General features: G+C 35.7%; 114 protein-coding genes and 1 pseudogene (2 of these 115 running past the window's edge). 40 read left to right on the top strand and 75 right to left on the bottom strand.

Translation table 11 applies throughout. The features are described from left to right. The 7 genes from BP17_RS01840 to BP17_RS01805 all read right to left on the bottom strand — a co-directional run. Positions 1-735 carry the 5' portion of a 2-dehydropantoate 2-reductase gene (locus tag BP17_RS01840; RefSeq protein WP_035051203.1) on the bottom strand. The gene continues 192 nt to the left of window position 1, outside the view, so only the first 735 of its 927 coding nucleotides appear in the window; its start codon is at positions 733-735; its stop codon lies beyond the left edge, outside the window. 39 nt (positions 736-774) lie between these two features. Further along, positions 775-1,821: a PTS transporter subunit IIC gene (locus BP17_RS01835; protein ID WP_156955989.1), complete on the bottom strand. Its 1,047-nt coding sequence runs from the start codon at positions 1,819-1,821 to the stop codon at positions 775-777. Between the two features lie 512 nt (positions 1,822-2,333). Continuing rightward, positions 2,334-3,815: a carbon starvation CstA family protein gene (locus BP17_RS01830; protein WP_035051201.1), complete on the bottom strand. Its 1,482-nt coding sequence runs from the start codon at positions 3,813-3,815 to the stop codon at positions 2,334-2,336. A gap of 413 nt (positions 3,816-4,228) precedes the next feature. Next, a complete protein-coding gene (locus BP17_RS01820; protein WP_035051199.1) occupies positions 4,229-4,960 on the bottom strand; it encodes a LytTR family transcriptional regulator DNA-binding domain-containing protein in 732 nt (243 codons plus the stop codon). 2 nt (positions 4,961-4,962) lie between these two features. Continuing rightward, positions 4,963-6,711 carry a sensor histidine kinase gene (locus tag BP17_RS01815; protein WP_035051198.1) on the bottom strand — a complete coding sequence of 583 codons (1,749 nt, stop codon included), beginning with the start codon at positions 6,709-6,711 and terminating at the stop codon, positions 4,963-4,965. 111 nt (positions 6,712-6,822) lie between these two features. After that, entirely contained in the window at positions 6,823-7,047 is a 225-nt protein-coding gene (locus tag BP17_RS01810) for a helix-turn-helix domain-containing protein (RefSeq protein WP_035051197.1), read from the bottom strand. 16 nt (positions 7,048-7,063) lie between these two features. Then, entirely contained in the window at positions 7,064-7,540 is a 477-nt protein-coding gene (locus tag BP17_RS01805; RefSeq protein WP_035051196.1) for a DUF2975 domain-containing protein, read from the bottom strand. A 233-nt stretch (positions 7,541-7,773) separates the two neighbouring features. On the opposite strand from BP17_RS01805, the gene BP17_RS01800 reads away from it, so the two are divergent. The 3 genes from BP17_RS01800 (at position 7,774) to BP17_RS13825 (ending at position 9,890) form a co-directional block, all read left to right on the top strand. Further along, on the top strand, positions 7,774-8,325 hold the full coding sequence (locus BP17_RS01800) for a GNAT family N-acetyltransferase (protein WP_035051195.1): 552 nt from the start codon (positions 7,774-7,776) through the stop codon (positions 8,323-8,325). Between the two features lie 369 nt (positions 8,326-8,694). After that, positions 8,695-9,573: a hypothetical protein gene (locus BP17_RS01795; RefSeq protein ID WP_035051194.1), complete on the top strand. Its 879-nt coding sequence runs from the start codon at positions 8,695-8,697 to the stop codon at positions 9,571-9,573. Between the two features lie 26 nt (positions 9,574-9,599). Further along, the gene (locus BP17_RS13825; RefSeq protein ID WP_084676227.1) at positions 9,600-9,890 is read left to right on the top strand and encodes a GNAT family N-acetyltransferase; all 291 of its coding nucleotides are present in this window, start codon (positions 9,600-9,602) and stop codon (positions 9,888-9,890) included. Here BP17_RS13825 and BP17_RS01790 read toward each other — a convergent pair. Then, complete coding sequence (locus BP17_RS01790) at positions 9,858-10,508, bottom strand: NADPH-dependent FMN reductase (RefSeq protein ID WP_198022497.1); 651 nt, start codon at positions 10,506-10,508, stop codon at positions 9,858-9,860. The genes BP17_RS13825 and BP17_RS01790 overlap by 33 nt on opposite strands. A gap of 304 nt (positions 10,509-10,812) precedes the next feature. On the opposite strand from BP17_RS01790, the gene BP17_RS01785 reads away from it, so the two are divergent. The 3 genes from BP17_RS01785 to BP17_RS01775 all read left to right on the top strand — a co-directional run bounded on the left by BP17_RS01785 (position 10,813) and on the right by BP17_RS01775 (position 12,880). Further along, a complete protein-coding gene (locus BP17_RS01785) occupies positions 10,813-11,748 on the top strand; it encodes a ring-cleaving dioxygenase (RefSeq protein ID WP_035051193.1) in 936 nt (311 codons plus the stop codon). Positions 11,749-11,812: 64 nt separating this feature from the next. Further along, on the top strand, positions 11,813-12,418 hold the full coding sequence (locus BP17_RS01780) for an alpha/beta hydrolase (protein ID WP_035051191.1): 606 nt from the start codon (positions 11,813-11,815) through the stop codon (positions 12,416-12,418). A gap of 171 nt (positions 12,419-12,589) precedes the next feature. Further along, complete coding sequence (locus BP17_RS01775) at positions 12,590-12,880, top strand: hypothetical protein (protein WP_035051189.1); 291 nt, start codon at positions 12,590-12,592, stop codon at positions 12,878-12,880. Between the two features lie 202 nt (positions 12,881-13,082). Here BP17_RS01775 and BP17_RS01770 read toward each other — a convergent pair whose 3' ends face one another. The 8 genes from BP17_RS01770 to BP17_RS01735 form a co-directional block, all read right to left on the bottom strand. Then, on the bottom strand, positions 13,083-13,505 hold the full coding sequence (locus BP17_RS01770) for a cupin domain-containing protein (RefSeq protein ID WP_035051187.1): 423 nt from the start codon (positions 13,503-13,505) through the stop codon (positions 13,083-13,085). Between the two features lie 150 nt (positions 13,506-13,655). Then, positions 13,656-13,952, bottom strand: a complete 297-nt coding sequence (locus tag BP17_RS01765; protein ID WP_051910411.1) for a hypothetical protein — start codon at positions 13,950-13,952, stop codon at positions 13,656-13,658. After that, on the bottom strand, positions 13,952-14,326 hold the full coding sequence (locus BP17_RS01760) for a hypothetical protein (RefSeq protein WP_035051186.1): 375 nt from the start codon (positions 14,324-14,326) through the stop codon (positions 13,952-13,954). Before BP17_RS01760 ends, BP17_RS01765 begins: the two co-directional genes overlap by 1 nt. A gap of 512 nt (positions 14,327-14,838) precedes the next feature. After that, positions 14,839-16,017 (bottom strand): NupC/NupG family nucleoside CNT transporter, encoded by a 1,179-nt coding sequence (locus tag BP17_RS01755; RefSeq protein WP_035051184.1) that lies wholly within the window; start codon positions 16,015-16,017, stop codon positions 14,839-14,841. After that, a complete protein-coding gene (locus BP17_RS01750; protein ID WP_035051182.1) occupies positions 16,014-16,676 on the bottom strand; it encodes a deoxynucleoside kinase in 663 nt (220 codons plus the stop codon). The genes BP17_RS01755 and BP17_RS01750 overlap by 4 nt, the downstream gene beginning before the upstream one ends. Positions 16,677-17,088: 412 nt before the next feature. Beyond that, a complete protein-coding gene (locus BP17_RS01745) occupies positions 17,089-19,038 on the bottom strand; it encodes a carbohydrate-binding domain-containing protein (protein ID WP_051910410.1) in 1,950 nt (649 codons plus the stop codon). Next, a complete protein-coding gene (locus BP17_RS01740; RefSeq protein WP_035051181.1) occupies positions 19,038-19,721 on the bottom strand; it encodes a DUF4956 domain-containing protein in 684 nt (227 codons plus the stop codon). Before BP17_RS01740 ends, BP17_RS01745 begins: the two co-directional genes overlap by 1 nt. Next, positions 19,718-20,467 (bottom strand): polyphosphate polymerase domain-containing protein, encoded by a 750-nt coding sequence (locus tag BP17_RS01735; protein ID WP_035051179.1) that lies wholly within the window; start codon positions 20,465-20,467, stop codon positions 19,718-19,720. Before BP17_RS01735 ends, BP17_RS01740 begins: the two co-directional genes overlap by 4 nt. Before the next feature lie 139 nt (positions 20,468-20,606). Here BP17_RS01735 and BP17_RS01730 point away from each other — a divergent pair, with 139 nt between their 5' ends. Beyond that, positions 20,607-20,849 carry an NERD domain-containing protein gene (locus tag BP17_RS01730; protein ID WP_035051178.1) on the top strand — a complete coding sequence of 81 codons (243 nt, stop codon included), beginning with the start codon at positions 20,607-20,609 and terminating at the stop codon, positions 20,847-20,849. Positions 20,850-20,853: 4 nt separating this feature from the next. Next, a complete protein-coding gene (locus tag BP17_RS01725; protein ID WP_232219584.1) occupies positions 20,854-21,501 on the top strand; it encodes a nuclease-related domain-containing protein in 648 nt (215 codons plus the stop codon). A gap of 256 nt (positions 21,502-21,757) precedes the next feature. Here the strand turns inward: BP17_RS01725 and BP17_RS01720 are convergent, their stop codons facing one another. Next, positions 21,758-23,011 (bottom strand): sensor histidine kinase, encoded by a 1,254-nt coding sequence (locus BP17_RS01720; RefSeq protein ID WP_035051176.1) that lies wholly within the window; start codon positions 23,009-23,011, stop codon positions 21,758-21,760. Then, positions 23,008-23,682, bottom strand: coding sequence for a response regulator transcription factor (locus tag BP17_RS01715; protein ID WP_035051175.1), 675 nt, complete (start codon positions 23,680-23,682; stop codon positions 23,008-23,010). Before BP17_RS01715 ends, BP17_RS01720 begins: the two co-directional genes overlap by 4 nt. Positions 23,683-23,867: 185 nt before the next feature. Between BP17_RS01715 and BP17_RS01710 the strand changes: the two genes are divergently transcribed. Next, the gene (locus tag BP17_RS01710) at positions 23,868-24,470 is read left to right on the top strand and encodes a hypothetical protein (protein WP_051910409.1); all 603 of its coding nucleotides are present in this window, start codon (positions 23,868-23,870) and stop codon (positions 24,468-24,470) included. Between the two features lie 191 nt (positions 24,471-24,661). On the opposite strand, the gene BP17_RS01705 is transcribed toward BP17_RS01710, so the two are convergent. The 8 genes from BP17_RS01705 to BP17_RS01670 form a co-directional block, all read right to left on the bottom strand. Further along, positions 24,662-25,492, bottom strand: coding sequence for a squalene/phytoene synthase family protein (locus BP17_RS01705; protein WP_035051174.1), 831 nt, complete (start codon positions 25,490-25,492; stop codon positions 24,662-24,664). 219 nt (positions 25,493-25,711) lie between these two features. Beyond that, positions 25,712-28,381: a pyruvate, phosphate dikinase gene (gene ppdK / locus BP17_RS01700; protein ID WP_051910408.1), complete on the bottom strand. Its 2,670-nt coding sequence runs from the start codon at positions 28,379-28,381 to the stop codon at positions 25,712-25,714. A gap of 62 nt (positions 28,382-28,443) precedes the next feature. Further along, the gene (locus BP17_RS01695; protein WP_035051173.1) at positions 28,444-29,274 is read right to left on the bottom strand and encodes a pyruvate, water dikinase regulatory protein; all 831 of its coding nucleotides are present in this window, start codon (positions 29,272-29,274) and stop codon (positions 28,444-28,446) included. Positions 29,275-29,283: 9 nt separating this feature from the next. Then, entirely contained in the window at positions 29,284-29,910 is a 627-nt protein-coding gene (locus BP17_RS01690) for a CBS domain-containing protein (protein ID WP_035051172.1), read from the bottom strand. Positions 29,911-30,171: 261 nt separating this feature from the next. Continuing rightward, positions 30,172-30,432: a metal-sensitive transcriptional regulator gene (locus BP17_RS01685; protein ID WP_035051171.1), complete on the bottom strand. Its 261-nt coding sequence runs from the start codon at positions 30,430-30,432 to the stop codon at positions 30,172-30,174. Further along, entirely contained in the window at positions 30,432-30,728 is a 297-nt protein-coding gene (locus BP17_RS01680; protein ID WP_035051170.1) for a rhodanese-like domain-containing protein, read from the bottom strand. Before BP17_RS01680 ends, BP17_RS01685 begins: the two co-directional genes overlap by 1 nt. Beyond that, entirely contained in the window at positions 30,728-32,395 is a 1,668-nt protein-coding gene (locus BP17_RS01675; RefSeq protein ID WP_035051169.1) for an FAD-dependent oxidoreductase, read from the bottom strand. Before BP17_RS01675 ends, BP17_RS01680 begins: the two co-directional genes overlap by 1 nt. Then, a complete protein-coding gene (locus BP17_RS01670) occupies positions 32,395-32,700 on the bottom strand; it encodes a rhodanese-like domain-containing protein (RefSeq protein WP_035051167.1) in 306 nt (101 codons plus the stop codon). Before BP17_RS01670 ends, BP17_RS01675 begins: the two co-directional genes overlap by 1 nt. A 272-nt stretch (positions 32,701-32,972) precedes the next feature. Between BP17_RS01670 and BP17_RS01665 the strand changes: the two genes are divergently transcribed. Then, complete coding sequence (locus BP17_RS01665) at positions 32,973-33,758, top strand: DeoR/GlpR family DNA-binding transcription regulator (protein WP_035051166.1); 786 nt, start codon at positions 32,973-32,975, stop codon at positions 33,756-33,758. Beyond that, a complete protein-coding gene (locus BP17_RS01660; RefSeq protein WP_035051165.1) occupies positions 33,748-35,133 on the top strand; it encodes a M24 family metallopeptidase in 1,386 nt (461 codons plus the stop codon). The genes BP17_RS01665 and BP17_RS01660 overlap by 11 nt, the downstream gene beginning before the upstream one ends. A gap of 132 nt (positions 35,134-35,265) precedes the next feature. Here the strand turns inward: BP17_RS01660 and BP17_RS01655 are convergent, their stop codons facing one another. Beyond that, entirely contained in the window at positions 35,266-37,164 is a 1,899-nt protein-coding gene (locus BP17_RS01655; RefSeq protein WP_035051164.1) for an endonuclease MutS2, read from the bottom strand. A gap of 355 nt (positions 37,165-37,519) precedes the next feature. Next, complete coding sequence (locus BP17_RS01650; RefSeq protein WP_035051163.1) at positions 37,520-38,248, bottom strand: DUF554 domain-containing protein; 729 nt, start codon at positions 38,246-38,248, stop codon at positions 37,520-37,522. 194 nt (positions 38,249-38,442) lie between these two features. Here BP17_RS01650 and BP17_RS01645 point away from each other — a divergent pair, with 194 nt between their 5' ends. Together BP17_RS01645 and BP17_RS01640 are read left to right on the top strand one after the other, a co-directional pair. Continuing rightward, positions 38,443-39,324: a LysR family transcriptional regulator gene (locus BP17_RS01645; RefSeq protein ID WP_035051162.1), complete on the top strand. Its 882-nt coding sequence runs from the start codon at positions 38,443-38,445 to the stop codon at positions 39,322-39,324. A gap of 748 nt (positions 39,325-40,072) precedes the next feature. Further along, entirely contained in the window at positions 40,073-40,519 is a 447-nt protein-coding gene (locus BP17_RS01640) for a hypothetical protein (RefSeq protein ID WP_034546576.1), read from the top strand. Between the two features lie 335 nt (positions 40,520-40,854). On the opposite strand, the gene BP17_RS01635 is transcribed toward BP17_RS01640, so the two are convergent. Genes BP17_RS01635 through BP17_RS01625 form a run of 3 tightly spaced genes read right to left on the bottom strand, consistent with a single transcriptional unit; the run spans position 40,855 to position 44,021 of the window. After that, entirely contained in the window at positions 40,855-42,018 is a 1,164-nt protein-coding gene (locus tag BP17_RS01635; RefSeq protein ID WP_035051160.1) for a hypothetical protein, read from the bottom strand. A 26-nt stretch (positions 42,019-42,044) separates the two neighbouring features. Next, positions 42,045-42,884: a YitT family protein gene (locus tag BP17_RS01630; RefSeq protein WP_051910407.1), complete on the bottom strand. Its 840-nt coding sequence runs from the start codon at positions 42,882-42,884 to the stop codon at positions 42,045-42,047. Between the two features lie 18 nt (positions 42,885-42,902). Further along, positions 42,903-44,021 (bottom strand): M20/M25/M40 family metallo-hydrolase, encoded by a 1,119-nt coding sequence (locus BP17_RS01625; protein WP_035051159.1) that lies wholly within the window; start codon positions 44,019-44,021, stop codon positions 42,903-42,905. A 283-nt stretch (positions 44,022-44,304) separates the two neighbouring features. Here BP17_RS01625 and BP17_RS01620 point away from each other — a divergent pair, with 283 nt between their 5' ends. Both BP17_RS01620 and BP17_RS13510 read left to right on the top strand, forming a co-directional pair. After that, positions 44,305-44,820 (top strand): DUF308 domain-containing protein, encoded by a 516-nt coding sequence (locus BP17_RS01620; RefSeq protein ID WP_035051158.1) that lies wholly within the window; start codon positions 44,305-44,307, stop codon positions 44,818-44,820. A gap of 311 nt (positions 44,821-45,131) precedes the next feature. Beyond that, the gene (locus BP17_RS13510) at positions 45,132-45,773 is read left to right on the top strand and encodes a PTS transporter subunit EIIB (protein ID WP_035051157.1); all 642 of its coding nucleotides are present in this window, start codon (positions 45,132-45,134) and stop codon (positions 45,771-45,773) included. 488 nt (positions 45,774-46,261) lie between these two features. On the opposite strand, the gene pdxT is transcribed toward BP17_RS13510, so the two are convergent. Further along, the gene (pdxT, locus tag BP17_RS01610) at positions 46,262-46,834 is read right to left on the bottom strand and encodes a pyridoxal 5'-phosphate synthase glutaminase subunit PdxT (protein WP_035051156.1); all 573 of its coding nucleotides are present in this window, start codon (positions 46,832-46,834) and stop codon (positions 46,262-46,264) included. A 2-nt stretch (positions 46,835-46,836) separates the two neighbouring features. After that, entirely contained in the window at positions 46,837-47,727 is an 891-nt protein-coding gene (pdxS, locus tag BP17_RS01605; RefSeq protein ID WP_035051155.1) for a pyridoxal 5'-phosphate synthase lyase subunit PdxS, read from the bottom strand. 146 nt (positions 47,728-47,873) lie between these two features. Here pdxS and BP17_RS13610 point away from each other — a divergent pair, with 146 nt between their 5' ends. The 3 genes from BP17_RS13610 to BP17_RS01595 all read left to right on the top strand — a co-directional run bounded on the left by BP17_RS13610 (position 47,874) and on the right by BP17_RS01595 (position 50,872). Continuing rightward, positions 47,874-48,317 (top strand): GntR family transcriptional regulator, encoded by a 444-nt coding sequence (locus BP17_RS13610; protein ID WP_232219583.1) that lies wholly within the window; start codon positions 47,874-47,876, stop codon positions 48,315-48,317. Further along, positions 48,260-49,276 carry an aminotransferase-like domain-containing protein gene (locus BP17_RS01600; RefSeq protein WP_332248686.1) on the top strand — a complete coding sequence of 339 codons (1,017 nt, stop codon included), beginning with the start codon at positions 48,260-48,262 and terminating at the stop codon, positions 49,274-49,276. Before BP17_RS13610 ends, BP17_RS01600 begins: the two co-directional genes overlap by 58 nt. Before the next feature lie 570 nt (positions 49,277-49,846). Next, the gene (locus tag BP17_RS01595) at positions 49,847-50,872 is read left to right on the top strand and encodes a N(5)-(carboxyethyl)ornithine synthase (protein WP_035051154.1); all 1,026 of its coding nucleotides are present in this window, start codon (positions 49,847-49,849) and stop codon (positions 50,870-50,872) included. A gap of 156 nt (positions 50,873-51,028) precedes the next feature. Here BP17_RS01595 and BP17_RS01590 read toward each other — a convergent pair whose 3' ends face one another. The 5 genes from BP17_RS01590 to BP17_RS01570 form a co-directional block, all read right to left on the bottom strand. After that, the gene (locus BP17_RS01590) at positions 51,029-51,916 is read right to left on the bottom strand and encodes an ROK family protein (RefSeq protein WP_035051152.1); all 888 of its coding nucleotides are present in this window, start codon (positions 51,914-51,916) and stop codon (positions 51,029-51,031) included. A gap of 549 nt (positions 51,917-52,465) precedes the next feature. Next, on the bottom strand, positions 52,466-53,446 hold the full coding sequence (locus BP17_RS01585; protein WP_035051151.1) for a zinc-binding alcohol dehydrogenase family protein: 981 nt from the start codon (positions 53,444-53,446) through the stop codon (positions 52,466-52,468). 1 nt (position 53,447) lies between these two features. After that, positions 53,448-54,080 (bottom strand): ABC transporter permease, encoded by a 633-nt coding sequence (locus tag BP17_RS01580; protein WP_035051150.1) that lies wholly within the window; start codon positions 54,078-54,080, stop codon positions 53,448-53,450. Further along, a complete protein-coding gene (locus BP17_RS01575) occupies positions 54,077-54,847 on the bottom strand; it encodes an ABC transporter ATP-binding protein (RefSeq protein ID WP_408605790.1) in 771 nt (256 codons plus the stop codon). Before BP17_RS01575 ends, BP17_RS01580 begins: the two co-directional genes overlap by 4 nt. Continuing rightward, positions 54,825-55,487 (bottom strand): ABC transporter permease, encoded by a 663-nt coding sequence (locus BP17_RS01570; RefSeq protein WP_035051148.1) that lies wholly within the window; start codon positions 55,485-55,487, stop codon positions 54,825-54,827. The genes BP17_RS01575 and BP17_RS01570 overlap by 23 nt, the downstream gene beginning before the upstream one ends. Positions 55,488-55,789: 302 nt before the next feature. Here BP17_RS01570 and BP17_RS01565 point away from each other — a divergent pair, with 302 nt between their 5' ends. Then, on the top strand, positions 55,790-56,677 hold the full coding sequence (locus BP17_RS01565; protein ID WP_035054990.1) for a glycine betaine ABC transporter substrate-binding protein: 888 nt from the start codon (positions 55,790-55,792) through the stop codon (positions 56,675-56,677). A gap of 489 nt (positions 56,678-57,166) precedes the next feature. Here BP17_RS01565 and BP17_RS01560 read toward each other — a convergent pair whose 3' ends face one another. Then, entirely contained in the window at positions 57,167-57,499 is a 333-nt protein-coding gene (locus BP17_RS01560; RefSeq protein WP_035051147.1) for a winged helix-turn-helix transcriptional regulator, read from the bottom strand. Positions 57,500-57,632: 133 nt separating this feature from the next. Between BP17_RS01560 and BP17_RS01555 the strand changes: the two genes are divergently transcribed. Continuing rightward, positions 57,633-58,700: an LLM class flavin-dependent oxidoreductase gene (locus tag BP17_RS01555; protein WP_035051146.1), complete on the top strand. Its 1,068-nt coding sequence runs from the start codon at positions 57,633-57,635 to the stop codon at positions 58,698-58,700. A 15-nt stretch (positions 58,701-58,715) separates the two neighbouring features. Further along, a complete protein-coding gene (locus BP17_RS01550) occupies positions 58,716-59,282 on the top strand; it encodes an NADPH-dependent FMN reductase (RefSeq protein ID WP_035051144.1) in 567 nt (188 codons plus the stop codon). 446 nt (positions 59,283-59,728) lie between these two features. Here the strand turns inward: BP17_RS01550 and BP17_RS01545 are convergent, their stop codons facing one another. The 5 genes from BP17_RS01545 to BP17_RS01525 form a co-directional block, all read right to left on the bottom strand. Then, the gene (locus BP17_RS01545) at positions 59,729-60,241 is read right to left on the bottom strand and encodes a GNAT family N-acetyltransferase (RefSeq protein ID WP_035051143.1); all 513 of its coding nucleotides are present in this window, start codon (positions 60,239-60,241) and stop codon (positions 59,729-59,731) included. A gap of 14 nt (positions 60,242-60,255) precedes the next feature. Continuing rightward, complete coding sequence (locus tag BP17_RS01540) at positions 60,256-60,708, bottom strand: MarR family winged helix-turn-helix transcriptional regulator (protein ID WP_035051142.1); 453 nt, start codon at positions 60,706-60,708, stop codon at positions 60,256-60,258. Between the two features lie 212 nt (positions 60,709-60,920). After that, complete coding sequence (locus tag BP17_RS01535; protein ID WP_035051141.1) at positions 60,921-62,156, bottom strand: L-lactate MFS transporter; 1,236 nt, start codon at positions 62,154-62,156, stop codon at positions 60,921-60,923. Then, positions 62,149-63,738, bottom strand: a complete 1,590-nt coding sequence (locus BP17_RS01530; RefSeq protein WP_035051140.1) for an acyl CoA:acetate/3-ketoacid CoA transferase — start codon at positions 63,736-63,738, stop codon at positions 62,149-62,151. Before BP17_RS01530 ends, BP17_RS01535 begins: the two co-directional genes overlap by 8 nt. Before the next feature lie 150 nt (positions 63,739-63,888). Beyond that, positions 63,889-64,824 carry a nitronate monooxygenase gene (locus BP17_RS01525; RefSeq protein WP_035051139.1) on the bottom strand — a complete coding sequence of 312 codons (936 nt, stop codon included), beginning with the start codon at positions 64,822-64,824 and terminating at the stop codon, positions 63,889-63,891. Between the two features lie 308 nt (positions 64,825-65,132). On the opposite strand from BP17_RS01525, the gene BP17_RS01520 reads away from it, so the two are divergent. Continuing rightward, the gene (locus BP17_RS01520; RefSeq protein WP_035051138.1) at positions 65,133-66,050 is read left to right on the top strand and encodes a LysR family transcriptional regulator; all 918 of its coding nucleotides are present in this window, start codon (positions 65,133-65,135) and stop codon (positions 66,048-66,050) included. Between the two features lie 130 nt (positions 66,051-66,180). After that, positions 66,181-67,527, top strand: coding sequence for an FAD-dependent oxidoreductase (locus BP17_RS01515; RefSeq protein WP_035051137.1), 1,347 nt, complete (start codon positions 66,181-66,183; stop codon positions 67,525-67,527). 295 nt (positions 67,528-67,822) lie between these two features. Here the strand turns inward: BP17_RS01515 and BP17_RS01510 are convergent, their stop codons facing one another. From BP17_RS01510 to deoB, 6 genes are read right to left on the bottom strand one after another with little or no spacing between them, the layout of a single operon-like run. After that, positions 67,823-69,115, bottom strand: a complete 1,293-nt coding sequence (locus BP17_RS01510) for an NCS2 family permease (protein WP_035051136.1) — start codon at positions 69,113-69,115, stop codon at positions 67,823-67,825. Next, positions 69,115-70,062: an ABC transporter permease gene (locus BP17_RS01505; protein WP_035051135.1), complete on the bottom strand. Its 948-nt coding sequence runs from the start codon at positions 70,060-70,062 to the stop codon at positions 69,115-69,117. The genes BP17_RS01510 and BP17_RS01505 overlap by 1 nt, the downstream gene beginning before the upstream one ends. Position 70,063: 1 nt before the next feature. Beyond that, on the bottom strand, positions 70,064-71,134 hold the full coding sequence (locus BP17_RS01500) for an ABC transporter permease (RefSeq protein WP_035054988.1): 1,071 nt from the start codon (positions 71,132-71,134) through the stop codon (positions 70,064-70,066). A gap of 4 nt (positions 71,135-71,138) precedes the next feature. After that, positions 71,139-72,671, bottom strand: a complete 1,533-nt coding sequence (locus BP17_RS01495) for an ABC transporter ATP-binding protein (RefSeq protein ID WP_035051134.1) — start codon at positions 72,669-72,671, stop codon at positions 71,139-71,141. Between the two features lie 14 nt (positions 72,672-72,685). Then, positions 72,686-73,711, bottom strand: coding sequence for a BMP family lipoprotein (locus tag BP17_RS01490; RefSeq protein WP_051910406.1), 1,026 nt, complete (start codon positions 73,709-73,711; stop codon positions 72,686-72,688). Positions 73,712-73,744: 33 nt separating this feature from the next. Next, the gene (deoB, locus tag BP17_RS01485; RefSeq protein ID WP_035051133.1) at positions 73,745-74,917 is read right to left on the bottom strand and encodes a phosphopentomutase; all 1,173 of its coding nucleotides are present in this window, start codon (positions 74,915-74,917) and stop codon (positions 73,745-73,747) included. A 65-nt stretch (positions 74,918-74,982) separates the two neighbouring features. On the opposite strand from deoB, the gene BP17_RS01480 reads away from it, so the two are divergent. Further along, entirely contained in the window at positions 74,983-75,642 is a 660-nt protein-coding gene (locus BP17_RS01480; RefSeq protein WP_034546600.1) for a Crp/Fnr family transcriptional regulator, read from the top strand. 169 nt (positions 75,643-75,811) lie between these two features. Next, positions 75,812-76,516: a purine-nucleoside phosphorylase gene (gene deoD, locus BP17_RS01475; protein WP_035051132.1), complete on the top strand. Its 705-nt coding sequence runs from the start codon at positions 75,812-75,814 to the stop codon at positions 76,514-76,516. 614 nt (positions 76,517-77,130) lie between these two features. Here the strand turns inward: deoD and BP17_RS01470 are convergent. The 4 genes from BP17_RS01470 to BP17_RS01455 form a co-directional block, all read right to left on the bottom strand. After that, the gene (locus tag BP17_RS01470) at positions 77,131-78,288 is read right to left on the bottom strand and encodes a bactofilin family protein (RefSeq protein ID WP_035051131.1); all 1,158 of its coding nucleotides are present in this window, start codon (positions 78,286-78,288) and stop codon (positions 77,131-77,133) included. 544 nt (positions 78,289-78,832) lie between these two features. Beyond that, positions 78,833-79,594 (bottom strand): ABC transporter permease subunit, encoded by a 762-nt coding sequence (locus BP17_RS01465; RefSeq protein WP_035051130.1) that lies wholly within the window; start codon positions 79,592-79,594, stop codon positions 78,833-78,835. Then, positions 79,591-80,493: an ABC transporter ATP-binding protein gene (locus BP17_RS01460; protein ID WP_035051129.1), complete on the bottom strand. Its 903-nt coding sequence runs from the start codon at positions 80,491-80,493 to the stop codon at positions 79,591-79,593. Before BP17_RS01460 ends, BP17_RS01465 begins: the two co-directional genes overlap by 4 nt. Next, positions 80,477-80,698, bottom strand: coding sequence for a PLDc N-terminal domain-containing protein (locus tag BP17_RS01455; protein WP_035051128.1), 222 nt, complete (start codon positions 80,696-80,698; stop codon positions 80,477-80,479). Before BP17_RS01455 ends, BP17_RS01460 begins: the two co-directional genes overlap by 17 nt. Before the next feature lie 425 nt (positions 80,699-81,123). Here BP17_RS01455 and BP17_RS01450 point away from each other — a divergent pair, with 425 nt between their 5' ends. Beyond that, positions 81,124-82,572: an FAD/NAD(P)-binding protein gene (locus BP17_RS01450; RefSeq protein ID WP_035051127.1), complete on the top strand. Its 1,449-nt coding sequence runs from the start codon at positions 81,124-81,126 to the stop codon at positions 82,570-82,572. A 432-nt stretch (positions 82,573-83,004) separates the two neighbouring features. On the opposite strand, the gene BP17_RS01445 is transcribed toward BP17_RS01450, so the two are convergent. Genes BP17_RS01445 through BP17_RS01430 form a run of 4 tightly spaced genes read right to left on the bottom strand, consistent with a single transcriptional unit; the run spans position 83,005 to position 85,622 of the window. Further along, positions 83,005-83,841, bottom strand: coding sequence for a prephenate dehydrogenase (locus tag BP17_RS01445; protein ID WP_035051126.1), 837 nt, complete (start codon positions 83,839-83,841; stop codon positions 83,005-83,007). Next, on the bottom strand, positions 83,838-84,287 hold the full coding sequence (aroQ, locus tag BP17_RS01440; protein WP_035051124.1) for a type II 3-dehydroquinate dehydratase: 450 nt from the start codon (positions 84,285-84,287) through the stop codon (positions 83,838-83,840). Before aroQ ends, BP17_RS01445 begins: the two co-directional genes overlap by 4 nt. Position 84,288: 1 nt before the next feature. Continuing rightward, the gene (locus tag BP17_RS01435; RefSeq protein WP_035051123.1) at positions 84,289-84,810 is read right to left on the bottom strand and encodes a shikimate kinase; all 522 of its coding nucleotides are present in this window, start codon (positions 84,808-84,810) and stop codon (positions 84,289-84,291) included. Beyond that, the gene (locus tag BP17_RS01430; RefSeq protein ID WP_035051122.1) at positions 84,807-85,622 is read right to left on the bottom strand and encodes a shikimate dehydrogenase family protein; all 816 of its coding nucleotides are present in this window, start codon (positions 85,620-85,622) and stop codon (positions 84,807-84,809) included. Before BP17_RS01430 ends, BP17_RS01435 begins: the two co-directional genes overlap by 4 nt. Before the next feature lie 523 nt (positions 85,623-86,145). Between BP17_RS01430 and BP17_RS01425 the strand changes: the two genes are divergently transcribed. From BP17_RS01425 to BP17_RS01390, 8 genes are all read left to right on the top strand, one after another. Then, positions 86,146-86,682, top strand: coding sequence for a hypothetical protein (locus BP17_RS01425; RefSeq protein ID WP_035051121.1), 537 nt, complete (start codon positions 86,146-86,148; stop codon positions 86,680-86,682). Positions 86,683-87,413: 731 nt separating this feature from the next. Further along, positions 87,414-88,781: an anthranilate synthase component I gene (gene trpE / locus BP17_RS01420; RefSeq protein ID WP_198022496.1), complete on the top strand. Its 1,368-nt coding sequence runs from the start codon at positions 87,414-87,416 to the stop codon at positions 88,779-88,781. Beyond that, a complete protein-coding gene (locus tag BP17_RS01415) occupies positions 88,778-89,371 on the top strand; it encodes an anthranilate synthase component II (RefSeq protein ID WP_035051120.1) in 594 nt (197 codons plus the stop codon). Before trpE ends, BP17_RS01415 begins: the two co-directional genes overlap by 4 nt. Before the next feature lie 141 nt (positions 89,372-89,512). Further along, positions 89,513-90,553 (top strand): 3-deoxy-7-phosphoheptulonate synthase, encoded by a 1,041-nt coding sequence (aroF, locus tag BP17_RS01410; protein ID WP_035051119.1) that lies wholly within the window; start codon positions 89,513-89,515, stop codon positions 90,551-90,553. An 18-nt stretch (positions 90,554-90,571) separates the two neighbouring features. Beyond that, on the top strand, positions 90,572-91,657 hold the full coding sequence (gene aroB / locus BP17_RS01405; RefSeq protein ID WP_035051118.1) for a 3-dehydroquinate synthase: 1,086 nt from the start codon (positions 90,572-90,574) through the stop codon (positions 91,655-91,657). Further along, positions 91,654-92,907, top strand: coding sequence for a 3-phosphoshikimate 1-carboxyvinyltransferase (gene aroA / locus BP17_RS01400; RefSeq protein WP_035051116.1), 1,254 nt, complete (start codon positions 91,654-91,656; stop codon positions 92,905-92,907). Before aroB ends, aroA begins: the two co-directional genes overlap by 4 nt. After that, complete coding sequence (gene aroC, locus BP17_RS01395) at positions 92,888-93,985, top strand: chorismate synthase (RefSeq protein ID WP_035051114.1); 1,098 nt, start codon at positions 92,888-92,890, stop codon at positions 93,983-93,985. The genes aroA and aroC overlap by 20 nt, the downstream gene beginning before the upstream one ends. Continuing rightward, positions 93,978-94,256 carry a chorismate mutase gene (locus BP17_RS01390; RefSeq protein ID WP_035051113.1) on the top strand — a complete coding sequence of 93 codons (279 nt, stop codon included), beginning with the start codon at positions 93,978-93,980 and terminating at the stop codon, positions 94,254-94,256. Before aroC ends, BP17_RS01390 begins: the two co-directional genes overlap by 8 nt. Before the next feature lie 117 nt (positions 94,257-94,373). Here BP17_RS01390 and BP17_RS01385 read toward each other — a convergent pair whose 3' ends face one another. Together BP17_RS01385 and BP17_RS01380 are read right to left on the bottom strand one after the other, a co-directional pair. Next, a complete protein-coding gene (locus tag BP17_RS01385) occupies positions 94,374-95,213 on the bottom strand; it encodes a Cof-type HAD-IIB family hydrolase (protein ID WP_035051112.1) in 840 nt (279 codons plus the stop codon). Between the two features lie 56 nt (positions 95,214-95,269). Beyond that, a complete protein-coding gene (locus tag BP17_RS01380) occupies positions 95,270-96,709 on the bottom strand; it encodes a 6-phospho-beta-glucosidase (protein WP_035051111.1) in 1,440 nt (479 codons plus the stop codon). Positions 96,710-96,885: 176 nt separating this feature from the next. Here BP17_RS01380 and BP17_RS01375 point away from each other — a divergent pair, with 176 nt between their 5' ends. After that, complete coding sequence (locus BP17_RS01375; protein ID WP_035051110.1) at positions 96,886-97,776, top strand: MurR/RpiR family transcriptional regulator; 891 nt, start codon at positions 96,886-96,888, stop codon at positions 97,774-97,776. A 180-nt stretch (positions 97,777-97,956) separates the two neighbouring features. Here BP17_RS01375 and gap read toward each other — a convergent pair whose 3' ends face one another. The 5 genes from gap to BP17_RS01350 form a co-directional block, all read right to left on the bottom strand. Beyond that, positions 97,957-98,970 carry a type I glyceraldehyde-3-phosphate dehydrogenase gene (gap, locus tag BP17_RS01370; RefSeq protein WP_035051109.1) on the bottom strand — a complete coding sequence of 338 codons (1,014 nt, stop codon included), beginning with the start codon at positions 98,968-98,970 and terminating at the stop codon, positions 97,957-97,959. Positions 98,971-99,079: 109 nt separating this feature from the next. After that, on the bottom strand, positions 99,080-99,922 hold the full coding sequence (locus BP17_RS01365) for an endo alpha-1,4 polygalactosaminidase (RefSeq protein ID WP_035051108.1): 843 nt from the start codon (positions 99,920-99,922) through the stop codon (positions 99,080-99,082). Between the two features lie 33 nt (positions 99,923-99,955). Next, complete coding sequence (locus BP17_RS01360; RefSeq protein WP_035051107.1) at positions 99,956-100,915, bottom strand: glutathione S-transferase family protein; 960 nt, start codon at positions 100,913-100,915, stop codon at positions 99,956-99,958. A gap of 77 nt (positions 100,916-100,992) precedes the next feature. Next, the gene (locus BP17_RS01355) at positions 100,993-101,385 is read right to left on the bottom strand and encodes a DUF1398 family protein (RefSeq protein ID WP_035051106.1); all 393 of its coding nucleotides are present in this window, start codon (positions 101,383-101,385) and stop codon (positions 100,993-100,995) included. A 34-nt stretch (positions 101,386-101,419) separates the two neighbouring features. Continuing rightward, positions 101,420-101,773, bottom strand: coding sequence for a winged helix-turn-helix transcriptional regulator (locus tag BP17_RS01350; RefSeq protein ID WP_035051105.1), 354 nt, complete (start codon positions 101,771-101,773; stop codon positions 101,420-101,422). A gap of 153 nt (positions 101,774-101,926) precedes the next feature. Here BP17_RS01350 and BP17_RS01345 point away from each other — a divergent pair, with 153 nt between their 5' ends. From BP17_RS01345 to BP17_RS01335, 3 genes are all read left to right on the top strand, one after another. Next, the gene (locus tag BP17_RS01345) at positions 101,927-102,787 is read left to right on the top strand and encodes an SDR family oxidoreductase (protein WP_035051104.1); all 861 of its coding nucleotides are present in this window, start codon (positions 101,927-101,929) and stop codon (positions 102,785-102,787) included. Positions 102,788-103,082: 295 nt separating this feature from the next. Further along, positions 103,083-105,533: an FAD-dependent oxidoreductase gene (locus BP17_RS01340; RefSeq protein WP_035054981.1), complete on the top strand. Its 2,451-nt coding sequence runs from the start codon at positions 103,083-103,085 to the stop codon at positions 105,531-105,533. 65 nt (positions 105,534-105,598) lie between these two features. Continuing rightward, entirely contained in the window at positions 105,599-105,874 is a 276-nt protein-coding gene (locus BP17_RS01335) for a metal-sensitive transcriptional regulator (RefSeq protein ID WP_035051103.1), read from the top strand. A 244-nt stretch (positions 105,875-106,118) separates the two neighbouring features. On the opposite strand, the pseudogene BP17_RS13605 reads toward BP17_RS01335, so the two are convergent. Together BP17_RS13605 and deoC are read right to left on the bottom strand one after the other, a co-directional pair. After that, positions 106,119-106,550, bottom strand: a pseudogene (locus tag BP17_RS13605) (glutathione S-transferase C-terminal domain-containing protein); the annotation flags it as partial. Positions 106,551-106,562: 12 nt separating this feature from the next. Then, entirely contained in the window at positions 106,563-107,249 is a 687-nt protein-coding gene (deoC, locus tag BP17_RS01330) for a deoxyribose-phosphate aldolase (RefSeq protein WP_035051101.1), read from the bottom strand. A gap of 223 nt (positions 107,250-107,472) precedes the next feature. On the opposite strand from deoC, the gene BP17_RS01325 reads away from it, so the two are divergent. Together BP17_RS01325 and BP17_RS01320 are read left to right on the top strand one after the other, a co-directional pair. Continuing rightward, positions 107,473-108,489 carry a Gfo/Idh/MocA family oxidoreductase gene (locus BP17_RS01325; RefSeq protein ID WP_035051100.1) on the top strand — a complete coding sequence of 339 codons (1,017 nt, stop codon included), beginning with the start codon at positions 107,473-107,475 and terminating at the stop codon, positions 108,487-108,489. Between the two features lie 55 nt (positions 108,490-108,544). Continuing rightward, positions 108,545-109,522, top strand: a complete 978-nt coding sequence (locus BP17_RS01320; protein ID WP_035051099.1) for a Gfo/Idh/MocA family protein — start codon at positions 108,545-108,547, stop codon at positions 109,520-109,522. A gap of 40 nt (positions 109,523-109,562) precedes the next feature. Here the strand turns inward: BP17_RS01320 and BP17_RS01315 are convergent, their stop codons facing one another. From BP17_RS01315 to BP17_RS01280, 8 genes are all read right to left on the bottom strand, one after another. After that, on the bottom strand, positions 109,563-110,429 hold the full coding sequence (locus tag BP17_RS01315) for a MurR/RpiR family transcriptional regulator (protein ID WP_035054979.1): 867 nt from the start codon (positions 110,427-110,429) through the stop codon (positions 109,563-109,565). A gap of 287 nt (positions 110,430-110,716) precedes the next feature. After that, positions 110,717-111,406 (bottom strand): D-allulose 6-phosphate 3-epimerase, encoded by a 690-nt coding sequence (gene alsE, locus BP17_RS01310; protein WP_035051097.1) that lies wholly within the window; start codon positions 111,404-111,406, stop codon positions 110,717-110,719. A gap of 100 nt (positions 111,407-111,506) precedes the next feature. Further along, entirely contained in the window at positions 111,507-112,607 is a 1,101-nt protein-coding gene (locus BP17_RS01305; RefSeq protein WP_035051096.1) for a PTS fructose transporter subunit IIC, read from the bottom strand. Between the two features lie 12 nt (positions 112,608-112,619). Next, positions 112,620-112,949, bottom strand: a complete 330-nt coding sequence (locus BP17_RS01300; protein WP_035051095.1) for a PTS fructose transporter subunit IIB — start codon at positions 112,947-112,949, stop codon at positions 112,620-112,622. A gap of 15 nt (positions 112,950-112,964) precedes the next feature. After that, entirely contained in the window at positions 112,965-113,417 is a 453-nt protein-coding gene (locus tag BP17_RS01295) for a fructose PTS transporter subunit IIA (protein WP_035051094.1), read from the bottom strand. 27 nt (positions 113,418-113,444) lie between these two features. Then, positions 113,445-113,762 carry a PTS fructose transporter subunit IIB gene (locus BP17_RS01290; RefSeq protein WP_035051092.1) on the bottom strand — a complete coding sequence of 106 codons (318 nt, stop codon included), beginning with the start codon at positions 113,760-113,762 and terminating at the stop codon, positions 113,445-113,447. Positions 113,763-113,773: 11 nt separating this feature from the next. After that, the gene (locus BP17_RS01285; RefSeq protein ID WP_035051091.1) at positions 113,774-114,211 is read right to left on the bottom strand and encodes a PTS sugar transporter subunit IIA; all 438 of its coding nucleotides are present in this window, start codon (positions 114,209-114,211) and stop codon (positions 113,774-113,776) included. Continuing rightward, on the bottom strand, positions 114,201-115,343 hold the 3' portion of the coding sequence (locus tag BP17_RS01280; RefSeq protein WP_035051090.1) for a BglG family transcription antiterminator. The gene runs 351 nt beyond the window's last position; the window shows 1,143 of its 1,494 coding nt (coding positions 352-1,494); its start codon lies off the right edge, out of view — the gene reads right to left on this strand; its stop codon occupies positions 114,201-114,203. Before BP17_RS01280 ends, BP17_RS01285 begins: the two co-directional genes overlap by 11 nt.

Here is a 115,343-nt window from a genome sequence, read left to right as displayed (position 1 = left end):
TGCTTTCAAGTAATTTTCGATTTCTTCAACATCTAATTTTATGCCTTCAGTTTCTGCAACACGAGAAAATTCACTAACGATTCCATGATTTAATTCATCGATTTGAGAAGTTTCAAATAATTGTTTGATATTACAATCTAGTAGTGAACAAAGTGCATTCATTGTCCCATTAACACAAGCTTTTCTCCAAGTTGTAAAATGAACATTTTGACTATAAACACCATTTAATCCACAAGCTGCCATCATTTTCACAACTTGCTGTGTACCTTCTTCTTCATTTTCATCACTATTTTGTACTTCAACAGGACCTTCTCCCATGAAGTGTGTTTTTCCAGGAGCGTCTAACCCACCTGTCCAAAGAGTTGTCCCCATAATGATATTCTTTTTAGGAATATATTCAGAAATAGTATCCGCATGTCCTAAACCATTTAATAGGCAAACTACTTTAGTTTCTTCCGTCAACATGTGTTTGATTTCTTCCAACATATGTCTTAAACCCATTGACTTGGTAAAAATAAAAATTGTATCGAATGTATCTTTGATTTCTTTAGGTTTGCCAATTGGAATGATTACATTATCTTCTTTGCCGTTTACGGTGACTGACAAACCATTTTCTTTAATAGTATTAATATGTTCTTCCCAAAAATCTAATAAAGTAACGTCATTTCCACCTTTTTGCATCATGTATCCAAATCCGCATCCTAAAGCTCCTGAACCTGCAATTGCTATTTTCATATTAAGAATTCCTCCATTTATATACATTATACTAATTGATTAGTTTGAAGCTGGAATAAATTTAAAGATTTCATCTTCGTAAATATGCAAGAATTTGCTGCATACCCTATCAATAATATACCCTCCAACAAACGGAATAACAAGGTAAGCAATTCCAACACCTAATAAACTTGTTCCCATATTGAATGCTTGGATCGGTCCAACTAGTCCAACGATTCCAAATCCAGCTGTTTGGGGAGTGCCTTGAATTGTAAGAACATAAACACCTATACCTGAAACGATGGCATTAAGGATTACAGGGATCATGATTTTTGGGTGCTTAATTAAATTGGGAATCATCATTTTCATGGCTCCAAGCAAGATAGCCAAGGTTGTTCCTGTTTGATTGATTCGGATAGAACCAATCACAAGGATTGCAGTACAAGCTGTTACTCCTACTGCTGCAGCGCCAGCTCCTAAACCAGATACACCTATAGCAATTCCTATTGCGACTGTTGATATTGGCGAAATAATTAAAACTGAGAAAGCTACAGAGATTAAAATAGCCATCAATAATGGTTGAAGAGAAGTAAAACTATTGATCAAATCACCAACTAGAGAGGTAATCATGCCCACATATGGCAACATGATCAAACCAATCGTCCCAACCCCAACACCCACAATGATTGGCATAAGGATAAGTGTCAGTGAACCTAATCGTCCTTGTAGCAAACGTGTAACGAAAACGGCAATAGCGGAAACGAGCATAACATTTATCAAGTCTCCGATTCCCACTAATTGAACACCCGTTTCAGTAACTTTATAAGCTCCTGATCCTAAGAAAGTTGCTGCCCCGATTATGACACTTTCCATTCCATTCATTTTAAATTGCATTGCTACAAGTACACCAATAATAGCAGGTGTAATAAATTGCATAGTGCTGGCAACAGTTGCTAAAATAACAAATATGGAACCGTAAGGAATAAGAGCTTTAAATACTGAACCTAATATGGCATTCGCAATCAATCCAATAACAATACCTGATGCCGTTCCTCCTAAAACCTTGTTTAAATAATCCTTACCTGTATATTTCACTGTCTCTTCCATTAAACTCAACCTTCCTTTTATCATTAAGTTGAATAATTAATCTTTTTTCTTTGTTCAATTATTCACTAATTTTTCTACTTGTTAAATTTATCACAAAAATAGATTGATTTCAATCTCAATTTTGTTTTTCTCATTTTAAACTCATTTGATTGCTAATTCTAAAAAATGTTTGAATTCTAAAAAAATATTTTAAAACTACCTGCATGTCAGCAATTGATTCTTCTTGATTCAAAAAATCAATTTATTTTACAGTTTCGAAAACTAAATTTAAATCTACTTCACAAAAAAAATCCAATTTTCATACTTGTTCACTATTTAACAACACTATCAATTTAATTAAATTAATGGCCTTAATTAAACTAATCTTTTTTTTTCATACAGTGAGAACGGTTATTTTATTTGAATTTATACCAATTTCAGATTTTTCAAAAAAAAATAAAAACTCATACCATATGTAAAAACGGTGTGAGTTTTTCTATAAGAGAATAAGTACTCTCTAAATTCAGTTTGTTTTATCTGTTTTCTGATACAAATGTACCAATTGGCAGTTGATCGTTCAGTAATTTATCTGCTGGATCCAACTCTCTTTTTTGTTTCTTACCTGTTTCCCAGTAAAGAACCATTAAGCCAATTGTTACGAGGGTACTTAAAATATAAGCTAATGGGGTCAATCCCATTCCAAAACCAATTGGTTCACTGAAGATATACACTACACAAGCATACAACATGAAGATTCCTGGAAGAAGGGTCACCAAGTAATTTTTGTTTTTTAAATACAAGTAACGTGTAGAGACTAGTAAGGAAATCACTGCTGTAACTTGATTTGCCCAGTTGAAATATCTCCATAAGATATTAAAATCAACTTGCGTTAATACTAAAGAAATTGCATATATAGGAATCGTAACCATTAATACTTTTTTTAATGTGCTTTGGTTAATGTGCAGGTAATCTGCCGTTATCGTCCGTAAACTTCTAAAAGCAGAAAGTCCTGAAGAAATTGGTAAAACGATTACTCCGATAATCGCGATCGTCCCAAATACACTACCTAATAACATATAAGAAACCTGGTTGACTACAAGTGAAGGAGTTCCATTATTGATCATTTGATTAAGTGTTTGTCCGTTGAATAATGACATAGAAGCTGCTGCCCAAATCATTGCGATTACACCTTCTGCAATCATCATCCCGTAAAAAGTAAAGCGACCTTCTTTTTCATTCTTAGATGTTCTAGCAACCATTGGCGCTTGTGTAGCATGGAAGCCAGATATTGCTCCACAGGAGATTGTAAAGAATAAAGCTGGGAAAATTTGTGTTCCTGATGGATTAAAATTTTGCATCGTTCCTGGAGTTAAGTTCGGTAAGGTATGTCCCCCAAAAACTAAACTTAATCCAATAGCTAGCGTGCTGATAATTAAAATGGCTCCGAAATAAGGATAAACAACACCCATAGCTTTATCGATTGGTAAAATAGTTGAAATTAGGTAATAAGCAAAAATCAATCCTATGATTACCTCTAACGTTAACCAACTAGGAGTGATACTTTCTATCAAGCTGGCTGGTGAAGCAACAAAAACGGTACCAACTAACATCAAAAGCAGCATAGCAAAAATATTCACAACATGTTTTACTGGTTTTCCTAAGTATTTGCTAGCTAATTCTGGTAAATGAGCACCATCATTTCGTAAAGAAATCATACCGATCATATAGTCATGTACTGCACCGCCAAGAATACATCCAACAACGATCCAAATATAAGCAACTGGTCCGTAAAGCGCTCCCATTATCGGTCCAAAAATAGGACCAGTTCCGGCAATATTTAATAATTGAATAATAGCATTTTTCGGTTTTGACATAGGTATGAAGTCATAGCCATCTCTTAAAGCCTCTGCAGGAGTTGTCCGATCCGGATCGATTCCAAAATTCTTTTCAATGTACTTTCCATAAACAAAATAGCCTAAAATTAATAACGCAATACCACCTAACAAAGTAATCATTTTTTCCTACCTCCCTATACTTTAACCATCGATTTTGATGAACCTTTAATAGCTTCACTTTACTATTAAAATAAGGATTCGGGTAAAAAATAAGCTGAGATAGCAAAACGGCCGATTGAAACGCTCGCCTGCAGTTCTCAAATTCATTCTGCTGATAGGTATTATAAACTTATTAGTACTTTTTTTAGTGTTATTTGTCTTTTTATTGCGTTTTTGGGACAAGCAAGTTCTCTTTTTTAGTTGCTTGTCCTCTTCTCGCTCATTTGGGACAAACGAACCCTTTTTTTGCAGTTGCTTGTCCTCTTCTCGCTCGTTTGGGACAAACGAAGCCGCTTTTTGTAGTTGCTTGTCCTCTTCTTGCTCGTTTGGGATAGTTGAGCTTTTATTTATTCTATTTATCATTGGTATAGAGACTATATTAATCCTACTTCTTCTTTGAATTGCTTCATATAATGTCTGCTCACAGGGATTTTCACCTGATTACTCATAGTAACCAAAAATGTATGGTTGAACCACGGCTGTATTTCTAAAATTTCTTTTGTATTCAGCAAATAGGAGCGGTGCACTCGCAAAAAGGTATGCCCTTTTACTTTTTCTTCGTAAGCATTTAAAGGTTCATTTGCCGTGTATTCTTTCTCAGTGGTGTAAACAGTTGTAGTACCTTTATCCACTGCAATAGCAATAATATTTTCGATTCTAACAATATAGATACGTTCATCCATTTGAATAGGGAGTGTCATTAAATATTCCTGCTTATCTTCTACTTGCAAAGGCACTCGTTCTTTTTGATAGCTAGCATATGCTTTTTGAACAGCCGCCTGAATTCGGGGCAGTTCAAATGGTTTTAAAACGTAATCTGTTGCATTTAATTCAAACGCTTTGATGGCATATTCATCATACGCTGTTGCAAAAATAATCATTGGTGGGTTAGTTAATTGGTTGATTTTATTTGCTAGCGTCAATCCACTTTCACTGGTCAATTGAATATCTAGGAATATCAAGTCAATTTCATGCTGCAACATCATTCCCAAAGCTTCTTCAATCGAATCTGCTTCAACAATAGCTGTGATTCCTTCACAACTTTTTAGTAAATATGCTAGCTCATTTCTAGCTAAGGGTTCATCATCCACTATTAAAGTCTTCATCTTTAGCCCTCCATTCCTTGGTAAGGGATCTTGCAATAAACAATAGTACCTTGTTCGGAAGATTCAAAGTTTAATTTAGCTCCATCCCCAAACAAACTGACCAGACGCTTGTTCAAATTTTCCAAAGCTGAACCGGTCCCTTTTTCAGATGACACACTTTGTTTACCCAATTTCCCCAGTCTATTCTTTTCTATTCCATACCCATTATCTTGCACACTTAAAAATATATTATGATCTATCTTATTAACTGTTACTTGGATTAAATTATGCACTTTCCGATTTTTAAAGGCATGTTTAAAGGCATTCTCTACTAATATCTGGATCACAAACGGAGGCAACAAAATATTATTCAACCCATTTTCTATGTTCATTTCAACTTGATAGCGGTCTGGAAAGCGCGCTTGTTCCAATTTTATATAGGCTTCTACTTGAAGTAGTTCTTTTTCTAAAGGGATCACATTTGTTCTGGCACCCTGCAAATTAGAACGGAAAAAGGTACTCAGCTGCAGCAACATTTCACGAGCTTTCTCACTATCGATTCGAATCAATGCAGAAATGGTATTGATGGTATTAAAGAAAAAATGTGGATTTACTTGAGCTTGCAGCGATTTGATCTCTGCATCTTGTAAAAGCTGACTTTGCAATTCCATTTCGCCAAGTTCAATTTGACTGGAAAATATAGTGGCCAATCCTTCCGCCAATTGCCGTTCCACAAAAGTTAATTTTGAGGTATCCGTGAAATACATTTTTAACGTTCCAATCGTTTTCTCCTTTACTTTCAATGGAATAACAATTGCAGCTTCTAATGGGCAGTCAGGATGGTCGCACCCAATTTCTTTATGAGAATGCACTTCTTTGATTTCCCCTGTTCGAAGTACTTCTTTAGATAAATTGGTCACTATTTTTTTTGAAGGAAAATGATGATCACTGGCTGCGCCGACATGTGCCAAAATACTGTCCGTGTTGGTAATGCTGACTGCCGAAACCTTGATTAGCTTTTGAATGATTTTTGCTGCTTGTGTACAAGATTCCTCATTCATGCCTGAGCGAAAATAAGGCATAGTTTCGTTAGTCAATTGAAAAACATCATGCGTTTGAACAGCTCTCGTTTGTTCTTCTTGCCGCAGTGTTGAGTCGATGATTGATAAGAAAATTCCCGTTCCAATGCTGTTCGTCAAAATCATTGGCAGACCAATGAACTGAACTAAATCTATTGCTTCTTGAAAATGTGTACTCAATAATAAAATACACATCATTTGAACCCCTTCCATTGCTGCGCCAATGATGAGACCCTCTTTAACTTTTGGGAAAGCATTCTTACGGATGAATTTCAATCCATAGATCCCAGAAAACAAGCCAACCAATACAGACGAAATGACATACACATAAGCATCTATTCCACCTTGAAAATAGCGAATAACGCCCGAAATGAGGCCCACCGCCACACCGATAATTGGCCCCCCAATTAATCCTGAAACACCAATCGTCAACACACGTGTATTTGCCAGTGAAGAATGAACGGATAAATCAGTAAACGGCTGATCCATCCTGATTTGGTTTTGGCCAATCTCTACCCCAGTAAAATTAGAAATCAGGGCAAATAATCCAAATACCACGATCAGTTGCACCATCGTACTTACTTTTCTTCGATTTCCTAAAAGATTTTTGAAGTAAGGAATATTCATTAAGATATACGCTAAAATAATGATCAATCCGCCACGTTCAAGCATTAAAATGAATAAATAAAACATTATGTCACTTCCTATAGTTTAATACCATTAGTTTACCGCACAAAAAAAAATTATGTATACAAAGAAATAGAACCCTTTATCAAATGATATAGAATCCTATTTAGATGATTTTTATAATTCCTTATGATTATTCTCATTTTCGTATTCTAAAATATCTCCAGGCTGACAATTTAACGCTTTACAGAGTGCTTCTAAAGTTGAAAATCGGATGGCTTTCGCTTTCCCATTTTTCAATATCGAAAGGTTCGCCATCGTAATACCAACTTTATTTGAAAGTTCTGTTACACTCATTTTTCGTTTAGCCAACATTACATCAATATTAATGATCATTGCCATATTTATTCACCTCAAATCAGACTATTAAATCATTTTCTTTTTTAATATCAATGGCCTCTTGTAAAAGTCGTTGCAGGATCGCTGCAAATACCGTGATAACCAGTGAAGCAAATACAGGAATCATTCCGACTAAAACAAGTCCAGGAGCATCATCCATTTGTGCTAAACCAAAAACAAATGGCAAAATTACTATATACAAGCCACTGATAGCTATTGCACAAAGTTTGATATTCTTTAAAGCTTTAACGGACAATTCAGAGAACGCTTGGTTCCTATCAATATAGCTCAACAGTCTAAACGTTTGATATAAAGCCATAAAAAATGGGAATATTGATGCATATATACCAATCAAGATGGGATATAACAGTTGATCATAGACCGGACTTGCTGGGTTATTGATCAACCACGTCAATCCATATATTCCCATTATAAACACTGGCAGTCCAATAAACATAACAGCTAGTTTCAAAAAAAGTGTTGTTCCTCGTTTCATAAATAAACCTCCCATACTCATTACAAATTTTATTTTAGCAGGTTTTTTATCGTTTAACAATAAATATTTATTGTTTTTCACGCAAAACGTTCTGTAAGCAAACCGGTTCATTCTAGAAGAAACTCTAGATTAAAATAAAAACACTCTTTATCAGTTATTTATTTACCGAAATTTGGTAGTTAACAAGCGTTTTTTTAGGTATGATAGAGGAAAATCAAAAGAGGAGGATCTCGATGAATCATTACTTTAAATTACCTATAAACGCTACATTATCACTTGTACAACCTACCATCGCTATGGCAACTACTCTTTTTGATCTGGTAGATAGTGACAGAGAACACATTAGACGATTTCTTGACTTTGTCGATACAACAAAAGAAGCTAACGACGAAATCAACTATATAAACATGAAACTGTCCGGATACGTTAAAGGAACAGATAGACTATTCTTAATTGCTTATGAAGGTGAATTAGTTGGTTCAATCGATTTACACTCTATTGACTCTCGCAACAAAAAGGCAGAAATAGGTTATTGGGTGCATTCTTCTCAAATTAAAAAAGGGATTGCAACTAAAAGCGTACAAAAAGTTTGCCAAATCGCTTTCGAAGAAATGGGCTTAAACAAACTAACGATTTTTGCCGATACCAAAAACATAGGCAGCAACGCAGTAGCTTTAAAAAGCGGATTCTCTCTAGTTGGAACCGATAAAGAAGATATCTTTATGTACGATATATTTTGTGATATGAACAAATATGCTATGCTGAAATCTGAATTTACAGTTTAAAAAATCAATCATGTCGTTTTTTTAGTTAATTCAAGCAAAGTTAAATCGATGAAGGAACTGATAAATTAAATGAACAAATCACCTGAAATACTATTCATTATCCTAATAGCTCTTGTTAGCTATTCTTTATTATGTGCATTGATAGCTTTAGTAATTGCACTATATAAAAAAATCAGAAAGAAAGTATCTTTTAAAGAATCCTTCAAAGATACTTTCTGGTTATTTTTTTCAGAACTATTTAACCCATTCAATTATTTTTAGAAAACTTAAATTTGAAATTTACATACTTCTTTATTCTGATTTATCAAATTAAGCTAGACGAAATATCTTTATCTTTTAACAAAATTATCCATAGGGAGCGGGTTCACAATGGAAGAATATGAAACTTTGCAAGCAAAACTGAAATCTCTACTAAAAAAAGAGAAACATTCAAAAATAAGGTATGAAGAAAAGGCTATGCGGTACGAGACCGCCAAAGAAACATTTGATAAAGAAAATGAAGATGTTGAAAAATTACAAGCTGAATCATTATCTACTTTTTTGAAACGATTAATTGGAAATTACGATAAAAAACTCGATAAAGAAATGCAAGAAAAACTGGTTGCTAAAATGGAATTAGATTTAGCTTTGGCTTTATTGCTCGAATCGAGAGAAGATTTAGCTACTAACCAAGCAGCTACAGCTCAAACTACTGCTCAATTCAACCAATTAAAAGATAACTTATACACGCAAGATGCTCATTTTCGCGAAAAAATTAGTGAAGAAGAAATAAACCGAGCTCAGCTTAAACAAGAGTTAATTGAACTTGATGAAGCATTAGAAGCTGGAAAAAAAGTACTAAACGGAATAAATTTTGCATTAGATGACTTAGATTCAGCCGATTCCTTTTCAACATGGGATATGTTCACAGATAGCAGCCTCATATTTGATATGATGAAATACGATAAAATCGATAAAGCTGAAGCTAAAATGAACCGATTAGAGCAGCTTCTAGAAAATTATGCCAAAGAATTAAAAGATCTTTCTTTAGACACTTACCTTAGTTATGAAAAATTTAGTGGCATGAGTAAAACTTTTGATATTTTCTTTGATAATCTTTTCTCTGATTGGGATACAAAATCAAAAATTGGACGTAATATTGAAATGCTTGAAACACTGGAGCTAAGTATTGCCGAACTACAAACTAAACTTGAAACCAATAAAGAAGATAGACAAAATAAAATTAAAGAATCAGAAACTTTATTTTAAATTCAATACAATTTTACTCTGAACCTATGCTTAACCTATTATCTTTGGCAGTTGATCAAAAATATCAACAACCAGGTATCGGAAAACAATTGATGCAGTCTATTGAATCGGTCGCTAGTGAACTCGAGCTAACTAAAATACGTTTAAATTCTGGTGAGACTAGACTTGGAGCTCATACATTTTATGAGTCTATTGGTTATTTTCGCTTGATAAAAAAAACGTACCTAACAAAAAAATCTAACCTACACCAAGAACTGGTGCAAGTTAGATTTTTTATTTTAACCTTATCTAATAGTATTAAGAGCTTTTGTCCATAATAATAAATCATTGAACATCCCTTGTGCATTTACTTTATTGTAATCATTTGGTTTGAAGACACTCATGTTTTCAAAGTCAGTTATTAGCGAGAAATTTGTTGTCGTGCGTACAGAAGCAACACTTAATTCTCCAAAAATGACACGCATATTTTCGTGAGCACGTGCTCCACCTAAACTGCCATATCCAACTAAAGCAGCTGTTTTATTTGCAACTTCTGCTTTTAAGAAGTCTAAAGAATTTTTCAATGCTCCACCTACTGCGTGATTGTATTCTGGGGTGATAAATACATATCCATCAAATGAAGCCATTTTTTCAGACCATGCTTGAATTGCTGCACTTGCTGTTGCTTGACGATCTTCAGAAAGCTTAGCTCCTAATAATGGCAAATCGTAATCTGCTAAAGCAACTATTTCATATTCGACACCTTCGTCATTTCTGTTTACTGCAAATTCATGAATCCATTCTGTTACCGCTGCTGAGTTTCTTCCTTCACGTACGCTTCCTGAGATAATACCGATTTTCATAATTTTTGTCCTCTTTTCTTCTATTTTTTTAGTTTGTTCATTCTTCCCGAATAAAGTTTCGCTTATTCGAGTGAATACTGATTTGTTAACCAATGTGTTTCCTCCATTACAGATTATTTAATTGAAGGTCACCCATCAATTAACACTTACATTTCGTAAGTACATTTACTAGTATGCCATAGATTTAAATTTATTACAAGTCTATTTATTATTAATTCGAGACTTTTACTAAAAATAAGTAGTTTTTTATAAATTAGCCTTTTCTTCTATAAAATTCACTAAACTAAAAAGGCAGTTTATTCTATTTGACAAAAAATAATAATCGTATTACAATTATCTCGAATTAGTAATATATTAATCCGTAATTAAAAAAACAACACTATAAGGAGCGATTTATATGAAAAAAACAGCAGGCATTCACCACATTACAGCTATTGTAGGACATCCTCAAGAAAATATTGATTTCTATGCCGGAATTTTAGGCTTACGCTTAATTAAGAAAACCGTTAATTTTGATGACCCTGGTACGTATCATTTATACTTTGGGAATGATGGTGGTAAGCCTGGTACTATTATTACCTTCTTCCCATGGGCCGGAGCTGCGCAAGGAAAAATTGGTGGTGGTCAAGTTGGCGTGATAACCTACGCAATTCCAGTTGGAACTCTATCTTACTGGGAAACCCGATTAGCTAAATTTGATATTCAATATGAAAAAACGACGCGTTTTAGTGAAACCTATTTGCAGTTTGAAGACTACCATGGCCTACAATTGGAACTAGTTGAACGAGCAGAAGGTCAAATGAACAACTGGACTTTTGGAGAAGTAACACCTGAGGTAGCTATAAAAGGTTTTGGTGGAGCTGTATTGTATTCAACTGATCCAACTTCAACGATTGAAACACTACAGGAAACTATGGGTTTGGAAAAGGTGGCCGAAGAAGACGAACTTGTTCGTTTGAAAGCTTACGGAGATATCGGAAATATTATTGATATCAGCCTACTTGCTGTAGCACCTGGACAAATGGGTGTCGGAACCGTTCACCATATTGCTTGGCGTGCAAAAGATGAGACAGATCATGTAGACTGGCAAAATCATGTCTATAAAAAAGGCTATGACGTCACAGAAATAAAAGACCGCAACTATTTTAACGCTATTTATTTTAGAGAGTATGGCGATATTTTGTTTGAAATAGCAACCGATACTCCAGGTTTTGCCCATGATGAATCTTATGAGACAATGGGACAAGCCTTAAAATTACCAGCTCAATACGAAAGTGCTAGAGATCAACTAACGAGCAACCTTATTCCAATTAAAGTAACTGAACTGGATTAAGGTTCTAATTAAGATGGTTATTTGGAGTTTAAAGATACCGAATTTTTATTAAGGAGGAACGAGTATGAAACATTTATTTATTAAAGGAACAGATCAATCAAAACCTACTTTGCTTTTACTACATGGAACGGGGGGGACTGAGCACGACCTTCTCCCTCTTGCCGCGGAAATAGATTCGGATGCAAATGTATTAAGTGTTCGAGGAAATGTATTGGAAAATGGTATGTCACGCTTCTTTCGTCGACTAGCTGAAGGTATTTTTGATGAAGAGGACTTGATTTTCCAAACAAAAGAATTAAATGTATTTCTTGATGAAGCTGCTGCTAAATATGATTTCGACCGCGCCAATATTTTAGCTATAGGGTATTCAAATGGTGCCAATATTGCAGCTAGTTTGCTGTTTCATTATGCTGATGCTTTATCTGGAGCCATTTTACATCACCCGATGGTTCCTAGAAGAGGGATTTCTTTACCCGATTTAACAGATATACCTATCTTTATTAGTGCTGGAACAAACGATCCAATCTGCCCATCAAAAGAATCAGAAGAATTGTATACTTTGTTGGCAAATGCCCATGCTAAAGTTGATATTCATTGGGAAAGTCACCAACATCAGTTAACTCAAAGTGAAGTTGCTGCCGCCGCTAAATGGTATCAAGCTAATCACTGATAAGGGATCATTATTTCAAAAGATTCAGCATCTATAAATTGAAGAACCAGAAACTAATTGGTTCTGTATTAATCTATTTTGAACGACTAAAAAATTATTCTAGGTAGCCTTTTGACATCTCTCTTTTAGCCGTATGGTATACTTAAACTAAAAGAAAGGATCTTGATTATTATGAAAATATCTTTGACTAATCCTTACACTAATCAAATAAAGCACACAAAAGTCGGTTTTTCATGGACAACTTTATTTTTTGCTTTTATCCCAGCTCTCTTCAGAGGAGACTTTAAATGGTTTTTTGTTCAACTTGTCTGTGCTGCCTTTTCTTTGGACCTTTCTAGTTTAATTTTTGCTTTTATCTACAATAAATTATACATCAATGACTTGCTTGAAAAAGGCTACACGCCAGCAGATAAATATTCTGCTAAAGTCTTAAGGAGTAGAGGCTTTATCACGCCTAACTAATTTGATTTCATTTTAAGTTGGGTTAGTTGTTTCTTTAAATATATTCTGCTAAAAAAGAAATAGATTATACGCAATGAAAATCGTTGCATGTAATCTATTTCTTTTTGGGTATATAATCTTTTAGTGTTGTTAGATCTAATTTAACTATTTAGCTAATTTTTCAATTCATTTCAGTAAATTTCATTTATAAATTCAACAGTTTCTAATCTTCATTAGATTGGCTCGGTGCCTCTTCGCGGGAACGATGAACCGCTCCTTCTTCATGTTCGGGTCCTGAGTATATTGTATACAATTTTAATGGCTTAGCACCTGTATTAATAATATTGTGCCATGTATTCACGGGTACAAGTATAGCATCATCCTTAGTAATGGCTCTTTCAAAATCTAGATTATCTTTGCTAGCACCCATTTTACATACTCCTTGACCCTCTTCAATGCGAATAAACTGATCACTTCTTTCATGAATTTCTAATCCAGCTTCATCATTTGGCGCTATAGACATGACCGTTAATTGTAGTTTTTTACCTGTCCAAATCGTCGTACGGAAGTTATTATTCTCAGCTGTCGCATCTTCAATATTAAACATATAAGGCTTTTTACCATAATCTTTATGATCCATTACTATTTCCTCCTTTTAATCTGGTTTATTAAAGTTTATTATAGTTAAATACAGCGGTATTTCAAATTAATTATAGCGCTCCCAATTTAAAAAGTCACCTCTGAGCCATCTAAAAAACTAGAGAAGAAGATAATTAACCCTTTTATTTGTCTTCTCTTATTCGATTTCCATTTCAACAATCGTTAGTTCTCCATTAGTTGAAACCTTACTGGTTCCATTGGATTTATCATTTTTATTTTCCCATTCAATAAAATACTCATTATCTTTTTCGACTGTAGAAAGAATGGTAGTCTCACCCAAATGATTGCTGTATTCTTTTATAATCATTTGTTCAGCATTATTTTCAGATATCTTTGAACAGCCGACTAATAAAACAAAAAAGAGTGCAAAAACAACTAAAGAAAAAATTTTCCATAAGATAATATCTTTTATATTATCTGCATGTCCATTCATTATAATTTCAACTTTTTAAGAATAATCGATGAAATAAAAAAGCCGATACTAATAGATCCTGCAAATAATAGTAGTGACGGGAAAGCTTGATTTAAACCTTCTCCATAGAAATAATCTTGGAATAACTTAAAAAAAACAAAACCAATAATTCCAGACATTAAAAATCCAATAATATAAAACAACAACATATGCGTAAGCGAGCTATTATCAACAACTCTTTCATCATCATTATTCATACTTCCTCCGGTGTGTATCGGTTCAGCGCTATCTAACGAGTTTTTATCGGCATCTTGACCTATATTTACTCTAGTATACAAAGAATTTGAGATATTGCTCTGCTGGTTGTATTTATGTTGTTTATCGCGATCACTCATTTTCATTCCCCTATTCTCTCTATTCTTAGTTGTGAAAGAGTCAATCTATTATGGAAGAAGTATAACTTTATCCTACTCTTATTGAAAGCGTTATAGTTCATTCTTTTTATGATGATTTACAATCGAACGATTAATCCCTGTATTCTAGCATAATCAAAGAAAAAAACCGCTAATATAAAAAATTAGCGGCTTTTTATGGGTCTATAATTTTTAGTGTTGATAGATTTATTCTACTTACTCACCTAAAAATTCTGGCAGAATAGGATTTGCTTGTAGCCGTTCATTGGATTCAATGCGAATAACAGAGCGTTAACGCTTCAGCGATTACGGCTTATTGAGACTTGAAAGCCTTAAGACAGCGGTTTCCAGGCTTCAGGTGATCCCAATGGCTTCACAAGCAAAACCGTCTCTTCCACAAGAATTTTTTTGAACTATAAGTACTATCTGTCATATACCTACTTTTGGTAGAACTCATCAAAAATCTACACTATTTGACGAAGAGCCCTTTTTATTTATAGAAATAACCCAACAAACATGGCAGATAATATAGGAACGATAAATCCACCTAACATGCCTCGTAAAGCAAGTTTAGACAAGTCATTTTTTCTAGTTGGTGCAAATACTGATAATCCTGTTACACAAATAGCAATACTAGCAAATGCTCCGAAACTACCTACAGCAATGGATAACATAGCTACAGCTCTTTCAGATAGTTCAGATATCATAGGTGCTAGATCTGCAAAAGCGACAAATTCATTGATAGACATTTTTGTCCCTAAAATTTGCCCAGCAATCATCGCTTCAGAGCCACTTAATCCCATCAACCAACCAATCGGCAGAAAGAGATAACCTAGAGCCTCTGTAAAACTCGTACCTACTAGACCTAAAATACTATTTAATAATGCTACGATTGAAATCACGGCAATCAAACTAGCTCCGATACCTAATACCATTTGCAACCCATTATTGATTCCCTCGGACATAGCAGAAAAAATAGATGTATTAGCACCTTTACGGTTTAATGTTACCTCTGATACTTTACTGATCTCCGTTTCAGGTGTCAAAATTTTAGCGACTAATAGTGACCCAAAAGGAACCAAAGCCGTTGTGATTAGTAGCCATTTCATCGGGATACCCAGTAGACTGTACCCAACTAGAATAGAAGCTGACACTGAACCCATCCCGGAAACCAAAACTGTCATCAACTCTGACTTTGTCATATTTGGTAAGTATTTCGCAACTAAGAAAGGTGCTTCTGTCTGGCCTAAGAACATATTAGCTACCGCTACAAACGACTCAGCTTTCTCGGTACCTAATAATTTACCCACAGCTCCTCCTATTATTTTTACTACCCAACCCACTACACCTAAGTAGCCTAGGATACCGGTTAAAGCAGATAAGAAAATAATGACACCCAGCACATCAATAAAGAAATACCCTTGTCCAAATAAATCTCCAAAAACAAAGGTTAGTCCTTCGTTAGCGAAACTAAACAATTTGGTTACAGCTTTTGCTAACTGTTCGATGATCCAACTGCCCACAGGAACCTTGATTAAAAATAGGGATAAAACTAATTGTGCCCCTAAAGCAGTAAATACAGTTCTTTTATTAATAGCTTTTTTATTATCAGATAAGAGATAAACGATCCCCAACATAACTATAATTCCTAAAATCGTGATTAATCTGCTCATTTATTTCTTATCTCCATCTCTGCTAATTTATCGTTAACCATTGTTACAACTGTATAGGCATCTTCGGGATTGTTTACTACGTCGATCTTATCTATATTGATAATCAACACCTCTGAGGCATCATAATATTTGGTGACCCAATTATCATACCCTTCCCAAAGCGTTCTATAATAATCTAGTAACCCTTGATCTTGCTCAAAGTCTCTGCCACGTAAACCGATACGGTAAACAATCGTCTCAAAGGATCCCTTTAAATACACCATTAAGTCTGGTGACTTTTTGGGTAATTCTTGTAATTCTTCCATCATATTATTGAGCAATTTTTGGTATATGCTGAATTCTGTTTCTGAAATACGCCCTAAATTCATGTTTACTTTAGCAAAATACCAATCCTCATAAATTGAACGATCTAAAACATTATTTTTGTTATGTAATGCCTCTTTAATGCTTTTAAACCGACTATTTAAAAATTCCAATTGTAATAAAAAAGGGTACCGTTTTACTCTTTGTTCCTCTTCACTTGCCGTGTAAAATAAAGGCAATATTTCATTATCGTCTACATTTTCGTAGAATACCTCACTACCTAAAGAACCTCCCAAAAGTTCAGCTACACTTGTTTTTCCTGCCCCGATCATTCCACCAATTACTAAAATCGCCATCTACCCCTCTCCTTATGCCAAGGAAAAAGAGTAGCTCTAGTGAGCTACCCTTTCTCTATTTAATTACTACTTTAACTTTATGGATGTTCTACATACTTATCTATTATTTTTAAATATCTAACTACATATTCATCAGTTACTACCTTTGCTATGATACTATGATATTATAATTATTTCAACCTAAAATTACACAACATATGCTAGTTTTTTTCAAAAAAAACACAACATATAGTGTATCGACTATTCTTAAGCTGTGAAAGCGATTGATTTTAAATTCTTCATTTTTTTCTATATCCGAAAACAGAGTTACAGCAAATAGTTACATCCAAAACTTTAAAAGAAGGCAAGTAAAATGGACAAGCCAGAGAATTTTTTCTTCTGACTTGTCCATTTTTAGTTATAACTAAACGATTTAATTAAGTTCTGGTGTAGTGCTTGTATCGTCTTCAGTCGGTCTTTGCATATCGCCGTTACCAGGCTGTTGCATATCGCCGTTACCAGGCTGTTGCATTCCGCCTCCCATTTGACCAGTTGTAGTGCCTACTGTTGTGGCAATTGAGTCAACTACCACTTCAAAAGTTTCATCATCAATTGCTAATGTGTAGGTTCCATCTTCCTCTAAATCAGCTGAACTAAATTGTACAGAACTAAAACTTTTATCGGCCGTCCATGATAAAAGAACTGTTCCATCTGCATCAGTTAGTTCGATTTCGCTTCCCGCTTCGTAAGTCGTTTCAAATCCATATAATACACTCACTTGACTAGAACTGTCTCCAAAAGTTACGGCCATACCTGAACTTCCAGCAGCCATTAATGTTCCTCCAGTAATAAGAGTGTCCCCATTTGAGTCAATTGTTCCGTTGCCGTCATTTTCTGGTCCACTAACTGTAGTAGTACCGCCAGAAATTTCAAGTGTCCCATTTGAATCCAATCCATCCCCACTGCTATTTACCGTCAATGTGCCTCCGGAAATGACCAATGAATTTTCACTACTGCTAGCAGTTTCACCGGGTACAGCTTGTTCGCTAGTTGTCGAAGTTCCGCCAGCTGCATTTAGTCCATCATCACTCGCTACAACCGTAATTTCTCCGTCGCTGATCGTGATCGTCTTGCCTTCAATTCCTTCATAACTCTCTGTGATTGCGATAGTTGACCCGCTTAATTGCAAATCATTGTCCGCATGTAAGCCATCATCGCCAGAAGCTAATGAAAGTGTTCCACCTGTCAGTGTCAAGTTACCATCAGTATGAACCGTATCGTCAGCTGCATCAATTGTGATTGTTCCATTATTGATGATCAATTCACCTGTAGCTTTCAACCCTTTCATACTTGTCGAACTAGTATCGTCAGTATCCAGATTTTCATCTGCCTCTGTCTCTGTCTCTGTTTCTGTCTCTGCTGTTTGTTTAAAGAAATTCATACCCATACTTTCCGATGCTTTCGCCACTGCATTAGTGCTTCCGCCACCTGTTGTAATATCAAGCGTTCCACCGTCTACTTGAAGCAGCGTTTCAGCTTGAATACCATCTTCCTCTGCATCAATCGTGAAATCTCCACCTGCTATATAAACAAATCCTTTACCTTCTTCTTCAGCGTTATCAGATTGGATACCATCAGCACCTGTAGTCATGTTGAATGTTCCATCTTTTATTTTTACTGAATCTTTTCCTGAAAAACCCTGACCAACTGCAGTAATTTGATACGTTCCACTTACGATAGTCAAATCATCTTTTGATACGATACCATGATTTGTATTTCCATTTATTGTTAAGCTTCCAGAGCCATTCAATGTTAAATCAGCCTTACTAAAGATTGTTCCATCAATAGTCGTTACATCATCGCCTGTTCCAATAGTTGCTGTACTTCCAGCTTTATCTGTTAGTGTATTTTCTGAACCTTCTGCAAGTGTCACAAAAACTTTTTCTGCTTCTTCAATAAGGAGAGGTGCACTGGTTGAAGAAGTAACGTCTACTCCGTCTAAAATCAAATGAACCTCTTCCGTATCAGGAGCTGTTACTTTGATTTGACCATCCGAAAGCATTCCACTGATTAGATACGTTCCACCAGCTGTAATCGTTAAGACATTGCCATCAACGCTCGCTCCTTCTCCACTAGTCGTACTTTGATCATCAGCTAGTTCGATAGTCGTTAAATCAGCTTCTTCATACCCCACTTCAAGATCATCCGAGCTAAATTCTAAGTCATAATCTACTGTACTAGTAGCGGTGCTAGAATCAGATGTCGTACCGGATTCAGTACTTTGTGCAGTAGTAGAAGAAGTTGTTTGGCATCCTGCCAACATTCCTATGATGGCAAGGGAAACAAGGATACTCATTTTAGATTGCTTTTGCTTTTTTTTCATTATAATTCTTCCTTTCCAGATAGCGAACGGCCGCAAATAATTTCTAAATTTCCATTTCTGCAACGCAACGCATCGATCAATTGTTTTTCCTGATTTTGATCTTTCAATTCAATGGTATATTCTAAGCGAAATAGACTGCCCATATTGGTTGTTTTTACTCTCATCATTTGGTAGCTAGACAAGTATTGGCCGAAAATATCATCAAAAATCGTACTGTAATCTAGATTTTCAGGAATCGTTATTTTTAGTATACGGATCTGCTCACCTACTTCACCAAAACGAGATAGATTCAAACCTACCATTACCCCACAGATAATTATGGCAAATACAACTGCAAATCCAATATAGCCCATTCCACTTGCTAAACCAATTGCCATTGCTAGAAAAATACTACTGATTTCTTTAGCTGAACCTGGAACTGAACGGAATCGAACGAGGCTGAATGCCCCCATAACGGCAACACCAGCTCCAACGTTTCCATTGACCAACATGATGACCATTTGTACCATGGCTGGCAATAGAAACAATGTACCTACAAAACCCTTGGAATAATGATTGCGATACATATAGGTCCATGCTACGAACCACCCTAATACCAAACTTGCTAAGGTACAAAAAATAAAACTTGTGATGGAAAATGCAGATGCACTTTCCATATATACACTATTAAATAATTCACTCATGCACTATAAACCTCTCTTTCTCTTACTTCCATTATTGTTTTTTCTTGCGTTTTTAGATGATTTTGGTATCCATTAGCGTATTTTGAAAATTTTGCCGGGAAAATTTTATTTCTTGATAAAATACGTGCAAGCCATACTGGCATGGCACCGCAAATTTTGATTTCCATCAATAAATGATTTTCTGGCAAAATCGGTTGCCCATACGATCCGGATGACAAAAACAAATCTTCCGTACGGTACAAAATTTCTTGATCAAAGGTGATCCGGATACTGTCATCCACTTTATCAAAATAAGCCAATCTTTTATAAGATAAATACATAGCTGGCTTTAAATCTGGATAAAAAGATAGAACTGATTCAAACTCGTGTATCTTTTGGTTATCGCTGACAACAGCTAGTTTTTCTTGATGCGCTAAAAACGTTTCTGCTTGGTTTAATCGCATTTTTGCTCTTCTTTTATAGACTGTCCCATCAAATTTTTTCTTGATTTCAATATATACTGGATCTTTTTCAGTTGGTACCCCGTAGCTACGCAATCGAACTTTTTCTTTGTAGACCGGCTTGCTCATTGAGTGGCGTATCAAATACCAATCTTGGGTATCATAGTAAATATTTGTGATCAAATATTTTCCGTATTTATCCAATTCCATATGCGGTCTAAGCTCCTTCATCAATTGACCCCATTGATCATACGTAATTAAATACTTCGTTTCTTTGCGTTCAAAAACACTTTGATAATTAGCCATATCCATTACCTCCTTGCTCGATGGATATAATATAAAACTTGAACCTTAATTGAACCTTAAGTTTAAAATTTAGAGATGAGTTTGTTTATAAAATACGTATTTATTTAGTGAGACCAATTTGATAAGGAGGTTTGACTTTATGTTTCGTTCACGAGAAAAATCCGATTTATTAGTGATAATGGAGACTTTAGCAATAAGAGGGACCCTGTCCAACAAACAACAGCAATACCTGCAACACTTACAGAAAGGCTTTGCAGGTGAACAAGCCTTTGACCAAATGACTACGCAATTAAAAGATAACTTTTTCATTTTAACTGATTTATTTTTACAGCCTCATTTATCAAATACATTTCAAATGCATTTCAAATGCATTTCAAATTGATTCCATGATTCTGACTGACAATACACTTTATTTGTATGAAATAAAAAACTATAGTGGAGAGTATTACTACGGAGAAGAAATGCTAGTCAAGATTCCAGATTTTAAAGTGAGTAATCCTTTAGTTCAAGTACAAAATACTAAAAATAAACTCACCATCTTTTTGAAAGAACTCCGCTATGATATCGAAATCAAAGCCTTTGCTGTCTATGTTAACCCAGAGTTCACCTTATTTAATGCACCAAAAGATGAGGGCATGCTACTGCTTTCACAACTGAAAAATCATTTTGATCAACTTAAAAAGGAAAGTAAACCCTTGACTGCAGCCCATAAAAAACTAGTTGTGGATCTAATTGATTATCAAACTAACCCTATGCTATTCATCAAAGACATTCCAAACTACTCTTTTGTTAGTTTACGCAAAGGGATTGGCTGTGAAAAATGTAGCTCATTTGATTTAAAGTTGCATCGAACCTACTATCATTGCCGATCATGCGATTATGAGAGTTCGATCAACTCTGCACTTTTATCGTGCATTAAGGAATATCAACGCCTTTTCCCGAATGATAAGCTGACTGCTGCGATACTCTATATTTGGTGTGCTGAAATGGTATCGAAAAAAAGGATCCAAAGAACGCTTAAATTACTTGTTTAACAACTAAAGGACAAACAACGGGCTTTTCTACCGTTGCTTGTCCTCTTTTCATGCTTTTGGGACAAACAACGGGCTTTTCTACCCTTGCTTGTCCTTTTTTCATGCTTTTGGGACAAGCAGCGTACTTTTCTACCCTTGCTTGTCCTCTCTCCACATTTTTCGGCAGTTAGTTGCCTCATTATGTACACAAAAAAGGACAAGTTCATTGCTTTATACAAGCGACTTGTCCTAATAGGAAAACTATTAAAGAGTTTTTTTATTTTGTTGGCAATTCAACTTCAAATACGATTGTTTCATTGTCTAATGGTTTTGCTTTGATATGTCCATGATAGCTTTCGACTATAGCAGCAGCTAATGATAAGCCGATACCATAGCCTCCAGAACTATGTTTTCTTGCTTGATCTTCCCGATAAAAGCGGTCAAACAAGCGATCAAAATTTTCAGGTATTTCATTAACTGAATTGGAAATGCTCAGTCTAACTTTATGTCCTTGAGGACTGCCTAAGCGAACTTGGATACTTCCCGGTTCTCGCACATATTTATTAGCATTATCCATTAACAATGAGCATAGCTTGTTGATTGAACCACTTTCTGCTTGAATGATTACATTTGGCTGGATATCTAAGGAAACAGCGACCTCTTTTTGTTTACCAATCAAAACATATGGCTCACAAGTCTCGTATAAAATTTGCGAAAAATTGATCGATTCAATTTTAGGCCTATAAGCTTCTTCATCCATTTGTGTAAGCTGGAGCATACTTTCCATTAAACTATCTAAACGGCGAATCTGTTTTCCAGTACTTTTGGTCCATTCATTATCGCCACTAAGCATCTGTTGAACATCGTTGTTAGCTGAAATAATAGCCAAAGGCGTTTTTATTTCGTGACCCATATCGGTAATAAACTGCTTTTGCCGATCAATACTTTCTTGAACCGGCTTAACAATTTTTTTAGAGAAATAAAAAACCAGTATAAAAATAAAAACTAAACTAATCAATCCGATAACAATTGAATTTTGTAAAAAGGTTCTCATGGTTTGTAATTCTCGTTGATCATCGACAAATAACGCTAAGAATGTACCATCCTCTTGCTTGACAACTTTGTAGCGCAAATCATCTACATAGCCTTTTGTTTCGCCAGAAGATAAGATATCTCCAGCATAAATTTGTCCAGTTTCAGAATCTATTGACCGTATTCGTGTTGTATCTATTTGAGTAATTTCTCGATCTGCATTAGCCATTACTGTAAAATAGCGCGTCTCAAAAGGAGTCTCTGCTGATACCGCTTGATTTGGAGGAAAGCTATCTGGTTCGTTTTCTGATCCTTGTCCTAAAAATTCTTCCTCTGGAAAACTTCCATCGTTCTCAGCTAAAACGGTTAATATTTCATCCGCCCGCTCAACAGCATGAAAGTAATTTGTAATATTTAAGGTTACTAAAACCACAAACATGACGAGAAAAACGATGGCCATTGTAACTAGTATAAATTTCCTTCTCAGTTTCTCAATCATCGAATGACCTCCAATGAATAACCCACACCTCGTGTAGCAACGATCCTGACGTGAACTTCTAGTGTTGCTAATTTTTTTCGCAAATTACTTAAATGGACCCAGATGCTATTCATCTCAATGTCTGCATCCCATCCCCAAATGCGTTCGATCAGTTGTTCCGCTGAAAATAATTGTTTCGGGTTCTCCATCAATAATTGCAATATTTGAAATTCTTTATTCGATAATTTCATTTCTTGCTTACCATTGCTGATATGAATAGAATCACTGTTTAATTCCAAATCTTCAAATGTTACTATTTTGGCTTGCAATACTGTCTTTCGACGTGTCATAGCCCGTATACGTGCCAGTAATTCACCCATAGCAAATGGCTTGGTTAAATAATCATCTGCTCCTAGATCCAGTCCACCAATTCGATCATCAATAGCTGACTTTGCTGTCAAAAGTAAAATAGGTATTTGTTTGCTTTCCCTTCGCAATTTTTCTAAAACTTCTAATCCAGAAAGTTTTGGCATCATAATATCAAGGATCAATCCATCATAATCTACTAACGATGCGTACTCATAAGCCTCTTTACCATCATGGACAATGTCCACAAAATAGCCTTCGTTTTCTAAAATCACTTGAATAGCACGTGCCAACTCCTGTTCATCCTCTGCAATCAATAGCCTCATGTCTTGAACCTCCTCAAAAACGTCTTTTGATTAGCATATGCCACTCGAATAAGATATACAAGAAAATTTATGACTATCTTATTCGAGAAAGCTTAACTGTTCATCTCTCTAGTGAATTCATGAAATTAATCTGTTTTTACGATATAATTAAGATAGAATTAAACCAATGGTTAAGGAGGATTTTTATGAATACGACAAACCTTGATAAACAGAACAGCCATCTTGATTTAAACGATCCAGATGTACAAATGGTTTTTTCCCTATATGAAAATCACGCTGAAGTTCCTTATATTTCACCCAAGCGTAACTTGAAAAAGTGGCTGGATCTGGTAAATATTGGTTCAGAAAACCTCGTTTCTAAACAAAACATGGTTCGATTTGAGGAAGATATTCTTCCAGGTCACCTCATTTTGTTATGGCGTATCAATTTTGGTACATTCACAACAATCAGTGGATATCCAAAATATTTTGAATACGACTACGGTATCAATGCAGAACAAGCCTTAGATGAAATTCAGCAGAAAGGATATGCAAAAGAACTCTCAGCAATCGATTCATTACCTTATCTGAATGCCGCACAATTAAAAGCCATCTTAAAACAATTTGGAATAACCGGATACTCTAAATTAAAAAAATCCGAACTTATGGATCTCGCCAAAGAAAAATTAACTGAAGAGCAACTTGCTCCAAATTTCAACATCCGAGGTTATCAGATTACACCCACAGGCGAAGAATTACTGAAAAAATATCCTGAAGCAGTTGATCGCCATCCTAAAAAGAAATATTGATTGAACCTTTGCGGTTAAAAAATAGTTATTTTGCAAATGATTATTAGCGTTTCACTAAAATTAAGCAGAAGTTACGCTACAACAAACACGATAATTTGGTCGTCGCTTCTGTTTTTTGGAACACTTTCTAGCCTAGTCATTCAGAATAAAGGAAAGGACTGGGAACATTTCTCCCAGTCCTTTCCTTTTCATTATTTTGCATCTACTTCTGATTGCACTTCTTCAACGGTTTGTTCTACTTCTGCTCGGGACATTTTTTTCTGACCCTTTTTCATTGCTGCTAAACTTTTGTGTGCAAAAGCTAAAGGCAAGCGGCAAAACAAAACGGTACTTCTTTCATTAAGTGTTTCAATATAAGCGTTCGCTTCGGCCAAATTTTCATCTGCGTATGCAAAAAGTTGCTCTCTTGTCCATCCATCTGGAGTAAAGTTGACACCGCGTTCTTCTCTATCTTCTTTTTGGTTACGCAAAATATTAACAGCTTGAAGTCCTCGACCAAATCCAATCGCAAGTTTTTCATTTGTTTCTTGACCATAAGACCAATTCCACAATTTAGAAAGATACACTCCTACACAACCTGCAACGTAGTAAGTATAGTCGTCTAAATCTTCTTTGGTGTGTATTTGCCAGTTTTTATTTGCCCATTTGGCCATTCCAAATGCCATTTCACTAGCTGTTTCCATCATCAATGAAAGCGAACCATCTGGACAAACTTGGATCCATTCATATAAACGGATAGAAACTTCGGGTAATTGCTCTTTTATAGGAGCGATAATTTCCAAATACTCTTCTTCAATGAACGGTCGTTTAAAGAGTTCGCTCAACTGCATTAAAAGATCAAATTTAGTCTCATTAGAGATATCTTCATGGTCCTCAATCTCATCTATAGCTCGTAAAACTAAGTAAACCGACGCAACTGAGTACTTCAAATCAGCTTTCAAGAAAGTAATGGGTATATAAAATGTTCGGCTGGTCTCTTTTAAAACGCGCATTGCATCTTTAGGATATTTTTCTTTTTCCATCACGCGCCTCCTCTTAAAATGGGTTATCTCTATTGTACAGAATATATGTATAAATTTCATAATTCTAAGAAATTAATTTCAAGAAGAAACTTAGAAGTTTTTATGAATAATCAGTAAAATCATTTTGTGTTACTTTATACTTAAGACCCAATCAACACAGCAGTTTAACCTTAATCAGGCTAAACTGCTGTGTTGATTTATTTAATAATTATTTTTTGACTAACTTAGATTAATGATTAACTCATCAGAAACTATTTTTTTTACTAGATGGTACTTTATAGCTGCTTGAGCAGCAGCTAAGCGTGCGATTGGTACACGATATGGTGAGCAAGAGACATAGTTCAATCCTAACTTTTGGAAAAATTCAATTGATGCCGGATCTCCACCATGTTCGCCACAAATACCAACCTTTAAATTTGGTTTGATTCGGCGACCTTTTTCAGTCGCCATTTCTACTAATTGACCAATGCCTTCTTGATCAATAGTATCAAAAGGTCCATTTTCAAGAATTTCTTTATCCATGTATTCAGAAATGAATTTACCGGAATCATCTCTTGAGAAGCCAAATCCCATCTGAGTTAAATCGTTGGTTCCAAAACTGAAAAAGTCTGCTTCCTCTGCAATTTTATCAGCAGTCAGAGCGGCTCTGGGAACTTCAATCATTGTACCAACATGATAATCCAGCGTTTCACCTTTTTCATTAAATACTTTTTGGATTTCATCTTCAATTTCTGCTTTGATGTAGGTCAATTCTTTTACATCGCTGATTAAAGGAATCATAATTTCTGGTTGGATCTCACAATTCCTATCAGCCTTAAATTCTAAAGCCGCTTCTATGATCGCTCTAACTTGCATCCTACTGATCTCAGGATAGGTTATCCCTAACCGGACACCACGATGCCCTAACATCGGGTTCACTTCATGAAGATCCTCGATACGTCCTTTCAACTCTGCTAAACTAAAGGACATCGTTTCAGCTAAATGGCTTATATCTTCTTCTTTTACAGGCATGAATTCATGTAAAGGCGGATCTAATAAACGGATCGTTACGGGCAGTTCACCCATGACTTGATAAATTTGATAGAAATCATTTTTTTGGATTGGCAATATTTCGTTTAGTGCTTTCATACGTTCCTCGACCGAGTCAGCTAAAATCATTCTTCTGACTGAAGAAATGCGATCTTCTTTAAAAAACATATGCTCAGTTCTAACTAGTCCAATTCCTTCTGCGCCAAAATCTAAGGCTTGTTTCGCATCTTCTGGCGTATCTGCATTGGCCCGAACTGCCATTATTTTTACTTCATCGACCCATTCCATTAATTGAACATATTTGCCGCCTAAAGTTGCTTTGCTCTTTTCAATTTCGCCTAAGTAAACTAGCCCGCTTGCCCCATCCAGTGAAATCAAATCTCCTTCATGCAATGTATCACCATTATATTTTACCGTTTTTTCTACTTCATTAACCTTTAATTCTGAACACCCAGCAACACAACATTTCCCCATACCGCGAGCAACGACTGCAGCATGTGACGTCATACCCCCTCTAGCTGTCAAAATACCTTCTGCTTTTACCATGCCAGTTATATCTTCAGGAGAGGTTTCTTGCCTCACTAAAATCGATTTCAGTCCTTTTTCGAAGGCTATTTCTACTGCTTCCGGAGTGAAACAAATGATCCCTGAGGCTGCACCGGGCGAAGCGGCAAGTCCTTTTGCTAAAATAGTTGCTTCAGCAACAGCTTTTTCATCAAAATTAGGGTGGAGCAATTGTTCTAATTGTTGCGGTTTGATTCTTAATAGCGCTTCTTCTTTGGTGATTTTTCTTTCATTGTACAAATCAACTGCAATATTAATAGCAGCCTGTGCCGTTCTTTTCCCACTTCGTGTCTGTAATAAGAACAGTTCATCGTTCTCAATAGTGAACTCGATATCTTGCATATCTTGATAATGGTCTTCAAGAGTGTTCGCTGCTGTTTCCAATAATTTATAAATTCCAGGCATCAGATCGATTAATGTTGCAATATCATTTGGTGTACGTATACCAGCAACAACATCTTCTCCTTGAGCATTCAATAAAAATTCGCCAAAGAGTTCATTGTTCCCATTTACGGGATTTCTAGTAAATGTCACACCTGTTCCAGAAGTTTCTCCCTTATTTCCAAATACCATTGCTTGAATATTCACAGCGGTACCTATTAAGGTAGATATCTCATGCATATTTCTATAGAATATCGCTCTTGGATTGTTCCATGATGTAAACACTGCTTTGATAGCCAATTCTAATTGCACCATAGGATCTTGCGGGAAATCTTCTTTTACCTCTTCTAAATAAACATTTTTATATGCTTCTACTACTGACTTTAAATCATCTCCGCTAAGTTCTTTATCTAGCTCAACGCCTTTTTCGGCTTTTTTATTTTCTAATATCGCCTCAAAGCGTGTTTTGGGAATTTCCATGACCACATCCGAAAACATCTGGATGAAACGACGGTAGCTATCATATGCAAAACGGTCATCAGCTGTATTCTTGGCCAATCCAATAACTGAATGATCATTTAACCCTAGATTTAAAATAGTATCCATCATACCTGGCATCGATTGGGCTGCCCCAGAACGAACCGATACAAGCAGCGGATTTTCTAAATCCGAGAATTTTTTTCCCGTAGCTTGTTCGAGTGCTTTTAAATGGACACTTATCTCTTCTTCTAAACTAGACCAAATCGTTCTTCCTTCGTCAAAAAAGCGGTTACAAGATTCTGTAGTTAAAGTAAATCCTGGCGGAACAGGTAGAAGAAGATTCGTCATTTCAGCTAAATTAGCCCCTTTACCACCAAGTAATTCCTTCATTTCTTTTTTACCTTCATTAAAGTTATAAACGTATTTTTCAGTCATTAGTTCAGCCTCTTTCTCTATTAGGATACCTGCGCTTTAACTATTTAATACCATTTCTATTTTCAATCAACATTAAATACCTTTTTATCCATTTTTTTCATATTTTCAATAATTAAATTTGCCGTTTCTTCGATCGCGTTATTCGAAACATCTACGACTAAACACCCAATTTTTTTCATGATTCTGTCCGCATAATCTAATTCTTCTAAGATACGATTCGTATCTGCATAGCTCGCATTTTGCGGCAGTCCTAATGTCTTTAACCGTTCTCTCCTAATACTATTTAATTTTTCTGGTGAATTAGTTAAACCAATGATTTTAGTCGGTGAAATTTGATAAATTTCCTTCGGCGGATCTGATTCTGGAAAAAGTGGGATGTTTACGACCCGAATGTTTTTATTTGCTAGATAAATAGATAACGGGGTCTTTGATGTTCTGGATACCCCTAAAAGAACTAAGTCCGCCTTTAATATTCCTCTTGGATCTTTCCCGTCGTCATACCGGACGGAAAATTCGATTGCTTCGATTCTGCTAAAGTATTTTTTATCCATCTTACGAATAATGCCCGGTTCACCTAAAGGTTCTAAAGAAGTAACTTTTTGGATGGCTGCCATGCCAGCTCCTAATAGATCAACTAGCATAAATGGGTTATTCTCAGAATATGCTGTTAAATATTGTTTCAGCTCTTTTTGGACTAATGTATAAAAAACAACAGCGTTTTCTTCTTCACCAATAGCGATAAGTATAGTCTCTAACATTTGTTTAGTTAATACATGCGTAAACTTTTTGATTTGCCCTACTTCAATCGAATACTGGGATAAGATAGAATGAATTACTTGTTCACCCGTTTCCCCTATCGAGTCAGAAATAAGATAAATGGTTAAAGGTTTCATATGATCCTCCTAAATTTCATTTTCAATAACGTTTAAGAATAGACGACTAATTAATGTTTTCGAAAATTTACCAGTTACTTTTAATCCTTTTCCATCAGTGTTGTCTATTACTGGCAAACTATCAACTTCATGAGCTAAAAGTTTCTTTGTCGCGTATTCAACTGAATCATCACTAAGGACGTAGACCACATTAGGCACTCTAGTCATTGCCATGCTGACAGGCATTTCCTCAATATTCATTTTTCCCATGACTGCTTTTAGTAGATCTTTTCTAGAAACTAAACCAATAAGGCTATGATTTTCTGTAACATAAACCGATCCGACATCTTCTAAAAACATTTTAATGATTGTATCCTGAATAGAAGTGTTAGAGCTTACAATTACGGGAACGCTCATAACGTCTTCTACTTTTTTTTCTTTAATAGCTTTTATGATAAAAGGGTCTACTCTATGTGCATTATAGAAGTAACCTACTTTTGGTTTTGCAATCAACAGTTCACTCAATGTTAATAAGGATAGATCTGGCCTTAAAGTTGCACGAGAAAAACCTAATGTCGAAGCTATCTTTTCGCCTGTAATGGGTTCATTATTTTTTACAATTTCAATAATTTTTGTTTGTCTTTCACTCAGTTCCATTAATTAACCCCTTTCAATAAGATGCAACATAAACATATAGTATGTCACATTTAAAACAAAGTCAACAATTTAGACCGAACATTAAGACGAAAAAGTTTATATTATGTTGTTTTCAAAAAAAATACGCTTTATTTGTAGTGGCTACTTATAAAAATATATCTAAATAGACACACTGCATGAATAGCAATGTGTCTATTTAATAACTATTTAGAAATCAACTTTTTAACCAAACTTACTCCATTGGAAAGAATTCGCCTCTAATTATCTACTTTTCATCAACAAATTAATAGCTTGTTGGATACTTTCTTCTCCTGTGCCGCCATCTTTACTATTTTCTTTTACACATTCTACCAAATTACCAGCCACAATCAGGCTAGTAGCACGATCGATACTAGCACGTACAGCAGATAACTGAGTTACAATTGATGCGCAGTCTTGTCCTTCTTCAATCATCTTCAATACACCATGAAATTGGCCATCTGATCTTTTTAGACGGTTTACAATTTTCACATCATATTCCACTATACAGTTTCTCCTCTCCAAGCTGATATTCCACCCATTACATTAGTTACTTTATATCCTTCTCTCGCTAACTGCTGACAAGCCATTGCAGAACGCGCTCCTGAATGACACATAACGTAGTAGTCTTGTTCTTTATTTAATTTTTCTTTAGCATCTGTTAAATCACTTAGCGGTACGTGGATAGCTCCGTCTAAATGTCCCGCTTGCCATTCATCAATTTCTCGTACATCTGCTAACAGAAGTTTTTCTCTTTTCCATTTTTGCTCAAACTCTTGCATTGATATTGAATTATACATTATTTTTCCACCTTTTCTAATCTGATTTTTTCTGGTCTGACTGTTGAGTAAAGAGCGAATGCTCCATCTAGATTTTTCACTTTATACCCATTTTGTTTTAAAATTCGTTCAGCAATATAACTGCGCAAACCACTGTGGCAACTCACAATAATTGATTTATCTTTAGGCACTTCTGATAATCGTTCTCTTAAACTATTTAAAGGAATATTAATTGATCCATTTAGGCGACCATTTTTTTCAAGTTCTTCTTCTTCACGAACGTCCAGTAGTAAAGCCCCGGCTTCTTGTTTTGCTTCAAGTTCATGCCATTGAATAGACTCACTAACACCTTCAATCAAGTTCAATGCAGCATATCCAGCCATATTTACCGGGTCTTTTGCTGATCCGAATGGTGGAGCATACGTAAACTCTAATTCTGGCAAATCGTGAACAGTCATACCTGCTTTAATAGCCGTTGCAATGATGTCAATGCGTTTATCTACTCCATTTTCCCCAATAGCTTGGGCGCCATAAATTTTTCCGTTTTCAGGATTGAATAGTACTTTCAATAATATCGTACCGGCATTTGGATAATATCCTGCATGACTTTTCCCTTGAATATGAACAATTTCAAACGTTTCTTTTGCTATTTGTAGTTGTCTTTCATTTAGCCCAGTTGATGCTGCTACTTGGTTAAATACGCGCACAATGGCAGTACCGATACTACCTTTATTTTTTCGAGGTAATCCACTGATTACATCTGCCACTTGTCTGCCTTGGCGATTCGCTGGAGCAGCTAAAGAAATCATTGTATCTTCTCCATTGATTTGTTGTTTCACTACGATTGCATCTCCAACAGCATAAATATCTTTTTGACTCGTTTCGTAGTTCTCGTCGACTAATATGCCACCACGTACACCCGTTTCAACGCCTGCTGTTAAAGCCACAGTCGTTTCAGGTTTAACCCCAACTGACATTAATGTCATATCGCTTTCTAAGCGTTCGCCATTTTCAAGCACAATCACTTTGCCTTCTTCTTCAAACGATTCAGCAGCCAATCCAGTATACAATTTAACACCATTTTCATGCAATTCTTTAGTGATATACGCCGCCATTTCTTCATCTAGTGGTGGCAGTACTTGTGGTGCTTTTTCAACGATTGTAACATCTAATCCACGATGAACTAAACTTTCGGCCATTTCTAAACCGATAAATCCAGCTCCGATGACTACGGCTTTTTTAGGGTTATGAGCATCCATAAAAGCCGTAATTCCATCTACATCCGGAACAGAGCGCAATGTGAAAATGTTCTTGGCCTCTTTTAATCCTTTAGCTGGTGGGATAAACGCTTTAGCTCCAGGGGAAAGAATCAATTTATCATAGGCTAATGTGTACTCTTCTTCTGCTGTTCGAACCGTTACTTCTTTTAAAGCAGCATCGATTGATACGGCTTCACTATAAGGACGTACATCTAATTCAAAACGTGCTTGCAAAGTTTCAGGTGTTTGCACCAATAAGCTGCTGCGTTCTTCAATTTCACCAGCCACATAATAAGGAAGACCACAATTGGCAAATGAAACATAGGGTCCTTTTTCTAATATAATAATTTCTGCTGTTTCATTCAATCGTCTTAATCGAGTAGCTGCTGACATTCCGCCAGCTACTCCTCCTACAATAACAATTTTCATTATAGTTTTCCTCCCTTTGTAGCTCCAGCCCAAGATGACATGCCACCACGGACATTTACCACATCATAGCCTTGTTTCGTTAATAATTTTGAAGCTTTTTTACTGCGCATACCTGATTGACAAATGACATAAGTTTTACCTTTGGGCGTATGATTAGCTATTTTACCTAATGGTACATTTTTTGCTCCTGGTATGTGACCTCCTTGAAATTCATGTGTTTCCCGCACATCAATGATTTGCGGTTTTTCTGCAATGATTTTTTCTAATTCACTTGTTGAAATGGATGCTACTGTTTTAAAAAACATACTCTTCCTCCTAATTAGTACTACTCTTTTTATATTGATCTTTCGTTGCTCTTATCTATTCTATATACCCTGCTACGTATTCAATATACCTCACGGGGTATATTTTGTAAAGCATTTTATCTTATTAACCCATTTTAAGTTGATTTCTTCTTGCAAACTAACAAATAACAACAAAATAAACATAAATAGTTATATTTTGTCAGTTTAATATTATTTAATGTTATAATTAAATTAAAATAGAAGCTGATTCTCTGAAAATGGAGGTAGTACAATTGAACCAAACGAAAAGACAAGAACTTATTAACGATTTATTGAGAGTAAATGGAGAAATCAATTCAAAAGAATTAGCTGATAAACTAATGGTTTCTATGATGACGATCAACCGGGATTTAAAGGAATTAGCGACAAATGAAGATATCCAATTGGTACATGGAGGAGCTATCTACCGAGGCGTAGATACCCTTGAAAATCCTATATCCTTTAAAGAAGAAATCAGTATCCAAGAGAAAAAAGACATCGCTAAGTTTTGTAGAACCTTAGTTAAGCCAGGCAGTTCTGTTTTTATTGAGACTGGTACTACAACATTGGCTGTTGCAAAAGAAATTTTCACTATCGAAAATTGTCAATTCTACACCAATTCTTTATTGGTTATGAATGCTTTATCTAAATATGAAGCGATTCACCTGCATAGTGTCCCCGGAAAATATAGAGATCTTTCGAAAGGTTTTCTAGGCTTAGAAACTGCTGAGTTTATCCAAAATTTTAATTTTGATATTACTTTCATGGGAACTGAAGGCATTCATCTTGACTCAGGCGTTTCCCTTCCAAATGAAGAAGATGCCTTCACTAAAAGAGCAATCCTAAAACAATCCAAAAAAACGATTCTTGTCGCTGACCATAAAAAATTCGGTTTATCTTATTTGCATAAAGTTGGTACAGTCAGTGACTTTGATATGATCGTCACTGATTTGCCAAGTAATCAAGAAGTCTTTAAAGAAATAAGTACCTTTGCCAATATAAAATCCGTTAGAAAAGAGGAAACGAAAAATGAAAATTAATTTATCCACAGTAGCCTTGCCTACGATCCACAATGACCCAAAATCTGTTCTATTGACTGATGAGACTATGAACTCCAGAAAAGAACATTTCTTAGCACAAATGCACCATCATTCTATCGATACGGCTATTATTTATGCAGATCGTGAACATGGTGCGAACTTTGAGTATTTTACCGGCTTTATTCCACGATTTGAAGAAGCTTGTTTAGTGATCCACGCAAATGGCGAAAGTCATTTATTACTGGGAAATGAAAATGTAAAAATGGCTGCACATTCTAGAATCAAAGCGAGCCCAGTCCATGTTCCTTTCTTTTCTCTTCCAAATCAGCCAATGACCGGTGAAAAAACATTAGACTATTATTTTAAAGAAAGTCATATCGCTCCTGATGCTAAAATCGGTATCATCGGTTGGAAACTTTTCACATCAAATCAGTACATCAATAGTGAGCTATTCGATTTGCCATTTTATATCATTGATAGCCTACTAAACTATGTTTCCAATAAAAATCAATTACAAAACTTCACTTTTTCTTTGCTTTCTCCAAAAGTCGGATTGCGTACAATTTATAACGCAAATGAGATTGCTTACTACGAATACGGCGCTTCTCTAGCAGGAATTGCGATGTTTCGTGCGATTCAAGAAATTTCTGTTGGAAAAAGTGAAAAAGAAATTGGATCTTTCCTAGCGCAAGACGGTCAACCCAACTCGGTCACAACGATCAGCGCTACCGGTCAACGCTTTACGCATGCTATTCTCTACCCTAGAGATAAAGCGATCTCTTTAACAGATCCTTACTCTCTAACTGTAGGCTACAAAGGCGGTTTGAGCAGCCGAGCTGGTTTTGTGATTTCTTCAGAAACCCAATTACCAGAAAATCAAAAAGATTATTTGGTAAAAGTTGGTAAACCTTACTTCAAAGCTTATTCCACTTGGTTAGAAACCATTGCTATCGGTATTTCCGGAGACGAATTTTATACAAAAATCCAAGAAGTCTTTCCTTCTGAAATTTATGGCTGGACTTTGAATCCTGGACACTATACTGCAGACGAAGAATGGCTGTCTTCCCCATTTTATAAAGGGTCAGAAGCCGTTATTCAAAGCGGTCAACTATTACAAATTGATATGATCCCAAGCGTTCCTGGCTATACTGGTGCAAGCTGTGAAGAACCGATTGCACTTGCTGACAAAACATTAAGAATTGAACTCAGCCAACAGTATCCTGCAGTTTGGAAACGTATTGAAGCTAGAAGAACCTACATCAAAGAGGTTATTGGTATCAAACTTTCGGATGATATTCTGCCTTTAAGTGACACAGTTGCCTTTTATACACCGTTTTTCTTAAATAAAACTCTAGCCTACACAAAAGAAGTATAATGTTAAAAAAGAAACGAATGCTTTCTACAACTATTTTGTAGAAAGCATTCGTTTCTTTTTTTATATAGAATGATCAACAATAAAAAGATCCTTTCCATTTAGTGGAAAGAATCTAAAATCGTAAGCATGCAACTAACTGTTTTCTCTTCTCTTTTTCATCTCTTTATCTAAAATTTTTTGAGCTTTTTTAGAACCACGATCTAAGTCTTTCCGTACCTTTCTCGTAAGAAAATCTGTAAAGAGGCTATCTAAATCATAACCTTCTGGATACAATTCTTCAGCCATAGTCAATAACTTGATTCTTTGTCTAGGTACTTCTACAACATCCTTATCGATATAAACAACAACGTTATCTGAACCACTGTCTTCATATATTAACCCTTTCCGCTGGCTTTCTGTAAGAAGGATGCTGTCCCCTTTTCCGAAAGTAGGGATTTTTTCTTTAATCATTTCAGATTTTATTTCATTTTTTGCAAATTCTTTTTTCTGGATTTGATAATCTTTAGTATCAATATATTTTTGCGCTTGTTTGATCAAATTGGATGCCATATTAACTTTTTTAGCAATCCAAAGTGCTTGGCTATCGCCACTTTCACCTAAATGTAAAATGAACTTAGGCGTCAAAGACTCTCGATCAAATTCCATTGCTGCGGGAATAAAATCTTCATGTTCTTCAGCAAATCGCTTAATTTCTCCATAATGGGTTGTGGTCACGACTAAGGCTCCCTTAGCATACAGTGCTTCCATAATCGCGATAGCTAAAGCAGCACCTTCATTTGGCTCCGTTCCACTACCAATCTCATCTAACAGGACCAATGAGTTCCGTTTCACTTTATTCAAAATAGAAGCAATGCCATCCATGTGTCCAGAAAAGGTACTTAGGGCATTTTCCATACTTTGTTGATCACCAATATCCACAAACACTTCATCAAAAACTGCAATATCGGTCCCTTCTTGAACAGGAATTTGAATTCCAAACATCGTCATCAACGTCAATAATCCAACTGTTTTTAATACAACAGTCTTTCCACCAGCGTTCGCACCTGTAATTACTAACCCTCGATGCCCTTCTCCTAAGGTGAAATCTAACGGTACAGCACCTTTAGGTAAAAATGGATGAATACCTTTCTTGATATGGATCACTTCATTTTTATTTACCTTTGGAGTAATACCGTTGATTTCTCGACTATATTTTGCTCGGGCAAAAATAATATCAAAAGCAGTGATCGTTTCCATGATAAAATCAATAATGGTTTCTTTCTCAGCCAAGTAACCTGTTAATTCAGCTAAAATTTGATACTCTTGTGCAACCTCTTCAGCCTTCAGCATAATCAATTGCTCATTTAATTTTGCTACAGCTGCAGGCTCAACAAAGACCGTTGTCCCTTTATTAGATTGTTCAATCATATTTCCAGCTACTTTATTCTTGTAGCTTATTTTGATTGGAACGGTATAATGTCCATCTTTTTGAACGATTATTCCGTCTTGGATCATCTCTTTATTGCTAGAATTTTTTAAAAATCTCGTCAGCTTATCTTGGATTTCTTTTTCATTTTCACGAATTTGTTTACGGACTTTTCTTAAGTTGCTTGATGCCACATCACTGACTTTTTGATGTTGAATTTTTTGATAAATTTCTTCCTCAATCTCTAACAAGCTTGGCAGACTCTTACTATACTGATAAAGAAGTGGCGTTTGATATTGATTTTTCCCAAAAAAATTATCAATCATGCGACTGCTTCTAAGAAAATCTGCATATTCAATCAAATCATCAGGGGCTAAAACCATACCCTTTTGAACTTGTGCCATCAAGGAATCAATCCTACTCAGTCCCATGAAAGGCACATGCTGATTGCTATCTAAAATCAAACGTGCTTCTTGTGTTTCTTGCTGCCAAACTTTTACGGTTGCTAAATTCGTTTGTGGTGAAAGTTCTCCAATCCTAATTTTACTATAGTTTCCAATTGCTTTAGCTTGTACTTCTTCTTGAACGTTATTAAACTGCAATTTATTAAGTGTTTCTTTATTCATAGCTCTCTCCCTTTCGTTGAAGAGATACCCGTCCTAAAATAAATAATTAAACCTAGAGAGTACAAAAAAAGACGATAGTCGTCATACTATCGTCTTTAGAATATAAAATTCTATTTATCGACAGGTATCACTTATAAGCATGCCAAATAAACTTTCAGTTTACTGGCTATTCAACTTATTGATTAGATACCTGCTACACTCACAAAAAAATCCCCATTCATCTAGGTTTTATTTATTCTCACTGAGAATATAGCAAGATAAACTGTATTTGTCAACTAAATTTATTTTCTATTTAAGAAACGCTCAGGCTAATTTAAAAGTACTTTTTTGCAGCTATTTGTTTTGGAACACACTCCTACAAAATAGGCAAAATCCAATTGATCCATATCCAGCTCAGTGGCATGATGATAATCATTGCTGGAATCATGTCGGCAGTTGGAAACATTTTTACTTTAATCATCCGAAATCCAGTTGCTAACATTAAGAAGCCTCCGCATGCCTTGAAATCAAGAATCATATCAGGGGTGGTCAAAGGATAAATAAATTTTGCTAATAAGAATAAAATATAAAAGAAAATAAACTGCGGGATGGCAATAATAGAGACTACATAACCTAAATTACAAGCAAAAATTACTGCAGTAAAAAAATCTAGAATGGACTTAGAAATTAAAACAGTATTGTCTCCAGTCATTCCTGCATCCAGACTACCATAAATCCCTGTTCCGCTGGCACAAAAAAGAACAATAATAGTGACTAAACTATTAATAAATTCCTCATCCGATATTTTTAGATTTTCATTTGGGAATAACTTTGAAATTGGTTGCTGCATCAACTTTGCACCTTTATTAATATATTCTCCTAAGTGAATAATTAAACCAATTCCAGTTCCAATTACTAATGCAAAAATCACGGCAGGCATATATTTCATAGGTCCAATGGAATAGATTCCCATTCCCATAGAACATACCCCAAAAATTAATGTAATGTCAGTTTTAAATCCTTCTGACAGTTTGTTTCCTATTAATCCTCCTAATAAACCTCCTAATAAAATTGAACTTGTATTGATGATAATACCTGTTGGCATACAAAAATCCCCTTTCTACTCATTAAAAAATTATTTCTCATATTAAAATCAAATCAACTTTATACCTGAAGTTGATTTGATTTTAATCATCATAAAAAAATAAGTGCATTATTATTTTAACAATCACTGTTACGAACAACCATTCAAATTCCGTGTTATACTATTCTTAAATGGAATAGGTAGGAGAATAGCTAGTGGATATTCATAAATTAGAGATTTTTATCGATCTATCAGAAACACTAAATTACACAGAGACAGCTGAACATCAATTTACTACTCAAGGAAATATTTCTAAAAAAATTAAAGCTTTAGAAAAAGACTTAGCCGTACAATTATTCAGACGTTCTCATAGAAAAATAACTTTGACAGAAGCTGGTATATTAGCACTTCCTTATGCAAAAGAAATAGTCATCTCTTATCACACGCTTAAAGACAACCTAAACAGTTACCAAACAGCCAAAAATCTTTCTCTGACCATTTATACACATCCTACTATGTCAAATTATCAAGGCTTTAGTTCGATTATGAACTTTTTAAAATTACATCCAGAAATTACAGTTCATTTACAAGAATTCGAAAGCAATGAGTTAGTTTCTTATCTAATAGAAGAAAAAAGCGATTTAATCTTTACTCGAATCTTTGATACTCTTGAAAAAAACTTAGAGCAAATCGTGACTGAAAATGACCAACTTGTAGCCATTTTGCCTTCAAATCATCCTTTAGCTGCTAAAAAAGAAATTTATTTAGCTGAATTACAACTTGATCATTTTCTACTATTGGGCAAAGATACCAATCTTTTGCATCCAGTTATTAATTTGTGTCATGAAGCCGGATTTGAACCGGATATCACACACGAAGGCACTAGGGTTGATTTAATCATGAATATGGTATCAAGCGATCTAGGTATTTCTATTTTAATGAAAAAAGCGGTTCAGCATCATTTAAACTCAAAAACGGTTGCCATTCCAATCAAGCCAAACCTCTTAAGTCAATTGTCGTTTATTCGCAAAAAGGGGGCTAATTCTAAAGCTTCTAATATCTTTTGGCACTATCTTCAAAATATGTATTACCACTGAGGTTCTATTCTCAGAAGCTCTTGCTTAAGAAGTCATTCTTTTAGCTACTGACGATGGATTCGATATTCGTAAATTGATTCCTGCACCAACAAATACTGGATTGCCTAAAAAATAGTGAGTTTTTTACTTCAAATCCTGTCTATTACACTGATGATAAAAAAACTATAATAGTGCAAAATACTTTAAGATTTGTGTTACTAATTCAATCGATTTATAGAAAAATAAAAAAAAGTTCAGTATCTAAATAAATAGATATTGTACTTTTTTATTACGAGATATCTCTTACAATTCTTTATATGTTATTAATTCAATAGCCTCTTTTTGGATTACCTTTTTTAATAATGGATAAATCAACATTTTAACCTCTAATACTTTTGAAACCAATAAAAAGGAATGATTCTAAATGTAAAAATCTAAGTAATCTAGATGGAAGACACTCCTGTCCACACCATCGTTATGGAGGTTTGACAGTCTTTTTATAAATATTTTTAAGAGATTATATTCCTCCTTCATACTTTCTATTGTCGTATAGAATTTTGTTTGATTCACTTCAATAAAAGTATCTTTCCTTAAGTTATTTGGTTTTTTCCCTTTAGGTCAATCAAGATAGTTGAAGTCATTTTCTGTGGTGAAAAATAAATATATCAAGCAGCGGAAAACATTCATTTAATCAAAATAACCTTGTAAAAGCCAATCAAACGTTATAATATGAACTTAAAGACACTAAACAGGAAGAGGCAACAAAATTATGGGAATTATTCAAGCAGAACCAGCTAATATAGAAGAATTAAAAATCAAAGCAAATACAAAAGACAATTGGGAAACAAGATTAGCAGCCGTTAATGAATTAGCAAACTACGATTGTCAAAAATCAAGATACATTTTAACGAAACTTGCATCAAGTGACCGTGTTTTTGCTGTTAAAGAAGCTGCTTTCAATGCTGCTCAAGCAATGGGCGTCACTAAAAAAGGTTTGCCGCTAGTGGCTAAAAGAAAAGATATCGGGTACAGCAGTAAAGACTTTGCTAAAGTTTTCAAACGTGTTAAAAGAGACACTCAAATGGAAGAATTAGATTTAGCTGTTTTCAAGAAACAATTCCAAATTGTGAGTCCTGAAATGTATGATGTGATGCAATACGAAGAACAAGAAAAATTCGATTTATGGATCAGTGCATCTTACGCAAATTTAAGCTGAATTTTGTACGTAAAACTAAGGGTACAACTACTTTCTCATTTAGAAAAAGTAGTTGTACCCTTTTTGCTTTAAAATTTGATATTTTGGACGATTATAGTTTCCTTTTTCTCAGCCTTTAACAATAGATGTATCCTGACCTCCCTATTAAAAAAAACTCTTAATCAAAAAATAAAGGAGTATATTCTTTTATTCAAATATTAATGAATTACAGCAGATATAGAATTACTTTTTGTACAGTTTTATCTTATTACCAATTTTTTTAATAGGCTTAATGAAAGCCCCTAAAATAAACTCACCTATTATTAGATAATAACAGCTGAGCTTACTTTTTATTGTTAGCCAATAAAGCCTGCAACGATACTCGTGACTAATACTGAAGTGATCGTTACCGTCGAAAATCCGGCAATAATCATTTTTGGCAAAATTTGCTCTTCTATGACTTGAACTTCTTCTTCCGTTTCACCTACGCTCTTGGCAGCTTCTTGACTTAATATCATTGTTCCCGGAAAACCATACAAAGGCGTCAAACCAACTGCAATAGACATCGGTAAGCTATACCCTAATAATTTACCCGTAATCACTGAAAATAAGATACTTCCACTCACTCCTACTAAAAATGAAAGGCTAATGGGTACAATTAATTCGAATAAGGCTTGTGGTTCAATCGTTGCTAAAGGACCAAATATAATTATCAAAAGGGCCAGCATCATTAAACCGTATGCATCGATCCCACTTAAAATATTTTGTTTCAAAATACCAGTTGCCCTTAATAGTACTCCTAATAGCAAAGCTACAATGAAAGTATTTAAAACTCCATTGGTTAGGTTATCAATATAGGTTGACACTAAAACAATTATCCCTACAATAAATAACGTCCCTGCTGTTGTTTGAAACATCTCAGGCAATTTACCCTTTCCTTCATCGTGACCTTCTTCTTTCTTTACCATTTTCAAGTTGCCTGCACGATACTCTCCTTGCAATCGACGTGCTTCTTTTCTCAAAATCAGTGATGTGAAAGGAAATCCAATTAACCCTTGTAAGGCGGAAATTAAGACTGGTAAAACGGCTGCCGACAACAAACCGGCTGCCAAGGCTGCTTCTTGAACAATAATGATAGAAATTGTTCCGCCACTTACGCCTCCTATTGCTGCAATTGCGTAGTTACGACTTTCAAATAATGGACCGATCAATAATAAAGATACCGTTATTCCTAGAATCGCAGAAATTCCTACTAGTACCGTCTTCCATTGTTGTTTCAGCTCGTCAATACTAATCATTGTACCAATATGAACAATAATAAATCCAACAATGGTCGTTCCTAAACTTAGTAATGATGAACTTTGCAAAAGATCCTCAGGCAATATACTTGTCTTAAACCCAATCAAGAAAATTAAGGAAGCTACTAGTAAGGATGAAATCAATGATTTTGTCTTTTTAGAGACAAAGTCACTAATTGTCCATACCAACATAATAACTGTAAAAGCTAAAACTGCATTCATTTTTATCACTCCTATTTTTTACTTTTTTAACCCATTGGCAAATAAGTAAAACCTAATCCGTGAACTTCTGAAACATTGTACGCAATGACAAATGCATTTTTGTCAATTTCATTAATCAATTTTTTGACTGTTGAGTACTCCTGATTGCTTAAAATGATCATTAACATATCCTTCTTTCTTCCTGTATACCCACCTGAAACAGAAAACACTGTAATCCCACGACTAATATCTTTTAGTAATTTTTCTTTAACGACATCGATAGACTGTTCGCTCATAATCAAAACGGCTGTTTTTCGTTTAAGACCGGTTTCGATATACGTCATCACGATTGAAGTGATAACTAAAGAAAAAATCGCTAATAAAAACTCTTCGACACCAAAAACAAATAAATTGAGAATAACAATAACTGCATCAGTTGCTAACAATCCAATTGAGGTATTTAAGCCAAAATACTTTTGAAAAATCAACGGCGGAATTGTCGTGCCACCACTCGAGGCTCCAATTCCATATAATATAGCTACACCTATAGCAAAAATTGCACTTCCGAAAATCACTGATAACAATCGATCAGAAGTGACCATTATCTCAGGTACTACCGCCAGAGAGATTGGTAAAAAGATGCTGCCAATTATCGTCCGGATAAAGTAGGGATTCCCTAAAAAGAAAAAAGTAATAATCAACATAAAACCATTTAGAACTGATACAATGATCGCTCGATCGATTCCAAAAACTTGTTCAGCTAAAATTCCAAGCCCACTTACCCCTCCTGCTGCAATATGATGAGGTGCTAAAAACATATTAATACTGATCCCGATTAAGGCAATAGCCACTGCAACAACAGGTGTCTGTTTTATCAACTTATTCACTATTTTAGCCTCTTTTCTTTAAAGAGTAGGCTTATAAGCTTGTTTTACTAATTCACATGATAATTCAACTGCTTTCCTTAATTCGTTGATTGGCAAGTATTCATGAGTTGTATGGATCTTTCCATATCCGATTGATAAATTCAACGCTTTTTTACCATTAGCATTAAAAACATTGGCATCACTACCACCCCCGCTGCTATCGTAAACAGCAGAACGTCCCACTTTAGAAATAGCGTATGCAGCTTGTTTAACTAAGTGATCTTCTTTCTCAAAATGATATCCAACAGACTTTGTGTCGGTTGAAAAGTTGAACTCACCACCTAAATCAATACTAGCAATTTCGAATTGGCCGATCATATGGTTAATCTGCTCTTGGCATTTTAGTTTAGAGATTGAACGCGCTTCTGCGACAATGTTTACCTTATCCGCTACAATATTACTTGCGACTCCACCATGAATTGTCCCAATATTTGCAGTTGTCTCAGAATCCAAACGTCCTAATTTCATGCTTGCTATGGCCTTTGCAGCAATTTCAATCGCTGAAATCCCTTTTTCCGGTTCTAATCCAGCATGTGCTGTAACCCCTTTGACTTCAACAGTTAACCCCATTAAAGTTGGGCTGTCCATTGTGATACTACCTACCGGACCTCCATTATCTAAAACAAAACCCTGATTTGCTGTCAACTTTGCCATATCGAAGGCATTAGCTCCTACTAGTCCGATTTCCTCGCCGGGAGTTAGAATAAATTCAATCGTTCCATGAGGAATGGCTTCTTCTCTGATTACTTCAATCAACTCCAACATAATTGCTATACCTGCTTTATCATCTGCTGCCAAAATGGTTGTCCCATCGGAATAAATGATTCCTTCCCTAATTTGAGGGTTGATTCCTTTACCGGGAGCAACTGTATCTACATGTGCCGAAAAAAACAGTGGTGCTACATCTTTTTCACCTTTCAAGGTACATAGCAAGTTGTTAGCTCCTAACCCGGTTTGCTTGAGAGTATCATCTTCAAAGACATCTAGTCCGAGACTTTCAAATTTTGCTTTAAGAAATGCTTGAAACTTACCTTCATCTTTAGCTTCAGAATCGATTTCAACTAACTCAATAAAAGTTTCAACAACTCGTTCATTCATTATTTTTTCCTCCTGATCTTTGTATAACTTACTAGCAGAATCTTTAATAAAATTTGATTTAACCATTTACTTATGATCATTTGGGTAGGTGGTTACTGCGTGTTGTGCAAATTTTGAATTCAGAATATAAATGAAGTTTTTTTATACTTTACATTATGATAGATGTCACCTTTTTTCACCATTATTCTACCTCACTATTTATGCTGTGGATTCCAATCAAATTAATTGACTTTTTCAAGTTACAATTATAAACTCGCCGTATCAAGAAATAGGAGGAGTAAACATGAAAAAGGAACGATTGAAATTTCTAGCTCAAGGAATTCTTTTGTTGATTTTAGGACTGTTATTCCTGTCAAATCCTATCCGCCAAGGCTCTTTATTTCTAATGATTATCGGAATTACACTTACTCTTATAGGAATTATCATTATCATTGATGGGATAATTTTAACGCAAGAACTCAAATACAAATTATTGCGTATAGCAGAGGGAATTTTATTTAGTGGCTTTGGTATAGTCTTCTTTTTAAGAAATCCTGCAAGAGGAGCAGCTTTAATGATTTACTTTGTTGTTATTATGATGATTGTTTTAGCCGTTGTAAATACTGTAGCTGTTTTCAAATTAAATCATAGTGTGAAGTGGGTGGCTATATTGTTAAATATTCTAGTGATTTGGTTTGGATTTCAATCCTTACTCGATCCACAATTAGCAGTAGCTATTTTCTATTGGACAGTTTCCTTTCAGCTAATTTTTACTGGTATCAACCATATCATTATGTACTTTATCATACCCGACTTATAACCTCATAAGAACTCAGACTAAATCAAGCTTTCTGACTTTATTTAGTTTGAATTCTTTTTTATTTCGTGAATATATAATGGTGGTTTTACAGTCTGCTACGATTAAGTAACAAAATAGTCAAGATTATATAGTTTGAAAAAAAATCGTCAACATGCGTAACAACAAATTTTATTGCATAGAAGAATCACTTTAAATGACAAAAAAAGCCTGATTATGGGATGATAACCTTAAAAAGGAGAATCATCCATCATGCATGAAAAATAAAAAAGAGGATTAATATGATTTAGCGACTACTATTATTCAGTTAGTGGGTGGCAAAAAAAAACATTAATAACGTTATCCATTGTGTAACGCGTCTTCGTTTTTATTTAAAAGATGACACCCAAGCAAATGAAGATGAGTTAACTCACTTAACAGGGGTTTTGAGTGTAGCAAACGCTGGTGGTCAATACCAAATAGTCATCGGAGCAGCAGTCGAGGATATCTATAAAGAGGTTATTTCTCAGATGGACCTTTCTGATGACCAATCCAACATTATGGAAACTGCAGGCACTTTATCTGAAGATAGCACGTCTTTTGAAAGAATCAAACATAGCGGTGATCAATTGATCGAAATTATAACTGGTTCAGTGATGCCTATCATCAATTTACTTGCTGATTCAGGAATCATCAAGAGTCTTCTGGCTGTATTGACTGCTTCAAATCTGGTTTCTGCTACTGGAAATGTTTATTTAATCGTTAGCGCAATGGCTGATGCAGTCTTTTATTTTCTGCCAATCCTTATCGGTTTTAATGCTGCCAAACGTTTAGGTGGGAATCCCCTGTTAACGGCCGTAATCGGCGGAATCATTATTCACCCCACTGTCCTTGAAGCTGCTAATAATGACCTGAACATCTTATCTATTGGAACATTTAGTTTCCCATATGTCGCTTGCTTTTTGTGGCATTACTGAGCCAGCCATATACGGAATTAATTTACGTTTCCGCAGACCTTTTTTATGTGCCAGTATGGCTACTAGTGCAGTGGGAGGATTTTCAACAGGTTTATTCCAAGTCAATATGTGGAGCATTATTGGATCTATCATCGGACTACCTTTTTTTATTGACCCTGCAAATGGAATCACAACGAACTTCTGGTATACCTTTTGGATAACCGCTACTACTTTGTTTTCAGCTTTTACCCTCACATATGTTTGAGGTTACAACGATTCCATGGTTATGCAAGAAAAACGCGCGGAACCTAAAAATCCAGCAAAACAAAATTTTATTTAATTTATAAAAACCTTCAATACTATTTAAAAATACGGTTTTGAAGGTCTTTTTTTCGATTAAAAATTTTTCGTGAAATTTGGTTTATTTGCGCCTGTTGATAGTGCTTGATAGTTTACTAAACTGAACGCTTATTCATTATAAAAACTATATTCTATAATGAATAGCTTAATTAACGAATCTTATTTAAAAAGTAGTTCAAGACAGCATGATCTTCAGTTAGTTCAGGGTGATAAGCCGTCACCAGTACGTTTTCTTGCTCTGCAGCTACAATTTTTTGATTGATAGAAGCTAGAACTTTTACATTTGGTCCGACAGATTGAATGTAAGGAGCACGGATAAACACCGCTTCGACTTCTTGATTGATACCTACAAAATGAAGAGAAGTTTCAAAGCTGTCTACTTGTCTTCCAAAACCATTCCGTTCTACTTCCATATCAATAAAACCCAAACGCAGATCGTCCGTGGCATGACTTTCATCCGTACTGCAGAGTATAAGACCCGCACAGGTTCCAAAAATGGCTTTTTTTTCTCTATGGAAAGAACGCAGACGGGTCTCCAACTCTTTTTCTCGAATCAATCGACCAATTGCTGTTGATTCTCCGCCTGGTATAATTAGGCCATCTAGAACATCAAAATCTTTTGCGTTTTTGACAGATACTGCATTTACTCCTAAAGCTTTTAAGGCCAGAAGGTGTTCCGTAACGGCACCTTGTAGATCGAGGACCCCTATGGTTTTTAACATACTTACCAACCTCTTTCCTGCATCCGTTCAGATTGAAGTAATTGGCTGATTTCTATTCCTTTCATCGGTTCACCTAAACCTTTAGAAAGCTCAGCTAGCAATTCATAGTCTTCATAGTTCGTAGTTGCTTGAACAATAGCATGAGCAAATTTTTCTGGTGATTCGGATTTAAAAATACCAGAACCGACAAACACACCATTTGCTCCAAGACTCATCATTAAAGCAGCATCAGCTGGTGTAGCCACTCCTCCAGCAGCAAAATTTACAACTGGTAATTTACCAAGTTGTTTTACTTCTTTTACTAATTCATAAGGGGCTCCAATCTCTTTGGCAAAAGTCATCAACTCCTCATATGACTTAGTAGAAAGTTCACGTATTTGACTATTTACTTTACGCATGTGGCGAACGGCCTCCACTATATTTCCAGTTCCAGGTTCCCCTTTAGTTCGAAGCATCGATGCTCCTTCGCCAATGCGCCGTAAAGCCTCACCTAAGTCTCGGCAGCCGCAGACAAATGGCACTACATATTCCGACTTCAGTAAATGAAAGGTATCATCTGCTGGAGTCAAGACTTCACTTTCGTCAATATAATCTACTCCCATAGCTTCCAAAATACGGGCTTCAGAAATATGTCCAATACGTGCCTTAGCCATTACAGGAATACTAACGGCATTCATGACTGCTTCAATAATAGTCGGATTGGCCATGCGGGCAACTCCACCTTCTTTGCGTATATCCGAAGGTACGCGTTCTAATGCCATGACGGCAACTGCTCCTGCTGCTTCTGCAATTTTAGCTTGTTCAGCATTTACCACGTCCATAATGACTCCGCCTTTTTGCATTTGAGCCATTCCACGTTTAACTCTCATGCTGCCAATAATGTTTTCATTCATATTAATTCCTCCTCGTATTTTTACTGCGCTAGTACTGATTAAAAGTATACGTAAGAAAAAAACATCAGACTACATCCAATTGGATTGGAAATATACCATCCAATTCGTGCTATAATAAAAAAAACATTTAAGAAAGAGGAAATAGCATGAACAAATGGAGTATTAATCAAGCTCATAGCATGCCTTTATATCAAAAAATCATGTTGTTAACGGAAGAGAAAATTAAGTCTGGTGAATTAAAACCTGGAACCCGTTTGCCTTCGGAAAGAAAGTTAGCTGAGTATCTGAAAGTAAATCGATCTACTGTCATCCACGCAATGGAGGAATTGACAGCCCAAGGAGTACTGGCAAGAAAAAAAGGGAGTGGGACCTATGTGAACCCAGACAAATGGGGATTGCAAACAAAATCTTTGATCAACTGGGGTACTTCACTCACTACTGATAGTTTTAAAAAAAAAGTGACTATCAACAGACTGTTGCCAGATTTAGGGAGCAGAAACAGGACAGAGTCATTGACTTATCCAACGGAAACTTGCCTGCAGATTTATTGCCGGAACTTCAGTCACCCAGTTTATCCTGGAAAGAATTAATCCTACAAGAAAGAAAACAGAGTCCCGACAGTGAAATGCATTCTTTAAGAGAAAGTGTTCAGTTGCATCTCAAAAAAACCTATCAAATGGAAGTTCCGATAGAAGAAATTATGATTACTTCTGGGACGCAAAACGCATTATTTCTCATTTCACAAGGATTATTAAAACCAGGAGATGCAGTTGGTATCGAAGCTCCTTCTCATTTTTATTCTCTCCGCTTATTTCAAGCAGCAGGTCTTCGTATTATACCCATTTCTATGGATACTGAAGGTATGACAATTAAAGGATTGCAAGAAGCGTCCATAAATTATCCGTTAAAAATGATATTCCTAAATCCTATTTTTCAAAATCCAACCGGATTGGTGATGAGTGCTAAACGAAAAACGGACATTCTTGATTATTGCTTGATGAAACGGATTCCCATTGTAGAAGATGACGCATATGGCGCCTTATCTTTTGATCAGTCAGTCGATAATAGTCCTTTAAAAAAGATGGATCAACAGCAACAGGTTATTTATTTAGGCACTCTATCCAAATTAGCTGGAAATCATTTGCGAATTGGTTGGATGGTCGGACCCAAGAATATATTGAAGGAACTGGCAGATATACGATTCCAAATTGAATCAGAGCTTAGTTTCCTACCTCAATTTATGGCCGATCATTATTTACGAATCGAGATGGACGAGCACCAAAAAAAGCTCAAAATTAATTTAGCGGAAAGAGCTCGCATGATGGAGAAATGGTTAAGAATAGAATTTGGAGAAGATATAGAATTTTTACCAGCTAAAGGTGGATTCCACTTATACTGCCTTTTTCCGAAAAAAACAAAAGCAGAAGTAGACAATATTTTGCAAGAGCTACTGAAAAAAAATATTATTTTTTTGGAAGTACAAAAATTCGGTGACCAAAAGAATGGATTCCGACTTAGTTTTGCTCATTTCAGGGAAAATTTTGTCTGAAATGAGCAGCAATAGGAAATAGACTAAAGGACTATCTTATCTGGTTGTTGTGATTCTACTCAATTAGAATGAAAAAACGCCGAATCAGTTGGCCCAAGAGTTTGATGCACTGAAAAGAGGCACTTCGATTTAAAGAAAGATACTGCCTATCCAAGTTATTTCTCATTCGATCATACATGTAAACGAAAAACCTACATTTGCACTTATTGTAGTCTCTCAGAAAAGATTTTTGAAGCTAGCAAACGATTAACAGAGATTTTCAAGATGCTACTCCCTGAGTTTCTATATCAAAATGTCTCGTTTGTGAATATTGCTACAAATAAAATGATGAGCAACACGTCTAACTAGTTTTGAGGCTTTGGTCATTGTAGCTACGAATCAGACAGGGTGTGAGCCTAATGGTCATTTGACGAATAAAATAACTTTAATGATTAAATAGGCATCACGCTACACTTTTGATTGATTACTAACCTTTTGTTTCGTCGTAAATTTGCAACCCACCACTATTAGTGAGATAATTAGAGTGTATTTCATACTATTTTATACATAAATAAATAGGAGGTTAGGAACATGCTGCACAAACATTTGAAAACTATCGGATTTGTCAACAGTCACAAACTCGGAGAGAAGCGGATTGCCTTACTGCCTAAAGAAATCACGCACATAAAATACCGGGAAGCTTTATATTTTGAGGAAGGTTATGGAAGTGATTTAAATATTTCGGATACTGAATATGCTGCTTTAGGTTGTCAGGTAGTTCCGCGGAGCATAGCCTTGGAACAAGATATTATTTGTGATCCTAAAATTGGAGACGCTTCCTTTTTAAAGGATCTACATCCAGGACAAACGTTATTTGGCTGGGTTCATGCTGTCCAAAATAAAAAAGTGACCAATACATTATTATCTAATGAGCTTTCTGCTTACGCTTGGGAAGATATGTATGAAGATAACCGCCATTCTTATTGGCGCAATAATGAACTAGCTGGTGAAGCAGCCGTTATGCATGCTTATCAACTAAATGGTATTATGCCTTATGACACAAAGGTAGCTATCTTAGGACGCGGAAATACCGCACGCGGAGCACAACGTATTTTAATCGGATTGGGCGCAGATGTTCGAATCTATAACCGTGATCAAGAAAAATTATTTCGGAAAGAAATGACTGAATATGATGTGATCGTCAATGCGGTCTTATGGGATAATTCTCGTGTAGATCATCTTATTTACCAAAATGATTTGAAGCGATTCAAACCTGGCACAATGTTCATTGATGTCAGTTGTGATGAACATGGAGCTATCGAGACTACTATTCCTACTTCATTAGATAATCCAATTTATGAAATAGATGGCATTGTCCATTATGCAGTTAATCATACTCCAACTATTTTTTATCGTTCTTCTTCAAGTGCTATTTCAACTGAAACCGTTAAATACATTGATGATTTGATCGAAAGCCGTCCAAATGTTATTTTAGAAAATGCTCTGATCATTGACCAAGGTCACATTATGGATAAACGAATCAATCAATTTCAACATCGATCTACACCAGATTCACTCATTGATCCAGATGAACAAAATACTGTAGCCAATCTTTAATCAAAAGACTGGCTTTATAAATTTGGTTAAAAAGCTAATAAGCCGTTAGACGTTCGGTCACTACCGAATGTCTAACAGCTTTTTTTATTAAAGATCCCATCTAGCTTTTTAATTTTAGCTAATTGAGACCATTAATAAAACAGCATCAGTCTTTTACTAGCTTATCTTCTTATTACCTAGTGTTTGTTCAAAATGGACCACGGCCCCAATCAGATTAGCATCGTTGTGAAATTTGCATACTTGAATATTCAATTTTAAGTCTTGCACGTTCTGACGTTCTAAATAATAAGACGTTCGATCATGCAAACGCTGAATAAGATCTTCACGTACAGATATGCCACCACCGATAACGACCATGTCGGGGTTAAAACTGGTAGTGAGATTATAAATTCCATGTGCCAAAGCATCAATAATGCCTTCTACATATTTCATAGCAATTGGCTCTCCTCTATTGGCTTCTTCGAAAAGGTATTTGCCATCCACCACAGTATCTAGACCGATTTCTTTCCCATAACGTTTTGCAATTTGAACTGGGCTGCCCATGTCACTTAACGTGTGAACGTCATCTAAGAGCATATAGCCAAATTCTCCTCCAAAAAGATCTCTCCCTTTGAATAATTTCCGATCAATAATAACAGATCCACCAACACCTGAGCCGATGATAAGGAATAACGCATTTTGAACATCTTTTGCGACTCCTCGCCATACTTCTGCCAAGGCAGCACAATTGGCATCATTTTCCATTGAAACAGGTACACCAAATAACTCTTCCCACTCTTTTTTAATTGAAAAAAAATGGAGATAAGGAACGGAACTGATTCCTTTGATATTTCCCTCTTGCACATCAACAGCTCCTGGAGCGCTAATTGCAACACCTTCAACTGATTTATCATTAGTAAAGTTATGGTAGATTTTTTTCATTTCTTCTTTCATATCTTTCCAATTTTCAGGTGTATAAAAAGACCCTTTATTGCTTAAATTTTCATTTTCCCATAGACCATATTTCACTGCAGACCCACCAATATCAAACACAACAATGCTCATTTGTTCACTCCCCCGTTCCTTTGGTCAAAAGCGTTATTCTTTATTCTAACAACACTTATTTAATGATGCCTTTTTTTATATTCTGTTATTGCTGCACCGATATTTATTTATCTAGAACTGCAGATTTTATCCACTACTTAGTTCCTCACTCACTATTATTCCAATATGTGCTTCATATTTAACATAGTTATCACCATTTCAACCAAGTAATGATAATAGACTAAGTTGATTCTTGATTGATTACACATTTTACTACTCTACTATAACAAAAAGTATAGTTTTTGAGAAGTAAGCGTATTTAGTTTCATTTGACAAATCAGAATATGAAAAAAAGCCTCTCAACTTTATGATAGACTTTTCTGACTGACTATGGTGACTTCTGTTTATCTACATTATTTTTTAACAGTGAACTCTAAGTTTGAGTTTAGATGCTGTTAATGATCAAATTTCTACACTCTGATTCCTATCAGCGGATCAATCATTCTTCCAATTTTATTATGCACAGGTACAATCGTAATTTTCTGTATAACGAATGGTTGCATCTATTGATTATCTGTTTTTATAATTACCCAAGTCCTTATTTAGAATAACCACTTTTCCAAAGCTGTGATTGCTTTCAATAAAGGCATGCGCTTTACTGCTATCTTTTAGTTCAAATACTTTCTCAGGTTTAACCGTTAGCTTATTTTTTTCAATAAATTGGAATAGCTCGCTCAATTTACTGCCATCGACGTTGTCTGAATAAAAACTAGTCAAATAACTATTGGCTTTAATATCTGTAATAGGGTCAAAATCTTTTAAGAACCATTGCCCGCCTAATTGTCCAGTACTACAAACGATTCCATGTTCATTAATATGATTAAAGCTATCTTTTACAGTTGCTGGTCCAATCAATTCAATAATTTTGTCATATGTTTTCTCAGTTTGCAATTGACCATTCTTATCTTCAATCACATCATCAAAACCAGTTTGAATCAACAGTTCTCTTGTAGCTAAATTTCGACTGGTTCCTTCTACATGAATTGTTTTAAATTGACTTCTTATTAGATTTAAAAAAGCAATGCCCACACCACTTGTTGCTCCACGTACTAAAATCTGATCACTTTCTTTGATCTGCAAATTTTTCATAGAACCAAAAGCAGTATAGTACGTTTCAGGAATCGTAGCTAACTCCTCCCATGAAAGATCCGTCTCTATAGGATAAATCTGTTCATTAGGAAGCAACACATATTCGGCATAGCTTCCATCAAATGATCTTCCCATTTCTCCCATGATAGAAATTACCTTTTGACCAACTCGAAATAGATTTTCATCGCTCGTTTCTTCAATAATACCCACACATTCAATGCCTAAAATACGAGGAAAATGAACGCTTGGTGATTTGCCTTCTCGAGTGAAAATTTCAGAATGATTAACGCCAAAACCCATTACTTTGACTAAAGACCACTCTTTTTTAAGAATAGGCTTTGGTACTTCTTTATAAACCAATTTTTCTGGTCCACCGGCTTCATAGACAACTACTGCTTTCATGTTAGTCCCCCAATTCCAAATTCCTTAGAGTAAACTTTTCAATTAAACGCAACACACCATTACTGCAAACACACAAGAAGATTGTTAACAGTGATCCCCATACAATTTTTACAATACTTTGCGTTCGCAAACCATCAAATAAAACAGTTCCTAAACCGCCCGCATTGATTGTAGCCGCAATTGTTGCTATTCCAATGATTGAAGTTAGCGCTAATCGAATTCCACTGAAAATCGATTTAGAGGCTAAAGGCAACTGAATTCTGAAAAAGACTTGACGATCTGTCATGCCCATCCCTTTAGCTGATTCAATAATCAATGGATCAATTTGTTTTATGCCGGTTGAAAACGTTCGTAATAGAATGTATTCACTGTATAATATTAAGACAATAATTGCAGTGTTTCTTCCTAATCCACTTAGCGGTATCAATAAAGCAAAAAAGGCATAGCTAGGGATGGAATAAAGTGCTGAAAAAAAATAAATCAAACCACTTAACCATTTACCTTTATTTAAACAAGTAAAGATGACCACCATCGCAATGAGTAAGGCAGCCATTAAAGATACTGTCACTAACTGTACATGTATCAATAAAGCTTCAATTAATCTTGTATGATAATTGATCCAGTAGTCGATCATTTTAATTCCCTCCATAAAACCTCTTCTTCATATATTGTATCTAACAACTCTTTAACAAAAGCTGTTTCAGGATTCTTAACGATATTTTTTGGTGTATCATATTGACTGATTTTCCCATCATCCATAATCATTACTTTATCCCCTAGATAAAAGGCTTCATTAATATCATGTGTGACAAAAAGGAAAGTCTTCCCCATCAACTCTTGATGAATCATTTTTATTTGTTTTTGCAACTCTTTCCGAGTAATTGCATCAACAGCACCAAAAGGCTCGTCTAACAACATAATTTGCGGATTAGCTGCTAGCGCTCTAGCAACTCCCACTCGCTGTTGCTGGCCACCGGAAAGTTGTTTAGGATATCGTTTGCCATATTGCTCATAAGGCAATTTAACTAGTTCCATCAGTTCTTTTACTCTAGACTGAATTTTATTTTTATCCCAACCAAGCAACTCTGGCACAGTTGCAATATTTTTTTCAATAGTTAAGTGAGGAAACAGACCAATTTGTTGCACCACATATCCAATATCTCTTCTCAATTCAATTAAATCAGTCTGTGCTATACTTTTCCCATTGACTTCAATTGTTCCTCCATCTGGTTCAATCAAGCGATTGATCATTTTTAAAGTTGTAGTTTTACCAGATCCTGATGAACCTAATATTGTAATAAATTCCCCAGATTCAACCTCAAAGGAAAGCTTCTCAATAATGGTTTCTGATCCAAACTTTTTTTCTACATTTTTAAACTTAACTGCTAAATTCGACACGATTTTTCGACACCTTTCTTATAATACTGTCCAAAATAAACATACTCAATAAAGAAAGAATTGTAACGGTTCCTCCACCAATCACTAACAGATCCATTCTGTATAACCCTAAACCTGTAAAAATAAGTGTTCCCAGACCACCAGCTCCAATATAAGTCGCAAGTGTAGCACTAGCAATAATTTCCACTAAAGATAATTTGATTCCGTTTAAGATGAACGGTGTCGCTAAAGGAAATTCAATTCTTTTCATTAGTTGTTTGGTATTCATTCCTAATCCTTCAGCCACTTCTTTTGTTACAGCTGGAATCTCTTTAAATCCAAGAATTGTATTTATCAAAATGGGTGGAATTCCTAAAAATACTAATGCAATTAAGGCTGGTAATTCTCCTACTCCAATAATTGGAATTAAAATGAATAAAATGGCTAAGCTTGGAATGATTCTCAACAATTGAGATGTGGTTGTAAAAAATTCTGCTACTTTTTGATGTTTGTAGCTGATGTAACCAAGTGGTACCCCAATCACCAAGCCAATCCCTAATGCGGTCAAGCTTAATTGGATATGTTGGATTAGGTACTCTCCATACTGGCTTCCATTATTGCTAAAATAATCCACTATTTGTTTAAACAAACTATATTCCCCCATAAAACTGATGCATTTTTGACCAATAAATAAACTTGTTAAAAGAAATGTTTCTATCTTCATTTTCTTACAAAAATTTTAAAATCGCAAGTTTTAGTGGATGATTGATTACTGGAAAAATAATTTCTAGAGAATCTATTTTTAAAACCTCTCACTCACTATCTATTATAAATTTTTTAAAAGAATAAAGAAGTAGGCACCTTTTTATCAGATAGTTACCTAAAGGTAACTAACCTGCAAAAGAGTACCTACTTCCCAATAACTATTTATCACGATATAATAGAATTAAGAAAGTGGGGAGTGTAATTATGAAAAAGAGAATAATGACAGGTTTTTTCACAGCAGTAATTGGATTAGTTTTAGTAGGTTGTTCTTCTACTTCATCAAGCGAAGCGATAAAAATCGGTTCAAAAGATTTTACTGAAAGCTTAGTAGTAAGTGAAATTTATGCTTTAGCATTAGAAGATCAAGATCTTGAAGTTGAAAGAATACCCAACATTGCAAGTTCAGTAATTCCTCAATCTATTGAAAACGGGGAAGTAGATCTTTATCCAGAATATACTGGAACATCTTTATTAACTATTTTTGAATTGCCTTTGCAAACCGATCCTGATGCTGTTGCAGAAACAATTCGTGAAAGTTATGAAGAAGATGGTATTCTAACTACACTTGACTATGCGGAAGCAAATGATTCTGCTGGAATTGCAATAAAGACGAGTGTATCAGAAGAATATGGTATTAAAACAATAAGTGATCTACAAGAGAATGCAGATCAAATTCGTTTTGCTTCTCAAGGTGAATTTGATCAACGCGAAGATGGCTTACCTGGTTTAGCACAAGTCTATGGGGAGTTCGACTTCCTATCAACAACCGTTTATGATAATAGTTTGAAATACCAAGTTCTAAACAGCGATGAAGCTGATGCAACTCCCGCTTACACCACAGAAGGCCAACTATCTAATACCGAAGAATTTACTATTTTAGAAGACGACAAAAATTTCTGGCCACCATACAATCTTGTACCTGTTGTTCGACAAGATATTCTAGAAACATATCCTGAAATTGAGACCATTATCAACGGTATTAATGAGAATTTAGATACAGAAACGGTTATTGAATTAAATGCTAAAGTCGATATTGATGGAGAAGACTATCAACAAGTAGCACAAGATTACTTTGATTCATTAAATTAAGAAAGCTTTATTAAAATAGTGAAGATATGACAACCATTTCAAGTTTTTCTCATTAAGACAAATTAAATATTAATTTGTTAAAATCTACAAAAAAATCATTTAAGAAATGTTATTTCTTAAATGATTTTTTTTAATGTAATTTGTTCCCCTATCACTCATTGAATGAATGGTTGGACTTAAAGACTACTCCACTTTTCGAAGACCCAATTGCATATGCTTTTCAATTGATAATGCCATATTTTTCTATCTTGCAGAAATTTTCCGTTAAGAATTTTTAGCTAATGCCTTCTATAGCTTCATGTAATTTATTAAATATTTTCGTTTCTTTCAATGACTCATCTACTAATCTAAAACGAAATTCTATCTATTAATCTTTTATTACGTAAAGAAAATCATGCTTATCGGCAGCTATTTTTATTGATTTCTATACATTATTCAGTTCTTGTGATATTAACCTTTTTCAAGGAGCAATTTAAAATAATTTGATTTTTATTTATTTTTTGTTCGTAGTTGGTGCCTTGATCCCCATTCATGCATATCATTCAGAATAGGTTCTAAAGTTCTCCCGTAAGAAGTCATGCCGTATTCTACTTTTGGAGGCACTTCCGGATACACTTTTCTATAAATAATTTCCTCTTTTTCCAATTCTCGAAGTTGCTTTGTTAGCATCTTTTGCGTTATATCGGGGATTTTTCTTTTCAATTCACTGAAACGGAGATAATCTACTGATAATAAATTAAGTAAGATTACCGGTTTCCATTTGCCAACTAGTATTTCTAATGATGTACTAATTTGACAATAATTCTGTACTTGATCTTCCACTCAATTCTCCACCTTTATCTACCTAAGTATATTTTAGGATACTATACCACTTAATAGTACCTACTTCCTTTTAAATCACTGCGTCAGTATACTATAGTCAAGAAGATACATTCAATAGAAAGAAGGATTATGAATGAAAAAAAATAATATCATTCCCAAATTTGACAAAAAAAAAGGAATGGAATTTGGATTATACTCTCTTGGTGATCATTTGATTAATCCCCACACTAATAAACAAATCTCTGCAAAGCAGCGTATTGATGAAATTATAGAAACAGCTAAATTAGCTGAACAAGCAGGATTGGATGTCTTCACTCTTGGAGAGAGCCATCAAGATAACTTCGTATCACAAGCACATGGAATTATTTTATCTGCTATTGCTCAGGCTACAGAAAAAATAAAAATATCTAGTGGTGCTACAATCGTTAGCACTTCAGATCCTGTTCGTATCTATGAAGATTTCTCAACGATTGACCTAATTTCGAATGGAAGAATGGAAATAGTTGGTGGACGCGCTTCTCGAATTGGTTTATTTGATTTGCTTGGTTATGATTTAAAAGATTATGAAGAATTATTTGAAGAAAAGTTTGAACTTCTCTTAAAAATAAATCGCGAAGAAGTTGTGAATTGGGAAGGAAAATTTCGTGCGCCCCTAAAAAATGCCCATGTACTCCCTCGTCCTTTAAAAGGCCACTTACCTATTTGGCGTGCTGTTGGGGGTTCTCTTGAAAGTGCAGAGAAAGCTGGTTTTGCTGGTGTTCCAATGTACCAAGCTCATCTAGGTGGTCCCGCAATTGTCTTTAAACGTGCACTAGATGTTTATCGTGAAGCTGCAAAATCACAAGGATATGATTCCACAACATTACCTGTAGCGACCGCCGGATTTTTTTATGTTGCTGATACATCGCAGCAAGCACTTAAAGAATATTATCCACATATCAATGAAGGTATGAAAAAAACGAATGGCCAAGGATTTCCCAAGCAAGCTTTTGCCCATTCACAAGATAAGACCAGTATCATTAATGTTGGAAGTGCTCAGCAGATTATTGAAAAGTTGTTGTACCAACATGAAATGTTTGGGCAGCAACGCTATATTGCACAAATCGATTTTGGTGGTGTGCCATTTGATAAAATTCAGAAAAATATTGAGATTATCGGAAGTGAAATACTTCCCGCAATTCGGAAATACACAGCTGAATAAAGGAGGAAAACACTCATGAAAGTTGTTTTATTGTCAGGTTCTAACATTGGAACAAAAACAAGGATTACAATGGATGCCGCAAAGCACATTATTGAAGAAAACTATCCTGGAAATGACGTCACTTTAATTGATTTAAAAGACTATGAGGTAATTTTCAGTGACGGCAGAAATTTCCTTGATTATACAGGTGATACGAACTATGTCATTCAACAGTTGATGGATGCAGATGTAATATTTATGGGCAGTCCTATTTTCCAAGCTTCTATTCCTGCCTCTTTAAAGAATGTTTTCGATTTACTTCCACAAAATGCCTTTTTATATAAAACGGTCGGCATTTTAATAACGGCTGGATCTCAAAAACATTATCTCATTGCAGAACAGCACTTAAAACCTATTTTAGGCTATATGAAAGCCATTATTGTGCCTAATTATGTATTTATCGAAGAAATTGACTTTGCACAAGGAACAATTGCTAATGATGCCATTACTTTTAGAATTGAAAAATTAATAGAAGATACTTTCATATTAGCTAGAGCTTACAAAAAAATTATCGAGGAACAAGAAGAAAGTTATGGGTTCTAGAAAAATCGAATCATTATTTTTTATCTAACTTAATTTTACAATCTACGGAAGTTGATGACAGTGCAAAGGGTATTCGAATTCAGTTTAAATAAATGGCTATTTGGGCAACTGAGATATTTTGCTAGTAGTAAGTATGATTCTATCATCACTAGCTCATCAATCGTAACATGTACAAGTCATTCGTGATCACTGCTCTGTCTTCTTTAGTCAGAAATACAGGTTGAGTGTACCACGAATGGCTTTTTTTATTTGTCTAGCTTTATTTTAAACTAGGGGTTTCTAACAATACTCAATTGATGCACTTTTTAACCTGTACAATTATTCTCCTGAATCATTATTATGCAACTAGGCAGTATGAGATAGATAGCTAACGAATAAACATGCTTGAACTAAACTAATTGAAGGATAAAATGACTTTAGTTAGAAAAAACTAATCACTAGCATCACTAGTAAATTTTCTTAGTCATGATCCAATCCGTTTGTTCGTCATCTCCCATGAAAAACGAATGCGAACTTGTATGAACAAACCCCTTATTTTTATAAAATGCCATAGCACTTAGATTTTTTTCCCAAACACCTAGCCAAATCATTTCTTTATTCTCATCACGTGCAAACTGTTCAGTTTTTTCTATCAAACTTGTCCCATACCCTTTTCTTTTACGATTGCTTCGAATATAGATTCTTTCAATTTCCAAAGCATTTTCAGCAATATCTTCTGTTTGTGCATTGCCTATGTTTAATTTTAAATAACCCACTATTACTTTGTTGTCTAATAGAAAGAAAAAAACAGAATTTTTGTTTGTGAGTTCCTTTTTGAGTTGCTCCCTATTGTAGGCATTCTCTAAATAATTTTTTAGATCTTCCTCCGTATTTTGATCCTTAAATGTATCAGTAAACAATTCAATACTGATTTTTTGAAGCAATTCTAAATCCTCTAAGGCGCATTTTTTTAATTCCATATCAACAGTCTCCTTTAATAGTTTCGCTTATTTCCTTTTTTCACATAATCCCAATCACATTCAGTGTTTTGTTTTATTTTGTTTAAAATCCGAGAAAAATTTTCGACTTCCTCATCCGATAAGTCTTTTAAAGCTACTTTATTAGAATAGTTATTTTCTTTCACAATGTATCTCGCTAACTCATCACCTTTAGCCGTAGTAAATAGTCTTTTAATTTTTTTATTCACTGAATCAGCTCTTTTTTCAATCAATTCATTTCGTTCAAGTTTTTGAATAGCTCTTGATACAGTCGTACGATCCACTTTTATGATTTCGCTCAAATTTTCCGGGATAATTCCTGGATTCTCTTTAATTCTTACCAAATAGAGGTATTGACCTCTTGTAAGATTAAGTTCTTTAAATTCTATATTGGCAATAGAGTCTAACGACCTTGCAATGACACCAATATCACGAAGAATATCTACCATTTCGTTCCCTCTTTTCATCCTTAATAATTTTTATTTTATATTATTTTTGTTGTAAATGCAACAAAAAAAGACATTCCCCAAAAACGGAAATGTCTCACATAATTAATAGAAGACAAGGTGTAGCAATTATAAAAAAGCTTTAATTTTATCCATTATTTCATAACTTTTTCTTCTTATATAAAACTCTTAGATTTTTGAGTTATACCTCTTTTTCAATCAACTAATTTTTGAGGTATTCTGACACTAGCAGTTTTCCTTTTATAAAGAGTATTTAACACTAAACCAACGATGACAACAACAATTGCTACATAAAAGGCTTTAGTATAGTCACCATTATTAGAAACTGAAATAGCTGCAGATACTTTTGGGGCAACAAAGGCTGCCGTTGAATATCCGATAAACACAATACCATAGTTGACGCCTTGGTACTTAGGTCCAAAGTTATCCATGACCAGTGATGGAAATACTCCCATAACACCACCGAAGCATAATCCTAGTCCAATAATCCCAATGGCAAATCCCAGAGTCGTTTGAAAGAGAATTAAAACAACAAACATTAGTGCAATGATACTGTATATAATAGTAATAGTATTAGACTGTCCTAGTTTATCAGAGATAGTTCCCCAGACGACCCGACCTAATGTATTGCTTAGTGAATAAAGGCTGACATAAAATGCGGCTGTTGCTGCGGTTAAACCAAAGGTAGATTGACCAATAGCCGCTGCATTAGAGGCAATCATTAGACCAGAAAAAGCTCCGGTTGCAAACATCAAGATAATCAGATAAAAATTGGTCGATTGAATCATTTCTTTCCAGTTTTTACTGCTGTTTTTCAATGGCAAGACCGTATTTTTTTTCACTGCCGCCTTACTTAGCATACTTTCTTTTGGTGCAACTTTAATAAACAAACTACACATAAATCCAATCAGAATATAAGCTGTTCCCATCCAAACAAACGCTGTTCCTACACCTCTACTTTGAATCAATTGATTAGCAATAGGAGCTGCTATGATAGCTGCGCCTCCCATTCCGGCAGTGATCAACCCAGAAGCCAACCCTTTTTTGTCAGGGAAAAAACGAATGGTATTGCTTAAACAACCAGAATAAGCAAATCCTTGTCCGAATCCGGCCAACACACCATAGTAAAGATACAATTGGAATAAACTAGTTGCTGTACCTGTTAAAGCAAATCCAGCTCCAAATAATACCACTCCAACCATAATGCTCCATTTAGACCAACCTTTATCAGTTAAAAACCCCCCAAGAACCATAGGGATCGGTCCTAAAGCCGCATTGATAGCAAAGGCTGTCATTACTTCTCCCATTGTCCAACCATTTGCTTCAGATAATGGTCCTGCTAAAACACTAAATGCATAGATGGCACCTGTACACATTAAAATTCCCATTGAACTAACTAAGACTACCCACCGATTTGGTACTTTAGACATGAAGTAATAGCTCCTTTTCTGTATTAGCTAAGATAATATCTTTTAATCCGCCCCATTTTTCTTCAAACATAGTTTTATCCATTTCTTTTAAGTTGTTTGCAATTAAAGGAGTGAAGTCCATTTGTGCTAAAATATCTTGTTCTAAATCGATTCCTGGTGCTATTTCAATTAAACGCAACATTCCATCTTGTAAATCAAATACCGCACGTTCCGTTACGTATATAACTTCTTGGTCAGTACTTGATGCATATTGTCCACTAAAGGTAATTTGTTCGACATTTTTCAAGAATTTCTTTACGCGACCTTCTTGTACTATTATTAATTTACCCTCTTTCACTTCTTCTTTTAAACCACCTGCTGTGAAGGTACCTGCAAAAACTAATTTTTTAGCGGCTTGAGAAATATTGATAAACCCACCACAACCTGCTACCCGACCACTAAATTTTGACACATTCACATTTCCAAATTGGTCAGTTTGAGCTAATCCTAAAACGGATAAATCTAAGCCGCCACCATCATAAAAATCAAATTGAGAATGATGATCAACGATTGCCTCACTATTATAAGCATGCCCAAAATCTTTTAGTCCGGCAGGAACACCTCCGACTGATCCGGCTTCTGTTGTTAAATTCAACTGGTCGCTAACTCCTTCTTCTGCAGCTACTGTTGCTACGTTTACAGGAATACCTACTCCTAGATTCAAAATGGTTTCTGGCACCAGTTCAGCAGCCGCACGTCGAGCGATTATTTTTCGTTCATTTAATTTTAAAGGAGCAACAGAATCTAGTGGAACTTTTATTTGACCTGAAAAAGCTGGTTCGTATTGTGTATTCTCTGTTTGAAAATGATTTTCAGGTTGTGAAACGACAATATAGTCAACCAATATACCTGGAACTCTTACATCTTTAGGATTCAATGTGCCTGCAGCAGCTAGTGATTCCACTTGAGCAATCACGATTCCTCCTGAGTTTTTAGCGGCTTGAGCAACAGGCAATACTTCCATATGCAGACCTTCTTTTTCTAATGTAAGATTGCCTTTTTCGTCTGCAACGGTCCCTCTGATTAAACCAACGTCAACAGGAAAGCTTTTATAAAATAACCATTCATCTCCTGCAATTTCAACTAATTCTACTAACTCCTCAGTTGTACAGTCCGATATCTTCCCTCCTTCTAAGCGAGGATCTACAAAAGTACGCATACCTACTTTTGTAAATAATCCAGGACGTTTGGCAGCTATTTCGCGGTATAATTGCGCAATGACTCCTTGAGGTAAATTATAGGCTTCACATTTATTTTCCATGATCAAATCGCTAATTTGAGGAGAAGCATTTACGATTCCACCAATCCACCGTTTGATTAATCCCTCATGTGCCATGTGGCTCATCCCTTTTGTTCTACGATCTCCAACTGCACTTGCATGCATAACGGTTAAACTTTTTGGTTGTGCTTCCTCTTTAAACCGATTTTCGATAGCTATCAACATCTCTTCATTTACACATGACATCCCAAAACCCGTTACTGCTACCGTGCTATTGTCTTTAATTAATTTTGCAGCTTCCGCTGCTGTAATTACTTTTGTCATAATGGTCAGCTCCTATTTGTGATTTAATTAACATGTATTTTTAAAAAAAAGCATTATGCTTCTTTCTTTTATTTAAGTATTTTTTCTGACGAGAGATTTATCAATTATGATTCATAAATTCCTTCTTGCAATTCTTGCTTCATTACTTTATTAATACGTAATTTTTAATGAAGCTGCTTTTTCTTCCGCTTCATTGAATAGTTCTTCAATAATTTGTTTAGCTGGACGTATATTTTTGATCATACCCGCAATTTCGCCTGCCATTGCAGATCCTGTTTCCATATCTCCGTCGTAAACTGCTCTAGATAATGAACCAAGCGTTAATTTTTCCAACTCTTCATGAGGAGCATTTTCCATTTCCAATTGGTAAAATTTTTCCAACATGCTATTTTTTAATGATCGAACAGGGTCTTTTGCTTTACGACCAGTTACAATAGTATCTGTATCAATAGAATTGATCAAACGTTGTTTATAGCTATCTGGAATCGGACATTCTTCTGCTGATAAGAATAATGTTCCTACTTGAATTCCTTGCGCGCCTAATGCGTAAATTGCAGCAAGCGAACGTCCGTCACCTACACCGCCAGCACCTAATACAGGTATGTCTATTGCGTCAACAATTTGTGGCAATAAAGACATCGTTGACGTTTGACCGATGTGTCCCCCTGCTTCTTGACCTTCTGCAACAACTGCATCTACCCCTGCTGCTTGCATTTTAATAGCATGTCTCACAGAAGCGATAACGGGAATCACTTTTATGCCCGCTTCTTTAAATACTGGAATATATTTTTTTGGAGATCCAGCACCAGTCGTAACAATTTTTATATTTTCATCCAAAATAACCTGAGCCAATTCATCACAATTTGGCATTTGCAACATTAAATTAACAGCAAACGGTTTTTTAGTGATTTCTCTGGTTAATCTGATTTCTTCACGCAATTGATCTGCTGACCAACCGCCTGATCCCAAAATACCTAAACCACCAGCTTCAGAAACTGCTCCTGCTATTTTATGGGTTGCAATTCTTGCCATAGCTCCTTGAAAAATAGGGTATTCGATTCCTAACATTTCACATATCGTTGACATTATTTTTCCTTCTCTCTTGTTAATCTATTAACTTTATCTATTTATTATAAAACAGAATTTAGATATTGTGAAATTACTCTTTTGTTAATAAACCTATTCCTTTTTGGTTCTGTATTTTTCAAAACTCTACTTATAAATTAACTATTCCTTTTAAAAACGGCATCCAAAATCGATAATCGTCAATTATTCTTTCGAATAAAAAAAACCACTCTTTCCAAATAAGTTATAAGTTGTTATAATATTAATAACCTATTTATTATGTATTGTGAAAGTGTTAATTTTCACTAATTAGAAAGGAATTTAATTCTATGTATAATAATATGATTGTTCGTTATTTAGAAGCTCTGATAGCCGATGGGACTTTTACTCAAGCAGCTAAATCTCTCTATATTTCTCAACCTTACCTCAGCAAGTACATCACTAAAATTGAAGAGGAGCTAAAGACTTCTCTTGTAGATAGAACACACAATCCAATTGAATTAACTTATTCAGGTGAACGCTATCTTTCACACATGAAGTCTATTCAAGTACAATACGATGATATGTTAGACGAATTGTCTCTTATAACCAACCTAAGAAAGGGCCGTATAAGAATAGGAGTCCAATCTCTTATGGGAACCTTTTTGCTACCCATGATCTTACCCTCATTTCAAAAAGACTATTCTGAAATTGAATTTAAAATCTTAGAACAAAGCCCTAAACTAACTGAACAAGATATACAAGAAAATAAAATAGATTTTTATTTAGGTTTGATGCCTAAAAAAGATGACAGCCTATCTGCTATTGTCTTAACTGAAGATCGTTGGTGTGTGATCGTACCAAAAACAAGTGCTCTTTATCAATCTGGTTTGAAAAAAATAACCCTTTTCCCTTATCCCTTAACTATTTTAAAAAATGAAAAGTATGTCCTGACAAATCAAGAATCAGGCATTCGCAGACAAACCAATGAGTTTTTTAAAAAGCTTAGCATTAAAGCTAGTATTGTACTAGAGAGCAAAAATATTTTTACAGCTTCAGCTCTTGCCAGAAAAGGAATGGGCTTAACATTTTTACCAGAAAGCGCCCTTTCTGAAATCGAGTCCTTCCATCACTATAATGTTTTTTACATTGATCCTAAAATCATGTGTGTTAGTTACTTTATTGCTTATAAAAAAAATAAGGCCTTGTCAACTTTAGAATTAACGTTTATTGACCACGTAAAAACTCAATTAAAAAATTATTCATAAGTTGGATCTAACAAGTAAACACTAAAAGCGATTGTACTTTCTAACATTCTCTTTAGGCAGATTGTTTTAAAAAAACCAACTTAAGTGTTAAGGTACATTTGTACTAAAAAACTTTATTGGGGGCCTTTTTTTGAAAATTATTGTTGTCGGAACATCACATGCTGGTTATGAAGCCATTCAAACATTGTTAAAAGAACAGCCAGATGCTGAGTTACATTTGTATGAACGCGGTGACACCGCATCATTCTTATCTTGTGGAATTCAAAGTTACTTAGAAGGATTGGCTGATTCTTTAGATAGTTTGCATTACGCAACTGAAGAGTCATATATCAAGCAAAACATAAACGTCCATATGAATAGTGACGTTACTGGAATCGATCCAAAAGCTAAAATGATTACTGTAAAAACAACTGATGGTGAGACTCAAGAAAGCTATGACAAATTGATTCTTTCTCCAGGTGCAGTGCCTATTGAAATTCCTATTCCTGGTGCTGACTTAGACAATATCTATTATGTACGTGGCCGTAACTGGGCTGGAAAAGTTAAAGCGCGCATGGACCAATCGAAAAAAACGGTTGTTGTCGGTGGAGGGTACATTGGAATCGAAGTAGCTGAGGCTTTTACAAAATTTGGGATTGAGACTACAGTTATTGATTCTTTAGATCGCGTACTAAATACCTATCTCGATAAAGAATTTATTGATACCTTAAATGAAAACATGCACCAACACGGACTTACTGTTCGCACGGGTGAAATGGTAAAAGAAATCATTGGCAAAAACGGGACCGTTACTAAAGTGGTCACCGATCAAGGCGAATATGAAGCAGACACTGTTATAATGGCTGTTGGGGTCCGTCCAAATACGAAATGGCTTCAAGGAATCGTTGACTTGAAGCCAGACGGCACGGTCGTTATTGACGATTATTTAGAAACGTCTGAAAAAGATATTTTTGCAATGGGAGATGCTACAAAAATTCCATTTGCGCCAAACCATGGGTCTAAACTAATTGCCTTAGCATCTAACGCTCGTCGTCAAGGTGTGATCGCAGCTAAAAACATTTTAGAGAAAAAGGTAAAAATGCCTTATGTTTCTGGTACTTCTGGATTAACACTCTTTGATTACAAATTAACTTCTACGGGGGTTAAAGATATTGATCAAGATTCTATTGACGCTGAAGTAGACAGCACGTTTGTAGTAGAAAATATTCGCCCAACTTTTATTGATGACGAAAAAGTTATGATGAAAATCCATTTTGAAAAAGAAAGTCATCGTATTGTTGGTGCTCAATTGTTGTCAACTTATGACGTTACAGCTTCCATCAATGCTCTATCTGTAGCTATTTCATCAGGCTGGACACTCGAGCAATTAGCGTTTGCTGATTTCTTCTTCCAACCAGGGTTCAACCGTCCTTGGAATTACCTAAATGTCCTTGCTCAAAAAGCATTAGACGGTAATTTTGATGGTGAAAAATTATAATTCTTGTTCGTTAAAAAAATGTGAAAATTAAAACACTCCCTGCAAAGGAAACCTTAGAAAGACTAACTATTTCTAAGGTGCTTTGTAAGGAGTGTTTTTGTATGGATCAGAATCAATCGACTGGATTATTCTTTTCATAAAATATAGCCCGTAGCGCAAATGCAAACAGTATAAACTTTATACTTGTCCTGATTGTAAGAACCAGTCTATTAAAAAATAGTAATAATTTTTTTAAAGGTGGACAGATTGTTTTGTAGTAAAAGGACACAAGATTATCTTTTTGTGAAATTTTCAGTTAAATGAATTTCAATACAAAGTATATAATAAACACTCCAGTTAAAACATACATCATTTTTGATACAGTTTTATGCTTTCCAGTGCTTACTTTAAGAAATGTATGGAATGAGAATCCCCATCCGATTCCATCCGCAATATTAAAAGTCAAAACCATCATTAAGACCATTAGAATTGCCGGGAAATATTCGGTGAAATCAGTAAAATCGATATCTTTCAAATTGCCTGCCACTAGCAGTGAACCTACAATCACGAGCAGCGCAGAGATGACCGCTAGTGGAATGAGTGCGATAAAAGGAATAAATAAGATGGTGAAAAGAAAATAAATCCCTACTAAAAATGAAGTCAATCCACTTTTTCCACCTACAGCTATTCCTGTTGCACCTTCTGCACTTGTACAAGTAGAGCTGCACCCTAGAACACTTGCCATAATAACAGATAAACCATTTGCTTCTAATGTTTTCTTCAAAACTGTTGGATCTTCAGAATTCAAAAAACTAATTTGGGTTCCTAGATTTTGAAAGACAACTAAAATCAGTAATGAAAAGACTGCGATCCAATAGTTGAAAGAAAGGACACTAGAAAAATCAAACTGAAAAATAAAGGGTTCTAATGACCGGGCATCAATCAGAGAATAAGAGAATGAGCTAATATCCGTAACTCCTAAAAAGATTGAAATGATCACTCCGAATACGATCGTTAACAAAAAATTTCCTCTAACATTTTTAACAAACAAAAACAGTCCTACTAATAATGTAGCTAACATCGTCAACGGAATCGGTTGGAAAATATTATTCAAAGCCACGATCGTGTCTGGCGAAGAGACAATAATTTCACTGTTTTTTAAGCCAAGGAAAATCAAGAAAAACCCGACTCCTGCACTCATTCCCTTAATCATTGTAGCTGGTATAGCACGCAAAAGCTGACCTGTGATGTTAAAATACGTCAATAAGAAAAAGATAATGCCCACAATGAAAACGATCGACAAGCTTTCTTGCCACGTAAAAGCAAAAGCACCTACTAAGATATAAGCGAAAAATGCGTTGTCGCTCATGCCTGGAGCTAAAATTAACGGTGACTTCGCATATAAGCCCATTAAGATATTACTAACAGCCGTTGTTAAGATAGTTGCAATCATAACGGAATTATAGTTCATTCCTGTTTGCGATAGAATAAGAGCATTAACTGCCACAATGTAAACGATCGAAACAAAAGAAGTAACACTAGCTTCTACTTCTGTTTGTAACGTACTGCCTCTTTCTTCTACTTTAAAAAATTGTTGCACCGTTGCCATTACCTCACACTCGCATCATAATGGATTCCTAAAGCTTTTGGTCCACGAGTTTTTCTACCAGTAAAGATAAGAGCCAATAAAGTAACTAGGTAAGGCAACATGTAAAATACTTCTGTTGGGATAGAACTAGCGAAATCTAAAATTTGAATTTGATCTTTGATTGACTGAGCAAATCCAAAGAGCAAAGCACCCGCTAAAACACCATATGGATTCCATCGTCCTAAGATAACAGCTGCGATCGCAATATATCCTTGTCCAGCAATCGTATTAAATGAGAAATTACCGTTTGTCGTTAAAACAATCGTCGCCCCCCCTAATGAAGCAATCGAACCACTCATCATAACAGCCCAAAACTTAATTTTCATCACATTGATCCCAGCTGTATCAATAGATCCAGGGTTTTCTCCGACACCTCTTAGTCGCAATCCTAAAGAAGTCTTAAAGAAAACAAATCCGATTAAAAGTACTGCTGCAAAAGCAATGTAGGTCGTAGGATACGAGTTGAACAGTGCTTTACCGATTATCGGGATATCTGATAGAACTGGAATAGAAATTTTTAAAAACATATTTTTCAAACGAGGTGTTTCTGCTGAGCCATCGAATAGCAGTTTAACTAAGAAAAAAGTAACATTAGCTGCTAATAAATTAATAACAACCCCACTAATAACGTGATTTGCTTTGTATTTCAAGGTTGCTAAAGCATGCATTCCTGAGAATATTGTGGTAAATATAAAAGCTGCCAACAAACCAATAAAAGGACTTAAGCCTCCCATGCCAGCTGATTCAGCATAATAAGCACCTAGCGCTGAAAAAAATGCTCCAGAGATCATGAATCCTTCTATTCCTAGGTTGATAACACCAGCTCTCTCACTCAACATACCGCCTAGGCCACCAAATAATAAGGCTGCGGCAAAAATCAAACTTCCACTTATAATATTGGCTGTCATCTTATTTTACCTCCTTTTTAAGCGCCTTTTTTTTCGGTAACAACGCTTTAACAATTCCAGGAGCTGCAACGAAGAAGATTATAAGTGAAATAACGATTCCAATAATTTCACTTGGTACTCCTGCACCAAACTGCATTCCTTGTGATCCATAATCTAATGCTCCAATCAAAATACCTGCTAAGGTCGTCCCTAATGTTGAGTTGCCTCCTAATAAAGCAACCGCCACACCATCAAATCCTACGCCACTTGTAGAAGATACGATCGCTACATATCCGTAAACGCCTAATGTATCCAAGGCGCCAATTAATCCACCTAATGCGCCAGAGATAAACATTGTCCGTATTAAGATTCCGTTTACTTTCATCCCGGAATAATTTGCGGCATCAGGATTTAACCCAACTGTTTTAGTTTCATAACCCCACCGCGTTTTTTCAAAGAAATAATAAAATCCGAAAATAACGAATGGGATAATTATGAAACCCCAGTGGATACGTACACCGCTGAACAGATCATTTAATGAAGGAAAACTGACACTAGCTGATTCTTTAATAAGAGATGAGCGTGCTGTTCCCTCTTGTGCTGCAAAACTTTTGATTAACATATGACTCAGATACAACGCAATATAGTTCAACATGATTGAACTGATAACCTCATTGATCCCGAACTTAGTCTTAAGACTAGCGATCAAGACCCCCCATAAACCCCCAGCAATCACACCAACTATAATAGCTACTATGCCATGTATAACAGGAGGTAAATCAATTAATGTACCTACTAAGAGAGAGCTGACTGCCCCCATAATGATCTGTCCATCAACCCCGATGTTAAAAATACCAGCTTTACTAGCAACCGCAACTGCAAATCCACTTAAAATAAGCGGAATAATAGCACGGACGGTTTCACCTATGTCGTAAGGTGAACCAAAAATCTTTAAAACTAATGATTCATAGGCTGCTATTGGGTCATATCCACCAATCAGCATGACGATTGCTCCAATAACTAACGCAATGAAAACAGCGATCAGTGGAATAGTTGCTTGGCTATTCTTAAAGTCTTGTCTAATTTTTTCCATGGTCTCATTCATCACCCGATCCTTTACCAGCCATCATTAGACCTAATTCTCTATCATTTGTTTCATTTGGTTTTGTTTGTCCGACTATTTGACCATCAAAAATAATATCTATTCTATCTGATAAAGTTAGTATTTCTTCTAATTCAAAAGAAATAAGTAAGACCGCAACACCTTTATCCCGCAAGCGAATAACTTGACGATGGATAAAATCAATCGCGCCAATATCAAGTCCACGAGTTGGTTGTACAATGATAAGCAGTTCTGGATCACGGCCAATTTCTCTTGATAAAATGACTTTCTGTTGGTTCCCACCAGACATACCACGTACAATCGTTCGTTCATTTTCAGCGCGAACATCATAATTTTTCATAGCAGCCCTTGCTTCTTCGTACATCAATGTTTTATTTAATTTGATCCCTTGATTATACTTTTCTTTGTAATATTCGATTAAAATTAAATTCTCTGCAATATCGTTATCCAATACTAATCCATGTTTGTGTCTATCTGCTGGTACATAACTCACACCAGATTCATAGATTTCACGAGTTGACTTGTCTTTTTGAGAGACACCGTTAATTAATATGTCCCCTTCTTGGAAATCACGCATTTTAACAATTGCCTCTGCTAATTCCATCTGACCATTTCCATCAACACCAGCAATCCCTACAACTTCTCCAGCGGCAACAGATAGATTAATGTTATTTAATAGTTTCTTTTTACTCGGACTTAACATTGTAAGATTTTTGATTTCTAATACATTTTGTTTAGGGTCGTATGCCTGTTTATCAATCTCACGCGAAATATTTTTACCAATCATCATTTCCGCAAGTTCTTCTTTATTTGAATTTTTTATATCGACAGTAGAAATGTATTTCCCCTTACGAATAACAGTACATTTGTTAGCTACTTTCATGATTTCATTTAATTTATGCGTAATCAAAATAATGGATTTACCTTCTGCTACCAACGTTTGCATTACTTGTAATAACTCACCGATCTCATCGGGGGTCAAAACAGCTGTAGGCTCATCAAATATCAATAGATTTGCTCCACGATATAAACATTTCAAAATTTCAACTTTCTGTTGCATGCCGACTGGTAAATCCTCAATTTTACTATTTGGGTCTACTTTCAAACCATATTTTTCAGATATATTTCTAACTTCTTTAACAGCAGCCTTCATATTTAAGCGGATGCCGTTTTTTGGCTCCATACCAATAATGATATTTTCCGTGACCGTAAAATTTTCAATCAACTTGAAATGTTGGTGAACCATTCCAATACCTAAATGGATCGCATGGTTTGGATTTTCAATTTTTGTTTCATTTTCGTAGACTGAAATGCTGCCTTCTTCAGGTTGGTACATACCGAAAACAACATTCATTAAAGTAGATTTCCCTGCACCATTTTCGCCGAGCAAGGCGTGGATCTCTCCACGTCTTACAGTCAACGAAACGTCATCATTAGCAACAAAATTACCGAATCTTTTTGTAATATGTTTTAATTCTAATACTTTTTCAACTCGTTTTTGTTCCATCGTATGACTCTCCTTTATGGTTTCTCAGGAACTGTAATATCTCCAGAAATAATTTTTGTTTTGTAATCTTCAACAAGATCTAATATGTCTTTTGGCACATTTTTATCTGATGTTGTTGCTAAGCCTACGCCATCTTCAGCTAAACCTAAACGAACAACTTCTCCACCTGGGAAGTTTCCTTCAGCTGTTTTTTCAGAAATATCATATACTGCTCTGTCTACATTTTTCATCATAGAAGTTAGTGTAATATCATCGCCGAATTCTAGTGATTGGTCTTTATCAACTCCGATCACCCAAACTTTTTCTCCATTATCAAAACGTTCTTGAGCTTCATTAAAGACACCATTTCCAGTACCGCCCGCAGCGTGGAAGATAGTATCTACACCATCGTTGTACATTGTAGAAGCAGCTGATTTACCCATATCCACACGGTTAAAGACACCGACGTAGTTTACAACTACTGTTGCTTCTGGGTTAACAGCCTTGACCCCTGCTTCAAAACCTGCATGGAAACGTTGAATAACTGGGATTTCCATTCCACCAACAAAGCCAACTTTGTCTGTTTCAGTCATACTAGCTGCAACAACACCTGCTAGAAAAGCACCTTCGTTTTCTTTAAATGAAACCGAAACAATATTTTCAATCCCTTCAATATCTGAATCGATAATACCTAATTTTGTATCTGGATTATTAGAAGCAATCGTTGTCACAGCATCTGCTAACGTTGCTGCAGTGGCCCAAGTCAAATCTGTTTGGCTATTAACAAATTGAAGTAAACTTGGCTCAACTTCTGAATCTGCTTTAGGTTCTAAGTATTTCACTTCATACCCTTTATCTTTTTCTAATTGTTGTAACCCTTCCCATGCGCTTTGATTAAATGACTTATCATTCACACTTCCCAAATCAGTTACCATGCCTAATTTGAAATCCGTTTTTTCACTTTCATCCCCAGCTTCACTGGCACTGTCATTTCCACAAGCTGCCAATACTGTCATTGATAATAAAGCGAACCCAATAGTTTTAATAGTTGATTTTTTCATTTTTATCACTCCTGTAGTTTTTTATTTTATCTTTTAATTTAGTTCTGCTAAAAAGCTTTTGCCATTTTCTAATGCTGGTAAATCAAAGTTTGCAGCAATTGTCGCACCGATATCCGAAAAATAATTGGCTGTTTTCAACTCTTTTGCATTTTTAAATTGTTTTGAATAAGCAAGCAACGGAATATATTCGCGTGTATGATCTGTTCCTGGAGCGGTTGGATCATTTCCATGGTCTGCTGTTATCAGCAACAAATCTCCTTCTTCAAGTCTAGCTAGAATTTCTGGTAGACGCCTGTCAAAATCCATCAATGCTTCGCCATAACCTTTTGTATCTCTGCGATGTCCGTAAAGAGCATCAAAATCGACTAGATTAGTAAAAGACAACCCTTCAAATGGTTTTTCCATTACTTTTAATAATTGATCTACTCCATCCATGTTGCTTTTTGTCCGAACTGCTTCAGTAATGCCATGTCCATTAAAAATATCGCTGATTTTACCAACTGCAATAACATCTTTTCCGTTAGCTTTAAGTTTATCTAATACTGTAGAACCAAATGGGCTTAGCGCGTAATCGTGCCGGTTAGCTGTACGTTTGAATGCACCCGGTTCTCCAAGATAAGGACGTGCGATGATCCGACCAATCATATAAGGATCTTCTTTTGTGATCTCACGGACATACGCACATATATCGTATAACTCTTCTAAAGGGATAATTTCTTCGTGCGCTGCAATTTGAAGAACTGGATCAGCTGATGTATAAATAATCAAAGCTCCCGTTTCCATTTGCTCTTCACCTAATTCATCAAGAATACCTGTTCCAGATGCTGGTTTATTTCCAATAATTTTTCTTCCTGAATATGCGGTAATTTTTTCAAGCAACTCCTCTGGGAATCCCTCTGGAAAAACTCTGAATGGCGTGTCAATTTGTAAACCAGCAATTTCCCAATGACCCGTCATTGTATCTTTACCCACACTTTTTTCAGCTAACTTTGTCCAATACGCTTCACTTGCTGCTACCTTATTGATCCCTTTCAAATCTGCAATATTTCCTAAACCCATTTTTTCTAGGTTTGGTAAGGCTAACTCCATTGATTCCGCGATGTGTCCTAGTGTATGTGAACCTGTATCATTAAATGATGCCGCATCTGGTGCTTCACCAATTCCAACTGAATCTAACACGATCAAATGAATCCGTTTGCTTTTCATATTTCTTTTCCTCCCTATTTAGTGGTACAATCTTATTGCTATTAAAATTTTATTGAGGTGAAAACATGAGCAAGGGTATTAAATTGTTTGATGGTCTTTCAGATGAACAGATCAAAACTATCTTAAATTCCATCCCATCTAGAAAATATAAAAAGAATCATATCCTCATTTTTGAAGAGGATCCCATTGATCAAGTCTATATTATTAAAAGCGGTGCTTTAAAAATTTATAGAGCGTATGAAGATAAAGAAATCATCCTTGACTTTGTTAGAAAACATGAAGTAATCGGAGAAGTTGAACTTTTTTCTAAAAGCCCAGCTCTATCTTCTGTTGAAGTCACTGAAGATGCTGAAATTCATCATCTGTCTCAGGCTGATTTTATTGCTTTAATCTATAAAAATAAAATAATTCTGGAAAATATTTTCCGGATCCACCATCAACGCTTTGAAACTTTGAATAAACAAATAAGAAATTTAACTTTCTATAGTGTCCACACTCGCGTTTGTCGTGTTTTACTTGATTTTATCGAGAACAATGAAAAACCCAATGATTTAACGATAAAAAATATCAACCAAAGCACGATTGCTAGTATGATTGGTGTAACACGTGAATCCGTTTCTAAAGCCTTTAAAGATTTACAAGATGAACATATTCTCTCATTACAGCCAAAGACGATAACCGTCCTTGATATGGATAAATTACAAGCATATGCAAATTTTGATTAATGCTCTATCGGCTTGTCTTTATAATATAATAGAAAGCGCTTTCTTTCGATGACTTATCCAACAGCTTTAGTGTGAACATGATTACTTCTTATTAGATAACGCTTTCATAACGTTTATCGTTTTTATCCTTTATTATAGGTATTAACCACATAAGAGGAGGAATTTATTTATGAGTTTTCACATTAGTGCAAAAGAAGGTCAAATTGCTGACATCGTTTTATTACCTGGGGATCCGCTTCGTGCAAAATATATTGCTGAAACATTTTTAGAAGATGCTGTTTGCTACAATACTGTTAGAAATATGCTTGGTTATACAGGAACCTATAAAGGTAAAAAAATTTCCGTACAAGGTACTGGAATGGGAATGCCTTCTGCAGTCTTGTATATTCATGAATTAATTAATGATTACGGTGTTAAAACATTGATACGTGTTGGAACGTGTGGAGCTATTCAAAAAGACGTACATATTCGTGACGTTATCATTGCTCAAGCTGCAGCGACAGACTCCTCCCTTATTTTTAAAGACCTAGCGCCAATATACTTCCCACCAATTGGTAATTATGGTTTGATCAGTAACGCTTTCAATATCGGAACTGAGAAAGACATGACCGTTCATGTTGGAAACGTCTTTTCTTCTGACACATTCTATAATGATACTGAAGATACAATGAACAGTATGACAAAACTTGATGTATTAGGTGTAGATATGGAAACAGCCGGTCTTTATTACCTAGCATCTAAATTCCATGTGCGTGCTCTTAGTATCTTAACTGTTAGTGACCACCTGATTACTGGAGAACAAACATCAGCTGATGAACGTCAAACAAGCTTCAGCGAAATGATTGAAGTCGCATTAGAAGCCGCTATTAAATAAATCAATGAACAACAGAAAAAAACCGTTATAAAGTCTTTTTTCAAAAGACACTTATAACGGTTTTTATTTTTTTGGCAGTATCAGGGTCAATCAGTCTAAAGTATTCTTATAACAGCTAATTTTCGCGTAGTCTGGTCTGATTGATTCCGATATAAAGCAAAAATTGACGGGCGTGAGTCCAATTCAATACCGCATCCACGCCAGCCAATCAGCTGCTCAATATTAAAAGACCTATAATTTTTAGTGTTGATAGACTTAATCTAATGGCATTACTTACTCAAAATTTATGGAGGAATAGGGTTGCTTGTAGCCATGTAGAGAATTCAATGAGAATTACACAACGGTAGCACTTCAGTGCGATTACGGTGTGTTTGAAGCTTGAAAGCCGGAAGACTTTTTTAGGCTTCAGGCGTTCCCTTGGCTCTCCACAAGCAAACCCGTCTATTCCAGAAGAAATTTTTTTGAAGTATTCTCACCATTTGATGTAAGACTATATTAAAACGTTATCTTTCGGGGGTCAGAACATAGCTGCTAAATCTAGCTATGAAACAAATTCAAAGAACTAAACTTTTAGAATGATTCTTTCTACCACCATTAGTTATCATTATCTATTTTTAAATACTTTTTATTTGAGTTCTACGGTTTAGTATCGACAATACAATCGATCCTAATCCAAAGGACACAGTAATGAAACCGAGGATCCAACCAATAAATGGTATGATCCCTAAAACATTTAAAATGATCAGCCCTAGTAAGAACACCCAAAAAGATTGTACATTGGACCAGCTAAATTTTTTCTGGAACCAAAGACTTATAAAAACGGCAAGAATGATCGTTGAAACATAAAGGGATAATCCGTATAGCGTTAATAAGATAAAAGCTAAAGGTATTCCTATAATGGTAAGCATCAAAAGCAACGAAACTATTGGAACTACTACAACAGCTAACGCTCCAAAACCAAGTGCTTTAAGTTGAGAAATCGTTATTTGTTCGGCTAAGTTAGTCCATAAATCCGGTCTGATCCATCTGACAAACAGCCATACGACTAAAGAAGCTGCTATGCTAAAGAGAACTTGCATCAAGATTGCGGTAGTGAACATCGCTCTTGAATCTTTATAAGATTCAAGTTCCATTTTTTTCCAAGTTGTTTCGCCTGCGACTTCAGAATTCCCTGAAAAAACAGCCTTATTTTGACTACTATAGTCTAAATCTCCGCCAATTTTTCCGCCAACAGATAGCGATTCGCTTGAGCTAGATAAATCACCATTGATCACACCGTTTTGATAGGCTTGAGATGCACCCACAAAAGCATCTTTCTCAATCACTGCAGCTTTTTCAATGGAGACATTTTGTCCTGCTAGAAAAGCACTCCCATTTGTTTGAGATCCCACTTTTAAGGTGGCTCCAGCTAGATAAATAGTATTTTCAACAACACCGTTTACGGTGATATTCTGTCCTGCTACAAATACACTCCCATTGACTGTGCCGTTTATAGTAGCGTTTTGACCTATAACAAATAAATCTCCATCAATCGTCCCGTTAACCTCGGTGTTAGCAGCTGTTATAAAAGTAGTCGCATTTATATCTCCATCGACACGGACATTTGACCCTGAAAGAAAACTAGTTTTTTCTAAAGTCTCATCTGACTCTACAATGACGTTATCACCAGAAATCGTTTCAGCTAGAACGCTTACAAAAGGAATCAACATAAAAGCAACAAGCAGAATCAATAGAAGCAGAGCGTTGCGTTTTTTATTCCCTTTAATCTTCATTATGAGAGCACCTCTTCCTTAACTAATTTGAAAGAATCGTTAAGTTAAATAATCCTGTGCACATTACCTATCCCAAAAGACAACAAACCAATTATCAACTGCTCACGAGAGTCCTGTTAAATTTTCCCTGCTTTTAGTATCCTTATCATTTGCCGTTTATTTTAGACCAGCTCCAAGTGGGAATAACTACTATAAATAATCCTGACAAAATAGCGTCAACCGCCATGAAGTGTACCACTTAGACCCCTTGTTTTGTGTCCATTTCAGCTCTTCTCTTACAAATCAATTATACTACATCGATCTTATAAGAGAAAATAAACAGAATCAGCTTATGAAGCCCTCTAAAGATTTGTTTAGGCGACTTGCAAATTGAGGAGGCTACATCTTTCTTCCATCTGTCAAACTGTCAAATTATTATCAAAAAGAAAAAAAGTGTAGAACTTATAAAGCTAATTTAGACAGTCAAATTATAAGTATATAAAAAATCACCCCAAATTTATATTTGGAAGTGATTTTTTCGTACCCTATTTTTAAATCCATATCATTAGATCTGTTTTTTTTTGAAATGGCGTACAGTCCAACAGACAAAGCTCACTGTAGATCCAATAGCTACAAGACAAGGCAGCCATAATTCCTTAGGTTCTGTCATATTTGTTAATAAATTAGAAGCTTCGGTTAGCAATGCTATCGGATTCCATTTGATAGCTGTCGGAATGATTGCAGCTAAAGATAATGCTCCAAATGCAAGTAGGGCTGCAATAACTCCTCCAGATGAGTTAGCAAAAAATGTATTGCCCCACAGTGTGATCGAAAGAAGGAGCAGTCCGACCAACAAAAGACCAAAAGCAGCGAAAACCGTGTGATAGACAGTTCCTTGATCCCAATAATAGGCTGTATAGCCATAAGTGATCAGAAAAGATAATGAAATAGCACCAATCCAGTACCCACTTATTATAAAGAACTTAGTAGTGATCACGGTAGTACGCGATAGACCCTTCGTCAAAAGCATCGTTAAAGTTCCTTTTTCCAATTCTTTAGATACAATTGTACTAAATAAAAGAATAAAGAATATCATCCCTGTTTGTGGAACATTCTTATGAAACTGCATCCACGAATCCAGCGCACTAGGTTCAGGTAAAGAAATCATTATTTCAGGAAGAAACTTCTCGAACAGAACAGGAGTTATCTTAGCGGTAAAAGGATTAAGAATACCTAGAAATGAAAAACAAGTGATGATAAGCAAGAGCTTATATGACTTTATACTTTCAATCCACTCTTTTTTTAAAAAACCGCTCCATTGATTCATGATAACACTTCCAGTACAAGTTGTTCTAACTGGCGGCTTTGTGGGTGAAGAGATTGGAGAATGAGTCCTTGCGCAACAATTTCCCGCATCATCACTAATTTCTCTTGATTATTTTGCAGTCGAACTAACAATTGGTTGTCCTTCACTTCCATAAGAAATGGGAGTTTAATTAAGCACTTCTGGGCTTCACTTGCAGCTACAGTAAAGGTGTATACAAAGTAATCATCGAATTTCTGTTGTAATGTCTGCAATTGGTCTTGAAAAATAATCGTTCCCTCATGCAACATAGCAACGGAGTCGCAAATCTGTTCCGCATCTGAAAGAATATGGGTAGAAAAAAAGACAGTCGTCTCTTGCTTGACTTCTTCTAATATAGAAAGGATCTTTGAGCGTCCTACAGGATCCAAGGCTGAAGTCGGTTCATCGCAAATAAGTAATTTAGGACGGTTAAGCAACGCTTGTGCAATCCCTAAACGCTGTTTCATTCCTCTTGAATACGAACCTATCAACGCACTAGTATCTTCCAAACCAACTAAATCTAACAGTTCATTAATTCGAGATTGCCATTCATTTTTGGGAAGACCTGTGATCACTGCACATAACTCCAAGTATCCTCTTGCATTATAAAAAGGATAAAATTCAGGAACATCAGGCAAATAGCCGACCTGCTCATTCGATTTGGTTCCTCCAAAAATAACCGGCTCATTTGCAATAGTAATAGTTCCAGCGCTAGTGGGCAGCAAGCCTACCATACATTTCATGAGCGTCGTTTTTCCAGCACCATTTGCTCCAATAAAACCAAAAATAGAATGCTCCGGAATAGATAAATTGATGTCTCTCAGCACTTCTTGGTCGCTAATTTTTTTAGAGACTCCTTTGATCTCAACGATCATGTTCATCGCCTCTTCCAAAAACAAAATAGACTAGCGGGCCAATCCACTGAATAAGAAGGACTATTAGCAACCACATCATCCGATTTCCAAATCTATAATTAGGATGACGAACGACATGAACGGCTGAGAAAATAGCAAGACCTATCTGCAACAAAATAAGTGGAGCAATAAAGGGTAAGTACTCGATCAGTAAATCTATGTTTGTATTCATTGATATTCCACCATTCCTAAAAATAACTATTTAAGTAACTTTTATATTCTTTCTTCTACAACTTTTATCGTCATTTGGAAACAGAAGCCTTAGACAATCGGCACTAACGAGCTAACACGAGCTCTGTTCCTTAGCGTTATTCTCGCTCTCACAATAAATAAGAACATTCCTAATTGTAACGTCCGGTCATGTTCTCTATGCACCCTATTATATAGTTAAAAAACAGTTGATTCAATAAGCTGTTAAGCGATTCTCAAATAGATTAATAAACTAAGGGACAAAAATGCTTGGATACTGAAACGTTCCAAAAAAATTCGCTCCTCCGCTGTCTTTTTGCGCTCTTTTTTGGTAGACTGAATTGCTTAGATTGCTTATAAAGCTCTCTATTTTATATAACTAATAAGTGAATACTAAGGAGAAAAAATATGAAAATTGCTATTATTGGAATGGGCGTTGCCGGTATTAGTGTACTAAGAGAATGGACAAAAGAAAAAGAAAGCGATTCTTCAATAGAATTAACGGTCTTTGGAGACGAAAATACTTTTGGAACTGGTACACCTTATCAAAAAGATAACGAAGTTTTACTCATGAACCAACCTTCAGAAACGATTACTATCATTCCAGAAAACAAGAATGATTTTGAAGAATGGGCACAGAAACAGCAAAATCAAGAAAATACAACAGCAAACCATTATCCCCGTCAATTATTTGGCGCTTACTTAACCGATCGAATGAACGATTGGCTTTTAGAATCAAAAGCAGAAATCATAAAGGAAAAAGTTGAGATGGTTCAGATGCTGCCAAATAACCAACTCAGATTGACTTCGTCTTCCAGTGTAAAAGATTTCGATGCAGTCCATCTTTGTATCGGCGGTCTGGCTTACAAAGATTACTATCAACTGATCAACCATCCTAACTTCATTGTTAATCCTTTTCCCGTCGAAAAAAAACTATCCATTATTCCTCATGGAGCAACAGTCGGTGTAGTGGGTACTGGTCTAACTGGTATCGATATTTTTCGATACACTTATTATAACCGACCTGATTTAAAGGTATCGTTCTTTTCTCCATCTGGAAGATTTAAATCCATCCGAGGCAAATCTAAGGCAATCGACTATCGGTTTTTTACAGCAGAGAACATCAAGAACGCTAAAGAAAAAAACAATGGTTTCATTCCATTAGAAACGTATATCGAATGGTTCAAAAATGAAGTAGACTATCAACAATTATCATTAAAAAACCATTGGAAAAATGATCAGCTAGGTTCTAAAGATATGCTCAAAGAAGAATTACGCGATGCCACAGAGATTGGAGCAATCCAAAATCTGCTTCACGATATGAGTCCATTTCTAGCAGAAATATGGATGGCTCTTTGCGAATCAGATAAACAAGTTTTCTTTGACAAGTACTACGAAAAATGGGATAAACTACGCAGTTCGTTCCCTGCTGCTACTGGCAAGGAGTTGGTAACTGCTTGGGAAGAAAATAAAATCAGCGTATTTGATAACATAATAGATATTGTTGAAAACGAACAATCATTTGAATTTATTCTAAAAGACCAAAAATCACAGCACGCAGACTATCTTATCAATGCTGCAGGTACAGAAAAAAACATTTCATTCAAAATGGGTCGGATGCCGCTCGTTAGCCAATTAGTCAATGAACGTCTTCTTCAACCCGAAACATTTGGCGGTGTTCAAATTAGCTTGCCTAGTTTAAGTGCTGTCAGCCAAAAGTATGGTATCCTTCATACCCTAAAAGTTCATGGTGAATTGATTTCTGGGATCCAATTTGGAAATAATTCAGTGAATATTGTATCTGAAAGTGCTCGACCCGCCGTCCGAGACATCGTACAACAGCTCAAAGATAAATAAAGTCAGTTGAATGTATGGTCGCATATTTGATATAAAAAAAAGATCTTACTACTTTTCAACTGCCGGAACAAGATATCCAGGAAAGTAAATTAAATCTTAATCTAAGTTTAATGCTTAACAATGATGACAATCTTTCTTCTATATCGAATGTTGATGTGTAGTCGCATCAAAAACAAGGGCTCTTTATCAATCGTTCCCAAAAGTGATTAGGTTCTTTCCGTAACCTTTAAGCATTAAAAATGAGCAGTCTATTCTGACAACCCATGAGTCCGACATTCGTAGATAGACAAATGAACTTTTTTGTATCTAAAGAGGTTGCTATTTTCAATTAAAGAGGGGACTGGGAGAAAATCCCCAGCCCCCTCTCCTATATCTAAATGATTATTCTAGAACGTGCTCCAAAAAGCAGATATAACAAAGAGGATTCTTTACTCAATACCATTCTCTTCTTTTCCTGGTAGCTTTTTTAAAGATGTTCTTTAATTCAACTTCATCACTATCTGCTAGTGTACGCTTCATAGCATTGAGTTCAGTTTCGAATTGTTCAATCGACGCTAATAAAGCTATTCGATTGTTTAAAAAGAGTTCGCTCCATAATTCAGCATTGATATCGGCAATCCTTGTAAGTTCTTGGAAACTATTTCCAGCAAACGTCAACGTTTCTTTTGAGGCTTGTTGACTGTTTACAACGGATACAGACAAAACATGCATCAATTGACTGACATATGCGATTTGATCATCATGTTTTCCGGGAGAAACGCGCGTCACTTGATTAAATCCAACCTCTTTATAAAGTTTTTCAATGAGTTGTAAAGAGGCTTCTTTATTTATTGGAATAGGGGTAATCAAAGCATTCGCTCCTATAAATCGTGTATGGTCTGCTCCAATGATTCCCTTTTTTTCACTGCCACGCATCGGATGAGCAAATACAAAGTCGACTGTTGAAGGAAGAACATTAAGTACTTTTTCAATAATAGTTGTTTTAACACCCGTCACATCTGTTAGAATGGCCCCCTCTTTCAAGTAGTTTTTGTACTGCTCAATAAAAGGCGCTATTTGATTCGGGTAAAGAGAAATCATAATAATATCCATGTCGTGCAAAATATCTTTAGCCTCTACAAAACCCTCTTTGATCATCCCTTGATTTACAGCTATTTCTAAGGTTGCTTCATTGACATCTATGCCGTAAATATTGGTGTATCCAGCCGCCTTAAAGCCTTTAGCAAATGAACCTCCAATAACTCCTAACCCAACAATTGCTATGTTCATTGTTCTTCACCTTTATTTCTGACTTCTTTCAAGGCTTGAATAGCCAATAAGTAACCTACTGCCCCAAAACCTGATATTTGCCCAACACAAGCCGGTGCTACTACAGACTCTTTACGGAAAGACTCACGAGCATGGATCGCACTTAAATGCACTTCAACCGTTGGCACATTTACTGACTTCACTGCATCGTGAATAGCATAGCTGTAATGAGTATATGCAGCAGGATTGAGAATGATTCCATCTGCCTTATCCATATGTGCTTGTTGGATCCGGTCGATCAATTCCCCTTCAGAATTGCTTTGAAAAAAGGAACAAGCTACTTCTTGCCTTTCAGCATATTCCTGAATCCTATTTTCGATCTCATCTAACGTCTGTCTGCCATAAATATCAGGTTCACGGGTACCTAAAAAGTTTAAATTTGGTCCATTAATAATCACGATTTTCATGCTATCTTCTCCTTTTTTGCACAATAGTTTCTGGAAGGCTGTTCTTGATTTCAAGGATAACCTCTTCTAAGGCGAATCGATTCTCCACTCTGAAATCAGCTGATGATTTGTACATTTCAAACCGTTGTTCGTGTAATTGGTATAGTCTATTTTTACCTTGTTTTAATAATGGCCGATGCCCAATCTCGATATCCTTAACAATGTGTTCAATCGGCCGATCAATGAATACGATCCAGCCTGTTTTTCTTAATGCCTGAATATTTTCCTGATCAAGAACGACTCCACCACCACACGAAATGACCGTGTGATTTTCTGTTGCTGCTATTTTTTTACAAGCAAGCGTCTCAAGTGCTCTAAAGTGAGCTTCGCTCACTTCAAACAGTTCCGGAATAGACTGCTTAGTCGTTTGTTCAATAAACAAATCGATGTCTTTAAATGGCATCTCTAGTTGTTGACTGAGTTTTTCTCCAATAGTGCTCTTCCCGCTTCCAGTCATACCAATCAATACAATATTTGTTTTCATAAGCTCTCACCCTGTTGGTTTTTCCACTCAGTAATCAGCTCTTCTGTAACTTTTTCATCAATCGAACAGTTCTCCCAAATTTCTACTGCTCGAACCGCTTGACCCACCAACATATCCAGGCCATTGGCCGTTTGTTTGCTATTCTCCCGTCCCAATCTTAAAAAAGTTGTCTCACTAGGGTTATAAATCAAATCAATCAAACGATCAAATCTCTTAATTGTTTTTTCATTTAAAGGAGTTGCTTTATTATTGGGATACATCCCAACAGGTGACGTATTGATCAGAAAATCTCCTGTTAAAGATTGCACCTCTTCATAATTGGTATACTTCTTTTTTGATGTGTTTTTAAACCGCTCGGGATTTCGGGAAACAATATAGAGTCGTTTGATTCCATGATCCATCAAGTAGGCTTCAACCATTTTTGAGGAGCCGCCAGATCCTAAAATAACTGCAATTTTCCCTCTTATCTCCCATCCCCTACGAGTCAAAATCAAACCAAAGCCATCATAATCTGTATTGTGTCCAATCAATTTTCCATTTACATTTTCAATCGTATTTACCGCACCCAATTTTTGGGCAAATAAATCAATTTCGTCTAAATAAGATATTGAGGCTTCTTTGTAAGGCATCGTGACATTGACTCCATTAATCGATAACGTCCTAATGCCGTCCATTGCTTGCTTTAATTGTGTTGGTGGAAACGCAAAAAGCTGATATGCAGCCTCCAATCCTATTTTTTGATAAATCAATTTATGAAGGCTTGGTGAGTAGCTATGCACAAGTGATTCTCCGAATAATCCGTAAACGTTCATAAAGCACCTCTTCCCATCTTTTGATAATGTGTTGAAGTATAGACAAAAAAAACCTAAAGTTCAATAAAAATAATTAACGAACAATTATTCAAAATGACTTTAAATCGTTTGCAGCCAGTTGTTCCGCACACTTTTATAATTATTTTTCAAAACATCTTTTCATTTTGTTGTTGACAATGATTTTTTTAATTGCTAGTATTGGACTCACAGTTGGCGAACAGCTGATAATACTCAATTGAGGAGAGACCACTATGAACTTACTAACAAAACTTCAAACTGCAATGGACTCACAATTGAATAATTATTATTTTAGCTTCTTTATGAGAAAATCTATAGAGGCTAAAGCTTTTTAAGCTGCTAACAACAGTTGCCCTATAGATTTTGAAAGAAATCGAAGGGGCAACGAACTAATCCGATATTATACTATTAGTGAACTTACCTAACGCTACATTCGATACTCTTTCATAGACTATCGTGTGTGGCGTTTTTTCGTTTTTTAATAATTTTAGTGGGGGGAAAAGAGATGATCATTCATACGCTAGGACCAAGCAGCACGGATAGTTATGCAGTTGCAGAATCCTTGCTCCAGTCAGAAAACGATGGTATTGTTGCCTATCCATCTTTTGACAATCTACTACACACTATTCATAAACTAGCTGAACAATACGTGTTATTTCCTGTGGCTTTTAAAAGCGCCCGAAAAGAGTATGGCTGGAAGGAGTTTAATTATGATTATTGGGATAAAGTTGAGTTGGTAGATGTTTTTCAACGAAAAACCAAGCCGATGGTTTTAGTCAAAAACAACTATTATTCTGAAAACCGAGCAATGATTCATCCAGCAACCACTATTTTCTTAAAAAAATATCTAATCCTAAAAAACGAAGACACTGTCATTGAATTTTCAGACAGCAAATTCAAAGCTTGGTCAGGATTTTGTAAGAAAAATTTGAAATACACGATCATTAGCGAGGATGTGCTTGAGAAAGAAAAGAATCCGAATTACACAATTGAAGAACGATATGAGCCAGTAATGGTATGGTGTTTGTACAAAATAAATTAAACATTACAAATGAAAATAATTAACGAACTATCATTTAACGACTCTAAATCGTTTACCACCAGTTGATCCAGACACTTTATAATTATTTTCCGATTTTTTCATCTAGCTTGATTGAACAAATAATGAGATGAATAATTGGATTCTAAATTTTTTCGGTGTCAATGCAAAAAGTACATGAATCCTAAAATTTTACGGTTGACTTTCAAAAAAGGACTCGTTATAATGAGAAAAAATTAAGAAAACTATTAAAAAGAAAGGAGGGTCACTCAATTATGACTAACAATTCATTTATCAATTTGACTGTGCACTATTCATGGCAAAACCAAGGCGTCGACGTACGCGCTGGTTATTGGCGCTGCACAAAAATTGAATGAGTGAATCGTAATGAGTGATTCTTCGATAAATACAAGGTATAGCTGTAGCTAATTTTAGGTTACTCGCTTTTTTCAACAATGGGCGGGGGACCAATCTAAAATCTGTGAATAGCTGTATTCTGCTTAGGCAGAAACTCATTTTAAATGGGTTTCTGTCTTTTTTTTTACGAAATAATCAATAATCAAGAGTAAGATAGTCAACCACCCCATTACAGAGAACTAGCGAGACTGAAAAAATAGGGTTTCCGATCAAGAAGTGTGTTTTTTAAAAGCAATTAATGCTCACCGTTGATTCGTGACACATGAACGAAATGATCAGTAAAGAGTTCCTTACTAAATTAAACGGGGGAGAAGAAAATGAGTATTCAATATAGAACGAAACAAATCAACGGAGATATGCTGACGCCCATTTCGGTATTTCAACGATTGAAAGGCAAGAAGAAATTTATATTAGAGAGTTCAAGTGGGCACGGGGAAAAAGGACGGTATTCGTTTATCGGAATGGATCCCTATAAGGAAATCGTCGGAAATGAGCAAATCGTCATCGTGAAAGAAGGAATCCATGAGGAAACATTTTATGACAAGCCATTAAACGTTGTAAAAGCGCATATTCCCCAAGTATCACTGGATTTGCCCTTTCCATTCTATGGAGGCGCAGTTGGTTACGTTGGATACGACGCAGTGCGTGAATACGAAGAAATTGGTGAGCGACTAAAAGACGAAATCAATATGCCGGATATTCATTTGATGTTTTATCAGGAACTGGTGGTATTTGATCATAAGAAACAGGAAGTCACTATCGTAGCGTTGGCGATTGATGGGATTGAACATTTGGATCAGCAGATCAGAATCCTTGAAGAAATGATACAACAGCCAGCAGAAGAGCTGATGAGCGAACTAACGCCTCTTGAATTTTCGACTTCTCATGATAGAGAAAGCTTTATGAAGCTGGTCAAGAAGGCAAAAGAGCATATCGTTGAGGGGGATATCTTCCAGGTCGTACTGTCCCAACGAATGAAAGCACCGTTTGAAGTAGATCCCTTCACGTTTTACCGAAAATTAAGAGTAGCGAATCCATCTCCTTATATGTTTTACGTGGATTTCGAAGAGTATATTGTTCTTGGAGCCTCACCGGAAAGTTTAATCAGGGTCACAGGCAATAAGGTCATCACTAATCCGATTGCTGGAACGCGACCAAGAGGCGAAACGATCGCAGCAGACGATGCGTATGCAGCAGACTTGCTCTCAGATGAAAAAGAATGTGCTGAACATAAAATGCTTGTAGATTTAAGTCGGAACGATTTGGGGCGCGTTTCACAGATTGGATCGATTTCAATAAATAAGTATATGACGATTGAACGGTTCCAGCATGTGATGCACATTGTCTCCGAAGTTAGTGGGACCTTAGCAGATGGACTGACAGGATTGGATGCACTGACCACCACCCTACCAGCAGGAACCGTGTCAGGTGCACCGAAAATACGAGCGATGCAGATTATAAATGAGTTGGAAGACAATTTACGCGGTGTTTATTCTGGTTCAATCGGGTACATTAATTTGAATGGAGACTTGGATCTAGCATTAGCTATTCGAACAATGGTAATAAAAGACAACCTGGCGTATGTTCAAGCAGGTGCAGGAATCGTTTATGATTCTGATCCTGCAACGGAATACCAAGAAACATTGAATAAAGCAAAATCCTTACTGGAGGTTGGAAAAAAATGATTTTACTAATCGATAATTATGATTCGTTTACGTATAACTTGTACCAATATCTAGGTGAATGTGGAGAAGAAGTAAAAGTCGTGCGAAATGATGCACTGACCATCGCAGACGTGCGTGCACTAGATCCAAAAGCCATCGTACTTTCTCCTGGGCCAGGAACACCAAGTCAAGCAGGGATTTGTGTTGATATTGTTAAAGAATTGCAGAGTGAAGTGCCTATTCTAGGGATTTGTCTAGGGCATCAGGCGATTGGTGAAGCGTTTGGCGGGCTTGTCGGTCGTGCCGACGAAGTCAAACATGGCAAAACAGCGCGTGTCCTGCATCATCAGGCGGACCTGTTTAAAGGGCTGAAAGCAGAAATTGAAGTTATGCGTTACCACTCGTTAGTCATTCTAAAAGACACTTTGCCAGAATGTCTAACCGTTACAGCAACGTCGATTACAGATGGAGAAATTATGGCAGTAAAGCATAACTCTTACCCAATTTATGGCTTACAGTTTCATCCAGAATCAATTGGAACGAGTGATGGAAAACAAATGATAAAAAACTTTTTGGACACGATCAATAAAACAATAGCGAGCGCAGGATGATTCATTCGGCAACCCCTATTTTATTAAAAAGTAGTTAATCCAAAAAAACGAAGGAACGATCATTGAATTTTCAGACAATAAATTCAAAGCTTGGTCAGGTGTTTGTACAAAATAAACTAAACAATGCAGAGGAGAATAATTATGATAATCGTTTTAAAACAAGGAATTAAAGCTAGTGAGGTTAAAGAATTAGCTACTAAATTAGAAACACAAGGAGTAGCTGTGAGTCATTTCACCGATATCAAACGCGATTTCTTAGGTCTGATCGGCGATACTAGTGGGATCGATATTCATCAATTGCGTGCTTTTCCAGAAGTTGAGCAAGTTATTCGAGTAGAAGATCCTTACAAAAGAGCGAACAGAAAGTTTCATCCTGAAAATTCTATCATCAACATTGGCGATGAAACGATTGGCGGCACTAAGTTGGGAATCATTGCGGGGCCTTGTTCTGTAGAAAGTGAAGAACAAATTGTGACGATTGCTAAACAACTGAAACAAGCTGGCGCAAACTTCTTACGTGGAGGAGCATTCAAACCAAGAACTTCCCCATACAGTTTCCAAGGACTGGAATTAGAGGGATTAAAAATGCTTCAAGTTGCTAAAGCGGAAACAGGAATGCCCATCGTAACGGAATTGATGTCGACAAAATGGGTCGATCAATTTGTTGATTCAGTAGATATCATTCAAATCGGAGCACGTAACATGCAAAACTTTGATTTGTTAAAAGAAGTTGGGCGAACAAATACACCGGTCCTTTTAAAACGAGGCCTATCTGCAACTTACAAAGAATGGTTGATGTCAGCTGAGTACATCATGGCTGGAGGGAATGAAAATGTTATTTTATGTGAACGCGGCATTCGTACTTTTGAAACAGGAACGCGTAACACATTGGATATCCAAGCTGTTCCAGTCATCAAAGAACTTTCTCATTTGCCGATTATTGTCGATCCAAGTCATGCTGGTGGAATGGCTTACTTAGTTGAAGCTGGTGCAAAATCTGGCATCGTTGCTGGTGCAGATGGCTTAATGATCGAAGTCCACAATGATCCAGCAAACGCTTGGAGTGATGGCGAACAATGTTTGACTCCAGATGAATTCGCTCGATTGATGGAGAAAGCTCGTAGATTAGCTGATTTCGAAGGACGTTCAATCAATGAAGCAGCTAGTATTCTAACAAAATAAGCAAGGGAGGAAAAATGGATGTCTGTATTAACCGTTAAACTTCCACCACATAAAGTAGCATACGATTTAAAAATCAAACAAGGATTACTCGACCGCGTCAGCAGTGAAGTCACAAAAGTTTTTACTGGAGCTAAAATTGCCCTTGTTACTGACGAAACCGTCTATGAGCACTATGGCAAGTCTGTAATAAAAGATTTGGAAGCAGCGAATTTTGAAGTGAGATCCATTGTCTTACCTCCTGGAGAACAGACCAAAACCTTTGACTCACTCCCCAGAATCTATAGTGCATTCACTGAATTTGGCTTGACCCGGAGCGATTTGATCATTGCTTTAGGTGGCGGAGTTATAGGAGATATTACTGGTTTCGCAGCTTCGTCCTACTTAAGAGGCGTTTCTTATATCCAAATTCCCACAACACTGCTAGCCCAAGTGGATAGTAGTGTTGGAGGAAAAGTTGGTGTTGACTTACCTGAAGGGAAAAATTTAGTTGGCGCGTTTTACCACCCCCTACTCGTCTTGATTGATCCTTTAGTCCTAGCGACTTTGACCGATTCTGCCTTTGCGGATGGGATGGCTGAAGTGATTAAGTATGGTTGCATAAGAAATCTAGATTTGTTTCATCGTCTCATGGAAATGCCTTCTCGACTGGCAGTTATGCAACACATTGATTGGATTATTGAGACCTGCTGCACGATCAAACAAAGAATTGTTCAAGCAGATGAAAAGGACGTAGGCGAACGAATGGTGTTGAATTTTGGGCATACTTTGGGACATGCTATTGAAGCTTACTATCATTATGAAAAATATACACACGGACAAGGTGTGGCTATTGGCATGGTGGCTATATCAAGAATTTCAGAGGCTAAGCAACTGACGAAAGTTGGAGCAACAGATAAATTGATCACTCTCTTGCAGCAACACCGGTTGCCTACTGAGTTAGAGAATCCGGAAGCTTATCCTAAACTATTGCCCTATATCAAAAAAGACAAAAAAAACATTGAAGGCCATTTGTCCGTGATTGTTTTAGCTGACGTCGGACAAGCTAGCAAGCATCAAACAGCACTTTCCTTCTTTGAATCTTTAAACACTGGAGGAACACTATGACGCATTTAACTCTTATTCCTGAAAAAATAAAAGGAACCGTTACTGTCCCTCCTTCTAAAAGTATGGCGCATCGAGCTGTTATCTGTGCTAGCTTGGCCAAAGGACGAAGCATGATCACGAATATCCAATTATCGGATGATATGATTGCCACTATTGCAGGGATGCGGTCATTTGGAGCGGTTATTTCCTATAACGATCGGACGTTGACTATTGAAGGGGTCGGTAATGGGTCCGTTCAAGAAAAACGGATAGTTGATTGCAATGAATCCGGTTCTACCCTACGTTTTCTAATTCCTTTAGCGACATTATTTAAAGGTAAAACACACTTTATCGGTCAAGGTCAGTTAGGCAAAAGACCGCTTGAACCTTATCAAGAATTATTTGACGCTCAATCACTCCATTATCAGCTAGCAGCAACTCAAAATTTGCAGTTGAGTGTCGAAGGCCCTTTAACACCCGGTATTTATGAAATGCGTGGCGATATCAGTTCCCAGTTTATCACTGGCATGTTATTGACTTTGCCTTTACTAGCAGGTGACTCTATCTTAAAGATCACGACACCTATAGAATCAAAAGGCTACATTGATTTGACCCTTTCAGTCTTACGATCCTTTGGCATCGTAATTGAACAAGCTGAGGATGGACAAGAGTTTCGCATCAAAGGTCAACAAGTTTATATCGCTAGCGATTACACAGTCGAAGGCGATTACTCACAAGCGGCTTTCTGGCTGAGTGCACATGCCTTAGGAAATGACCTTTTGGTAAAAGGCCTAGACACTGCTTCTCTACAAGGTGACCGGGCTATTGTCTCTATTTTAGATACATTGAATAACTGTTCAACTGAAAGTGAATGCGTCATAGATGGAGCTCAAATACCTGATATTATTCCAGTAGTAGCTTTAGTTGCTGCCTTAAGCAAAGGAACAACAAAGATCATTCATTTGGAACGTCTGCGAATCAAGGAAAGTGATCGATTAGTCGCCACACAAAAGGAACTGGCTGCTTTAGGAGCAAACATTGCAATCGTAGACGACTCACTCTTGATCAAAGGAGTTTCTGAACTGGCTGGCGGTCAAGAAGTATGGAGCCATAAAGATCATCGCATGGCTATGATGCTGGCGATTGCTTCTACTGTATGCAAAAAACCGATCCACATCAAAGACACAGTTTGTGTCAAAAAATCTTATCCCAATTTTTGGGAAACATTTGAGAAACTAGGAGGAAAAATACATGAGTGGAATATGGGGTAAAAATTTACAGCTTTCACTATTTGGAGAATCACACGGTGTGGCTATAGGTATTACCATCAACGGTTTACCTCCAGGATTAGAACTCGATATGGAGCAAGTGGCCTTTGAAATGGCCCGTAGAGCACCAGGAAAAAACGCATTAACGACACCTAGAAAAGAAAAAGACCACCCAGAAATTTTAAGCGGCTTTTTAGATGGAAAAACGACTGGCGCACCTCTGACAGCACTCATCTGGAACACGAATACACGCTCAAAAGACTACAGTTTATTGAAAGATGTTATGCGCCCTGGACAAGCTGATTACCCAGGACGTGTGCGTTACAATGGCCATAATGATCATCGTGGCAGCGGTCATTTTTCTGGCAGGATTACTGCTCCTCTCGTTTTTGCTGGCGCTATTTGTCAGCAATGGCTCAAACAAAAAGGTGTAACAGTAGGTTCTCATATCCAATCGATTGGAACGATTGAAGATGAAACTTTCGAGGATCAAGAAACAGTCACTTTGAAGCAAATTGAACAGTTCAAAGAAGAACAGCTTCCTTTATTTAACGCTGGAAAAAAAGCGGAAATGACTGATTTGATTTTAGAAGCTAAAGAAGATGGCGACTCGGTTGGCGGCGTCGTTGAAACCTTCGTCTTAGGATTAGATGCTGGGTATGGAAACCCCTTTTTTGACTCAGTTGAATCTCAATTGGCTCATCTTGTATTTGCCGTTCCAGCCATCAAGGGTATTGAATTCGGAACAGGATTCGACATTACTAAAATGCGCGGTTCAGAAGCAAATGACGAATATTACTATGATGAACAAGGACATATCAAAACACGTTCTAACAACAACGGCGGAATCATTGGTGGGATTACTTATGGCATGCCTATTGTTTTTAGAGCTGCTGTTAAGCCACCTGCTTCTATCAAGAAAAAACAACAAACAATCAATATCCAAGAAGGAACTGAAACTGAATTAGAGGTCGAAGGACGTCACGATCCTTGTATCGTCCCTCGCGTTTTACCAGTACTAGAAGCCGTTACCGCTATCGGTTTAATGGATTTGATGCTTGGAGGACAGACCGATGACTGAACTGGAACAATACCGCGAAGAAATAGATGCGATTGATCAGGAGCTAACTCGCTTAGTTGAATTGCGGCTAAACACAGTACTAAAAGTTGGCCGCTACAAAAAGCAGCACAACCTCTCTGTATTAGATGCCAGTCGGGAAAAAGCTATTATTGAGAGAAACGTTAGTTGTTTAAAAGACTCACAATTTGAACCACAATTATCACAGTTTTTTCAATCTCTGATGACTATTATGAAAGAAACGCAAACAGCTCTCCTTAAGTCAGAAAAGTGATTGATCGTTTGTTTATGTAAAAAAAATAGGTTATTCGTGAACAGATATGTTCGACGAATAACCTATTTTTGTACTGATTGCATATTTTATTCCTTTAGAAACTGAACTTGACTAAATTTACTTTATCAATCCAAGGTGGTGAAAGGCTTTTTCTAGTCCATCTTTATCAACACTATCGGTTATATAATCTGCCATAGCTTTAATTTCTCGATCGCCATTTCCCATTGCAACACCTATCTCACAATACTCAAGCATAGGAATATCTATTTTGGCATCTCCAAAAGCCATCGTTTTCTTTCGGTCAACTCCATGGTGTTCTAAGAGTTTTTTGATAGCTGTCTGTTTTGTAATATTTGCCAAAGCAATATCGCCAAACAAAGCTTTTTCACCTACACCTCCCCAAGTACCCACTTTAAAGTCAGAGAAAAAATCAACTGCAGCTAGGTAATCGTCATACTCTTCCAAAACGAAACTGATTTTATTCACATCATCGCGATACATTTGACCAGCAAAAATCATTTCTGGAAATACTTGCCTTACTGTCATCGCTTTTGTGCCAGAATTTTCTTTATAGGCAACATAGTCATTAACTGCTTGCTCTCCTTGTGTCTCAAGATGTTCACTTGCAAAGAGTCCATTATTGGACTCCAAATAAAAAGCTAATCCCCGATTGTTCAACCAGTCTACGATTGCTTTTTCTTGGTCTATGGTCATTAATTGATGTAACACAACTTCATTACCACTTTCAATATAATTGCCATTTCCTCCAATGTACCCATCAAAACCGATCTCCACTATCTCAGCATACATTTCAGCCTTACTGCGCCCAGTTACCGGATAAACTTTATGCCCATTGGATTGTGCAGACTTAATAGCTTTAATTGCGGAGTTCGGTAATTGGTTAGAATAATTCACTAATGTGCCATCTACATCTAAAAAAATATAGTTTGCTTCCATATCCTCATCCTTTATATAGAAAATCAGCCTGCTAACAGCAGTATCACATTCATCACTTATGATCCTTTTGTATAGTCTACATTTTCACCATTAGAAGCAATCACTTGTTTGTACCAGTCAAAAGATTTTTTCTTCGAACGCGCCATTGTTCCATTACCTTCGTTGTCGCGGTCTACATAAATGAAGCCATATCTTTTTTTCATTTCCCCAGTTGAAGCGGAAACTAAGTCGATACATCCCCAAGGTGTATACCCTAAAAGTTCAACACCATCTTTGTCCACAGCTTCTTTCATTGCCTCAATATGTTGTTTTAAGTAATCAATACGGTAATCATCAACAATAGAACCGTCTTCAAGAGGTGTATCGACTGCTCCTAATCCATTTTCAACTACAAATAGCGGTTTTTGGTAACGGTCATACAATTCATTGATCGTGATACGGAAGCCGATTGGATCAATTTGCCAGCCCCATTCGCTTTCTTCTAAATAAGGGTTTTTAATGGAATCAAATATGTTTCCACCTGCTTTTTCTTGGCCATCTTGAGCAGCAGAAACGCGCGAAGAATAGTAAGAGAACGTAATGTAGTCAACCGTATGTTCTTTCAATAATTCCTTATCTCCTTCTTCAAAAGGAATATTGATTCCTTCATTAGATAAGCGTTTCAAAGCATAGTTTGGGTATTCGCCACGAGACTGTACGTCAATAAAAAAGTAATTTTCTTGATTATCTACTTGAGCTTGACGCACATCTGCTGGATTTGGTGTATTCGGATAATACTGGCCAGCTGCGATCATACAGCCTACTTTATTTTCCGGATCTACTTCATGCGCGATTTTGGTCGCTAACGCACTGGCCACTAATTCATGATGAGCTGCTGTATATTTTACTTGCTCTTCGTTTTCGCCCTCTTCAAATACTAACCCAGCTCCCATAAAAGGTGCATGCAACAGCATATTGATCTCATTGAAAGTGATCCAATACTTTACTTTTCCTTTATAGCGGTTAAACAATACAGTGACTAAATTTCCATAAAAATCGACTACTTTACGACTGCGCCATCCCCCGTATTCTTTGATTAAATGGATTGGCATATCAAAATGTGTGATTGTAACAATAGGTTCGATCCCGTATTTAAGACATTCATCAATGAGGTTATCATAAAATTGTAAACCTGCTTCATTTGGTTCAGCCTCATCACCTTTTGGAAAAATACGTGTCCAAGCCAAGCTAAAACGATAGGATTTAAATCCCATTTCGCCAAATAAAGCGATATCTTCCTTATAATGATGATACATATCAATAGCTTCTTTAGCTGGATAAAAATGATTCTCATCAAAGTCCAGATGTTTCATTTGACCCGTTATGATTGGATACCGGTCTTCTCCAATTGGAACGACATCAACATTCGCTAATCCTCTGCCACCAGCGTTATAACCACCTTCAATTTGATTAGCAGCAGTAGCTCCACCCCAAAGAAAATCTTTATTAAATCCCATCTTTTTTCCTCCTAATAAAATCATATCTTATTCTCATTTTATCTAAACGGTTTCATTTTTTCAATCGTCTATCTACAATTAGAAGTTTCCAACACACACTTTCTAAATTTAGCGATTGCTCTTGTAAAACCCCTACACAAAAATATATACTATTTGTGTAGGAAAGGAGCTTTTTTATGTTACTCATTGAACGATTAAAACACACTTCATTTTCAGGTGCTGAACAAGCACTAGTAAGTTATCTCACCGATTACCCTGAAAAATTACAAGATATGACGACTCAAAAAATTGCAGATTTAACTCATACAAATCCTACGAGCCTTATTCGTGTAGCGAAAAAAATGGGCTTTACAGGTTGGATAGACTTGAAAGAAGCTTACCTTGAAGAATGGCATTACTTGAATAGCCATTTTACAGCTATTGACGCCAATCTACCTTATGAACAAACGGATCATTTAATTTCTATCGCCCATAAAATAAGCACGTTGCAACAGAATACTCTGCAAGATACTTTATCTTTAATAACTTCTAAAGATTTGGACTATGCACAAAAACTTTTACTAGATGCTGATGAGATCAAAGTATTTGCGAGCCAAACTAATGCCCTTATTGCTCAAGACTTCGTAACTAAGATGCGTAGGATCAATAAAAAGGTCACTATTTCTTCTACTTACGATTACAGTACCTATGAGGCTTTTAATAGTAGTAAAAAAACGTGCGCTCTTATTATTTCATATACAGGTGAAGATGATTCCTTTATAAAATGCATGGACATTTTGAAAAAGAATGGAGCCTCCACGATTAGTTTAACTAGTATAGGAAATAATCCTATTGCAACACATAGCGATTGTTCATTAAAAATCACTACTCGAGAAAAGCTTTACTCTAAAATCGGAAACTTCACCTCAACCACATCTGTCATTTATCTATTGAATCTTTTGTACTCTATTGTCTTTACTGCAGATTATGAAATGAACTTGAACCATCTCATTCAAATTGGTCGTTCAACAGATATCCGCAAAACAAGCATCGACATCATTAAAGAACAACCTTCATCGGATAAATAAACTTGCGTAAGAAGTTAGTTGAAATAATCCTATTCATCCTCTAACGTAGATTTTAGATCGATTAGTATACGATTACATTTTTCTATTGACTTTATTACTATTGTTTAAAAAAATTCAGCCTTTATTCTCATTTATAGACACAAAAAAACGGGAGCAGTAAGCTTCCCGTTAATTAGACTTTTATTTGATACTAGAAAAATGTTCTAAGGTACTTACCATATTCGATACAAAGCCATACTCATTATCATACCAAGCAACCGTTTTTACTAATTGTCCACTAGAACCTTCGATTATTCTTGTTTGAGTGGCATCAAAAATGGAGCCTGCAGGTACCCCGATAACATCTGAAGAGACAATTTCGTCTTCAGTGTACAGGAACGCATCATTTGCAGCTTCTTTCATTGCTTTATTTACTTCGTCTATTGTTACTTTTTTGTCCAAAACAGAATATAGTTCTGCCATTGACCCTGTTATTGTAGGAATTCTAATAGCTGTTCCATCAATTTTCCCATCTAATTCAGGAATCACTTTTCCTACCGCTTTGGCAGCACCTGTTGAAGCCGGAATAGCATTTTGTGCACCAGCACGGTTTTTACGCCCACCTGGTGAATCTTGCAAGGCTTGCGATGCTGTATAAGCATGTATGGTTGTCATTAAAGCACTATTGATTCCGTATTTTTTATTCAAAACATTTGCCATTGGCGCTAGACAATTCGTGGTACAAGATGCTGCAGAAATGATTTCATCATTTTCATCGAGTGACTCATGATTTACACCATAGACGATTGTTTTCGTATTGTCCACTTCTGATCCTGAAGCTTTTACTGGAGCAGAGATCAACACCCGTTTCGCCCCTGCATCTAAGTGAGCTTGTGCTTTTTTCGCTGAAGTATAGAAACCAGTACATTCTAGGACGATATCGATTCCTAGATCACCCCATGGCAATTGACTCGCATCTTTTTCTGCATAAGCTTTGATTTCTTTTCCATCTACCACAATCGCGTCATTCCCAACTGTTACATCATACGGGAATCGGCCTTGTGAGGTATCGTATTTTAGCAAATAAACTAAGTCGTCATTATCCGTCAAATCATTGATTGCGACAACCTCTAAGTCTGTGTTCTTTTCCAAAATCCGACGCAATGCTAAACGTCCAATACGGCCAAATCCATTGATTGCTACCTTTATTGACATGAATATTTCCTCCTTCTTTATTTGAATCTATTTTTATGGTACCTCTTTTGTAAAAAAAATTCCAATTCTTTGCATCAGCCATTTTGACAGTTAGGAACAAACTAACCCATTAATTCAATTCAACCGAATTGGAGATATAATACTTCCATCCTCTTTCAGTCGCATATTCCTGGATGTCTTTACCCAGCTCTTTTTTCGTAGTGTATTCCAGTAAATAAATCTCTTTTCCAGCTTTATCAACTGTATCTAAATAATTTAAGTAGTAGGTTTGATTTTCTTTTGTTTGACTAACCAGCTTATCTTCCTCAAAATCAATAGCTGAAAAGACGGTTTCTTGGTTTACACCAGTCAAAATATCATCTATTTGCTGATTTTGCTGTAAATACGCACTAACAAATTCATTTCCTCCATTAATAAGAACCGGTTTGTCATAGCTCATGAGTGTCTTTAAGATCTGTTCCACCCCAACATACGTTTCTTCTGTTGGAAATTGCCAGTATATATCTACATTATCGATCCAAAAGCCATCAATTCCTTTATCAAGGAATTCATTAGCTAAAGTAACGGCACTAAATTCTTGCCAGTCTTCGTTGGTTACATCAACCCAATATTCTTCTTCCCAATTTTCGTAAGGACTCAATGTAAGATGCTGAAATTCTTTATAGTAAGGCCTGAAAGTTTCCAATGATCCTACATTTAAATAACTATAAACTTTTTGTCCTCGAGCTTGCATCTCCGTAATTTCTGCTGCAGAGAGATTTTGTGCATCAATAATAACCGTTTCGTAACCTTCACTAGCTGTGATGGCATCTCTTCCATCTAAACTCAAAAACACACCATACTTACCTGTATTTTCGCTTATACTGTTGCCTTTTCCTTCTGATTTTGCACAACCTGTTACTGCTAAAATAACCATTGCTCCTATCAAAACGCTTATTACCCTAGTTTTCATGTACTGGCTCCTTTATCTCTCTAACTATTCATTTTAAACCAAACTAAAATCTAATTTAGGTCCTGCTGGAACAATACCGGTCGGATTAATATTTTTGTGGCTACGGTAATAATGATTTTTAATGTGCTTAAAATTCACGGTCTCCGTTATTCCTGGCCAGTTGTATAATTCTCTAGTGTAGCGCCATAGGTTCTTATACTCTGTAATGTGTTTGATGTTGCATTTGAAATGACCATAATAGACACTGTCAAAACGAATCAGCGTTGTAAATAAGCGCCAATCAGCTTCGGTGATTTGGTCACCTACTAGATAACGTTTCTCTCCCAGTCGTACTTCTAACTCATCAAGTGCATCAAAAAGTTTGCTAACCTCTTCTTGATAGACCTCTTGTTTAGTAGCGAATCCGGATTTGTATACGCCGTTATTGACCGAATGGTATACTTTTTCATTGATTGCATCAATTTTTGGACGTAATGCTTCAGGATAATAATCGTCTTCTTTTGCACCGACTTCATTAAATGCAGAGTTCAAAATGCGCATGATTTCAGAAGACTCATTGTTTACGATTTTATTTTGTTTCAAATCATACAAGACGGGTACAGTTACACGTCCACTATATTCTGATTCCACATGCGTATACAGCTCATAAAGATAGTTTGCATTGATTACCGGATCCGGAATCACGCCTTCTTCTCGTTCAAATGTCCAACCATTTTCAGCCATTATTGGATTCACAATAGATACCGAAATCAGCTCTTCTAATCCTTTTAGTTTACGCATGATCAATGCACGGTTTGCCCAAGGACATGCTAAAGCTACATACAAATGGTAGCGTCCAGATTCAGCTTTAAAACCGCCCTCACCACTTAAACCAGCACTTCCATCCGGCGTGATCCAATTACGGAACTGTGATTCTTGACGAATGAATCGCCCACCATTGCCTTCTGTATCGTACCATTGGTCATGCCACTTGCCATCTACTAATAATCCCATTGTTATTCCCCTTCCATCTATTAATCCTCGTAGCTCATTTTATTTATTTTCTATCTCCATTGTAGGTAGAGCCTATTCTATAATCCAGGAATCGGCTCGATTAACAAAGCTTGATGATTCGTGTCATAATAAACGACTTGTTTTAATACTAAATCACTTGTCCAAAAGGGAACTCCAGCTTGTCCAGCTAGCTCACAAAAAGTTTCAAAGTCAAACTCGCCAGCTTGAGCTCTTTTTACAACCGCTTTAATGGTTTCATGATCACTTTGCGCTGCAACTTCTTTAGGTTTCCCATTCAACGGTAAGTCGATTGAACTTTCGTCATCAAAATAACGATACATGCCTTCAGCAACTAAATAATCATAGCGTTTAACACCCATTTTTTTGAATTCCTGCATCAATTGAGGAAATTCACCAGCGTTTTTTTCGGCATAGACCGCTTTTTCAATCTCTTGTTTAGTTAAACTCATGACTGTTCCTCCTTTTAATGAGTGGTTTGTAATTTTACACTACATCTACTTCTAAATGGTCAACTTCACTAGTAACCTTTTCTTGGTAGTTTATGCCCCAATCCTTCATTGCATCCAAAATCGGTTTTAAACTTTCCCCTAATTCTGTCAGCGTGTATTCAACACGTGGGGGAACTTCTGCAAAAATTTCACGCTCAACTAGTCCATCTTCTTCCATAGAACGCAAATGCGACGTTAGGACTTTTGGTGAAACCGTTCCAATTGCTTTTCTTAATTCGCCAAATCGCTTCGTTCCATCTAACAACTCTCTTAATATCAAAATTTTCCAACGATCATTTATCAGTAAAAGGGTCGTCTCTACTGGACATCCTACTAATTTATTACGCATAAAAACCCCATCCATTCACACTAGTTACTTTTGAGTAACTAGATTACTTCTAAGTACTTACTTTACATAAGTTACTTAGAGTCTTATTATAGTATTAGAACGTGATGGAAACAAGCATTTTAAAAAAACTAAGCATAGAAAGGTTGATAATAAATGAAATACTTATTAACAGGCGCTACAGGAGAATTAGGGACTCATGCTTTACGTTATTTGAAAGAACAAATTGGACCAAATGAAATTGTAGCTTTAGCACGAACAGAAGAAAAAGCTGCTAAACTGCGTGAACAAGGAATCGATGTTCGAATTGCTGATTTTAGTGACTACGCAAGTTTACTTGAGGCATTCAACGGAATCGATCGTCTATTATTTGTTTCCTCACAACCAGGCGGAGCAGTTTCACGTGGAGAACAACACAAAAATGTAGTTCATGCCGCTAAAGAAAAAGGTATTTCATTTATTATTTACACTAGTTTCCCTAAAGGTGCAGAATCAACCAGCCCTTTAGCTCAGGATCATATATTAACGGAAAAATTGATTTCTGAATCTCACATTCCTCATACTTTTTTACGCAATAATTGGTATATAGAAAATGAAGCAGACACACTACATGCAGCAGTAGAAGGTCATCCTTTCACTTACTCTGCTGGAGAAGGTAAAATTGGTTGGGCATTGAAGCGCGAATTTGCCGAAGCTGCCGTAAATGTCTTGACTGGAAAAGCTGCTGCACCAGAAATACTTGAGTTATCCGGCACCCCAATGACTTACGCCCAACTAGCAGAAGCCCTTAAAACGGCTAGTGGTAAGAAATTCGAGGTTGTTTCAATGACTGACGCAGACTACAAAACTACATTGATCAATAATGGTGTTCCAGAATCTGTCGTTGGTTTTATTTTAATGATTCAAAATGATATTCGCAATGGTGAATTAACTGTCATTTCGAACGATTTTGAAAAAGCATTGGGCAAACCATTAACTCCACTAGTTGAAGCTTTAAAAGAGTTTTTGAAAAATTAATCATTTACATGTATTGTTGATTCCTTTAAACTCATCGAGCAAAATTGAAACGAATCAAATAAAAAAAATGAAAAAGAACCTATTTTCTAGCTTTATTTAGTCATTTGTAACATTCTCATGTATAAAGCTAGTACTTCTCCTTAAGAATGTATACCCTTAAAGGTAAACTAACTAAATAAAAATAAAACGTTGTTTTAGCAACTTTATTTATTGGTTTTTTTAGCCTTGACTATCATACCCCTGTAGGGTATATTTGAATTGTGAAAAAACAAACAATTTCAAAGGAGACTTACCTATAGTGAAAAAAATACTAATTATCGGCGGTGTAGCCGGTGGCGCGACTGCAGCTACTAGACTTCGTCGTTTAAACGAAGAAGATAACATTATTCTATTTGAAAAGGGTGAATACATTTCATTTGCGAATTGTGGTCTTCCTTATCACATTGGAGGGGAAATTAAAGAGCGTGATAACTTACTGCTACAGACTGTTGAAGGAATGGAGCAGCAATATGCATTAGATATACGTAATTTTTCTGAAGTAACCAAAATTGATCCAGCAAAAAAGGAAATCATTGTTTTAAATCACCAAACAGGCAAAACTTATACAGAATCTTTCGACCAACTAATTATTTCAACTGGTGCAAAAGCAATCACACCAGCTATCCCAGGTATGGATTCTGCAAAAAATGTTTTTTCATTAAGAAATATTCCGGATATGGATCTTATCAAAGAATATATAGCTGAAAATGACATACAAACTGCAACCATCATTGGTGGTGGCTTTATCGGATTAGAAATGATGGAAAACCTTAAAGTCTTGGATCTTAACGTCCAACTAGTAGAAATGGCTCCTCAAGTTATGCCAAATATAGACTTTGAAATGGCCCAACAATTACACACTCAAATCAATATGCATGGAGTTAATCTGCTACTAAATGATGGCTTAAAAGAATTTAAAGATAACGGAAAAAAATTATTATTAACGAGTGGCAATGAACTAGAAACAGATCTAACTATTTTATCTATTGGTGTGACTCCAGAAAATACTCTTGCTAAAGAATGTGGCATCGAACTTGGTTTCAAGAATGCAATCAAAGTAAATGATCAGCTTCAAACCAATTTTCCAGACATCTACGCTATCGGAGATGTTATCGAAGTCAAAGATTTTGTGGATCAATCTCCTACAAACATCCCTCTTGCATGGCCTGCTAACCGTCAAGGACGTTTAGTTGCGGATATCATCAATGGGATTCCTGCAATATACCCAGGAACACAAGGGGCTTCTGTTGCAAAAATTTTCGAATTAACAGCTGCTTCTACCGGAAACAGTGAACGGATGCTTAAAAACAAAGGCATAGACTTCCAAGTGATCCATATCCACCCAAATTCACATGCTGGGTATTATCCTGGTGCTAGCCCTATTCATCTAAAATTACTTTTTGGAAATGATGGTAAAATTTTAGGTGCTCAAGGTGTTGGAACAAAAGGCGTTGAAAAACGGATCGATGTTATTTCAACAGCTATGAAATTTGGCGGAACGGCTGATCAACTAGCTAGTCTTGAATTAGCTTATGCCCCTCCTTATTCAAGTGCAAAAGACCCTGTTAACATGTTGGGGTATACGGCTGATAATATGATGAACCAAAAAGTCAAAACGATCCAATGGCACGAAGTCGATGCTTTATTAGATCAAAATGCTTACTTCCTAGATATTAGAGAAGACTTTGAACTTGCAACAGGTTCATTGCCTAATAGTACATTGATTCCATTAAATCAATTACGAAATCGACTAGATGAATTGCCAAAAGATAAAACAATCTACGTATATTGCCAAGTCGGTTTGCGTGGCTATAATGCTGCAAGAATATTGATGCATCATGGTTTTGATGTAAAAAATCTTGATGGTGGCTACAAGACATATAAATTAGCAACCTATGAAATGAAAAATAAACCTTTTAAACTAGCACCTAAAAAACAAGTTAGTACCTCTTCATTTGATAATGCGTTAAAAACGATCGAAGTAGATGCTTGCGGATTGCAATGTCCCGGACCTATTTTAAAAGTAAAAGAGCATATGGATCAAATGACTAATGGACAAAAAATGGTTGTTCAAGCTAGCGATTTTGGCTTTAGTGCTGACATTGAGTCTTGGGCTAAAAGTACCGGAAATACGGTACTGACAAATGAGATCAAAGGAGACAACGTGGTTGCTACCATAGCTAAAGGAAATAGCTTACAAGCAAATGTTGCTTCTCTTCCTAAAGACGGTTTATTGAGAGAAACAAAAAATGGCGCAACAATGGTTGTCTTTAGCGGCGACATGGATAAAGCTTTAGCATCAATGATCATTGCTTTAGGCGCAGCAGCAATGGGTAAACAAGTCACGATTTTCTTTACTTTTTGGGGATTAGGCGTTTTAAAAAAACAGAAAGTGAAAAAACAAGGTTTAGCAAAATTATTCGACATCATGCTGCCTAATAATGCAGAAAGTTTGCCTATTTCTTCTATGAATATGGGTGGAGCTGGCGCTAAAATGATCAAATCAGTCATGAAACAAAAAAACGTAGATCCTTTACCGGTCATGATTGAAAAAGCTAATAAATTAGGCGTTAAATTTATTGCTTGTACTATGAGTATGGATATCATGGGCATCGAAAGAGAAGAACTATTTGATTTTGTTGAATTTGGTGGTGTCGCAGCTTATCTTGGTGACAGTGAAGATGCTAACTTAAACTTGTTTATTTAATTCTCTATTTGCCAATTCTATTTAAAACGGTATAATAAAAATGACTTTTAGAAAGAAGGTATATGATGAACATTGACACTAAACAGGTTGAGCAAAAAAAAATCATTCATCGTTTAAGAAGAACTGAAGGACAAATTCGTGGCGTTCAAAAAATGATTGATGAAGACAAAGAGTGTATAGATATTATTACACAATTAAGCGCTATTCGCTCTAGCATTGATCGTGTGATGGGGATAATCGTTGCTGAAAATCTGAAAGATTGTTTTGAGAATCCAAAAAATGATACTCAAGATCAAACTAAAAAAATTGATCAGGCTATTGCTATGATCATAAAAAAATAGCTGAGTAAACTATCAAAAAAGCTGATTCCATTTATATTGGAATCAGCTTTTTCGTGTATATATATATATCAAAAATTATCTTTAATATCCGACAAATTCTCTTTTTAAATACCAACTGTATTCAACCTTATTTACGTGACTAAAATAGAAAACTATCCCAATTTATACATAAAGAAGTTTTTTTACATACTCACTAGCAACGTACTTTAGATGAAAAGTCCGATCGATTATATGTGTGTTCTCATCAATCCAAACTAAAATCCAATTTAGGTCCTGCTGGAACAATACCGGTCGGATTAATATTTTTGTGGCTACGGTAATAATGTTTTTTAATGTGCTTAAAATTCACGGTCTCCATTATTCCTGGCCAGTTGTATAATTCTCTCGTGTAGCGCCATAGGTTCTTATACTCTGTAATGTGTTTGATGTTGCATTTGAAATGACCATAATAGACACTGTCAAAACGAATCAGAGTTGTAAGTAAGCGTCAATCAGCTTCAGTGATTTGGTCGCCTACCAGATAACGGTTCTCTCCCTACCGTTCTTCTAACTCGTCAAGTGCATCGAAAAGTTTGCTAACTTCTTCTTGATAGACCTCTTGTTTCGTAGCGAATCCGGTTTTGTACACTCCATTATTGACCGAATGATATACTCTTTCATTGATTGCATCAATTTTTGAACTATTATTTTATTCTTGAATCGCTTTATACTCGCTGATAATTTTTATACCCGAACTTGTTCCTAGTCGCTCAGCTCCAGCTTCCACCATAGCTTTAGCCGTTGCAAAATCACGTATGCCTCCTGCCGCTTTCACTTTGACGTCTGGTCCAACGGTCTCTTTCATTAATTTTACATCGTCAACTGTTGCGCCACTAGTACCAAACCCGGTTGACGTTTTCACAAAATCAGGTTTAACTCTTTTAGCAATTTCACAGACAGCAATTTTTTCATCGTCTGTCAGATAACAGTTTTCCAAGATTACTTTACTTACTGTATTATTTGCTCGACAGACTCTTACGATTTCTGCCATCTCCATTTCAATATAAGCTAGGTTCCCATCTTTTAATTTGCCAATATTGATCACATAATCGATTTCATCAGCCCCATTTTTGATTGCATCCATGACTTCAAAAGCTTTCGTGGCAATAGTAGTCTGGCCCAGTGGAAAACCAATGGCTGCTCCTATGTGGACGGGACTTTCTTTTAATAACTCTTTGCAAAGCGAAACAGGTGCTGAATTAATAGCCACCATTTTAAACCCAAATTTGTCAGCTTCTTGACACACTTTTTCAAATGCTGCTTTCTTTGCATCTGCTTTTAATAAAGTATGATCCACCATATTTGCTAGTTCTGCTACGCTAAATTGGAATACCATTTTTTCTTCCTCCTCTAATTGAATTCGGTTTCATTTTACCACAACTAAGGTTACAGTTTTAGGTAAAGATTCTATCTATATCATGAAGCATTAAACATAATGTTTAGAATACCTCATTGTATGTAGCATTAAAAAGAACAAAAGAACCTTAATGACTGAGTAATGGGTTATTACGCTCATTTTCATATATAATCTAATTACCACATACTATAGGAGGTTTTTTATGTTAACAATAGCTTATATTGGCAATGGAAAAAGTACGAATCGCTATCATTTACCTTTTTCACAGAAATCAGAAAATATTAACGTGAAAACTATCTATTCTCGTCATGCAGATAGCCCATGGGATAAGGTTCCTGGAGTTCATTACACAACGAATTTAGAAGATATCTGGAGTGATCCAGAAATTCAATTGGTTGCAGTTTGCCTTCCAAGTTCATTACATTTTAAATTTGCAAAATTAGCTTTAGAAAACGGGAAAAACACTTTGGTTGAAAAACCTTTCACCGAAACGTCTAAAGAAGCAAGGGAACTCTTTGAGTTAGCAAAATCAAAAAATCTACTCGTCCAGTGTTACCAAAATAGACGCTATGATTCAGACTTTCTGACCGCTCAAAAAGTTATTGAAAGTGGCCTGATAGGTGAATTACTAGAAGTTGAAATGCATTATGATTATTTTAGACCCGAAGTTCCAGAAAGTTGCACAGAATTTTCGGCCGCTTCAAGTTATTTGTATGGGCACGGCTGCCATACGATTGATCAAGTTCTTTCCTATTTTGGAGATCCCGATTCCATTCATTATGATGTAAGGCAATTATTAGGCCCTAGTCGAATGAATGATTATTTTGACTTGGACTTTTATTATTCAAAAACAAAAGTTTCTGTTAAATCAAGTTATTTCAGAATCAAACCGCGTCCAAGTTTTGTTTTATATGGTAAAAAAGGGATGTTCACTAAGCAAGAAAAAGATAGACAAGAGGAACATCTGAAATTATTCTATATGCCTACTAACCCTGATTTCGGTATTGATACGCCTGAACATTATGGCACTTTGACCTATGTAGATGATGAAGGAATCTATCACGAAGAAAAAGTCGTTTCAGAAATTGGGGATTACAGCCATGTTTACGATGGCTTATATGAATCAATTATAAATGGAAAAGACCCACTAGTGAAAGATGAAGAAACCATTCGTCAACTAGAAATACTCGAAGAAGGTATTCAAAAAATGAGCAACTAATTTATTCTATTGGTTAAAAAGATACGAATGACTCACTTAAGAAAGAAGGCTTACCATGAAACTTGCGATTATAGGATCTGGAATGATAGTAAATGATTTTTTAACGATGATTGGCGATATCCCTAACATTCAGTTAGAGGCGATTGTGGGGACGGATAGAAGTAGTGATAAAATGGAACTTTTAAAAAACAAATACGGCATTCGTCAAGTGTTAACTAGCTATGAAGAGTGTTTAAAAAATAAGAACATCGATACTGTTTATATCGCATTGCCTAACCATTTGCATTTTTCTTTTGCTAAACAAGCCATTCTTAGTAAAAAAAATGTCATTTGTGAAAAACCCTTTACCCTCAAATCATCTGAAATGAGAGAACTTAGAGAATTGGCTTTAGCGAATAAAGTCCTTTTATTAGAAGCTATAACCAATCAATATTTAACCAACTATAAAAAAATAAAAGAATCGCTAAAGGCTATTGGAACCATCAAAATAGTTGAATGCAATTATTCACAATATTCTTCACGATATGATGCTTTCAAAAAAGGAGAAATCTTGCCTGCTTTCAACCCTAAAATGGGTGGCGGAGCTTTAATGGATATTAATATTTATAATATTCATTTTGTAACGGGACTTTTAGGAAAGCCAAAAAAAGTGACTTACTTAGCAAATATTGAAAAAGAGATTGACACTTCGGGCATACTAAGTCTGGATTATGGGGATAAAAAAATAATCTGTATAGGTGCTAAAGATTCTACCGCTCCGATCCGAACCATTATTCAAGGAGATAAAGGAGCTATCATCATTGATGGCCCTACAAGTATTATCGATAAATTTACTGTAATAGACAATCAAAATAAGAGCGCAGTAGTTGATTTTAAAGTTCATACGCATCGAATGTATGAGGAATTCATTGAATTTGAAAGGATCATAAGTGACTCTGACTTTGAAACGATGACGAAACACCTTGACCACAGCGAAATGGTTATGGGTATTGTCGATCAAGGTTTAGAATCTGCTGGTATAACACTAGGGTAATTGACTAGAAAAAATCACACTATTTTATAGATAACGATTTCTATATCTCTTCTGCTAAAATTCCTTTTTCAATCAGCGCTTGTTTTTTCTTCAAATTTGCTAAATTATCTCTATATTCTTTTGCATATAGGATAGAATATAATGTGTTTAAAACATATTCAAACGCAACTTGTGAGGCAAACGTTCCAATCTTTACAAAATCGTATTCTTCTTGAACGACTACTATCGTTTTGGTAGCTAACTTAATCAAATCAGAGTTTGGATTCCCCGTTATCAAAATTGTTGGAATCATTTCATTAGAAAAATGTTGTAGAATACGATTATTATGTGGACTAATTCCCCCATACGATAGAAATAAAGCACAATCATTTGGGGTAAGATTGGATGCATTCCAAGCTACATCCGCATATTCTTCAGAAATAATAGCAAATTTGTTGATTTTTATTAATTTACTTTGAAAACTTCTCGCTCGGACTTGTGAATCGCCACGAGAGAACAGAAAAATACGTTCAGATTTGTAGAGCATTTCTGCTACTGATTGTAAAAGTTCTTCATCTAATTGAGCTAACGTTCTTTTAACCGTATTAATGGTTAAATCGGCCATATTTTTAGCGATATCCATGGTCAGATCTTCTTGTTTAAATGGGAAGTTTGCATCTACTTCACCCGGTAGATGCAGCTGATTATAAACTACTTCTGAAATAGCGATTTTAAAACTTTTAAATCCATCATAGCCCATTTTTTTACAAAGACGGATGATTGTTGAGTGGGAAGTATATGTTGATTTTGCTAGGACCTCTATATTTATCGTAGGAATCTTCGTGATATTCTGAATAATATAGTCAGCCACTCTTATTTCTACATTTGTAAAGTTCGTTTGATTTTTCAATTTGTTTAATACTTGCATCACATTTAGCAACTCCCTTATAAAATAATTCTATATCATTTAACAGTCGTTTACTATATAAGTGTGAGTGTAAAATAGTCTCTTTTATAAACCAACTCTTGGACTATGACATAAATCTCCATATCTCAAAATAAAAAAGCTGTGAATCTACCTAAAAAATGTAGATTTACAGCTTTTAAATTTTTTATTTTTATTTTTCTTTTTATTTTTTCTATTGTATTCATATCATTATAATTAACCTTCATTTTTACAGGGTAACTATTATAGAAGCAGATACCTTTAGCTCTTTATGATATTACTTTTCCAGTCTTTTCCTTGTAATCTCTGTTCATAATTTCCCATGATTTTTCAATATCTTCATCTAATCCAAATAAACCACTACGACCTACAATATAAATATCAGGATCAGCTGCATCAATTTGTTTATATGATTTCCGATTGGATGAGCCATCCATTTCAATGACATATTGGTAACCATTTTCTTCTCGTAATTTTCTCAAAGCAACAATTTTGTCTAGTGTACTATCAATAAAACGTTGTCCTGCAAAACCAGGATCAACCGTCATAATAGTGATTTTATCAACTAATTCTATATAAGGTAATATTGTCTCAATAGGAGTTTCAGGATTTAATACTACACCAGCTTTTAAACCAGCGTTTTGTATTTGATCAATCAATCGAAATGCCAAACCATCAAGTACTTCTGCATGCATGCAAATCCATTCACACTTTATATCAACTAATTGTTGAACCCAGAAACTTGGATCGGTTACCATAAGATGAACAGACATAGGCAAATCGCTTATTTTTCGCACTTCTTCGATAAACCATGGGGACAAAGTAATATTGGGAACATAGTGTCCATCCATAATATCAATATGGTAAGAACCTACATGATTGTTCAAAAAAGTAATTTGCTCTTTAAATTTATCTAAATCCATTGTCATTAATGAGGGTGAAAATTCCACTTTTTTCATATCTTATCTTTCCTCCATCTATTGCTATCTATTTTTAATTATTCTATAAAATGGTATATATTTTTTTGAGTTCATTGCTCTGATTATTCTCATGTTCGTATTAGAAAATTTGAATATCGTCTAAATTAATATCCGTTTCTTCAATTTCTGATTGCTTATTAATGTCCTCTTGAGTCACTTTTTTCTTAATTAACGCTAGCGTTAATCCCGTCACAAGAATATTTACTACCAGTGCCGCAACTCCTGCCCATGGTCTAGACATAGTTGGTATCATCAACACTCCACCAAATGGCACAGTTGCATCTGCTCCTAATACCATGGATACTGCTCCACCGACCGCTCCACCAACTGCTGTTGCAATTAAGCAACGAACAATGTCATTCATAACGATTGGAATTACACCTTCAACAATATTAATAACACCCATTGGAACTGCTGATTTTAAAGTTTCAACTTCTACTGGTGTATAGATATTTTTTTTGAATATTTTTGCTATAAAATAAGCTAATCCAAATCCGATTGGTGTTGCTGTATTTACTAATTGTAATGCTGTAATTGGTCCATTAAGTCCTTCTGCTTGCATGGTCAACACAAAGGCAAATACCGTTTTATTAATTGGTCCACCATAGTCAACTCCACTTAATAAGCCTATAACACCACCAAATAGCAATAGTGAAGAAGATCCTAAATTATCTAAAGCATTTGTTAATAGCGATGTAAAAGCAGCAATTGGTAATCCAATAACGTAAACCATCATTAACCCACCTATAACTGAGGTTAAAAATGGAATAATCAATGTTGGCATTAGTCCTTTAGCCCACTTAGGTACTTTCACGTATTTTAAAGTACTTAACACTAGATAGCCGGCCAAAAATCCTCCTAAAAGTCCACCAATAAATCCAGCTCCAATTGCATTAGCTGTTAAACCAATAATAAAACCTGGAGCAATCCCTGGTTTCCCAGCAATTGAGTAAGAAATCCCTGTAGCGATAACTACTGGTAACAAGCCTAGACCAGCTCCACCCATTGTTGCTAGAGCATCCCAAATTGAAAATTCACCCTGAATCAATTGAGCTTGACTAGTACCTCCAAAAGCCATTCCAATTGCTATTAAAAACCCAGCTCCACAAACAATCGGAATCAAATATGAAATCGCTGTCAATAAATGACCTTTAAGATTCAATTCTTTAATTTTCTTCATTTTCCCTTCCCCCTATACAGTTTCTTTATTACTTTTTTTAATAATCTCTGCTGCTTTTTCAATCAGTTTATTCGGTGATTTTATCGCGATTTCTGTTGAAACTTGAATGATTCTTTTTCCTTCAAATCTCTCACGCCCAGAAATTTTCACATCTACAGCTAAAATAACCACATCTGCTTGAGCAATCTGTTCTGCAGTTAACTCATTTTCTATGCCAATTGTTCCTTGTGTTTCGATGGCAATTTCGTAACCTAATTTTTTTGCAGCATTTTCTAATTTTTCTTGTGCAATATACGTATGGGCGATTCCAACCGTACATGCTGCTACTCCTACTATTTTCATATTCTTTCTCCTTTTCTAGTTACTGAAAGCTGCTTTTACATCTTCAGCTTTTTTTGCTTGCAGTATATTTTCAACAACTTCATCATTTCCTAATTTCCTTGCAAATAAGGATAATAATTTCAAATGATTTTGTGCCCCTTCATTATCATTACCAACAGCAAAAAGAATAATTGCTTTTACTCCTTTACCATCTAGTGTCTCCCAAGGGATTTCTTCTTCAATGATTCCAATAGCTACTCCTATTTTTTTCACAAAATTACTTTTACCATGAGGAATAGCAATATAATTTCCAATTCCCGTTTGACCCTCTGATTCTCTAACATAAATATCTTTCATAAAACCCTCAGCATCAGTAATGTATCCATTTAATAATAATAATTCAGTTAATTCTTTCAATGCATCATCTTTATTTTTAGCACTCATATTGGTCTTGATTGTTTCCAAATCTACAATATCTTTTACTTCCATTTTTTTCTCTCCCATCTCACTTAAAAATTAGTTGTTTTGCATAACAATTTCTAACGCTTTTTCAATTAGTTTATTTGGTGATTTTATAGCGATTTCTGTTGGTACTTGAATAATTCGTTTTCCATCGAACCTTTCACGTCCAGAAATTTTAACATCTAAAGCTAAAATGACAATGTCCGCTTCAGCAATCTGTTCTAAAGTTAACTCATTTTCTATTCCAATGGTTCCTTGTGTTTCTATGGCAATTTCATAACCTGCTTTTTTTGCGGCATTTTCCAATTTTTCTTGTGCAATATACGTATGTGCGATCCCAACCGTACATGCTGCTACTCCTACTATTTTCATAATTTTTCCTCCTAAAATCTTTTGATTTCTTGTTCAAAATTTTTTTCATCATTAATATTCAACAATTTATTTAAATAGTCTTCATCTGCTAACGTCCTAGTAAATAAAGAGATTTTTCTCTTTATTTGCTCATTTTCGTTTTCCTTCAATAAAATAACAATTAATAAGTGAATATCCTTTGTCTGACAATCCCAGGATGCTATTGGTTCAGCTAATCGAATAAATAGTATTTGACTCTTCTTTACTTGACTGCTTTCGATATGAGGCAATAATACATGTTCAGCTATTAACGTGCTACCTACTTGTTCTCTTTCTTTCAATTGTTTTACAATTTCCTCTTTTTGAAAAGAATCATCTGGACAAACTGTTTCAGAGATAAAAGAATACACTTTTTCTTTTGTTTTCAACTCACAATTAAAATAAACTTCATAGAATAAATTAACGTCCATGGTGAATCTCCTCTATCTTTTTCTGAAGTCTTTTCTGATCATCAACGGTAAACATTGCACTCACCAATAAATAAGGAATTGGTATACTATCCTCAATATGAACCGTACTCAAAATCAATTCAACATCTGCATATTTCCCTTTAAATACTTGCATATTTCTTGAGGCTACTACATCTACAACTTCTATTTCAGGAAATTTCTTCATTACTTTTGCTCTTATAAGTTCTGAAGTCCCAATTCCTGTGGTGCACATGATAAGTGTTTTTATAGGCCGTTGATATTGGCTTGTTTCAATGATTTTCGCAAAATAAAGAGTAATAAAACCGTTCTCATCATCATTTATTATAGGTAAGCCAAATTTTCCACTTACAAATTTAGATACGTTAGTAACGTCCCAAAATATCTCTTCGTAAGTTACCTTAATTTGATTGAGCAAGCTATTTTTAATTCGAATTTTATGTTCTAATCGATTAAGCATTGGTTTAATATGATTGGCTAAATCAATAAAAATAGATTGATTTTCTATATCAATTCCTAACTTAATACTCATTTCTTCAATATATACTTTAGTTATTTGGATAACTTTTGTTGAAAAAGTGGAAGTTTTAGCGAGAGAGCCTTGCATTCTTGATGACACCAAATACTGATAAAGAAAGTAGATTTCAATATCAGGTAAAGAACTGTTCAAATATTTTTCAATATTATTAACAGTAACTTTTGCAACTTGATACAAATCAGCATCTCTTTTCATATTATCCATTTCTTCATTAGTAATCTTATCCGTAAACAGTAAAGCAGGAATTTTTCTTGAACGACTTAACAGTATATACAAATGTGAGAAAATATTTATATTATATGGATAAGGAATCGTTATCTCTAAATCTTTTTCAATGATTCTTAATTGATCTAAGATAAATAAAACATCATATTTATTGAAATTAAGTTCTTGATTATTTTTTAAATCCTCTATATCGATAATATTAAATATTTCAATAATATCCTTGATAGCCTTTCTGATATTCACTTCTTCTCCTAAAATAGCTAAAGTTCTGTTTTTTCGCTCTAGAACCAAATGATACTTTTTAAGTTCTTCACTCATTAGTTGTTCATCATTAAAAATAACTGAATCTCC

It is taken from the genome of Carnobacterium pleistocenium FTR1, assembly GCF_000744285.1.
Lineage (GTDB): Bacteria > Bacillota > Bacilli > Lactobacillales > Carnobacteriaceae > Carnobacterium_B > Carnobacterium_B pleistocenium.
This window is presented reverse-complemented; position numbering and strand designations above follow the sequence as displayed.

Excerpts from the sequence above, each read along its gene's own strand:
- BP17_RS01735 (WP_035051179.1), bottom strand. The coding sequence starts at position 20,467 with ATGGCTAATTATCAAAGTGTTTTTGAACGCAAAGAAACGAAGTATTTA.
- BP17_RS01675 (WP_035051169.1), bottom strand. The coding sequence starts at position 32,395 with ATGAAAATTGTTATTGTAGGAGGAGTAGCTGGCGGAATGTCAGCAGCT.
- deoC (WP_035051101.1), bottom strand. The coding sequence starts at position 107,249 with ATGGTATTCCAATTTAGCGTAGCAGAACTAGCAAATATGGTGGATCAT.
- BP17_RS01505 (WP_035051135.1), bottom strand. The coding sequence starts at position 70,062 with ATGACAGCCAATATTATAAGTGGAAGTTTGATTTTTGCCGCAGCCTTA.
- BP17_RS01690 (WP_035051172.1), bottom strand. The coding sequence starts at position 29,910 with ATGGAACTGAGTGAAAGACAAACAAAAATTATTGAAATTGTAAAAAAT.
- BP17_RS01755 (WP_035051184.1), bottom strand. The coding sequence starts at position 16,017 with ATGAGCAGATTAATCACGATTTTAGGAATTATAGTTATGTTGGGGATC.
- aroQ (WP_035051124.1), bottom strand. The coding sequence starts at position 84,287 with ATGAAAATCGTGATTATTAATGGACCAAATTTAAACTTTTTAGGTACC.
- BP17_RS01670 (WP_035051167.1), bottom strand. The coding sequence starts at position 32,700 with ATGTTTTTTAAAACAGTAGCATCCATTTCAACAAGTGAATTAGAAAAA.
- BP17_RS01780 (WP_035051191.1), top strand. The coding sequence starts at position 11,813 with ATGAAACATTTATTTATTAAAGGAACAGATCAATCAAAACCTACTTTG.
- BP17_RS13610 (WP_232219583.1), top strand. The coding sequence starts at position 47,874 with ATGAACAAATGGAGTATTAATCAAGCTCATAGCATGCCTTTATATCAA.
- BP17_RS01425 (WP_035051121.1), top strand. The coding sequence starts at position 86,146 with ATGATCATTCATACGCTAGGACCAAGCAGCACGGATAGTTATGCAGTT.
- BP17_RS01335 (WP_035051103.1), top strand. The coding sequence starts at position 105,599 with ATGAACATTGACACTAAACAGGTTGAGCAAAAAAAAATCATTCATCGT.
- BP17_RS01550 (WP_035051144.1), top strand. The coding sequence starts at position 58,716 with ATGAAAGTTGTTTTATTGTCAGGTTCTAACATTGGAACAAAAACAAGG.
- BP17_RS01655 (WP_035051164.1), bottom strand. The coding sequence starts at position 37,164 with ATGAATAAAGAAACACTTAATAAATTGCAGTTTAATAACGTTCAAGAA.
- BP17_RS01285 (WP_035051091.1), bottom strand. The coding sequence starts at position 114,211 with ATGGACGTTAATTTATTCTATGAAGTTTATTTTAATTGTGAGTTGAAA.
- BP17_RS01545 (WP_035051143.1), bottom strand. The coding sequence starts at position 60,241 with ATGGAATTAAAAAAATGCGCCTTAGAGGATTTAGAATTGCTTCAAAAA.
- BP17_RS01355 (WP_035051106.1), bottom strand. The coding sequence starts at position 101,385 with ATGAGTTTAACTAAACAAGAGATTGAAAAAGCGGTCTATGCCGAAAAA.
- BP17_RS01320 (WP_035051099.1), top strand. The coding sequence starts at position 108,545 with ATGAAACTTGCGATTATAGGATCTGGAATGATAGTAAATGATTTTTTA.
- aroF (WP_035051119.1), top strand. The coding sequence starts at position 89,513 with ATGATAATCGTTTTAAAACAAGGAATTAAAGCTAGTGAGGTTAAAGAA.
- BP17_RS01765 (WP_051910411.1), bottom strand. The coding sequence starts at position 13,952 with ATGAATGGACATGCAGATAATATAAAAGATATTATCTTATGGAAAATT.
- aroB (WP_035051118.1), top strand. The coding sequence starts at position 90,572 with ATGTCTGTATTAACCGTTAAACTTCCACCACATAAAGTAGCATACGAT.
- BP17_RS01830 (WP_035051201.1), bottom strand. The coding sequence starts at position 3,815 with ATGATTACTTTGTTAGGTGGTATTGCGTTATTAATTTTAGGCTATTTT.
- BP17_RS01500 (WP_035054988.1), bottom strand. The coding sequence starts at position 71,134 with ATGGAAAAAATTAGACAAGACTTTAAGAATAGCCAAGCAACTATTCCA.
- BP17_RS01480 (WP_034546600.1), top strand. The coding sequence starts at position 74,983 with ATGAGCAAGGGTATTAAATTGTTTGATGGTCTTTCAGATGAACAGATC.
- BP17_RS01775 (WP_035051189.1), top strand. The coding sequence starts at position 12,590 with ATGAAAATATCTTTGACTAATCCTTACACTAATCAAATAAAGCACACA.
- pdxS (WP_035051155.1), bottom strand. The coding sequence starts at position 47,727 with ATGAATGAAAACATTATTGGCAGCATGAGAGTTAAACGTGGAATGGCT.
- aroC (WP_035051114.1), top strand. The coding sequence starts at position 92,888 with ATGAGTGGAATATGGGGTAAAAATTTACAGCTTTCACTATTTGGAGAA.
- BP17_RS01725 (WP_232219584.1), top strand. The coding sequence starts at position 20,854 with ATGATTCTGACTGACAATACACTTTATTTGTATGAAATAAAAAACTAT.
- BP17_RS01530 (WP_035051140.1), bottom strand. The coding sequence starts at position 63,738 with ATGACAAAAGTAATTACAGCAGCGGAAGCTGCAAAATTAATTAAAGAC.
- BP17_RS01415 (WP_035051120.1), top strand. The coding sequence starts at position 88,778 with ATGATTTTACTAATCGATAATTATGATTCGTTTACGTATAACTTGTAC.
- pdxT (WP_035051156.1), bottom strand. The coding sequence starts at position 46,834 with ATGTTAAAAACCATAGGGGTCCTCGATCTACAAGGTGCCGTTACGGAA.
- BP17_RS01710 (WP_051910409.1), top strand. The coding sequence starts at position 23,868 with ATGAATACGACAAACCTTGATAAACAGAACAGCCATCTTGATTTAAAC.
- BP17_RS01570 (WP_035051148.1), bottom strand. The coding sequence starts at position 55,487 with ATGGGGGAATATAGTTTGTTTAAACAAATAGTGGATTATTTTAGCAAT.
- BP17_RS13825 (WP_084676227.1), top strand. The coding sequence starts at position 9,600 with ATGCTTAACCTATTATCTTTGGCAGTTGATCAAAAATATCAACAACCA.
- BP17_RS01290 (WP_035051092.1), bottom strand. The coding sequence starts at position 113,762 with ATGAAAATAGTAGGAGTAGCAGCATGTACGGTTGGGATCGCACATACG.
- BP17_RS01450 (WP_035051127.1), top strand. The coding sequence starts at position 81,124 with ATGAAAATTGCTATTATTGGAATGGGCGTTGCCGGTATTAGTGTACTA.
- BP17_RS01635 (WP_035051160.1), bottom strand. The coding sequence starts at position 42,018 with ATGAATGCAGTTTTAGCTTTTACAGTTATTATGTTGGTATGGACAATT.
- aroA (WP_035051116.1), top strand. The coding sequence starts at position 91,654 with ATGACGCATTTAACTCTTATTCCTGAAAAAATAAAAGGAACCGTTACT.
- BP17_RS01470 (WP_035051131.1), bottom strand. The coding sequence starts at position 78,288 with ATGAAGATTAAAGGGAATAAAAAACGCAACGCTCTGCTTCTATTGATT.
- BP17_RS01350 (WP_035051105.1), bottom strand. The coding sequence starts at position 101,773 with ATGCGTAATAAATTAGTAGGATGTCCAGTAGAGACGACCCTTTTACTG.
- BP17_RS01540 (WP_035051142.1), bottom strand. The coding sequence starts at position 60,708 with ATGGTAGATATTCTTCGTGATATTGGTGTCATTGCAAGGTCGTTAGAC.
- BP17_RS01835 (WP_156955989.1), bottom strand. The coding sequence starts at position 1,821 with ATGGAAGAGACAGTGAAATATACAGGTAAGGATTATTTAAACAAGGTT.
- BP17_RS01535 (WP_035051141.1), bottom strand. The coding sequence starts at position 62,156 with ATGTCTAAAGTACCAAATCGGTGGGTAGTCTTAGTTAGTTCAATGGGA.
- BP17_RS01795 (WP_035051194.1), top strand. The coding sequence starts at position 8,695 with ATGGAAGAATATGAAACTTTGCAAGCAAAACTGAAATCTCTACTAAAA.
- BP17_RS01430 (WP_035051122.1), bottom strand. The coding sequence starts at position 85,622 with ATGAACGTTTACGGATTATTCGGAGAATCACTTGTGCATAGCTACTCA.
- BP17_RS01705 (WP_035051174.1), bottom strand. The coding sequence starts at position 25,492 with ATGGAAAAAGAAAAATATCCTAAAGATGCAATGCGCGTTTTAAAAGAG.
- BP17_RS01820 (WP_035051199.1), bottom strand. The coding sequence starts at position 4,960 with ATGAAGACTTTAATAGTGGATGATGAACCCTTAGCTAGAAATGAGCTA.
- BP17_RS01360 (WP_035051107.1), bottom strand. The coding sequence starts at position 100,915 with ATGGGATTATTAGTAGATGGCAAGTGGCATGACCAATGGTACGATACA.
- BP17_RS01650 (WP_035051163.1), bottom strand. The coding sequence starts at position 38,248 with ATGCCAACAGGTATTATCATCAATACAAGTTCAATTTTATTAGGAGGT.
- BP17_RS01730 (WP_035051178.1), top strand. The coding sequence starts at position 20,607 with ATGTTTCGTTCACGAGAAAAATCCGATTTATTAGTGATAATGGAGACT.
- BP17_RS01465 (WP_035051130.1), bottom strand. The coding sequence starts at position 79,594 with ATGAATCAATGGAGCGGTTTTTTAAAAAAAGAGTGGATTGAAAGTATA.
- BP17_RS01375 (WP_035051110.1), top strand. The coding sequence starts at position 96,886 with ATGTTACTCATTGAACGATTAAAACACACTTCATTTTCAGGTGCTGAA.
- BP17_RS01390 (WP_035051113.1), top strand. The coding sequence starts at position 93,978 with ATGACTGAACTGGAACAATACCGCGAAGAAATAGATGCGATTGATCAG.
- deoD (WP_035051132.1), top strand. The coding sequence starts at position 75,812 with ATGAGTTTTCACATTAGTGCAAAAGAAGGTCAAATTGCTGACATCGTT.
- ppdK (WP_051910408.1), bottom strand. The coding sequence starts at position 28,381 with ATGACTGAAAAATACGTTTATAACTTTAATGAAGGTAAAAAAGAAATG.
- BP17_RS01315 (WP_035054979.1), bottom strand. The coding sequence starts at position 110,429 with ATGCAAGTATTAAACAAATTGAAAAATCAAACGAACTTTACAAATGTA.
- BP17_RS01460 (WP_035051129.1), bottom strand. The coding sequence starts at position 80,493 with ATGAACATGATCGTTGAGATCAAAGGAGTCTCTAAAAAAATTAGCGAC.
- BP17_RS01595 (WP_035051154.1), top strand. The coding sequence starts at position 49,847 with ATGCTGCACAAACATTTGAAAACTATCGGATTTGTCAACAGTCACAAA.
- BP17_RS01325 (WP_035051100.1), top strand. The coding sequence starts at position 107,473 with ATGTTAACAATAGCTTATATTGGCAATGGAAAAAGTACGAATCGCTAT.
- BP17_RS01345 (WP_035051104.1), top strand. The coding sequence starts at position 101,927 with ATGAAATACTTATTAACAGGCGCTACAGGAGAATTAGGGACTCATGCT.
- BP17_RS01305 (WP_035051096.1), bottom strand. The coding sequence starts at position 112,607 with ATGAAGAAAATTAAAGAATTGAATCTTAAAGGTCATTTATTGACAGCG.
- BP17_RS01520 (WP_035051138.1), top strand. The coding sequence starts at position 65,133 with ATGTATAATAATATGATTGTTCGTTATTTAGAAGCTCTGATAGCCGAT.
- BP17_RS01740 (WP_035051181.1), bottom strand. The coding sequence starts at position 19,721 with ATGAGTGAATTATTTAATAGTGTATATATGGAAAGTGCATCTGCATTT.
- BP17_RS01660 (WP_035051165.1), top strand. The coding sequence starts at position 33,748 with ATGAAAATTAATTTATCCACAGTAGCCTTGCCTACGATCCACAATGAC.
- BP17_RS01435 (WP_035051123.1), bottom strand. The coding sequence starts at position 84,810 with ATGAAAACAAATATTGTATTGATTGGTATGACTGGAAGCGGGAAGAGC.
- BP17_RS01620 (WP_035051158.1), top strand. The coding sequence starts at position 44,305 with ATGAAAAAGGAACGATTGAAATTTCTAGCTCAAGGAATTCTTTTGTTG.
- BP17_RS01805 (WP_035051196.1), bottom strand. The coding sequence starts at position 7,540 with ATGAAACGAGGAACAACACTTTTTTTGAAACTAGCTGTTATGTTTATT.
- BP17_RS01300 (WP_035051095.1), bottom strand. The coding sequence starts at position 112,949 with ATGAAAATAGTAGGAGTAGCAGCATGTACGGTTGGAATCGCCCATACG.
- BP17_RS01585 (WP_035051151.1), bottom strand. The coding sequence starts at position 53,446 with ATGAAAGCAGTAGTTGTCTATGAAGCCGGTGGACCAGAAAAATTGGTT.
- BP17_RS01640 (WP_034546576.1), top strand. The coding sequence starts at position 40,073 with ATGGGAATTATTCAAGCAGAACCAGCTAATATAGAAGAATTAAAAATC.
- BP17_RS01590 (WP_035051152.1), bottom strand. The coding sequence starts at position 51,916 with ATGAGCATTGTTGTGTTTGATATTGGTGGGTCTGCAGTGAAATATGGT.
- BP17_RS01445 (WP_035051126.1), bottom strand. The coding sequence starts at position 83,841 with ATGAACATAGCAATTGTTGGGTTAGGAGTTATTGGAGGTTCATTTGCT.
- BP17_RS01720 (WP_035051176.1), bottom strand. The coding sequence starts at position 23,011 with ATGATTGAGAAACTGAGAAGGAAATTTATACTAGTTACAATGGCCATC.
- BP17_RS01365 (WP_035051108.1), bottom strand. The coding sequence starts at position 99,922 with ATGAAAACTAGGGTAATAAGCGTTTTGATAGGAGCAATGGTTATTTTA.
- BP17_RS01625 (WP_035051159.1), bottom strand. The coding sequence starts at position 44,021 with ATGAATGAACGAGTTGTTGAAACTTTTATTGAGTTAGTTGAAATCGAT.
- BP17_RS01555 (WP_035051146.1), top strand. The coding sequence starts at position 57,633 with ATGAAAAAAAATAATATCATTCCCAAATTTGACAAAAAAAAAGGAATG.
- BP17_RS01815 (WP_035051198.1), bottom strand. The coding sequence starts at position 6,711 with ATGTTTTATTTATTCATTTTAATGCTTGAACGTGGCGGATTGATCATT.
- BP17_RS01295 (WP_035051094.1), bottom strand. The coding sequence starts at position 113,417 with ATGGAAGTAAAAGATATTGTAGATTTGGAAACAATCAAGACCAATATG.
- BP17_RS01490 (WP_051910406.1), bottom strand. The coding sequence starts at position 73,711 with ATGAAAAAATCAACTATTAAAACTATTGGGTTCGCTTTATTATCAATG.
- BP17_RS01745 (WP_051910410.1), bottom strand. The coding sequence starts at position 19,038 with ATGAAAAAAAAGCAAAAGCAATCTAAAATGAGTATCCTTGTTTCCCTT.
- gap (WP_035051109.1), bottom strand. The coding sequence starts at position 98,970 with ATGTCAATAAAGGTAGCAATCAATGGATTTGGCCGTATTGGACGTTTA.
- BP17_RS01715 (WP_035051175.1), bottom strand. The coding sequence starts at position 23,682 with ATGAGGCTATTGATTGCAGAGGATGAACAGGAGTTGGCACGTGCTATT.
- BP17_RS01810 (WP_035051197.1), bottom strand. The coding sequence starts at position 7,047 with ATGGCAATGATCATTAATATTGATGTAATGTTGGCTAAACGAAAAATG.
- BP17_RS01510 (WP_035051136.1), bottom strand. The coding sequence starts at position 69,115 with ATGGCAACGGTGCAACAATTTTTTAAAGTAGAAGAAAGAGGCAGTACG.
- BP17_RS01800 (WP_035051195.1), top strand. The coding sequence starts at position 7,774 with ATGAATCATTACTTTAAATTACCTATAAACGCTACATTATCACTTGTA.
- BP17_RS01380 (WP_035051111.1), bottom strand. The coding sequence starts at position 96,709 with ATGGGATTTAATAAAGATTTTCTTTGGGGTGGAGCTACTGCTGCTAAT.
- BP17_RS01385 (WP_035051112.1), bottom strand. The coding sequence starts at position 95,213 with ATGGAAGCAAACTATATTTTTTTAGATGTAGATGGCACATTAGTGAAT.
- BP17_RS01680 (WP_035051170.1), bottom strand. The coding sequence starts at position 30,728 with ATGTATAATTCAATATCAATGCAAGAGTTTGAGCAAAAATGGAAAAGA.
- BP17_RS01580 (WP_035051150.1), bottom strand. The coding sequence starts at position 54,080 with ATGATCGACTACTGGATCAATTATCATACAAGATTAATTGAAGCTTTA.
- BP17_RS01760 (WP_035051186.1), bottom strand. The coding sequence starts at position 14,326 with ATGAGTGATCGCGATAAACAACATAAATACAACCAGCAGAGCAATATC.
- BP17_RS01785 (WP_035051193.1), top strand. The coding sequence starts at position 10,813 with ATGAAAAAAACAGCAGGCATTCACCACATTACAGCTATTGTAGGACAT.
- BP17_RS01495 (WP_035051134.1), bottom strand. The coding sequence starts at position 72,671 with ATGGAACAAAAACGAGTTGAAAAAGTATTAGAATTAAAACATATTACA.
- deoB (WP_035051133.1), bottom strand. The coding sequence starts at position 74,917 with ATGAAAAGCAAACGGATTCATTTGATCGTGTTAGATTCAGTTGGAATT.
- alsE (WP_035051097.1), bottom strand. The coding sequence starts at position 111,406 with ATGAAAAAAGTGGAATTTTCACCCTCATTAATGACAATGGATTTAGAT.
- BP17_RS01750 (WP_035051182.1), bottom strand. The coding sequence starts at position 16,676 with ATGGCGATTTTAGTAATTGGTGGAATGATCGGGGCAGGAAAAACAAGT.
- trpE (WP_198022496.1), top strand. The coding sequence starts at position 87,414 with ATGAGTATTCAATATAGAACGAAACAAATCAACGGAGATATGCTGACG.
- BP17_RS01695 (WP_035051173.1), bottom strand. The coding sequence starts at position 29,274 with ATGAAACCTTTAACCATTTATCTTATTTCTGACTCGATAGGGGAAACG.
- BP17_RS01455 (WP_035051128.1), bottom strand. The coding sequence starts at position 80,698 with ATGAATACAAACATAGATTTACTGATCGAGTACTTACCCTTTATTGCT.
- BP17_RS01525 (WP_035051139.1), bottom strand. The coding sequence starts at position 64,824 with ATGTCAACGATATGTGAAATGTTAGGAATCGAATACCCTATTTTTCAA.